General features: G+C 72.2%; 109 protein-coding genes, 3 tRNA genes, 1 other RNA gene and 2 pseudogenes (2 of these 115 cut by a window edge). 77 read left to right on the top strand and 38 right to left on the bottom strand.

Annotated features, from left to right (window positions below; all coding sequences use genetic code 11):
• Positions 1–431: the 3' end of an MMPL family transporter gene (locus tag FHR36_RS30595; RefSeq protein WP_253802450.1), read on the top strand. Its footprint begins 1687 nt before the window's first position; 431 of the gene's 2118 nt are visible here — the last part of the coding sequence; the start codon falls outside the window, past its left edge; the stop codon is at positions 429–431.
• On the opposite strand, the gene FHR36_RS30590 is transcribed toward FHR36_RS30595, so the two are convergent.
• Positions 394–1131 (bottom strand): TetR/AcrR family transcriptional regulator, encoded by a 738-nt coding sequence (locus FHR36_RS30590; RefSeq protein WP_253802448.1) that lies wholly within the window; start codon positions 1129–1131, stop codon positions 394–396. The genes FHR36_RS30595 and FHR36_RS30590 overlap by 38 nt on opposite strands.
• A gap of 167 nt (positions 1132–1298) precedes the next feature.
• Between FHR36_RS30590 and FHR36_RS30585 the strand changes: the two genes are divergently transcribed.
• Positions 1299–2834, top strand: a complete 1536-nt coding sequence (locus tag FHR36_RS30585; RefSeq protein WP_253802446.1) for an MFS transporter — start codon at positions 1299–1301, stop codon at positions 2832–2834.
• Between the two features lie 54 nt (positions 2835–2888).
• Here the strand turns inward: FHR36_RS30585 and FHR36_RS30580 are convergent, their stop codons facing one another.
• A complete protein-coding gene (locus tag FHR36_RS30580; RefSeq protein WP_253802444.1) occupies positions 2889–4214 on the bottom strand; it encodes a carotenoid oxygenase family protein in 1326 nt (441 codons plus the stop codon).
• On the bottom strand, positions 4211–4765 hold the full coding sequence (locus FHR36_RS30575; protein ID WP_253802442.1) for a hypothetical protein: 555 nt from the start codon (positions 4763–4765) through the stop codon (positions 4211–4213). Before FHR36_RS30575 ends, FHR36_RS30580 begins: the two co-directional genes overlap by 4 nt.
• A gap of 93 nt (positions 4766–4858) precedes the next feature.
• Here FHR36_RS30575 and FHR36_RS30570 point away from each other — a divergent pair, with 93 nt between their 5' ends.
• Positions 4859–5371, top strand: a complete 513-nt coding sequence (locus FHR36_RS30570; protein ID WP_253802440.1) for a PadR family transcriptional regulator — start codon at positions 4859–4861, stop codon at positions 5369–5371.
• A gap of 88 nt (positions 5372–5459) precedes the next feature.
• Positions 5460–5759, top strand: coding sequence for a DUF1905 domain-containing protein (locus tag FHR36_RS30565; RefSeq protein ID WP_253802438.1), 300 nt, complete (start codon positions 5460–5462; stop codon positions 5757–5759).
• An 18-nt stretch (positions 5760–5777) separates the two neighbouring features.
• Here the strand turns inward: FHR36_RS30565 and FHR36_RS30560 are convergent, their stop codons facing one another.
• A complete protein-coding gene (locus FHR36_RS30560; RefSeq protein WP_253803210.1) occupies positions 5778–6974 on the bottom strand; it encodes a metallophosphoesterase in 1197 nt (398 codons plus the stop codon).
• A gap of 250 nt (positions 6975–7224) precedes the next feature.
• The gene (locus FHR36_RS30555) at positions 7225–7671 is read right to left on the bottom strand and encodes a DUF5994 family protein (protein ID WP_301330951.1); all 447 of its coding nucleotides are present in this window, start codon (positions 7669–7671) and stop codon (positions 7225–7227) included.
• A gap of 283 nt (positions 7672–7954) precedes the next feature.
• Between FHR36_RS30555 and FHR36_RS30550 the strand changes: the two genes are divergently transcribed.
• Positions 7955–8407 (top strand): CBS domain-containing protein, encoded by a 453-nt coding sequence (locus FHR36_RS30550; protein ID WP_253802436.1) that lies wholly within the window; start codon positions 7955–7957, stop codon positions 8405–8407.
• 51 nt (positions 8408–8458) lie between these two features.
• On the opposite strand, the gene FHR36_RS30545 is transcribed toward FHR36_RS30550, so the two are convergent.
• Complete coding sequence (locus FHR36_RS30545; protein ID WP_253802435.1) at positions 8459–8902, bottom strand: DUF5994 family protein; 444 nt, start codon at positions 8900–8902, stop codon at positions 8459–8461.
• Positions 8903–9323: 421 nt separating this feature from the next.
• On the opposite strand from FHR36_RS30545, the gene FHR36_RS30540 reads away from it, so the two are divergent.
• From FHR36_RS30540 to FHR36_RS30530, 3 genes are all read left to right on the top strand, one after another.
• A complete protein-coding gene (locus FHR36_RS30540; protein WP_253802434.1) occupies positions 9324–10529 on the top strand; it encodes a PP2C family protein-serine/threonine phosphatase in 1206 nt (401 codons plus the stop codon).
• 143 nt (positions 10530–10672) lie between these two features.
• Positions 10673–11161, top strand: a complete 489-nt coding sequence (locus tag FHR36_RS30535) for a DUF5994 family protein (protein WP_253802433.1) — start codon at positions 10673–10675, stop codon at positions 11159–11161.
• Between the two features lie 58 nt (positions 11162–11219).
• Entirely contained in the window at positions 11220–11465 is a 246-nt protein-coding gene (locus tag FHR36_RS30530; protein WP_253802432.1) for a hypothetical protein, read from the top strand.
• A gap of 69 nt (positions 11466–11534) precedes the next feature.
• Here FHR36_RS30530 and FHR36_RS30525 read toward each other — a convergent pair whose 3' ends face one another.
• Positions 11535–12803, bottom strand: coding sequence for an ATP-binding protein (locus tag FHR36_RS30525; protein WP_253802431.1), 1269 nt, complete (start codon positions 12801–12803; stop codon positions 11535–11537).
• Between the two features lie 185 nt (positions 12804–12988).
• On the opposite strand from FHR36_RS30525, the gene FHR36_RS30520 reads away from it, so the two are divergent.
• The 3 genes from FHR36_RS30520 (at position 12989) to FHR36_RS30510 (ending at position 14243) form a co-directional block, all read left to right on the top strand.
• Positions 12989–13450, top strand: a complete 462-nt coding sequence (locus FHR36_RS30520; protein ID WP_253802429.1) for an SRPBCC family protein — start codon at positions 12989–12991, stop codon at positions 13448–13450.
• Between the two features lie 113 nt (positions 13451–13563).
• Entirely contained in the window at positions 13564–13848 is a 285-nt protein-coding gene (locus FHR36_RS30515) for a hypothetical protein (protein WP_253802427.1), read from the top strand.
• A complete protein-coding gene (locus FHR36_RS30510) occupies positions 13830–14243 on the top strand; it encodes a PIN domain-containing protein (RefSeq protein WP_253802426.1) in 414 nt (137 codons plus the stop codon). The genes FHR36_RS30515 and FHR36_RS30510 overlap by 19 nt, the downstream gene beginning before the upstream one ends.
• A 126-nt stretch (positions 14244–14369) precedes the next feature.
• Here the strand turns inward: FHR36_RS30510 and FHR36_RS30505 are convergent.
• Positions 14370–14454 (bottom strand) — tRNA-Ser (locus FHR36_RS30505).
• A 129-nt stretch (positions 14455–14583) separates the two neighbouring features.
• On the opposite strand from FHR36_RS30505, the gene ffs reads away from it, so the two are divergent.
• From ffs to FHR36_RS30460, 9 genes are all read left to right on the top strand, one after another.
• Positions 14584–14680, top strand: an RNA gene (ffs, locus tag FHR36_RS30500) — signal recognition particle sRNA small type.
• A 112-nt stretch (positions 14681–14792) separates the two neighbouring features.
• The gene (locus tag FHR36_RS30495; RefSeq protein WP_253802425.1) at positions 14793–17063 is read left to right on the top strand and encodes a DNA polymerase III subunit gamma and tau; all 2271 of its coding nucleotides are present in this window, start codon (positions 14793–14795) and stop codon (positions 17061–17063) included.
• A 24-nt stretch (positions 17064–17087) separates the two neighbouring features.
• Positions 17088–17735 (top strand): GNAT family N-acetyltransferase, encoded by a 648-nt coding sequence (locus tag FHR36_RS30490; protein WP_253802424.1) that lies wholly within the window; start codon positions 17088–17090, stop codon positions 17733–17735.
• Between the two features lie 77 nt (positions 17736–17812).
• Positions 17813–18124 (top strand): YbaB/EbfC family nucleoid-associated protein, encoded by a 312-nt coding sequence (locus tag FHR36_RS30485; protein WP_301330947.1) that lies wholly within the window; start codon positions 17813–17815, stop codon positions 18122–18124.
• Positions 18125–18322: 198 nt separating this feature from the next.
• Positions 18323–18922: a recombination mediator RecR gene (recR, locus tag FHR36_RS30480; protein ID WP_253802422.1), complete on the top strand. Its 600-nt coding sequence runs from the start codon at positions 18323–18325 to the stop codon at positions 18920–18922.
• Positions 18915–19559: a DUF5063 domain-containing protein gene (locus FHR36_RS30475; RefSeq protein WP_253802421.1), complete on the top strand. Its 645-nt coding sequence runs from the start codon at positions 18915–18917 to the stop codon at positions 19557–19559. Before recR ends, FHR36_RS30475 begins: the two co-directional genes overlap by 8 nt.
• A gap of 292 nt (positions 19560–19851) precedes the next feature.
• Positions 19852–21132, top strand: coding sequence for an aspartate kinase (locus FHR36_RS30470; RefSeq protein WP_253802420.1), 1281 nt, complete (start codon positions 19852–19854; stop codon positions 21130–21132).
• A gap of 221 nt (positions 21133–21353) precedes the next feature.
• Positions 21354–21881, top strand: coding sequence for a SigE family RNA polymerase sigma factor (locus tag FHR36_RS30465; protein ID WP_253802418.1), 528 nt, complete (start codon positions 21354–21356; stop codon positions 21879–21881).
• Positions 21874–23097, top strand: coding sequence for a hypothetical protein (locus FHR36_RS30460; protein ID WP_253802415.1), 1224 nt, complete (start codon positions 21874–21876; stop codon positions 23095–23097). The genes FHR36_RS30465 and FHR36_RS30460 overlap by 8 nt, the downstream gene beginning before the upstream one ends.
• Before the next feature lie 40 nt (positions 23098–23137).
• Here FHR36_RS30460 and FHR36_RS30455 read toward each other — a convergent pair whose 3' ends face one another.
• Entirely contained in the window at positions 23138–23905 is a 768-nt protein-coding gene (locus FHR36_RS30455) for an SDR family oxidoreductase (protein ID WP_253802413.1), read from the bottom strand.
• 150 nt (positions 23906–24055) lie between these two features.
• Here FHR36_RS30455 and FHR36_RS30450 point away from each other — a divergent pair, with 150 nt between their 5' ends.
• Both FHR36_RS30450 and FHR36_RS30445 read left to right on the top strand, forming a co-directional pair.
• Positions 24056–24868, top strand: a complete 813-nt coding sequence (locus tag FHR36_RS30450) for a helix-turn-helix transcriptional regulator (protein ID WP_253802411.1) — start codon at positions 24056–24058, stop codon at positions 24866–24868.
• A 142-nt stretch (positions 24869–25010) separates the two neighbouring features.
• Positions 25011–25799, top strand: coding sequence for an SURF1 family protein (locus FHR36_RS30445; protein ID WP_253802409.1), 789 nt, complete (start codon positions 25011–25013; stop codon positions 25797–25799).
• Between the two features lie 49 nt (positions 25800–25848).
• Here the strand turns inward: FHR36_RS30445 and FHR36_RS30440 are convergent, their stop codons facing one another.
• Both FHR36_RS30440 and FHR36_RS30435 read right to left on the bottom strand, forming a co-directional pair.
• Entirely contained in the window at positions 25849–26370 is a 522-nt protein-coding gene (locus FHR36_RS30440; RefSeq protein WP_253802407.1) for a hypothetical protein, read from the bottom strand.
• 22 nt (positions 26371–26392) lie between these two features.
• Positions 26393–28207 (bottom strand): S9 family peptidase, encoded by a 1815-nt coding sequence (locus FHR36_RS30435; RefSeq protein ID WP_253802405.1) that lies wholly within the window; start codon positions 28205–28207, stop codon positions 26393–26395.
• Between the two features lie 430 nt (positions 28208–28637).
• On the opposite strand from FHR36_RS30435, the gene FHR36_RS39595 reads away from it, so the two are divergent.
• The 3 genes from FHR36_RS39595 to FHR36_RS30420 all read left to right on the top strand — a co-directional run bounded on the left by FHR36_RS39595 (position 28638) and on the right by FHR36_RS30420 (position 30382).
• On the top strand, positions 28638–29174 hold the full coding sequence (locus FHR36_RS39595; protein ID WP_301330881.1) for a DUF6197 family protein: 537 nt from the start codon (positions 28638–28640) through the stop codon (positions 29172–29174).
• A gap of 75 nt (positions 29175–29249) precedes the next feature.
• A complete protein-coding gene (locus FHR36_RS30425; protein ID WP_253802403.1) occupies positions 29250–29804 on the top strand; it encodes a helix-turn-helix domain-containing protein in 555 nt (184 codons plus the stop codon).
• 38 nt (positions 29805–29842) lie between these two features.
• Positions 29843–30382: a GNAT family N-acetyltransferase gene (locus FHR36_RS30420; RefSeq protein ID WP_253802401.1), complete on the top strand. Its 540-nt coding sequence runs from the start codon at positions 29843–29845 to the stop codon at positions 30380–30382.
• 42 nt (positions 30383–30424) lie between these two features.
• On the opposite strand, the gene FHR36_RS30415 is transcribed toward FHR36_RS30420, so the two are convergent.
• Positions 30425–31390: an NADP-dependent oxidoreductase gene (locus FHR36_RS30415; RefSeq protein WP_253802399.1), complete on the bottom strand. Its 966-nt coding sequence runs from the start codon at positions 31388–31390 to the stop codon at positions 30425–30427.
• A 71-nt stretch (positions 31391–31461) separates the two neighbouring features.
• Between FHR36_RS30415 and FHR36_RS30410 the strand changes: the two genes are divergently transcribed.
• Positions 31462–32547, top strand: a complete 1086-nt coding sequence (locus FHR36_RS30410; RefSeq protein ID WP_253802397.1) for a GlxA family transcriptional regulator — start codon at positions 31462–31464, stop codon at positions 32545–32547.
• Here the strand turns inward: FHR36_RS30410 and FHR36_RS30405 are convergent.
• The 4 genes from FHR36_RS30405 to FHR36_RS30390 all read right to left on the bottom strand — a co-directional run bounded on the left by FHR36_RS30405 (position 32540) and on the right by FHR36_RS30390 (position 35939).
• The gene (locus FHR36_RS30405; RefSeq protein ID WP_253802395.1) at positions 32540–33145 is read right to left on the bottom strand and encodes a mycothiol-dependent nitroreductase Rv2466c family protein; all 606 of its coding nucleotides are present in this window, start codon (positions 33143–33145) and stop codon (positions 32540–32542) included. The two genes, FHR36_RS30410 and FHR36_RS30405, sit on opposite strands and share 8 nt — an antisense overlap.
• Before the next feature lie 167 nt (positions 33146–33312).
• Positions 33313–34884, bottom strand: a complete 1572-nt coding sequence (locus tag FHR36_RS30400) for a hypothetical protein (RefSeq protein WP_253802393.1) — start codon at positions 34882–34884, stop codon at positions 33313–33315.
• A 162-nt stretch (positions 34885–35046) separates the two neighbouring features.
• Entirely contained in the window at positions 35047–35385 is a 339-nt protein-coding gene (locus FHR36_RS30395; RefSeq protein ID WP_253802391.1) for a hypothetical protein, read from the bottom strand.
• Positions 35386–35537: 152 nt separating this feature from the next.
• The gene (locus FHR36_RS30390) at positions 35538–35939 is read right to left on the bottom strand and encodes a hypothetical protein (protein ID WP_253802389.1); all 402 of its coding nucleotides are present in this window, start codon (positions 35937–35939) and stop codon (positions 35538–35540) included.
• 1676 nt (positions 35940–37615) lie between these two features.
• Between FHR36_RS30390 and FHR36_RS30385 the strand changes: the two genes are divergently transcribed.
• Positions 37616–38365, top strand: a complete 750-nt coding sequence (locus FHR36_RS30385; protein WP_253802387.1) for a hypothetical protein — start codon at positions 37616–37618, stop codon at positions 38363–38365.
• Positions 38366–38374: 9 nt separating this feature from the next.
• Entirely contained in the window at positions 38375–38824 is a 450-nt protein-coding gene (locus FHR36_RS30380; protein ID WP_253802385.1) for a hypothetical protein, read from the top strand.
• Positions 38825–39461: 637 nt separating this feature from the next.
• Here the strand turns inward: FHR36_RS30380 and FHR36_RS30375 are convergent.
• Positions 39462–39941: an NUDIX hydrolase gene (locus FHR36_RS30375; protein WP_253803208.1), complete on the bottom strand. Its 480-nt coding sequence runs from the start codon at positions 39939–39941 to the stop codon at positions 39462–39464.
• Between the two features lie 17 nt (positions 39942–39958).
• On the opposite strand from FHR36_RS30375, the gene FHR36_RS30370 reads away from it, so the two are divergent.
• The 13 genes from FHR36_RS30370 to FHR36_RS30310 all read left to right on the top strand — a co-directional run bounded on the left by FHR36_RS30370 (position 39959) and on the right by FHR36_RS30310 (position 48578).
• Positions 39959–40738, top strand: coding sequence for a GntR family transcriptional regulator (locus FHR36_RS30370; RefSeq protein ID WP_253802383.1), 780 nt, complete (start codon positions 39959–39961; stop codon positions 40736–40738).
• A 137-nt stretch (positions 40739–40875) separates the two neighbouring features.
• On the top strand, positions 40876–41217 hold the full coding sequence (locus tag FHR36_RS30365) for an SCO3933 family regulatory protein (RefSeq protein WP_253802381.1): 342 nt from the start codon (positions 40876–40878) through the stop codon (positions 41215–41217).
• Positions 41218–41222: 5 nt separating this feature from the next.
• Complete coding sequence (locus FHR36_RS30360; RefSeq protein WP_253802379.1) at positions 41223–42611, top strand: FtsK/SpoIIIE domain-containing protein; 1389 nt, start codon at positions 41223–41225, stop codon at positions 42609–42611.
• An 86-nt stretch (positions 42612–42697) separates the two neighbouring features.
• On the top strand, positions 42698–42937 hold the full coding sequence (locus FHR36_RS30355) for a hypothetical protein (protein ID WP_253802377.1): 240 nt from the start codon (positions 42698–42700) through the stop codon (positions 42935–42937).
• A gap of 4 nt (positions 42938–42941) precedes the next feature.
• Positions 42942–43619 (top strand): DUF2637 domain-containing protein, encoded by a 678-nt coding sequence (locus FHR36_RS30350; protein ID WP_253802375.1) that lies wholly within the window; start codon positions 42942–42944, stop codon positions 43617–43619.
• A gap of 14 nt (positions 43620–43633) precedes the next feature.
• Complete coding sequence (locus tag FHR36_RS30345) at positions 43634–43825, top strand: mobile element transfer protein (protein WP_253802373.1); 192 nt, start codon at positions 43634–43636, stop codon at positions 43823–43825.
• Between the two features lie 15 nt (positions 43826–43840).
• Positions 43841–44035, top strand: a complete 195-nt coding sequence (locus FHR36_RS30340; protein WP_253802371.1) for a hypothetical protein — start codon at positions 43841–43843, stop codon at positions 44033–44035.
• A 12-nt stretch (positions 44036–44047) separates the two neighbouring features.
• On the top strand, positions 44048–44590 hold the full coding sequence (locus FHR36_RS30335) for a DUF6197 family protein (protein ID WP_253802369.1): 543 nt from the start codon (positions 44048–44050) through the stop codon (positions 44588–44590).
• Between the two features lie 78 nt (positions 44591–44668).
• Positions 44669–45208, top strand: coding sequence for a GGDEF domain-containing protein (locus FHR36_RS30330; protein ID WP_253802367.1), 540 nt, complete (start codon positions 44669–44671; stop codon positions 45206–45208).
• Between the two features lie 299 nt (positions 45209–45507).
• On the top strand, positions 45508–45693 hold the full coding sequence (locus tag FHR36_RS30325; RefSeq protein WP_253802365.1) for a hypothetical protein: 186 nt from the start codon (positions 45508–45510) through the stop codon (positions 45691–45693).
• A gap of 78 nt (positions 45694–45771) precedes the next feature.
• The gene (repSA, locus tag FHR36_RS30320) at positions 45772–47187 is read left to right on the top strand and encodes a replication initiator protein RepSA (protein WP_407660870.1); all 1416 of its coding nucleotides are present in this window, start codon (positions 45772–45774) and stop codon (positions 47185–47187) included.
• Positions 47184–47411 carry a helix-turn-helix domain-containing protein gene (locus FHR36_RS30315; protein WP_253802363.1) on the top strand — a complete coding sequence of 76 codons (228 nt, stop codon included), beginning with the start codon at positions 47184–47186 and terminating at the stop codon, positions 47409–47411. Before repSA ends, FHR36_RS30315 begins: the two co-directional genes overlap by 4 nt.
• Entirely contained in the window at positions 47412–48578 is a 1167-nt protein-coding gene (locus tag FHR36_RS30310) for a site-specific integrase (protein WP_253802361.1), read from the top strand.
• 77 nt (positions 48579–48655) lie between these two features.
• On the opposite strand, the gene FHR36_RS30305 is transcribed toward FHR36_RS30310, so the two are convergent.
• The 3 genes from FHR36_RS30305 to FHR36_RS30295 form a co-directional block, all read right to left on the bottom strand.
• Positions 48656–48729, bottom strand: a tRNA-Pro gene (locus FHR36_RS30305).
• Between the two features lie 100 nt (positions 48730–48829).
• A complete protein-coding gene (locus tag FHR36_RS30300; RefSeq protein ID WP_253802359.1) occupies positions 48830–49774 on the bottom strand; it encodes a metallophosphoesterase in 945 nt (314 codons plus the stop codon).
• A 44-nt stretch (positions 49775–49818) separates the two neighbouring features.
• Positions 49819–50484 (bottom strand): O-methyltransferase, encoded by a 666-nt coding sequence (locus tag FHR36_RS30295; protein ID WP_253802357.1) that lies wholly within the window; start codon positions 50482–50484, stop codon positions 49819–49821.
• Between the two features lie 167 nt (positions 50485–50651).
• Between FHR36_RS30295 and FHR36_RS30290 the strand changes: the two genes are divergently transcribed.
• A complete protein-coding gene (locus FHR36_RS30290; RefSeq protein WP_253802355.1) occupies positions 50652–51107 on the top strand; it encodes a GatB/YqeY domain-containing protein in 456 nt (151 codons plus the stop codon).
• 105 nt (positions 51108–51212) lie between these two features.
• On the opposite strand, the gene FHR36_RS30285 is transcribed toward FHR36_RS30290, so the two are convergent.
• Entirely contained in the window at positions 51213–53435 is a 2223-nt protein-coding gene (locus FHR36_RS30285; protein WP_253802353.1) for a transglycosylase domain-containing protein, read from the bottom strand.
• A 350-nt stretch (positions 53436–53785) separates the two neighbouring features.
• On the opposite strand from FHR36_RS30285, the gene FHR36_RS30280 reads away from it, so the two are divergent.
• Positions 53786–54160, top strand: a complete 375-nt coding sequence (locus tag FHR36_RS30280; RefSeq protein WP_380231484.1) for a WhiB family transcriptional regulator — start codon at positions 53786–53788, stop codon at positions 54158–54160.
• Positions 54161–54260: 100 nt separating this feature from the next.
• Here the strand turns inward: FHR36_RS30280 and FHR36_RS30275 are convergent, their stop codons facing one another.
• Both FHR36_RS30275 and FHR36_RS30270 read right to left on the bottom strand, forming a co-directional pair.
• Entirely contained in the window at positions 54261–55448 is a 1188-nt protein-coding gene (locus tag FHR36_RS30275) for an ATPase BagB (protein WP_253802349.1), read from the bottom strand.
• Positions 55445–56512, bottom strand: a complete 1068-nt coding sequence (locus FHR36_RS30270) for an ATPase BagA (protein WP_253802347.1) — start codon at positions 56510–56512, stop codon at positions 55445–55447. The genes FHR36_RS30275 and FHR36_RS30270 overlap by 4 nt, the downstream gene beginning before the upstream one ends.
• Before the next feature lie 159 nt (positions 56513–56671).
• On the opposite strand from FHR36_RS30270, the gene FHR36_RS30265 reads away from it, so the two are divergent.
• From FHR36_RS30265 to FHR36_RS30245, 5 genes are all read left to right on the top strand, one after another.
• Positions 56672–56830, top strand: a complete 159-nt coding sequence (locus FHR36_RS30265) for a Sp36 family protein (protein WP_253802345.1) — start codon at positions 56672–56674, stop codon at positions 56828–56830.
• 1 nt (position 56831) lies between these two features.
• Complete coding sequence (locus FHR36_RS30260; protein ID WP_253802343.1) at positions 56832–57296, top strand: RidA family protein; 465 nt, start codon at positions 56832–56834, stop codon at positions 57294–57296.
• A gap of 97 nt (positions 57297–57393) precedes the next feature.
• The gene (locus FHR36_RS30255; protein ID WP_253802342.1) at positions 57394–58254 is read left to right on the top strand and encodes an NUDIX hydrolase; all 861 of its coding nucleotides are present in this window, start codon (positions 57394–57396) and stop codon (positions 58252–58254) included.
• 127 nt (positions 58255–58381) lie between these two features.
• The gene (locus FHR36_RS30250; protein ID WP_253802341.1) at positions 58382–58555 is read left to right on the top strand and encodes a hypothetical protein; all 174 of its coding nucleotides are present in this window, start codon (positions 58382–58384) and stop codon (positions 58553–58555) included.
• Positions 58552–59373 carry an MBL fold metallo-hydrolase gene (locus FHR36_RS30245; RefSeq protein ID WP_253802340.1) on the top strand — a complete coding sequence of 274 codons (822 nt, stop codon included), beginning with the start codon at positions 58552–58554 and terminating at the stop codon, positions 59371–59373. The genes FHR36_RS30250 and FHR36_RS30245 overlap by 4 nt, the downstream gene beginning before the upstream one ends.
• Positions 59374–59549: 176 nt before the next feature.
• Here the strand turns inward: FHR36_RS30245 and FHR36_RS30240 are convergent, their stop codons facing one another.
• Positions 59550–60224, bottom strand: a complete 675-nt coding sequence (locus FHR36_RS30240) for a Crp/Fnr family transcriptional regulator (protein WP_253802339.1) — start codon at positions 60222–60224, stop codon at positions 59550–59552.
• A 442-nt stretch (positions 60225–60666) separates the two neighbouring features.
• On the opposite strand from FHR36_RS30240, the gene FHR36_RS30235 reads away from it, so the two are divergent.
• The 3 genes from FHR36_RS30235 (at position 60667) to FHR36_RS30225 (ending at position 63284) form a co-directional block, all read left to right on the top strand.
• Positions 60667–61464, top strand: a complete 798-nt coding sequence (locus FHR36_RS30235; RefSeq protein ID WP_253803204.1) for an isocitrate lyase/PEP mutase family protein — start codon at positions 60667–60669, stop codon at positions 61462–61464.
• A 276-nt stretch (positions 61465–61740) separates the two neighbouring features.
• Positions 61741–62598 carry an endonuclease III gene (nth, locus tag FHR36_RS30230; protein ID WP_253802338.1) on the top strand — a complete coding sequence of 286 codons (858 nt, stop codon included), beginning with the start codon at positions 61741–61743 and terminating at the stop codon, positions 62596–62598.
• Positions 62595–63284 (top strand): NUDIX hydrolase, encoded by a 690-nt coding sequence (locus tag FHR36_RS30225; protein ID WP_253802337.1) that lies wholly within the window; start codon positions 62595–62597, stop codon positions 63282–63284. The genes nth and FHR36_RS30225 overlap by 4 nt, the downstream gene beginning before the upstream one ends.
• On the opposite strand, the gene FHR36_RS40100 is transcribed toward FHR36_RS30225, so the two are convergent.
• On the bottom strand, positions 63259–64233 hold the full coding sequence (locus FHR36_RS40100; RefSeq protein ID WP_308199703.1) for a DUF4389 domain-containing protein: 975 nt from the start codon (positions 64231–64233) through the stop codon (positions 63259–63261). The genes FHR36_RS30225 and FHR36_RS40100 overlap by 26 nt on opposite strands.
• 158 nt (positions 64234–64391) lie before the next feature.
• On the opposite strand from FHR36_RS40100, the gene FHR36_RS30215 reads away from it, so the two are divergent.
• Entirely contained in the window at positions 64392–65576 is a 1185-nt protein-coding gene (locus FHR36_RS30215) for a MarP family serine protease (protein ID WP_253802336.1), read from the top strand.
• Positions 65577–65785: 209 nt separating this feature from the next.
• Positions 65786–66484: a metal-dependent hydrolase gene (locus FHR36_RS30210; protein ID WP_253802334.1), complete on the top strand. Its 699-nt coding sequence runs from the start codon at positions 65786–65788 to the stop codon at positions 66482–66484.
• 419 nt (positions 66485–66903) lie between these two features.
• Here FHR36_RS30210 and FHR36_RS30205 read toward each other — a convergent pair whose 3' ends face one another.
• The 3 genes from FHR36_RS30205 to nhaA all read right to left on the bottom strand — a co-directional run bounded on the left by FHR36_RS30205 (position 66904) and on the right by nhaA (position 70034).
• On the bottom strand, positions 66904–67875 hold the full coding sequence (locus FHR36_RS30205) for an alpha/beta fold hydrolase (protein WP_253802332.1): 972 nt from the start codon (positions 67873–67875) through the stop codon (positions 66904–66906).
• A 291-nt stretch (positions 67876–68166) separates the two neighbouring features.
• Positions 68167–68643, bottom strand: coding sequence for a phage holin family protein (locus FHR36_RS30200; RefSeq protein WP_253802330.1), 477 nt, complete (start codon positions 68641–68643; stop codon positions 68167–68169).
• Positions 68644–68741: 98 nt separating this feature from the next.
• Positions 68742–70034 carry a Na+/H+ antiporter NhaA gene (gene nhaA, locus FHR36_RS30195; protein WP_253802327.1) on the bottom strand — a complete coding sequence of 431 codons (1293 nt, stop codon included), beginning with the start codon at positions 70032–70034 and terminating at the stop codon, positions 68742–68744.
• Positions 70035–70482: 448 nt separating this feature from the next.
• Between nhaA and FHR36_RS40395 the strand changes: the two genes are divergently transcribed.
• Positions 70483–71286, top strand: a complete 804-nt coding sequence (locus FHR36_RS40395) for a serine hydrolase domain-containing protein (RefSeq protein ID WP_407660869.1) — start codon at positions 70483–70485, stop codon at positions 71284–71286.
• A gap of 137 nt (positions 71287–71423) precedes the next feature.
• On the opposite strand, the gene acs is transcribed toward FHR36_RS40395, so the two are convergent.
• The gene (gene acs / locus FHR36_RS30190) at positions 71424–73379 is read right to left on the bottom strand and encodes an acetate--CoA ligase (RefSeq protein WP_253802325.1); all 1956 of its coding nucleotides are present in this window, start codon (positions 73377–73379) and stop codon (positions 71424–71426) included.
• A 513-nt stretch (positions 73380–73892) separates the two neighbouring features.
• Here acs and FHR36_RS30185 point away from each other — a divergent pair.
• Entirely contained in the window at positions 73893–74357 is a 465-nt protein-coding gene (locus FHR36_RS30185; RefSeq protein WP_253802323.1) for a hypothetical protein, read from the top strand.
• A gap of 153 nt (positions 74358–74510) precedes the next feature.
• Here the strand turns inward: FHR36_RS30185 and FHR36_RS30180 are convergent, their stop codons facing one another.
• Both FHR36_RS30180 and FHR36_RS30175 read right to left on the bottom strand, forming a co-directional pair.
• Positions 74511–76853, bottom strand: a complete 2343-nt coding sequence (locus FHR36_RS30180) for a SulP family inorganic anion transporter (RefSeq protein ID WP_253802321.1) — start codon at positions 76851–76853, stop codon at positions 74511–74513.
• Positions 76854–77247: 394 nt separating this feature from the next.
• Entirely contained in the window at positions 77248–78234 is a 987-nt protein-coding gene (locus FHR36_RS30175) for an ATP-binding protein (protein WP_253802319.1), read from the bottom strand.
• Between the two features lie 190 nt (positions 78235–78424).
• On the opposite strand from FHR36_RS30175, the gene FHR36_RS30170 reads away from it, so the two are divergent.
• A complete protein-coding gene (locus FHR36_RS30170; RefSeq protein ID WP_253802317.1) occupies positions 78425–79408 on the top strand; it encodes a Fic family protein in 984 nt (327 codons plus the stop codon).
• A 391-nt stretch (positions 79409–79799) separates the two neighbouring features.
• Here FHR36_RS30170 and FHR36_RS30165 read toward each other — a convergent pair.
• Positions 79800–80597: pseudogene (locus FHR36_RS30165) on the bottom strand (HAD family hydrolase); the annotation flags it as partial.
• Between the two features lie 1004 nt (positions 80598–81601).
• Between FHR36_RS30165 and ssd the strand changes: the two are divergent.
• From ssd to FHR36_RS40090, 7 genes and pseudogenes are all read left to right on the top strand, one after another.
• Positions 81602–82717: a septum site-determining protein Ssd gene (ssd, locus tag FHR36_RS30155; protein WP_253802315.1), complete on the top strand. Its 1116-nt coding sequence runs from the start codon at positions 81602–81604 to the stop codon at positions 82715–82717.
• 491 nt (positions 82718–83208) lie between these two features.
• On the top strand, positions 83209–84582 hold the full coding sequence (locus tag FHR36_RS30150; protein WP_253803200.1) for a TadA family conjugal transfer-associated ATPase: 1374 nt from the start codon (positions 83209–83211) through the stop codon (positions 84580–84582).
• A gap of 94 nt (positions 84583–84676) precedes the next feature.
• The gene (locus FHR36_RS30145) at positions 84677–85888 is read left to right on the top strand and encodes a type II secretion system F family protein (RefSeq protein ID WP_253802313.1); all 1212 of its coding nucleotides are present in this window, start codon (positions 84677–84679) and stop codon (positions 85886–85888) included.
• 112 nt (positions 85889–86000) lie between these two features.
• Positions 86001–86783, top strand: a complete 783-nt coding sequence (locus tag FHR36_RS40095; protein ID WP_253802311.1) for a type II secretion system F family protein — start codon at positions 86001–86003, stop codon at positions 86781–86783.
• Positions 86784–86830: 47 nt separating this feature from the next.
• Positions 86831–87082 carry a DUF4244 domain-containing protein gene (locus FHR36_RS30135; RefSeq protein WP_253802309.1) on the top strand — a complete coding sequence of 84 codons (252 nt, stop codon included), beginning with the start codon at positions 86831–86833 and terminating at the stop codon, positions 87080–87082.
• A gap of 49 nt (positions 87083–87131) precedes the next feature.
• Positions 87132–87482, top strand: coding sequence for a TadE family type IV pilus minor pilin (locus FHR36_RS30130; protein ID WP_253802307.1), 351 nt, complete (start codon positions 87132–87134; stop codon positions 87480–87482).
• Positions 87479–87799 (top strand): annotated as a pseudogene (locus FHR36_RS40090) (Rv3654c family TadE-like protein); the annotation flags it as partial. The gene FHR36_RS30130 and the pseudogene FHR36_RS40090, both read left to right, overlap by 4 nt.
• A 137-nt stretch (positions 87800–87936) precedes the next feature.
• Here the strand turns inward: FHR36_RS40090 and FHR36_RS30120 are convergent.
• Entirely contained in the window at positions 87937–90351 is a 2415-nt protein-coding gene (locus FHR36_RS30120) for a DEAD/DEAH box helicase (protein WP_253802305.1), read from the bottom strand.
• A gap of 222 nt (positions 90352–90573) precedes the next feature.
• On the opposite strand from FHR36_RS30120, the gene bldG reads away from it, so the two are divergent.
• The 5 genes from bldG to FHR36_RS30095 all read left to right on the top strand — a co-directional run bounded on the left by bldG (position 90574) and on the right by FHR36_RS30095 (position 94549).
• Positions 90574–90915, top strand: coding sequence for an anti-sigma factor antagonist BldG (gene bldG / locus FHR36_RS30115; protein ID WP_014136695.1), 342 nt, complete (start codon positions 90574–90576; stop codon positions 90913–90915).
• A gap of 163 nt (positions 90916–91078) precedes the next feature.
• Entirely contained in the window at positions 91079–91510 is a 432-nt protein-coding gene (locus FHR36_RS30110; protein WP_253802303.1) for an ATP-binding protein, read from the top strand.
• Positions 91511–91684: 174 nt separating this feature from the next.
• Entirely contained in the window at positions 91685–92053 is a 369-nt protein-coding gene (locus FHR36_RS30105; protein WP_253802301.1) for a cyclophilin-like fold protein, read from the top strand.
• Between the two features lie 145 nt (positions 92054–92198).
• Complete coding sequence (locus FHR36_RS30100; RefSeq protein WP_253802300.1) at positions 92199–92909, top strand: small secreted protein; 711 nt, start codon at positions 92199–92201, stop codon at positions 92907–92909.
• Positions 92910–93016: 107 nt separating this feature from the next.
• Positions 93017–94549: a DUF7059 domain-containing protein gene (locus FHR36_RS30095; protein ID WP_253802298.1), complete on the top strand. Its 1533-nt coding sequence runs from the start codon at positions 93017–93019 to the stop codon at positions 94547–94549.
• A gap of 53 nt (positions 94550–94602) precedes the next feature.
• Here FHR36_RS30095 and FHR36_RS30090 read toward each other — a convergent pair whose 3' ends face one another.
• Positions 94603–95229, bottom strand: a complete 627-nt coding sequence (locus FHR36_RS30090) for a hypothetical protein (protein ID WP_253802296.1) — start codon at positions 95227–95229, stop codon at positions 94603–94605.
• A gap of 336 nt (positions 95230–95565) precedes the next feature.
• On the opposite strand from FHR36_RS30090, the gene FHR36_RS30085 reads away from it, so the two are divergent.
• The 8 genes from FHR36_RS30085 to FHR36_RS30050 all read left to right on the top strand — a co-directional run bounded on the left by FHR36_RS30085 (position 95566) and on the right by FHR36_RS30050 (position 108533).
• The gene (locus FHR36_RS30085; RefSeq protein ID WP_253802294.1) at positions 95566–96093 is read left to right on the top strand and encodes a DUF3592 domain-containing protein; all 528 of its coding nucleotides are present in this window, start codon (positions 95566–95568) and stop codon (positions 96091–96093) included.
• A 458-nt stretch (positions 96094–96551) separates the two neighbouring features.
• Positions 96552–99443 (top strand): type I DNA topoisomerase, encoded by a 2892-nt coding sequence (gene topA, locus FHR36_RS30080; protein WP_253802292.1) that lies wholly within the window; start codon positions 96552–96554, stop codon positions 99441–99443.
• Positions 99444–99589: 146 nt separating this feature from the next.
• Complete coding sequence (tmk, locus tag FHR36_RS30075; protein ID WP_253802290.1) at positions 99590–102922, top strand: dTMP kinase; 3333 nt, start codon at positions 99590–99592, stop codon at positions 102920–102922.
• 186 nt (positions 102923–103108) lie between these two features.
• On the top strand, positions 103109–104320 hold the full coding sequence (locus FHR36_RS30070; protein ID WP_253802288.1) for a DNA polymerase III subunit delta': 1212 nt from the start codon (positions 103109–103111) through the stop codon (positions 104318–104320).
• Positions 104321–104529: 209 nt separating this feature from the next.
• Positions 104530–105663 carry a hypothetical protein gene (locus tag FHR36_RS30065; RefSeq protein ID WP_253802286.1) on the top strand — a complete coding sequence of 378 codons (1134 nt, stop codon included), beginning with the start codon at positions 104530–104532 and terminating at the stop codon, positions 105661–105663.
• A gap of 328 nt (positions 105664–105991) precedes the next feature.
• On the top strand, positions 105992–107569 hold the full coding sequence (locus tag FHR36_RS30060) for an alpha/beta hydrolase (RefSeq protein ID WP_253802284.1): 1578 nt from the start codon (positions 105992–105994) through the stop codon (positions 107567–107569).
• A 134-nt stretch (positions 107570–107703) separates the two neighbouring features.
• Entirely contained in the window at positions 107704–108366 is a 663-nt protein-coding gene (leuE, locus tag FHR36_RS30055; protein WP_253802283.1) for a leucine efflux protein LeuE, read from the top strand.
• Positions 108367–108459: 93 nt separating this feature from the next.
• A tRNA-Thr gene (locus tag FHR36_RS30050) sits at positions 108460–108533 on the top strand.
• A gap of 80 nt (positions 108534–108613) precedes the next feature.
• On the opposite strand, the gene FHR36_RS30045 is transcribed toward FHR36_RS30050, so the two are convergent.
• From FHR36_RS30045 to FHR36_RS30030, 4 genes are all read right to left on the bottom strand, one after another.
• On the bottom strand, positions 108614–108919 hold the full coding sequence (locus tag FHR36_RS30045; protein ID WP_253802282.1) for an XRE family transcriptional regulator: 306 nt from the start codon (positions 108917–108919) through the stop codon (positions 108614–108616).
• On the bottom strand, positions 108920–109285 hold the full coding sequence (locus tag FHR36_RS30040; protein ID WP_308199675.1) for a type II toxin-antitoxin system RelE/ParE family toxin: 366 nt from the start codon (positions 109283–109285) through the stop codon (positions 108920–108922). It lies immediately after the preceding gene.
• A gap of 97 nt (positions 109286–109382) precedes the next feature.
• Positions 109383–110792, bottom strand: a complete 1410-nt coding sequence (locus tag FHR36_RS30035; RefSeq protein WP_301330879.1) for an MFS transporter — start codon at positions 110790–110792, stop codon at positions 109383–109385.
• Positions 110793–110873: 81 nt separating this feature from the next.
• A complete protein-coding gene (locus tag FHR36_RS30030; RefSeq protein WP_253802281.1) occupies positions 110874–111251 on the bottom strand; it encodes a nuclear transport factor 2 family protein in 378 nt (125 codons plus the stop codon).
• 123 nt (positions 111252–111374) lie between these two features.
• Between FHR36_RS30030 and FHR36_RS30025 the strand changes: the two genes are divergently transcribed.
• Positions 111375–111581 carry the beginning of an ATP-binding protein gene (locus FHR36_RS30025; RefSeq protein WP_253802280.1) on the top strand. 2529 nt of this gene lie beyond the right edge of the window, so only the first 207 of its 2736 coding nucleotides appear in the window; it begins with the start codon at positions 111375–111377; its stop codon lies off the right edge, out of view.

The following is a 111581-nucleotide window of genomic DNA, read 5'->3' as shown; positions in this document are numbered from 1 at the left end:
CCCACGTCTTCCACTTCGAGGGGCAGGACCAGTCCTTCCCGCTCTTCGTGTTCGTCTTCCTGGTGGCGCTGGGCATCGACTACAACATCTTCCTGATGACCCGGGTCCGCGAGGAGTCCGGGCACCTGGGCACCCGGGCCGGCGCGGTGGCCGGCCTGGCCGCCACCGGCGGTGTGATCACCTCTGCCGGACTGATCCTGGCCAGCACCTTCGGCGTGCTGGGCACCCTGCCGGTGGTCGGCTTCGCGGAGATCGGCTTCGCGGTGGCGCTCGGCATCCTGCTGGACACCCTGGTGGTCCGCTCGGTCCTGGTCACCGCGCTGACCATCGACCTGGACCGCCACATGTGGTGGCCGAGCCTCCTGTCGGCGCCCATCCCGCACGCCCGCACCGCTAGCCCGGAAGCCGCAGCGCCAGACCGTCGAGAATGACCGCCAGCCCGTAGCCGAACTTGGCGTCGCGGATGGCGACCGGGTCGACCGACCCCTCGGCCGCCGCTTCGGCGGTGTCCGCGTACGCCTCCTCCAGGTGCTCGTGGCCGGCCGCCGCCTGCCGGGCGGCCGGCATCAGCCGCGCGATGAACCCGGCCTCGGTCTCGCCCGACCGGGCGACCGTGCTCAGCCAGGCCGCCTCGGTGGTGCTCATGCCCACCACGTACGACAGGACGGTGTCGATCGCCAGGCTCGGCTCGGGGAAGCCGACGGCGGTGAACAGCGCGGCCAGCCGGTCGGAGAAGGCCATCAGGTTGGGGCCGAGGTAGGCCAGTCCGGCCTGGCCGAGCACCGAGGCCAGCCACGGGTGGCGCAGCGCCGTCGCCCGGAAGGACTGCGCCGCCTCGGCGACGGCGGGCCGCCAGTCGCCGGAGCCCGGCGCCGGGACGTGGATCTCGGCCGCGACCTCGTCCACCGCGAGCTCCATCAGCTCGTCCTTGGTGGCCACGTGCCGGTAGAGCGAGGTGGCGCCGGCGTTCAGCCGGGCGCCGAGCTTGCGCATGCTGAGCGCCTCGACGCCGTCGGCGTCCAGCATCGCGATCGCCTCGCGGACGATCGCCGCCCGGCTCAGCGCGGGCTGGTCGGCCTCGCGCTGCTGCCGCGCCCACACGGACGGGATCGGTCGGTTCGTGGCCGCCATGGCGTCCTCCTGCTCGCTGTTGCCTGCGGGTGCGTACACCGTTCGCATCAGCGTACAGGAAGCGGGGTTGCGCACACCGTTCCGCCGTGCGTACAGTGTTCGCAACGAAGCGAACGGTGTACGCAGCGGGTCGGACGGCGGCCCGCGGGACGGGGAGGAACCTCGCAATGGAAGGCCGCGCAGTGGAAAGCCACGCAACTCGGAGCCGCAATCCGCGCCGCTGGTGGATCCTGATCGTGCTCTGCCTCAGCACCCTGGTGCTGGTGGTCGACAGCATGGCGCTCACCGTGGCGGTGCCCTCGATGGCCGCCGACATCGGCGCCGGACCCCAGGACCTGCAGTGGATCCTGGACTCCTACGTCCTGGTCTTCGCCGGCCTGCTGCTCACCTCGGGCAGCCTGGGCGACCGCTTCGGCCGGCGCAAGGTCATGATCGTCGGTCTGCTGCTGTTCGGGGCCGCCTCGCTCGGCGCCACCTTCTGTGCCACCCCCGGCGAGGTGATCGCCGCCCGGATCGCCATGGGCGTCGGCGGCGCGCTGATCATGCCCTCCACCCTCTCGATCCTCATCACCGTCTTCGACGAGGACGAGCGCCCCAAGGCGATGGCCGCCTGGGGATCGGTCTCCATGCTCGGCCTGGTCGGCAGCCCGGTCCTCGGCGGCGTGCTGATCGACCACTTCTCCTGGCACTCGATCTTCTTCATCAACGTCCCGGTGGTCGCCCTGGCGATCCTGGCCGGCCTCACCCTGATGCCCGAGTCCAAGGGCCCCTGGCAGAAGCCCGACCCGATCGGCGCGGTGCTCTCCGCCGCCGGCATGACCGCGCTGATCTGGTGGATCATCGACCTCCCGCAGCACGGCGCGTTCGGCGGCCACGCGGCGCTCACCCTGGCCGTCGCCGTCCTCGCCCTCGGCGCCTTCGTGGTCTGGGAGAACACCACCTCCGCGCCGATGGTCCCGCTGGTCCTGTTCCGCAACCGCAACTTCAGCGGCGGCTCGCTCTCGCTGACCCTGCTGCAGATCGGCAACGGCGGCCTGCTCCTGGTCCTCACCCAGTACCTGCAGTTCGTCCTCGGCTACTCGCCCCTCAAGGCCGGCCTCGCCTTCGTCCCGCTCGCCGTCGCCGCGCTGATCGGCAACGCCGGCGGCGCCCAGCTCGCCGCGAAGATCGGCAACCGGTACCTGATCCTGGCCGGCATGCTCGTCATGGCCGCCTCCTTCGTCCTGCTCACCACCGTGACCGCCGACAGCGGCTTCACCGTCCCGGCCACCGCCCTCGGCCTGCTCGGCCTCGGCGCCGGACTGGCCATGCCCGCCGCCGTCGGCGCCCTGATGGGCACCATCCCGCAGGAGCAGGCCGGCGTCGGCTCCGCCCTCAACGACACCATCCAGCAGGCCGGCACCGCGCTCGGCATCGCCATCCTCGGCTCCCTGCTGACCAGCGGCTTCGCCCACCGGATGCCCGCCGACGCCCCCGCGGCCGCCAAGCACTCCATCGGCGGCGCGCTGGCCCTCGCCCAGGGGGACACCGGCCTGGTCCACGCCGCCCGGGAGGCCTTCACCTCCGCGATGTCGACCACCTTCACCATCAGCGCGGTCGGCGTCCTCGCCGCCGCCGTGGTCGCCACCCTGGTCATGCGCGACACCAAGCCCGCCGCGTCGGCCGCCGAAGCCCCCTCGGACGGCGCCGAGCTCGCCGTCTGACGGCGCGAAAGGCCGGCCGCCTCCTCGGCGGCCGGCCTTTCGGCGTTCCTCCCGCTACGGCAGGTCGGGGAGCCAGCTGCCGTGGAAGCCGTACGGGACGCGGGCCGGCAGGTGGACGGTGGCCACCGGGGGAGCGGTCAGGTCGTCCGCGTCGAGGACCACCAGGTCGCTGCGGTCGGTGGCAGCGTCGTGGACGTACGTCATCAGCCAGCCCGGCCCGTCGCTGTCGGCCGCACCGTCCGTTCCGGCGGGTCGGGCGGGGGCGAACACCGCCTCGCCCGGGGTGCGGCCCGGCCCGAACTCGTGCGCGGTCGAGCCGCCGGTGCGCAGGTCGTACCGGACCAGCGCGTCGCCGCAGGTGGCGTGGCCGAAGGCGGCCCGGAGACCGGTCAGCCGGTCGTCGACCCGGGGGAACTCGCCCGGGCGGTCGTCGCACTGCTCCTCGGCGACCGTCCCGCGGACCGGGTCGACCGTCCACTTCCAGAGCGTCGCCTCCTGGCTGCGGTCGACCGAGCCGTCCGCGCCGCGCCGCCACAGCTCCGGGTAGCGCATGACGTGCAGGACGATCGTGCCGTCCGCCGCGTCGTACGCGTTGAGCTGGTGGAACACGTAGCAGGGGTCGATCGGGAACCAGCGCACCCGACCGTACGGGTCGTCGCGGCGCAGCACCCCGAGCCGGGCGCCGTAGCCGTCGTCCCAGCGGTACGGCATGGTGCCGCCGACCAGGTCGGCGTCGAAGACGACCGGCAGGTCCATGAACACCACGTGCTCCGCGGTGAGCGCGAAGTCGTGCATCATCGTCGGCCCGGGCACCTCGACCGGCCGACTGATCACCAACTCGCCCGAGGCGTCGGCCCGGTGGTAGGTGAGGAACGGGCCCTCGGTGATGCCGTAGCCGAAGAAGTGCAGCTCCCCGGTGGTCGGGCAGGTCCGGGTGTGCGCGGTCATCGCGGTCCGCAGCCTGCCGTCGAAGTCGTACGGGCCGACCGTGTCCAGGTCGCAGGTGAGCTCGTACGGCAGGGCCGTCTCGACCAGGGCCAGGGTGCGGCCCGCGTGCCGGATGACGTGGGTGTTGGCCGGGCCGGCGGTGAGGTCGCGGCGGCCGTCCCGGTCGAAGGCGCGGGCGCCCTCGGTCAGGCTGCGGGTGCGGACCCAGCGGTTGCGGTACGAGACCGCCCGCCCGCCCTCCAGCCGGACGCCGTGCACCATGCCGTAGCCGAAGAACCAGTGGCCGGAGGCGGCGTCCGCCGGGTTCGGCCCGTTGCGCAGGTACCAGCCGCTCAGCTCGTCCGGGATCCGGCCGGTGACGGACAGGTCGAACGAGGTCAACTCCTCGGTGACCGGGGCGTAGTTGCCCGAGAGGTGGCGGGGGGCGCTCATCGGGCACCGGCCTTGGCCTGCACGGCGGCGACATAGCGGACGGTGAACACCATCGGCACGGCGAAGCCGGCGATCTGGACCACCGTGGCCGCCGTCGAATGGGCGTCGCCGCCGTGGGCGAGGAAGGCCAGCGCGGCGGCGGTCGCGGCGAAGGCCGCGGTCCACACGGCGGTGACGACCACGTTGGTGCGGACGAACGGCTTGAGCCCCCACACCTCGCGGGGCGTGCTGCGCTTGGCGATGCCGAGCGTGAACGGCCTGCCGATCAGCAGCGAGACCCCCGCGATCAGCGCCAGGACGGCCGAGGACAGCGCCGCCGAGTAGTCGTGCACCGCCGAGCCCGGGTCGGCGAAGGCGATCACCGTCAGCACCGCGAAGAAGGCGGCCGAACCGAGCTCGATGATCAGCGCGTCGAAGCCGGCCCCGGCCCGGCGCTGCTGGACCGTCACCCCCGCCGCGACCAGCAGGCCGACCAGGGCCGCCCACTGCCACTGGGCGGAGGGCAGGACCGCGAAGACGATCCAGGGGAGGAAGGTGCGAACGTACGACATCGTTGGCCCCCGTGGCTGATGTTCCTGTTCTGACATGTCGAAAGTAGAACCTTCACTGACGACATGTCAAGACTGGAATGTAGGATGGGCGGCATGAGCCTTCGACACGCCCTCCTCGGACTCCTCGCCGAACACCCCGCCAGCGGGTACGACCTGCTCAAGACCTTCGAGACCTCGCTCGCCAACGTCTGGCCCGCCACCCAGAGCCAGATCTACACCGAGCTCTCCCGCCTCGCCGACACCGGCTGGATCAGCGTCACCGCCGAAGGCCCGCGCGGCCGCAAGGAGTACACCCTCACCGACGAGGGCCTCGCCGAACTGCGCCACTGGCTCACCGAGACCAAGCCCCAGCGCAACACCCGCAGCGACATCCTGCTGCGCGTCTTCTTCCTCGGCGTCCTCACCCCCGACCAGGCCCGCGCCTACCTCACCGGCCTCGCCGACCTCTCCCAGCAGGGCCACGACGACCTCCGCCGCCTCGTCGACTCCGTCGACTGGGGCGACGACGACCTCTCCGTCCACGGCCGGATCGCGCTCGAGTACGGGCTCCGCTTCAACGCCATGCGCCGCGAATGGGCCGAATGGGCCGCCACCCAGATCCGCTGACCCGGCGTGCGGGCACACGCCTCGCCGGCCACTTGCCGGCCTTCGGACTTCCGGCCGTGCTGCCGAGGACCCGTGCCATGCTGAGCCCGTGCTGTTCGAATTCGATGGCGAGTTGTGGATCTGGGAAGCCCGGCGGGACGACAGTTGGACCTTCGTCAGCCTGCCCGTGGACGCCTCCGACGAGATCCGTGACCTGACCGGCCCGCGCCGAGGCTTCGGGTCCGTCCGCGTCCGGGTCACGGTCGGCGCCACCACCTGGCGGACCTCGATCTTCCCGGACAGCACCCACGGCTGCTACGTCCTGCCGATCAAGCGGGCCGTCCGCACGGCGGAATCCCTCGAAGCGGGCGACACCGCGACCGTGACCGTCGAGGTCCTCGGCCTCTGACCACCTCTTCGGCGAGCGCTACGAGGTGGGGCGCGCGCTTCCCGTGCGCAGCGTGAGCAGCGTGATCTCGCTCGGTGCGAAGACCCGGAACGGCGGACCCCAGAAGCCGGTGCCGCGACTGGTGTAGAGCTGGGTCCGCTCCCCGTGCCGGCTCAGGCCGTGCACCACCGGCTGGTCCAGCCGGACCAGGAAGTTGAACGGCCAGATCTGGCCGCCGTGGGTGTGCCCGGAGACCTGGAGGTCGATGCCGGCGGCGGCCGCCTGCGGGACGAACTTCGGCTGGTGCGCGACGAGCAGCACCGGTAGCTCCGGATCCGCCCCCGCCAGCGCGCCGCCCAGGTTCGCGCGGTGTCCGGCCAGGCCGGAGTACCCGGCGGTCACGTCGTCCACGCCGGCGAGCACGAGGACGTCCCCGCCGCGCTCCACCACGACATGGCGGTTGTGCAGCGGCTCCCAGCCCAGCTCCGCCATCCGGTCCAGCCAGCCCTGCGCCCCGCTGCCGTACTCGTGGTTGCCCGTGACGTACACCCTGGCCAGCCGGGCCCGGATCGCGCCGAGCGGCGCCGACTGCGCCCGGCGCCGGGCGGGGGTGCCGTCCGCGATGTCGCCGGCGTGGACCACGACGTCCGCGTCGAGCGCGTTGACCGCCTCCGTGACGCGGGCGGACCAGGCCGCCCGGTCGATCGGCCCGTAGTGGGTGTCGGCCAGCACCACGACCCTGGTCCCGTCCAGGCCTTCGCCCAGCCGCGGCAGGTGGACGTCCAGCCGCTTCACCCGGGGCACCCGCATCGCCTCGAAGTGCCCCCAGCCGAGCAGTCCCGCCGAAACCGCCGCGACGGCCGCGGCGACGATCCTGGCCCGACCCGTGCCACCGGCGTCGAACCCGTCCAGCACCAGGTCGACGACGATGCCCGGCACCGACCAGGTGAACAGCACCCACACCATGCCGAGGGTGGTGTCCGCGACGCGGGCCGCCCGGTCGTCCCGCCGCCGGCCGTGACCCGCGACCATCAGGAACGGGAACGAGACCAGCCAGGCCGCGAAGCCGACCGTCCCCACCAGGAACACCGGGAGCGGCCAGTCCACGCCGGACGCGAACAGCACCCACCACGGCGGCAGGAACAGCACCACCAGGACCAGCAGCACCACCGCCAGCCGCCGCACCCCGGACCGCCGCCGCCGCACACCCCCACTCGGGACCTCCGCCACCGGCACGGCCTCGGCCGCGACGGTCTCCGACCCGATGGATCCGCTCTCTGCCACGGCGCCCGCCCCTCATGATCTGCCGACGCTCATCATGCGCCACTTGGTGCTCGATGTCTGCGTGCCCGGGGCCCGCGCAGCCGACACCCGCCACCGAACACCGGCACCGGGCCCAGGGCAACGGACGGGGGCCGGTGGCGGGCGGTTCGGCGGGCGGTTCGGCGAGCAACCGCTCATCGCCGGGTCGACCCCGGCGGGCCGCTCATCCGAGCAGGAGTTCCGCCGCCGGCGTGCGGTTGCCGGTCGCGGACGCTCCGGCCATCGCCGAGACGGCGGTCGTCGGCAGTGTGCCCGGCGGCACCACCAGGAGCAGGAAGTGGTCCTGGAACCCTCGGGTGATGCTGATCGTGGCGTCGCTGCCGCCGAACCAGTTGATCCTGATCATGACGCCCTGCACCACAACGGACCGGGGCACGTCGTCCCAGGCCGGGGTGTCGAGGCCGACCCGGACGATACGGCCGAGATGGGCGCCGAGCGCGGTGATCAGGTCGGGCAGTTCGGCGACGAGGTCGGTCGTCCGGGGCCACCACGCGCCGTCGAACACGCCCTCGCGGGACATGGTCGGCTCCAGCGCCAGACGTGGCAGCAGGGGAGCCCCGGGCACCGACCATGGACCGGGTGCGGAAGGGACTGGGAGAGGTATCTGCATCACGGTGGGCCGCCCGTCCGGTCCGTGGGGACCATGTCATGACCTAGGGCGACGTCGACGCTGGTGCCGGTGTGCGGAATGTCCTCGGTTGTCTTCCACGGTACTCCGCGCAGGCGCGCGCCGACCCGCGTCGGCCCGTTCCGGGCGGCCGACGCGGGAGTGGCCGGGAGTAGCATCGAAGGCATCCAGGGCATCCCGTATCCCGGTACTCGTTCCGGCCTCGTTCTGGGTGAACGAATGCCCCGGCCTCCCGGGGGGCGGCCGGAGAGGAAACGGTGACCCCGTGACCGCCACCCGCACCCCTGATGCCCCACGGCCGGCCAGGCCCGGCCGCGGACTCACGGTCGCCGACGCGATGGAACCGTGGGACTACCAGATCACCGACGACAGTACGGTCGACCGGGCCAACGACATCCTGCGCAGTGCGGATGTGGAGTACCTGCTGGTCCGTGACCACGACGGCCGCTGTGAAGGAGTCGTCACCCGGACCGGGCTGCGTTCCTTCCGGATCCGTTCCTGGTCCACCGATCGGATCGTGGTCGGCGCCACCTCCCACCAGCGCGGCCCGTTCGCCTGGCCCACCATGGGCCTCGCTCTCGCAGCCATCGCCATGCGGGTCAAGCGGCTGACCATCTGGCCGGTCGTCGACGAGGACGGCTACCTCCTCGGCATCCTCACCGCGGACCGCGCCGCAGTCCTCCTCGCCGTACCGCCGGCTCACGCGGGCTCCTGCTGACGGGTGTTCCCCCACCGGGGCGCCTGCCGGAAGCGGTGCCCCGGCCGCCGTCTACCTGCCCACCGCCCGGTACGCGGCCTGCGTGCGCGCGAGTTCCGCCCGCCGGACCGTTCCGTTGAGGGGCTCCAGCCCCTTCGCCCGCCGTTCCGGTTCCATGGCGAGCAGTTCGCTCGCGGTCCTGGTGTTCGCGGGATCAGCGGCCTCGACCATGAGCCGGGCCGCGTCGACGGCATCCGTCTGTGGCGGGACGACCAGCAGGTCCAGCCGCCGAGGGGCATACGAGCGGACCATGATCATGTGCTTGTCCTGCTCGGTGGTGAACCAGCCCGCGTGGACGACGTGGCCCGCGACCGGGATCCGCCGGGGGATGACCGGCCACTGCGCGGGATTCACGGTGATCCGGGTGATCCGGCCCCACCGTTCGTCGATCTCGGCCGCCAGGGCGGGGAGTTCGAGAAGGAGGTCACCGCACCGGGGCCACCAGGCCCCGTCCAACCGGCCGGGTCTCAGGCCCTCGGACGTCAGGGACAGCCGCACGGCGCAGCCGGATGAGCTGGGTGTGATCGTGCGATCGAGGATCGCCTTCATGGTCGAGGACCCGTCTTCGGACCCGACCGGGTCGGGTCCGGGGTAGCCGTTCGCCGGAGACGACGCCGGTGTTCGGGTGCCGGCATACGAGATGCCTCCAGTGGCGTCCAGGCTACTCCTGGCCGCGGTTGCGATTGCGGTTCCGGCCGCCGTCGGCCCATCCGCCCGGCCCGGCGGTGATGCCGGTGGGGCGGGAGAGCGACCGGGAGCGCAATGCACCGTCGTCGGGCGTAATGGAAGGAGCCGCCCGGCGAACTGCAGCGAGGTGTCAGGGCGATCGAACCGGTGCCGAGCGCCCGCGACGGGAGCAGGACGGTGGTGAGCGAGGATGAGGGGTGAGCGATCGTCCGGCGCAGTCGGGCCGGACCGGTCGGAGGGGCACGGCGAACGCATACTGGGCGCACTGCTCGATCGCGCCCATGAGTTGCCGCCTCAGCTGATCGCCCCACTGGTCACCGACGTGGTGCGCGGGTTCGGCGGCCGCGACCCGGCGCTCCTGCTGCAGGATTACGGCCAGCTGGTGCTGGCGCCGCTGCCGGGGTGGGGGCTGTCCGCCGGGGAGCCGGTGCGGATCGACGGCTCTCCTGCGGGTGAGGCCTTCCTGCGCGGTGTTCCCGTCGAAGTGCCGCAGGCCGACGGGGTACGGCTGTACCTGCCCTTGCTGGACGGCGGCGACGAGGTGGGGGTGCTGGCCCTGACTCTGGAGGCCGTCGACGACGACGACCGGCGGCTTCTGCGCCGCTTCGCCGCCCTGGTCGCGGATCTGCTGATCACCAAGAGCGGCTACACCGACCGGATCTTCCAGGCACGGCGCCTGGAGCCGATGAGTGTGGCCGCGGAGATCCAGTGGTCCCTGCTGCCGCCGCTGTCGATGACCGTCCCGCAGGTCGCGGTGGCCGGCATCCTGGAGCCCGCCTACCAGGTGGCCGGTGACAGCTTCGACTACGCGCTCAACGACGACGTGCTGCACGTGGCCACGATCGACGCCATGGGCCACGGCTTGGACGCCGCCACCATGGCGACCGTCGCGATCGGTGCGTACCGGCACGCCCGCCGCGCCGACATCGGACTGGCCGAGATCTACGCCTTCATGGACCGGGCTGTCGCCGAGCAGTTCGGTCCCGACCACTTCGTCACCGCTCAGATGATGCGCCTCGACACCGCCACCGGCCACCTCCAATGGGTCAATGCCGGTCATCCTCAGCCGCTGCTGATCCGCGGCCACGTCGTCGTCGAGCGCCTGGAGAGCGCCACCACCCTGCCGGTCGGATTCGGAGGCGAGCAGCCGGTGATCAGCGAGCGGGTGCTGCGGCACGGTGACCGGGTCCTGTGCTTCACCGACGGCCTGGTCGAGGAGCGCGAGGCGGGTGGTGAGCAGTTCGGGGAGGAACAGCTCATCGCCTGGGTCAACCGGGTCGAGCACTCGCAGGTCAACGTGCGGGCGATGGTGCGCGCGCTCTCCCACACCCTGAAGGAGAAACGGGGCGGTCGCACGAGCGACGACGCCACCCTGTTCCTGATCGAGTGGCGCTGAGACGCCGTACCCCGCCGGGTCTCTCATGACCGGCCGGGTCGGCCCGGTACGGGCGGAGTACCGTGGGGACACGGGCGCGGTTCGAGCCGTCGCCCCGGGCTTCGCAAGCCAGCCGGGCCCGTGCCACCGGGACAGGGGAAGCGATGTCGGACACGACCAGCGCCTCGCACTACGGGTTCCTGCCGGACCGGTTCAGGCAGGCCGCGAAGCCGGGGACGGTGTTGCTACGGCTGGAGACCACACAGTCGCGTGAGGGCGTCCTCGACGGCGCGTGGTGGCCGCGTTCACGGAACATCGCAGCCGAACTCCCCGGACTGGTCCGTGCGTTGACCGAGCACCTCGGCCCCGTGGCCAGCGTCGGTCTGGATGCCGACGCCTGGGACGACGTCCCGGCCAGCCTGGTCGTCGACGGCCGGTCGGTGCACCTCGACCGGTACCCGGTCGGCGACGACACGGTGATCATCACGAGGGGCGAGCGCGACCACTTCAGCCTCCTCGTGGTCCCCCCGCAGGCGAACCAGGAGGCGGCCCTGGCCGCGATGGCGCGCGCGGTCAGGACCGGCGGAACCGACTCGGCACGGCAGATCCTCATCGCCACCGGCATCGGCTCCCAGCCACCGGCCGAGGCGTAAGTGGGGCCGGCCGCCGAGCGGGCCGGGCTCCTCGGGCAGGCAGAAAGGCGGGATGGAGATGTCCGTCCATGTGAAACTCTCGGCCGAGGCCCGGGTACCGGCGGAGCCGTCGACGGGGCCGCTGGACCTGCAGTACGAGGACGTCGCGGACGGCCTCACCTTCGAGTACGACCTCCATCCGAGCGGCGCGCTGCGCGTCCTGAGGGTCTTCGAGGACACGCCGCACCAGATCGAGACGTGCTTCAGCCCCGGGGCTTGGCTTCAGGTCGAGGGCACCTACCTGCGAAGCGGCTCCGCTTACTGACGGCGATCCGCCCGGTCGGCCGGCCCGTACGCCGTCGGACGGACATCACGGCACGACGGGGACGGGCCGTCAGACCCGCCCGTAGTGGACCGCCTGGTCGGCGAACTCCCGGGCCATCTCCTCGGAGACGGTCGGACGGGTGCGGTGGATGGCATCCAGATAGTCCTGAGTACTGGGTGGGGTCCGCTGCCCCGTGTCGAGCGTGCGCTCGAAAGCGCTCTGGGCGACCGCCATGGCGACCTGCCTGATGTCGGCCGGAGTGAAGCCCTCGCTGGCTTCGGCGAGGACCGCCGTGTCGGCCGCGGTACCGGTCTTCGCCGTGTAGCCGGTCCACAGCGCGTCCCGGGCCGGCGAGTCGGGCGGACCGACCGGCATCACGTAGTCGAAGCGGCCGTGGCGCAGGAAGGCGGGGTCCAGGGCGGCCACCGAATTGGTGGCGCAGACCAGGAGCCGACCGTCACGGTCGCGGAACCGCACGATCGACTTGAGGAGTTCGTTGACCACGGCGACCGAAGCGGGGGCGGCGAGGCTGCGCGTACCGGCGACCTCCTCGACCTCGTCGATGAAGAGCAACACGTGGTCGAGCTGGGCCACCTCCTCGAAGCGGCGGCCGAGTCCGGTGGCCAGCCCGTTCTCGGACGTGAGCCGGGAGGGGAAGAGCTCGACGAACGGCCAGCCGAGCCGGCCGGCCACGGCCTTGGCGAAGGTGCTCTTGCCCGTGCCCGGCGGACCGAACAGCACGACCGCCCGGGGCGGTTCCACGCCGTGCGCGTCCGCCAGCTCGGGATTGGCCAGCGGCAGCACCAGGCGCCGTTCGATGAGCCGCTTCTCGTCGGCCATGCCGGTGAGCTGCTCCCAGAGGCGGGCTTCGGGCATGACCGCGCCCAGCATGGCCAGGACCGTCGTGCTCTGGGCGCCGACGGCCTCCGACTTCTCGAAGTACGTCAGGCCCCGGCGGGCCCGGAACCCGGAATTGACCAGGGCCGTGGCACCGGTCTCCTCCTCGGGCAACAGCGCTGCGACGATCCTGGCGCCGGCGTCCCGCAGACGACGCTCCAACGCGGACAACAGCGCGGTACCCACACCCAGGTTCCGCCAGGCGGGGTGCAGCGCGATGCGCAGTACCCAGGCCCGGTCCCCGACCACCCGGCCCACCGCCGCACCCACGAGATGCCCGTCGGCCACCACGACGACGCTCGGATCCCGCGCCTGCAACGCGGCGATGACATCGGAGAGGCGGAAGACGGCGGGGAGGTCCGTGGTGGCGCTCTCACCGTCGAGCCGTACCACCGCTTCGAGATCGTCCGGGGTGAATTCCCGGACATGCCATTCAGCCATCCGCCGCTCTCGACATCGTGCCCTGGACTCGTACCCCGGACCTCTCCCATCATCGGCCGACCCCTGCGTGGCCGCCCGCCCGGAAGGGCGACGGTCTTTCGGAGTCTGCGGGGAGGTGCGACGATCCACCGATCGCTCCGGGTCCACGACGACGGCCGGAGCCGCACCGGACAGGGGAGTCGGACGTGCCCAGCACCGAACTGAGCCGCAGCTACGACATCGCGGCGACGCCCGCCGCCGTGCTTGCGCATCTGGCGGACCCCCGGAACTACATCGGGCTCTCCCCGTTGCTCGTGGACGTGCGGGACGTGCGCCGCGAGGGCGGGGTCACCCACTACGTGGCCGTCGAGCGGTTCCGGTTCCTGGGGCTGGTCCGGCACGACAACGTCATCCAGGTCAGCCTGCGCACCGAGGACGCCCGGCTGCCGGACGAGGCGACGGTCAGCGGCGAGGTGGTCAGTCCTGGTGGTGTGCGGATGGACTACCGGTTCGCCCTCACCGCCCGAGCCGGCGGTGGCTCCCGGGTGGTCGACCGACTGCGGCTGCACGCCCCGCTAGGCCTCCTCCGCTACGCGGCCGGGAAGGCCGGAGCAGTCCAGGCCGAGCGTGGCCGGGTGCTGGCCCGGCGGCTCGACGGCAGCCACTGAGGCGGGCGGGCCCACGGCAAGAGCTCAGGTACGTCCCCCGGGGAGTCCATCAGCCGACTCTCCCGCCCGCCGGATCACGGCCCGTCTTCCTACTCCTTTGATAATCTGGTCCCATGACTGAGACGCCCTACAGCATCGGCGAGGGGCCGGCCACCAGGGTCAGCCTCTCCCTGCCTGAAGGTACGGCCGAGGCGATCCGCCGGCGGGTCGGCAAGCGTGAGTTCTCGGCGTTCATCGCTGCCGCTGTGGAGCGGGAGCTGCGGGGCCAGATCCTGGACGAGTACCTGGCCGACTACGAGCGCCGACAGGGGCCGATCTCGGCGGCGGAGCAGGATCGGGCCCGGCAGGTCTTCGACGAGGTGTTCGCCGAGGAGGGCGGATGGCCCGTCGCAAGCTGAGCCATGAGGGCACCCTGGTACTCGACTCCGAGGGCCTCTCCAAGCTGCTCAACGACCACGAGCCGGCCGTCGCGCTGGTCGCGGAGGCCCGCAAACGGGGCATGGAGGTGGTGGTCAGCGCGTTGACCATCATCGAGGCCGTGCACAGCCGTACGGACCAGGTCCGCCTCCGATGGATCCTTTCCGGGCTGCGGATCGTGCAGGTGGGCGACGAGGAGGCCCGTGCGGCTTCCGCGATGTTGATCGCCGCAGGTCTTCACGGCCACACGTACGCGATCGACGCGGCGGTGGCCGAGATGGCGGTGCGGCAGCAGCGACCGGTCGTCCTGCTGACCTCGGACATCGACGACATGACCAAGCTCTGCGGTGATCGCGTCCGACTCGTGGCTGTCTGACAGTCGCCGTTCGCCAGGGCTTCGAATTGGCGGCAATGCTTTGTGCCGGTCTGCCCAGACCAGGGAACGACGAAGGCCCCGACCGCTGAGCGGTCGGGGCCTTTCGTTTGCCCTGGCGGGCGAAGGCGGAGGATACGAGATTCGAACTCGTGAGGGGTTGCCCCCAACACGCTTTCCAAGCGTGCGCCCTAGGCCTCTAGGCGAATCCTCCGTGGGAGAGCTTAGTACATGTCGAGGGGTGCTCGCGAACCGCTATCCCGCAGGTGGTCGTGGGAGGTGGCCTGCGGATCGGAGATGGGGGTGGGTGGCCCTGACGGGGGCCGGGATCCGCTACTCTGGGGGCAGCCCCTCGTGTGGCGCTATCTCTCTGAACTCCCCCAGGGCCGGAAGGCAGCAAGGGTAGGAGGGCTCTGGCGGGTGCGCGAGGGGTCCTTGCGTTTCCGGGGCCGGTCGGCGGGCTGGTCGGAGGACGGTCGCGGGCGGGGGCCGGGTGGGGCCCGGGGCCCGGGGACGGCGCGTTTGTCCGTCCGTCCCGATATCGTCGGTGGCGTGTCCCTAGCCCTGTACCGCCGCTACCGCCCCGAGACCTTCGCGGAGGTCATCGGGCAGGAGCACGTGACCGCTCCGCTCCAACAGGCCCTGCGCAACAACCGGGTCAATCACGCGTACCTGTTCAGCGGCCCGCGCGGCTGCGGCAAGACGACCAGCGCCCGCATCCTGGCGCGCTGCCTCAACTGCGAGCAGGGCCCGACGCCGACGCCGTGCGGCGAGTGCCAGTCGTGCCGCGACCTGGCGACCGGCGGGCCCGGCTCGATCGACGTGATCGAGATCGACGCCGCCTCGCACGGCGGTGTGGACGACGCGCGCGAGCTGCGCGAGCGGGCGTTCTTCGCGCCGGTGCACAGCCGGTACAAGATCTTCATCCTGGACGAGGCGCACATGGTGACCTCGGCCGGCTTCAACGCACTGCTGAAGGTGGTGGAGGAGCCGCCGGAGCACCTCAAGTTCATCTTCGCCACGACGGAGCCGGAGAAGGTGATCGGGACGATCCGGTCCCGTACCCACCACTACCCGTTCCGGTTGGTGCCGCCGGGGACGCTGCGCGACTACCTGACCGAGGTCTGCGGGCGCGAGGGCATCCAGGTCGAGGACTCGGTGTTCCCGCTGGTGGTGCGGGCGGGCGCGGGTTCGGTGCGTGACTCGATGTCGGTGATGGACCAGCTGCTGGCGGGCGCCGGCGAGGCCGGTGTCACGTACGGCATGGCGACCGCGCTGCTGGGGTACACGGACTCGGCGCTGCTGGACGAGGTGGTGGACGCGTTCGCCGTGCAGGATGGGGCGACGGTCTTCCAGGTGATCGACCGGGTGGTCGAGGGCGGGCACGACCCGCGGCGGTTCGTGACGGACCTGCTGGAGCGGCTGCGCGACCTGGTGATCCTCGCCACAGTGCCGGACGCGGGGGAGAAGGGGCTGATCGACGCCCCGGCCGACCGGGTCGCGATCATGCAGGCGCAGGCGGACCGCTTCGGCGCCGCCGAGCTCAGCCGTGCCGCGGACATCGTCAACACCGGGCTGACCGAGATGCGCGGCAATGCGGCGCCCCGGATGCAGCTCGAACTGATCTGCGCCCGGGTGATGCTGCCCGGTGCGTACAGCGACGAACTCTCGTTGCAGGCGCGGCTGGACAAGCTGGAGCGCCGGGCGGCGGCGGGCGGGTTCGCGGCGCCGATGGGCGGGTTCCAGCAGCCGGTGGGTGGGTTCCCGGCGGGTGCGGGGGAGCCGGTCCAGGTTCAGGCTCAGGCTGTGCAGGCCCAGGCCGTGCAGGCTCCGGTCGCGCAGGCGCCCGTGGCCCAGCCGGCTCCGGTGCAGGCGGCGCCGACGGCTCCCGCCGGGCCGGCGCCCGGGGCGTGGCCGATTCCGCGCAGCTTCGGTACGCCGGGTGAGGCAGCGGGCGGTGCGGCGGCCCCGGCCCCGGTCCAGCCGGCCGCGGCGGCTCCGGCAGCAACGCCAGCGCCGGCGGAACCGGCCCCTGCCCCGGCCCCGGTCGCGCCGCCGCAGCCCGCCGCCGCGCAGCCGTCGGTGGCCGCGCAGCAGGGCGCGGCGCAGATCCGGCAGATGTGGCCGCAGATCCTCGACGCGGTGAAGAACCGCCGACGCTTCACCTGGATCCTGCTCAGCCAGAACGGCCAGGTGGCGGGCTTCGACGGCAGCGTGCTGCAGGTGTCGTTCGTCAACGCGGGCGCCCGGGACAGCTTCGTGGGCAGCCACAGCGACGACGTGTTGAAGCAGGCGCTGGCCGACGCGCTGGGCGTGGACTGGCGGGTGGAGTGCATCGTCGACCCGTCCGGCGGGTCCAGCGGTGGTACGGGCGGCCCGGTCGGCGGTGGTGGCGGGTTCTCCGGCGGTGCGGGCGGCTTCAGCGGTGGCGGGCCTGTCGGTGGCGGGTTCTCCGGTGGCGGTTCGCCGGGCGGTGGCGGGATGCCGCCGCAGGGCGGTGGCGGCTGGGACACGGCACCGCGTCCGGCCGCGCAGGCCGCACCCCCGGTGGCTCCGCCGGTGCACCAGGCGCCGCCGACCCAGCCGCAGCCCCAGCCGTCGCAGGCCCAGCAGCCGGCCGGGGGCGGCCAGTCGGTGGCGCAGCAGCCGTCCGGCCCGCCGGCCCCGCGGCCGGCGATGCCGCCGCAGCCGCAGGTGGCGCCGGAGGACGACATCCCGGAGGACGACGACCCGGATCTCAAGGAGGACGCGTTCTCCGCTCAGGACCTGATCGTCCGCGAGTTGGGTGCCACGGTGCTCGAGGAGATCCACCACGGCAACTGAGCGGGCCGGACCGAGGGGAGCGGGATGGGCATCACCGTACGGCGGATCGAGCCGGCGGACTGGGAGCGGTATCGCGAGGTCCGGCTGGCGATGCTGGCCGACGCCCCGGCGGCGTTCGGCGAGCGGTACGAGGATGCCGCGGCGCTGCCCGAGGCGGAGTGGCGGCTGCGGGCCGAGCGCCAGTCCTGGCCGAACGCCGTCGGTCTGGCCGCCGTGGGCGCGGACGGCGACTGGGTGGGCATGGCGGGCGCGTACGGGGTGACCCGGCTGCCGGCCGGCCCGGCCGGCCCCGACCCGCTCCCGGCGGCCGAGGCGTGGCAGCGCCGGGACGACGTCCGGCCGGACGAGGTGCCGCGCCGACGTCCCGAGGCCGTGATCAAGGTGGTCAGCGTCTGGGTGCACCCGGACCACCGGGGTGGCGCCGCCCGCCGGGCCGGCGCATCGGAGCGCGGCCCGGCGGATCAGCTGCTGACGGCCACGCTGGAGTGGGCGCGGGAGCAGTCCGGAGCCGATCGGGCCGTGCTGGAGGTGCACGAGGAGAACGCCCGGGCGCGCGCCTTCTACCGGCGTCACGGCTTCGCGCCGTCCGGTCTGACCCGGCCGTACCCGCTGGATCCGGCGGCGCGGCTGCTGGAGCTGGAGTTGGACCTGCGGGCCGTTCGGGGCGCGTAGGCTCGATCGCGAAGAACGCAGGACGAAGCGCAGAGATCGAGGATCGGAGAACCGTGTTCCCTGGTGGCCAGCCCAACATGCAGCAGCTGCTCAAGCAGGCGCAGAAGATGCAGGAGGAGCTCGGCAAGGCTCAGAAGGAGCTGGCCGAGACGAAGGTGAGCGGTTCGGCGGGCGGCGGTCTGGTCGAGGCGACGGTGACGGGTGCGGGCGAGCTGGTGGCGCTGACCATCGCGCCGGCCGCGGTCGACCCGGAGGACACCGAGACCCTGGCGGACCTGGTGCTCGCGGCCGTGCGGGACGCCACCGCGGCGGCGCAGAAGCTGCAGGCGGAGCGGATGGGCCCGCTGACCCAGGGCCTGGGCGGCGGCATCCCCGGTCTGCCGTTCTGACACCGGCCTTTCTGCACCGGCGGTTCAGACACCGGCCGATCTGGCATCGGCCGACAGCGATGGTTCGGATTCCGTGGGACTCCGAACGCATTGTGTGATTTATGAGCTAGTCGGGCGTCGGGCAGTGTGCCCGACGCCCGATTCGTTGGATGATGGCACCGGAGCACGGCGCTCCCCAGGCCGAAGGAAGGCGCGACGTTGTACGAGGGCGTGGTTCAGGACCTGATCGACGAGCTGGGCAGGCTGCCCGGCGTCGGGCCCAAGAGCGCGCAGCGGATCGCCTTCCACGTGCTGCAGGCCGACCCGACCGACGTCCGGCGGCTGGCGCACGCGCTGCTGGAGGTCAAGGACCGGGTGCGGTTCTGCGTGGTGTGCGGCAACGTCGCGGAGGCCGAGCAGTGCCGGGTCTGTCTGGACCCGCGCCGCGACCTCGCGGTGATCTGCGTGGTCGAGGAGCCCAAGGACGTCGTCGCGATCGAGCGCACCCGGGAGTTCCGCGGCCGCTACCACGTGCTGGGCGGCGCGATCAGCCCGATCGAGGGTGTCGGCCCGGACGACCTGCGGATCCGCGAGCTGATGACGAGGCTCGCGGACGGCACGGTGACCGAGCTGATCCTGGCCACCGACCCCAACCTGGAGGGGGAGGCGACCGCGACCTACCTGGCCCGGCTGTGCAAGCCGATGGGCCTCAAGGTCACCCGGCTGGCGAGCGGTCTGCCCGTCGGCGGGGACTTGGAGTACGCGGACGAGGTCACCCTCGGCCGGGCCTTCGAAGGGAGACGACTGCTCGATGTCTGACCGAACCCAAAGCCTCACGCACACCGACGAGCCCGACGACTTCGCCGTCCAGATCGCCGACTCGGTGGAGAGCTTCGTGCTCGCCGTCACCGAGGTCGCCAAGGGCGACGAGCCGGGCAGCGCGATCTCGCTGCTGCTGCTGGAGGTGTCGCAGCTGCTGCTGGCCGGCGGCCGGCTGGGCGCGATCGAGGACGTCGTGCCGGATGACCGCTTCGAGCCGGACACCGGTCCGGAGCCGGACGGTGTCGAGCTGCGCGAGCGCCTCGCCGAGCTGCTCTCCCCGATCGACGTCTACCACGAGGTCTTCGACCCGTACGGCCCGCCGGAGAAGCCGAGCGCCTTCCGGATCTCCGACGACCTGGCGGGGGTGGTCAGCGAGCTGCGGCACGGCCTGACCCACTACCGCGAGGGCCGGGTCAGCGAGGCGCTGTGGTGGTGGCAGTTCTCGTACCTGTCCAACTGGGGCTCGACCTGCACCGCGGTGCTGCGGGCGCTCCAGTCGCTGATCGCGCACGTCCGGCTGGACAGCCCGATCGGCGCGGCGCCGGACGGGGCGGACACCGACAACGACGGACTGACCGACGAGCAGTTGGAGCAGCAGGCGGGCGACCTGATGGCCGCCGAGCTGGGCACCTGATCCCCGGGCGTCCGGATCCCCGGGCGTCCGGATCCCCCGGGCCGGCGCTGGTGCCGGTGCCGATGATCCCGGTGTGACGCAGTCGTCAGAATTTCCGGCGGTCGGGAGATCCGGTCCGCCCCGGGCCGCGGTCCCGGCAATTCTTCGGGCCCCGGTCGGTCGGCCCGGAGACCTGCCGGAACCCGGTGCCCACTGATCGATACCGATGTCTCACGATGCGGATGGGGCCGGCCGGGCGGAACCCGCTCGTTAGACTGGCGAGGACCAGACAACCCCAAGTCGAGGAGCCCCCGTGGGCCTTGTCGTGCAGAAGTACGGCGGCTCATCCGTCGCGGATGCCGAGGGCATCAAGCGCGTCGCCCGCCGAATCGTGGACACCAGGAAGGCCGGCCATGAGGTCGTCGTCGTGGTCTCCGCGATGGGTGACACCACGGACGAGCTCATCGAACTCGCGGAACAGGTGACCCCTATTCCGTCCGGCCGTGAGTTCGACATGCTGCTGACCGCCGGAGAGCGCATCTCCATGGCGCTGCTGGCCATGGCGATCAAAACGCTGGGCTTCGACGCCCAGTCCTTCACGGGCAGCCAGGCCGGTGTGATCACCGACTCGACGCACAACAAGGCGCGCATCATCGACGTGACGCCGGGCCGCATCCGCAACGCCCTGGACGAGGGCAACGTCGCGATCGTGGCCGGCTTCCAGGGCGTGTCCCAGGTCTCCAAGGACATCACCACGCTCGGCCGCGGCGGCTCCGACACCACCGCCGTCGCCCTGGCCGCCGCGCTCGGTGCCGAGGTCTGCGAGATCTACACCGACGTGGACGGCGTGTTCACCGCCGACCCGCGCGTGGTCAAGAAGGCGCGGAAGATCGACTGGATCGCCTTCGAGGACATGCTGGAGCTGGCCTCGTCCGGCTCCAAGGTGCTCCTGGACCGCTGTGTGGAGTACGCGCGGCGCTACAACATCCCGATTCACGTACGCTCGTCCTTCTCCGGTCTTCCGGGGACGATCGTCAGCAACGACAACCCGAACAAGCCCGAAGGGGGCGAGATGGAGCAGGCCATCATCTCCGGAGTCGCCCACGACACGTCCGAGGCCAAGATCACGGTCGTCGGCGTGCCCGACAAGCCGGGTGAGGCGGCCCGGATCTTCCGCGCCATCGCGGACGCCGAGGTCAACATCGACATGGTGGTGCAGAACGTCTCCGCCACCTCCACCGGTCTGACCGACATCACCTTCACCCTCCCCAAGACCGAGGGCCAGAAGGCGATCGACGCGCTCGGCCGGGTCAAGGACGGCATCGGCTACGAGTCGCTGCGCTACGACGACGCGATCGGCAAGATCTCGCTGGTCGGCGCCGGCATGCGCTCCAACCCGGGCGTCACCGCCACGTTCTTCGAGGCGCTCTCCGAGGCCGGCGTCAACATCGAGCTGATCTCCACCTCGGAGATCCGCATCTCGGTGGTCACCCGCGCCGAGGACGTGCCGGAGGCCGTCCGCGCCGTGCACACCGCGTTCGGCCTGGACAGCGACAGTGACGAGGCCGTCGTCTACGGCGGAACGGGCCGCTGAGCTTAGTGCTTCCGGCGCCCCGTCGGCGCGACAGTCTGTCAGAATCCCCTTCCAGGGCCGCGGGCCCTGGAGGGGGATTCCCCTTGTGCGGAAGAATGCCCCCCAGGTCAGGGCAACCAGGACAGGGGATCGAGTGTCCAACAGGCGTGGTGAACGTGATGGGGACGGCAGTGGGCGTGGTCTCACTGCCCGGGGCGGCCCGATGGCCGGCCGATAGTCGGATGGGCCTTGCTGCGGCGGCAGCGGACGCGACCGGGGCCAGCGTCGATCAGCTCACCGAGACCTACCAGGCCCACTACCGCTCACTGCTGCGGTTGGCCGCCCTGCTGCTCGACGACCTCTCCTCGTGCGAGGACGTCGTCCAGGAAGCCTTCATCCGGGTGCACGCCGCCCGGCGTCGGGTCCGCGACCCGGAGAAGACCCTGGCCTATCTGCGGCAGACCGTGGTCAACCTCTCCCGGTCCACTCTCAAACGCCGGATCCTCGGCCTGCGACTGCTGCCCAAGCCCATGCCTGACATGGCCAGTGCAGAAGAAGGGGCCTACGATGCGCTGGAGCGCGATCAACTGCGAACCGCGCTCCGGGGGTTGCAACGCCGTCAGCGGGAGGTGCTCGTGCTGCGCTACTACGCGGATCTGACCGAGGCTCAGGTGGCGGAGGTGCTCGGCATCTCCGTCGGCTCGGTGAAGGCGTACGGCTCGCGCGGACTGGCGGCGCTGCGCACGCTGATGGCGAGCAGCGATGACTGACGCCGGACGCGACGGAACGCGGCCGCCCGGCGAGCGGCCGTCGGGCGAACGGCCCTCCGGCGAGCGGCCGTCGGGCGAGCGGCTCTTCGGCGAGCGGCTGTCAGGTGAGCGGTTCTTCGGCGAGCGGCGCGGCAGCGCCAGCCCCCTCGCCGGACCGGACGGGCTGACCGAGCGCGAACTGCGCAGCCGACTGCGGCTGTCCGTCGCCATGGTGGAACCCGATCCGGCCGCCCTGCCCCGGCTGCGCGCCGCCGTACCCCGCCGCCGCGCCCGGCGCCGGGGCGCCCTGACCGGCGCCGCCGTCGCCCTGGTCGCAGCCGCCTCCCTGCCCGTCCTGCACGGCGTCGACCCGTTCTTCGACCTCTCCGGGGACTCCGGCATCGGCGCCATCGGCGCCGGCGACGGCGGCCACCCCGCCCACGCCACGCCCGGCGGACCGTCCACCGCCCCGCTCCCGCACCCGACCGCCGCGGGCGGCGGACCGACCGGCGGGAGCGCGTCCGTCGCCAGCGCCGCCGCGAGCCCCTCCGGCGGGCCGTCCGAGGGCACCCCCGCCGCTCCCGCCTGCGCCGGCACCGACCTCGGCCGGGCCGACTCCCGGGTCGACCCGGCCGACGGCAGCGGACGGATGTACGGCTGGTTCCGGCTCGCCAACACCTCGAGCCAGAGCTGCCGCATCGCCGAGGTCGGCACGCTCGCCGTGGCGTCCGCGAGCGGCGCCGGAGGCGGATCCGTCCGGGTGGTCGGCCACACCGCCGGGGACCCGGCGACCGGGCTGCCCGACCCCGCCGGAGCGCCCCGGGAGCTGCTGCTCACGCCGGGGGCGTCGTTCGTGGTCCGCTTCGGATGGGTGCCGACCCGCTCCTGCGACGCCCCGACGGCCGCACCGACCGCCCAGCTGGCCCCCCAGCCCGTCCAGGCCGTCGCGATCAGCCCGGGCCCCGGGACCACCCCGGCCGCCGCGCCCAGCGCCGGCCCCGGCGACGGCACCAGCCCGACGCCGTCCACCCCGTCCACCGCCAGCCCCACCCCCACACCCTCCACCGTCGGTGGCGGCGTCACCCTCGGCTACGCGCCGTCCGCGGGCGGGCCGACCGTCGCCACGGCGGTCCTCAAGGGCGCCTGCGACGGCACCGTCTACCAGGCCGCTCCCGAACCCGCCCCGACCGCCACCCCCGCGCCCTCGGCCACCGCCCAGTCCACCACGGGCACCTGACCACCCGCCGGGCCGGCCTCATGTGGGTGGGCCGGAGCGGTCAGGCCTGGTGAGTGGGGAGGGCGATCAGCTGTCGCAGGTTGACGTGGCGGGGCCGGCTGACCGTGTAGGCGATCAGGTCGGCGATGTCCTCCGAGGTGAGCGGCTGGATGCTGCGGAACATCGCACCGAGCTGGCCGTCGAGCCCGAGGGCCGGGTTGTCGATGTGGGTGCCGAGCTCGGTGTCGGTCAGCCCCGGCTCGATGTTGGTGACGCGGACGTCGCGCGGGCCGTACTCGCTGCGCAGGGCGGCGGACAGGTGGGTGAGCGCGGCCTTGGTCGCGGCGTACACCGCATAGTCGGGGAAGACCACGTGCGAGGCGATCGAGGAGACGTTGACCAGGTCCGCGGTACCGCCCTCGGCGGCGGCCGCCCGCAGGTCGCCGGAGAACGCGCGGATCACCCGCAGGACGCCGGTCAGGTTGGTGTCGATCATGCGGGTCCACTCGTCGGCCCGCCCGTCGTCGACCGGGTTGGGCAGCATCACCCCGGCGGCGTTGACCACCAGATCGACCCGGCCGAGGCCGGCGGCGATCCGGGCGGCGGCCGCGTCCACCGACTCCTGGTCGGTGACGTCGCAGGCGACCGCCACCGCCCGCCCGCCCGCGGCGGTGATCTCCTCGGCGAGCTCCTTCAGCCGGTCCTCGCGGCGGGCGAGCAGCGCGACGACCGTCCCGTTCGCGGCGAGGAGGCGGGCGGTGGCGGCGCCCATGCCGCTCGCGGCGCCGGTGACGACGGCGGTGCGGCCGGAGAGTGCGGGGTACGACATGGCGGTGCTCCTTGCTCGGGGTGCGGCGGGGTACGGGTCCGTCGGTCGGCGCCCGGGGACGCGTCCAGCCTGCCGGGGCCGTGTCCGGGTACCCAGGGCCGTGGTTTTCCTGGGTCCGGCAGACCCACCCTCCGGACGTAAGGTCGGGTCATGAGCGAGCTGGGGGAGTTTCTGCGGTCGCGGCGGGCCCGGGTGCAGCCGGAGGACCTGGGACTGCCGGTGGTGGGCCGGCGCCGCCGGGTGCCGGGGCTGCGGCGTGAGGAGGTGGCGCAGCTGGCCGGGGTGAGCGTCGACTACTACGTGCGGCTGGAGCAGGGGCGCGGCCAGGGCGCCTCGGAGGCGGTGCTGGACGCGGTCGCCGGGGTGCTGCGGCTGGACGCCACCGAGCGGGCGCACCTGTACGACCTGGCCCGTCCGCCGCGCACGCCGGTCCGCGCCCAGGCCCAGTCGGTCCGGCCGGGCGTGCGGCGGATGCTGGACCTGTTCGACGGACCGTCGTTCGTGATCGGCCGGAGCATGGACGTACTGGCGTGGAACGCTCTCGCCGACGCGGTCATCGGCCTGTCCGCGCTGCCGCCCGAGCAGCGGAACATGGCCCGGCACGCCTTCCTCTCGCCGGCCGGTCGCGCCCTGTACCTGGAGTGGCGGCCGGTCGCCACGGCGACGGTGGCGTACCTGCGCCTGAGCGCCGCCCGCTACCCCGGCGACCGGGCACTCGCCGCGCTCGTCGCCGAGCTGGGTGAGGGCAGCGAGGTCTTCCGCGAGCTGTGGCAGGAGCACGGGGTGCGGGAGAAGTCGTACGGCCGGAAGGTGCTCGGCCATCCGCAGGTCGGCCGACTGGAAGTCGACTTCGAGACGCTGGAGCTGCCGGGAGACCCGGACCAGCTGCTGGTCGTCTACACGGCGGAGCCGGGTTCGGTGACGGCCGGGCGGCTCGCCGCGCTGGTGCCGGTGGCGGTCTGAGGCGCACCGGGGCCGCTGGACCCTTGGCCTGGACTCTGGGCCCGGACCGGTGTCTCGGACCGGTGTCTCGGACCGGCGGTCCGGATCGACGCACCGCCCCCGGCGGTCGGAGGCGGTGTGTGGACTGGTTACCGTGGTGGGTGTGTACCGGTTTCTCCTGACCCCGCGGTGGCTCGGCGGCACGGTCGTGGCGCTCGCCGCTATCGTCGGCTGCCTGCTGCTCGGCTCCTGGCAGCTCGGGCGCTTCGAGGACCGGATCGCCACCCACCAGGACAGCGCCACGGCGGCCGCCTCCGCAGGTGCGGCCGCCACCGAGCCGATCGACCGGGTGCTGTCGGGGCCGGCGGCGAGGGTCGCCACCGACACGGTCGGCCGCCCGGTCACCGCGACCGGCAGCTACGACCCGGCGCACCAGCTGCTGGTGCCCGACCGCACGGTCGACGGCCACCAGGGCTACTACGTGCTCACCCCGCTGCTGACCGCCGACGGCCGGGCCGTCGCCGTGGTCCGCGGCTGGGCGCCGGGCGACCCGGGCGCGGCGCAGGCGGTGCCCGCCGCACCGGACGGGCAGGTCACCGTGGCCGGGCGGCTGCAGGCGCCGGAGACCAGCGGCAGCGGCGGCGCGGTCGCCGGCGGACTGCCGGCCGGCCAGCTGGGCACGATCAGCCCGGCGACCCTGGTCAACGCCCTGCCGTACCCGGTGTTCGACGGCTGGCTGGCCGCCGACGCGGCGCCGGCCGGCTTCAGCGCCGTACCGACCGTGCAGCCGCAGGGCGGCGACGGTCTGAGCCTGCGGGCGTTCCAGAACCTCGGCTACACGCTGGAGTGGTTCGTCTTCGCCGGCTTCGTGGTGTTCATGTGGTTCCGCCTGATCCGCCGTGAGGCGGAAGCGGTACAGGACCGGGCCCTCGGACTGGACCCGGCCCTGTAGGAGACCGTTCTGCGGGAGACCGTTCGCGCCGGCGGGTGCTGTGGGCCGGTCAGCGGGTGCTGGGCTTGGCGGACGGGGCGAGCGAGGGCACCCCGGACGGGAACGTCCAGCTGGACGGCGTCGGGGACGGCCGGCCGCAGTCGCCGTCGGACGAGCCGCGGCGATGGACCACCGTGGTGTGCGACCGCCCCGAGGACCCGGACGAGCCGGACCCCGACGAGCCGGACCCCGACGAGCCGGACCCGGAGGACCCGGACGAGCCCGACGAGCTGTGCGAGCCGGAGGATCCGGACGACCCCGAGCTCTTCGACCCCTTCGAGCTGCGCCCGCTGGACCCGCCGCCCTTGCTGCCCTTGGCCAGCAGCTGCATCGAGGCGTCGCCGCCCAGGGCCTGGCCGCCGCCGAGGGCCTGGCCGCAGCCGTCGTCGGAGTCGTCACTCGCGCACCCGGTCGCGGTCATCAGCAGCGCGGCCACGCCGGCCGCCGCGAGGGCGGCCCGGTGGCCCGTGCGGCCGGTGCGGCCGGTGTTGCCGCGACGGACGGGTGCGGGGGCTCTGTTCGGTTGGCTCACCGGCTGGTTCCGTCTCCGAGGTTCATCCGAGGTCCAGGTGCCGCCGGACGAAGTCGATCTCCAGGCGGAGCTGCTTGATCCGCTCGTCGACGACCAGCGAACCGTGCCCGGCATCGTAGCGGTACACCTCGTGCACCTTGCCGAGCGCCTCCAGCCGCTCCACGTAGTTCTCGATCTGACGGATCGGGCAGCGCGGGTCGTTGACGCCGGCGCTGATGTAGACCGGCGCCTTGACCTGCTCGACGTAGGTCAGCGGCGAGGAGGCGTGCCAGCGCTCGGGGACCTCGTCCGGGTCGCCGCCGAACAGCGTGCGGTCCAGCGACTTGAGCGCCTCCATCTCGTCGGCGTACGCGGTCAGGTAGTCCGCGACCGGGACGGCGGCGAGGCCGAGGGTCCACTCCTCGGGCTGGACGCCGAGGCCGAGCAGGGTCAGGTAGCCGCCCCACGAGCCGCCGGACAGCACCAGCCGGGCCGGGTCGGCGAGCCCGGAGTCGACCGCCCAGGCGCGGACCGCGCCGATGTCCTCCAGCTCGATCAGGCCGACCCGCTCGCGCAGGGCGTCCGTCCACGCCTGGCCGTAGCCGGTGGAGCCGCGGTAGTTGACCCGGACCACCGCGAAGCCGTGGTCCAGCCAGGCCGCCGGACCTGCGGCGAACGAGTCGCTGTCGTGGTACGTCGGGCCGCCGTGGATCTCGAACACGGTCGGGAACGGGCCCTCGCCCGCCGGCCGCTGGACCAGCGCGTGGACCCGCCCGCCGGGCCCCTCCACCCACACGTCCTCGACCGGCACCGAGCCGGGCGGCACCGGGCCGGGCGCCCGCAGCACCACCTCGCCCGAGGTCGACCGGACGGCCGACGGCTCGGCGGCGGAGGACCACAGGAACTCCACCGTCCCGTCCGGGCGGGCGGTGGCGCCGGAGACCGTGCCGCGCGGCGTGTCCAGCCGGGTGAGCACCCCGCCGGCGAGGTCGTACGAGAACAACTCGCTGCGCGCCTCGTACTCGTGCTCGATGAGCAGCGCCCGGGCGTCCGGCCGCCACTGCGCCGACAGGTCGCCGGGGAACTCGCGGCCCTGCTCGTCGCGCAGCTTCAGCTCGGTCTCGGTACCGGCGGCGACGTCCCAGATCATCGGCTCCCAGCGGCCGCGCCGCTGGTGCGCCACCAGCAGACGGGTGTCACCGACGGCCGGGGCGAAGCCCAGGCAGGCGACGCCGCGCGGCTCGTCACACCCGGTCACCTCGTCCAGCTCGGCCACGGTGGAGCCGTCGGCGAGGTCGAGCACCCGGATCGCGGAGTGCATCGCGTCGCCGTGCTCGGTGTGGTCGACGGCCAGCAGCGCGGAGTCCAGCGAGAGGTCGCCGACGCCGCCGTACTCGGCGTGGTGGTAGACCACCTCGGGGCTCCCGCCGTCCGGGCGGCGCAGGTACAGCGTGGTGCCCTCGTCGTCGGTGGAGGTGCCGACCACGACGGTGCCGTCGCGGCCGAGCGCCAGGCCCGCCGAGTACGCGGCCGGCACCCCGGGCACCGCCTCGTGGTCCGGGCCGCCGGCGAACGGTTGGCGGCGCCAGACACCGAACTCGTCGCCGTCGGTGTCGTCGAACCACCAGATCCAGGCCCCGTCCGGGCTGAGCTCGGCCTCGGTGGTCCCGTTGGGGCGGTCGGTCACCTGCCGGTGGTCCCCGGTCGCACGGTCCCAGGCGTACACCTCGTAGGTGCCCGTCGCGTTCGACACGTACAGCGCCCGGTCGGGCGCGTCCTCCGCCCACTCCGGCAGGGAAACCCGCGCCGCCCGGAACCGCTGCTCCCACGCCGGGACGGCGTTCGTCTGATCGGTCATGCCACCCATCCAACCCGATCGGCCGACCCGCCAGCCAGGGGCGTGACAGCCCGCACCGCGCGCGCCCCGGCGGGGGCGCGATCCCGCGCGCCGCGCGCCGGGTCGTCGGGGCGCCGCCGTACCTGCCGGGAAGCAACGAACCGGGAGCGCCGCTGCACCGGTCGGCGCGCGATCGAACGCCCGGACTCCACGGCCCGGGCGAAGGCCTGCACCTGTCGGTGCCGGTTGCCGGACGAGGTGGGGGTGGGCCGTCGTCGCCCATCCGGCCGAGGCGGATCCGGCCGATCTGCCGCGGGCTCCGCGCGGTGGTGGAGGTGCGCGCCGCCGGGCGCCAGGGTGCGCCGCTCCTGCTGCGTCGACATGACATCCGGTCAGGCGCGGGTTATCACGAAAGCGGTACAAACCTGGACATAACGTACGAGGAGTCACCTTGTCCGGCACCGCTCTCGCCCCCCGCGGCGTGCACGTCAGCATCGAGACCTCCGGCCTGGTCGAGGAGATCGAGCAGTACCTCGCCTCCCTGCCCGGCCCCCTCCACCCGCCGACGCCGTACGTCTGCCCGCTCGGCAGCACCCTCCAGCCCTGGAACGCCGGCCACCCGCTGCCCCACCGCACCCTGCTCGACCGCCTGGTCCATCGCCCGGCCCGGCCGGCCGACGTCACCGTCGCCGGCCACCTGCGGCTCACCTCCCGCTACCTCGCCGCCTCGGGGTGGCTGCAGGGCGCCCTGTGGGACCCGCGGGGCCGGGTCTGCCTCCTCGGCGCCCAGGCTGCCGTCCTCGCCCACGGCTACGGCACCCCGTACACCGTCCGTCGCGCCCGCGCCCAGGTGATGGAGGTCCTCCACGCCACCGGCCGCCCCGTCGACTCCCCGGACGCCTACAACGACCGCCCCGGCACCACCCAGGCGGACGTCCACCTCCTGCTGGACAACGCCGCCGCCCGCGCCCTCGTCCTGGGCATCTGACCGCTCCCCCGGGGCTCGCCGACCTCTTCCCTGGCGTCTTCCCTGGTATCCCATATTCGGGATAGCATCCCTGATATGGGAATCGATGCTGCCCTGGCCGCCCGCCTCGCGGCCCTGCGGGCCGAGCACGGGTGGTCGCTGGACGACCTGGCGCAGCGCAGCGACATCAGCCGTTCGGCGCTGTCGCGGTTCGAGCGCGCCGAGATCAGTCCGACCGCCGCGCAGCTCGGACGACTGTGCACGGCGTACGGCCGCACCATGTCCCGCCTGCTCGCCGAGGTGGAGGCGGAGCCGCCGCAGCTGCTGCGGGCGGGGGAGCAGGCGGTGTGGCGGGACGAGGCGTCCGGCTTCGTCCGCCGCTCGGTCTCCCCGCCGCACGCCGGGCTGCGCGGCGAGCTGATCGAGGGCCGACTGGAGCCCGGTGCGGTGATCGACTACGACGCGCCGCCCGTCCCCGGCCTGGAACAGCACATCTGGGTGCTGGATGGGCGGGTGGAGATCACCGTCCAGGGTGAGCCGCAGCCGCTCGGGCCCGGTGACTGCCTGCGCTTCCGGCTGTGGGGGCCGTCCCGGTTCCACTGCCCGGGGCCGGACCCGGTCCGCTACGCCGTCGCGATCGTCCTGCCATGACCAGGGCCGAGGCCCTTCCCATCAGAGGGGACGCCACCATGGCCGTTTCCACCGCCACCGTCGAGGTCGTCCGGCTCACCGCGGCCGACCTCGCCGACTGCCGTCACCAACTCGGCGCCCTGCTCACAGACGCCGTCGACGACGGCGCGTCGATCGGCTTCCTGGCCCCGCTCGACGCCGCCGAGGCGGCCCACTGGTGGTTGCAGTTCGCCCCGGAGGTGGAGGCGGGCCGACGCCTGGTCTGGGCGGCGCGGGACGGTGCCGGCCGGACCGTCGGCACGGTCGGCCTGGTGCTGGAGGGCAAGGCCAACGGCCGGCACCGCGCCGAGGTGGTGAAACTGATGGTCCACCGCGACGCCCGCGGCCGCGGCCTGGCCCGCCGCCTGCTCGACACCGCCGAGCGCGCCGCCGCGGACGCGGACGCCACCCTGCTGCTCCTGGACACCCGCACCGGCAGCGCGGCCGAGCGTCTCTACGACTCGGCCGGCTGGACCCGGTACGGTCTCGTCCCCGACTACGCCGCCGACCCGGACGGCACGCTCAGCCCCGCGACCTTCTTCTACAAGTCGCTGACCTGACGTGACCTGACCTGCTGTGCCGCCGGCCCGGCCCGGCGCGACCTACGACCGGTCGGCTGCCGCGACGGCGAGCACCACCTTGCCGGTCACCCGCCCGGTGTCGCCCGTGGCGTGACCCTTGGCGGCCTGCGCCAGCGGGAAGACCGCGTCGACGACCGGCCGCAGCCGACCGTCCTCGACCAGGTCACGGATCGCCCGCATGCCCTCCTGGTCGGCCTCGACCAGCAGCTCGTCCACCTGGATCCCGCGGGCTTCGGCCACGCCACGCAGCTCGGCGGGCAGCGTGCCGAGCGCGATGGAGATCAGCCGGCCGCCGGGGCGGAGCACGTCCAGTGAGCGCAGGGCGGTCTCGCCGCCGAGGGTGTCGAAGACCAGGTCGACCGGCTCGATCTCGGTGAAGTCCCTGGTCCGGTAGTCGATCGCCTCGTCCACGCCGAGCTCGTGCAGCAGCTCGTGCTTGGGTGCGCTCGCGGTGCCGATCACGTACGCGCCGCGGTCCTTGGCGATCTGGACGGCGAAGTGGCCGACCCCGCCCGCGGCGGCGTGGACCAGCACCCGCCGGCCCGGCCGGACGTCGGCGGCGTCCACCAGCACCTGCCACGCGGTCAGCGCGGCCAGCGGGACGGCGCCGGCCTGGACGTGGTCGAGGTTGGACGGCTTGCGGACCAGGGCGCGGGCCGGGACGACCACGTACTCGGCGAACGCGCCGACGCCGTGCGGGTACGGCAGCATGCCGAACACCTCGTCGCCGACGCGGTGGATCGTCACGCCGATGCCGACCGCCTCGACCACGCCGGACACGTCCCAGCCCAGCACCAGCGGGAGCCGGTCGAGGAAGCCGGGGAACTGCCGGTGCTTCCAGTCGGTGGGGTTCATACCTGCCGCGTGGACCCGGACCAGGACCTCCGACGGTCCGGGAACAGGCCGCTCGACCTCGACCTCGCGCAGCACCTCGGGGCCGCCGTAGGTGTCCTGGGTGATTGCCTTCATGGTGTTCGTAGTGCTCATGCATCCCAGGCTGCCCGGGCGCGACCTGCGAAAAAAGTGGCCGAATGGCCATGATGTGCAAGAATCGGGCCATGCATCGTGTTGTGGTCCTCGCCCTCGACGGGGTGATCCCGTTCGAGCTGAGCCTGCCCTCCAGGCTGTTCGGCTCCGCCACCGACGCCGACGACCGCCCCCTCTACGAGGTGGTCACCTGCTCGCTCGACGGGCGCCCGGTCCGCACCGCCGCCGACTTCTCGATCACCGTCGAGCGGGACACCACCGCCCTCGCCGAGGCCGACACCGTGGTGATCCCGGCCGCCGAGGAGTTCACCGGGATCGTCGACCGGCACGCCCTGCCCCGCGGCGTCGCCGAGGCCCTGACCGGACTGCGACCGGAGACCCGGATCGTCGGCATCTGCGTCGCCACCTTCCCGCTGGCCGCCGCCGGTCTGCTCGACGGCCTTCCCGCCACCACCCACTGGCGCCACGCCGAGCACTTCGCCCGCCACTACCCGCAGATCCGGCTCCTCCCCGACGTGCTGTACGTCGACACCGGCCGGATCCTCACCTCGGCCGGTGCTGCGGCCGGCATCGACCTGTTGCTGCACGTGATCCGCGAGGACCACGGCAGCACCGTCGCCAACCAGGTCGCGCGCCGCTGCGTGGTCCCGCCGCAGCGCGAGGGCGGACAGGCCCAGTACATCGAGCGGCCGGTGCCCAAGGCCACGGACACCGGCACCTCCGCCACCCGCGCCTGGGCGCTGGACCGGCTGCACGAACCGCTCCAGCTCACCGACCTCGCCCGGCACGCCGGGATGAGCCTGCGCACTTTCACCCGCCGCTTCCGCGCCGAGGTCGGCGTCAGCCCCGGCCAGTGGCTCATCCGCCAGCGGGTCGACCTCGCCCGGCAGTTGCTGGAGAGCAGCGACCTGCCGGTCGGCCGGATCGCCCAACGGGCCGGTTTCGGTACCGACGCCAGCCTGCGCCAGCACCTCAACGCCGCGATCGGCGTCTCGCCGGGCACCTACCGGCGCACCTTCCGCGGCCCCGACCTGCCGCCGGAAGCCTTGCCACCGGAAGCCGCGCCGCCGGACGTCCGACCGCCGGAAGCCCTGCCGTCGGGCGTCCGACCGCCCGAGACCAGGCAGCCGGACGCCGTCGCCTCGGGCGTCAGCTGAAGTCGAGTTCGCCGGTACGGGTCCGCTTCAGCTCGAAGAACTTCGGGTACCCGGCCAGCAGCCGGACGCCGTCGAAGATCCTCACCGCGTCGTCGCCGCGCGGGATCGCGGTGAGCACCGGGCCGAAGAAGGCGGTGCCGTCGACGTGGATCGTCGGCGTGCCGACCTCCTCGCCGACCGGGTCCATGCCCTCGTGGTGGCTCTTGCGCAGTGCGTCGTCGTAGTCGGTGACGTTCGCCGCCTCGGCGAGCTCCACCGGCAGGCCGACCTCGGCCAGCGCCTCCCGGATCAGCGCGTCGTCGGCGGCCCGGTCCTGGTCGTGCAGGCGGGTACCGAGTGCGGTGTAGAGGTCCCGCAGGACGTGGTCGCCGTGGTGCTCGGCTGCCGCTATGCACACCCGGACCGGGCCCCAGCCGGTGTCCAGCAGCCGCCGGTAGCGCTCCGGCAGGTTCTCGCGGCCCTCGTTGAGCACCGAGAGGCTCATCACGCGGAAGTTCAGGTCGAGTTCGCGCCGGCGCTCCACCTCCAGGATCCAACGGGAGGAGATCCACGCGAACGGGCAGATGGGGTCGAAGTAGAAGTCCACAGAGGTCGTCACCCGACCGACCTTAGAGGCTCGGCGGCCCACCGGAACGGTCCATTCCCGACCCGGGTTCCTGGGCCAATCTGCACCCCTGACGCACCGTCTGACGCTGAACGGCCCGGGGCCGGCTCCCCGCACGGGAGCCGGCCCCGGACATCACACCTCCGACGGTGCGACGGTGCTCAGTGCGCCGCGGAACCTGCCCCGGAGGAGGCCCCCGCAGCGGCCCCCGTGCCGGCCTCCCGGGACACGATCGTCCACTCGTTGTGGTAGAGCTTGAACGGAATGTCCTTCTCCACCAGCGGAGTTCCGAGGATCGCGATCCGCGCCAGCACAGCGCCGTTCACGTCCAGGCCGCCGTACAGCCCGGCCTTCCCGTGGACCGCCGGGACCCCGCTCGCCGAGTCGATGCTCACCGAGCCGTCCACGTCCGCCCGCAGGTAGGGCTCGACCGTGGCCTTCACGCCCACCGCGTCGTACAGCGCCACCGACCCGTCGGCCACCAGGCCGGTACGGACCGAGGCCTTGCCGGTGAACGACGCCTTGACCGGCGAGATCTTGGTGCTCACCGGCTCGGTGGTGGAGGTCCAGCCGCCGGCCTTGGTGTAGTCCGCGTGCATCGCCCAACTGCCGTCCAGCTGCTGGGTGGTGTCGACAGTGACGGTGCCGTCGGCGCTCACCTCGGCGTACACCGTGACGTTGAGCGAGATCACCACCGGCACCTGGGCGACCATCACGGTCGGTGTGGCGGTGAGGGTGGCGATCGGGATCTTGACCTGTCCGGTCGAGCCGGTGAGGCCCGCGCTCAGGTGCCAGTTGGCGTGCGCGCCGAGGTCGAAGCCGACCTTGGCCTGCTCGGGGGCGAGGATCCCGTGCGAGCCCTGGTAGGAGAACATCACGCTCGGGTCGAGCTCCAGCGAGCCGTTGAGCGTGGCCTTGCCACCGCCCGGCAGCGGCACGGTGTCGTTGGCGTCCAGCTGCAGCACGGCCGACGCCGACCCGTCGGCGCCACCGCCCGGCTTCGGGACGTACGACGCCTTGAGGTCCTTGAGCTTCGGCGTGACCTGGATCTTGTGCGGGTCCAGGGCGCTCTTGATGTTCGCCCAGGTCTGTCCGAGCAGCTCGGAGATGGTCGCCGGACGCGTGCTGACCGCGACCTTGCCCGGCCCGGCCGCCTGCACGTCGGTGATGGCGAGCAGCGCCCCGCGCGGGGCCACGGCCGACGGCGGGCTGTCGATCAGCTGGCCCGGCCGCACGGCGGCGACGGCGGCGGCACTGGCCGACGGGCTGGGGGCGGGCGACGGGCTGTTCGACGCCTTGCCGTCGCCGTTGGTGCCGTTGGTGCCGTTGGTGGCGACGGCGAGGACGGCCTTGCCGCTCTTCTGGTCGTACGAGTCCAGCTTGAGCGCGGCGGCGTCGGACGCGGGTGCGCTCGGCACGACCGCGGGCTTCGGCGTACCGCTGGCGCTGCTGCCGCCACTCGCCTTCGGTTCGGCGTGCGCGGCGGAGGGCGACGCCGTCGGTTCGGTGGGGATCCGGTCTGCGGCCGGGGCCAGCAGCGTCACCGCCGGACTCCCGGCGGCGTCCGCCGCCATCGCGGCAGCGGTGTCGTCGGAGGAGGCGGGCGCGGCCAGGTTCTTCGTGGCGGCCGCGTCGGCCGGCTGTCCGGGCGTCGCCGTCATCGGGTCGCAGGCGCTGACGGACAGCACCACGGATGCGGCGAGCACGGACAGCGCGAGGGTGCGCATCGACATGCGGAGGGGTCACCTTCGGCGTAGGTGGTCAGAGGACGAGCAGGCCTGCCCTCGGCATGCTACTGACAAGTAGCGAACAGTTGTTAACCGTACCTCAGAAAAAGCTCAACCCAAGGCCGTTGGAACCGTCGCCCACCACTCCACCTGACCCGCCGCTGCCTGTCAGAAGAGCCTGTCCCGCTCGCTGGGCTCAGCAGGGATCGCTTCTCCGGAGGCGGTGATCCCGGTCTTCCCCTGGGCCACGCAGAGCATCACGTGCCCAGTGCGCAGCATCCCGAGAATGAAGGTGATGCTGCCGACGGAAAAGAACAGCGACCCCGCAAGGGCTTCATTGACGGAAAATATGGAAAAGGCCGTAAATCCGGCCAAATTGGCGAGAAGCAGCGGCCACCCCGAGTCGGTCTTGGCGCGGTTGAAGCGCTGCCACCCGGTGCGCGGCGCATTTGCAGGATGTGGGCTGAACCGCTGCTTGAGCGTAGGGCGAGAAGATCGCTGCGTCATGGCGGCCAATGAGACACCGGCGACTCTGCCCGGCGCAACACACCTGCTCCCAGCCGACAGGCGTCGGGTGTCGACGTTGCTCGACGGTGGGTCAGCTGACGGCGCCGGACATCCGAGCGAGCGGCTGCCGACAAGGCCGCCACCGCCGATTGTCACCAATCGCGCCACTCGTCCGTGATTGCATATCGGTCAATGCCCTGGCGCGCCGTAAGCGCCGGCACATCAATGCCGCTGTGAGCCAGCACCTGATCGATGTACTCGCACAGCCGCTCCCGCTCGTCGGTTTCGTAGGCCGCGTGGTCAAAGGACTCGTTGACCGCATTCAGCGCGAGCACCACGCGCTCGACCACCGCCATGACCTGTTGGTCCGACGGCTCGGCGAGCGCGCGAACATCAGCCTCGAAGTCCCCGAGGACAGCATCGGTGGCGGCCAGGAGCGCCTCCGGAAAGAGGATTGCCATACACGCCTGCCCGGGCTCCAGGGTGCCCGCCGCGAGCTCGCGCGCCTCCTCGGCCACGCCGTCCCGCCACGTCCTCGACGGTCTGATCATCATGGCCGGACCCTAACGGCCGACGCCGACACCGGCGCCACGGATGGCCGCTCGAGCAGGTTCCTGAGGCCTGGTCACTCAGCTGTGGGCACACAACGAAGAAGGGCCCTATCGGATCTCTCCGATAGGGCCCTTCCACTGGGTCGGGGTAGCGGGATTTGAACCCACGGCCTCTTCGTCCCGAAGCAACCCGGACGCTCGTTCGACCTCGGGTCAGACCACCGCTGACCTGCGCACACGGTCCGCGAACGTCCGCGACTGTCCGCCGAAGTACGGGGCCGTTGTACCGCAGTTAGACACTCAGCAGTGCCTCGCTGCCTGAACTCCGCAGATGCCTGATGAACAGGAGCACGAGCACGTGATGCGGCTCAGTGTCTTCAGCAGGCGTCGAGAGACCTACGGAGCCACCCAAGTCCAGGAGTTCGTCATTGGCTGTGCGCCGATCTCGCTCATGAAGCTGTCCGTGCCGTCGGCCGGCGGTGGGTTCTGCTTGCTGGCGAGCTCAGGCGCGCAGACATCCCAGTACAGAGTTCGGCTCTGGTACGGGGCGATGCCTGCCACCTGGGTAAGCGTCTTGATGGGTCCGTTGACCGAGTCGGGATACTCGCCGTCCCTGTGCTTCGGCGTGTACAAAGTCTGGAAGGTTTGCTTGATCGAATTGATTGCAGTGTCAGACCGGTTCTCGTAGACAGTCTGAACGGAGACGCAAGTGTTACTGGCGCCCTCGTCGTGCCAGACAGTTAGAGCAAGACTGCCCTGCGGCACCTTGGCCTTAGGAGTGGCAGCAGCGCGAGCCTCGCTGGTGGCAACCCCATCCGATGAGCTGACCGCTGGAGACTCAGATCTAGGGGCGCTGGACGTTCCAACCTCACTGGTCGGGAGTGGCGCAGCTGGCAACGTCGCGCTGGGGGCAGTGGTCACCGTGACGGTGACTGCAGGCATCGGGTTTCCCGCCGTACACCCTGCGACGCACGGACAAAGGAGCAGGCCTAGAGAGATGGAACTGCTGGAACGAATCCATCTGGTCGGCTGTGGCTGTGACAACGGGATTCCTTCGGCGGTGGCGAACCCTGGGTGCGGGATGGAATTCTTGCAGGGCTTGGCGGCGTCGAACAGTCCACGCCAGCATCCCGTCGATCTGAACCACCATGGCCGCGCTCCACCAACTACAGACCGTTCAGCCCGTCGGCGCCCAGCTGCTTACACCCCAAACAACGGGTCTCGATGAGGTCAAGCGTGCAGAGGGACCTGAGCTCGGGAATCAGCTGTCTCAACACCGTGAGCTGGACGAACGCCACTTGTGGATCTTCTCCTCGCTGTTGCGTATCACCATCATTTGCCGTTACTGACTGCTCAATCTGGAGCCCATCTCGTGCGACGCGAGACCTCTCGTCAGCATGCCCGGCGACGCCTGTCCGGACCCTGGCGCTCCGGTACGTCTCCCTCTGGATCATGATCAGGTCATCGCTGCCACGTGTCCATGTTGCACACAGCGGATACGCCTAGCGATCATGAGCGGAGATCCATCGAGTCATATACATGCCAAATTCTCTCCTTTGACTAGCAGTCTGACACACGCACAACACCTGACAAGCGCGGGGGCGAAGCGTACGCTCCCTCCACCAGGGCACTCCCTCCACGGCCGGTCGGTGGTGCCCAGTGATTACCGAGGAGGATAATTGCCCACCACGGAGTCGCCGAAGTCCGCCTTCATCATCATGCCTTTTCGGGATGAGCTGGACTGGCTTCATTATGAAATTGTTTCCGCATGCTCGGCTGAAGGCGTAACCGCCCGGCGTGGTGATGACGTCTTTTCCCCCGGTGCCATCCTCGGTCAGATCCTAGAAGACATTGACTCGTCTGACGTCATCTTCGCAGTTTGCACCGGCAAGAACGCCAACGTATTCTTCGAGCTTGGATATGCGTGGCAGAGGCACGAGCCGATCCTGATCGCGGAAGACACGCACGACCTCCCATTTGACATCTCGGCTTTTCGAGTTGCAATGTATGGGCAGGACGCCCCGGCGGGATCGAAGGAAACTCTTAAATGGCGACTTCGACAAGCCATCAAGGCGGTGCTCAGCAAGGAGCGTCCCGGTCGAGGAAGGGTCCTAAATGAGCCACCGCAGAGGAAGTCTGTAGCCCGCCTGACTGCTAGCCTGCAGGGGTATGGCCGAAGTCACCGCCTGGTCATTACGAACAGCGGCACAGTGGAGGTTCTGAACGTATCGGTTGCCGCGCCTCCAGAGGCAAGTAGTTTCAGCCTCCTCACGGAAGACCTTCCTATTGAGGTCCTCCGCCCCGGGGAAAGCGTCAAGATTCTCGCATCGATTTCCATGGGTGGCGGAAAGTCGATCTTCGATGTTGAGGTGACCGGAAACCTCGCGGATGGAAGCCCTGTTAGCTTCCCGGCAAAGATCAGCATCTAAGGATACGCGATGGAGATTTCGATTCAACTCGCTCTCGACCCATCCGGATTCCTGAGAAGGGAGTGCCCGTCATGCGGGGATGAATTCAAGTGGTTTTATGGAGAAACGGCCGATCGGCCTGAAGATTTCCTAGAACCCGAAAACTATTTCTGCCCCTACTGCGGTACGCCGTCGGGAAAAGATTCCTGGTGGACGCCAGCCCAGCTGGACTTCATCCACTCGGCTGCTTCAGGACCAATAGTTGATCAGCTTGAACAGGAGATCTCCGGATTTGGTCTCAAGTTCAGTCGAGACGCCACCCCAGACCTGAGCGCGCCACCAAACGACCCGGACGATATGATGATGGTCGAGCCACCATGCCATCCCTTTGAGCCCCTTAAAATCCATGAAGAATGGACGAGTCCAATCCACTGCCTGATGTGTGGATCTACGTTCACGGTGAACCCCGCGCAAGGTTAGGCCTGCTACGGGCGGTGGAGCGGTTTTGGCCGGTGTCCTGTCTGGTCTGGGGTCGAGCATGATCGGGGGGCCGTAAGCTGCTGCGACTCGGTCAGGGCTCTTTGGGCCTGACCGCAATTTGGCCGAGTGGCCCCCCGGTCTTGCTCGACGCGGGTCCCGGTCCGGAGAGGTGGGTAAAACCGCGGAGCCGCCCGCCCCGGCCCCGGTGGGGTTGGTTCTGACCCTTGCCTTCTGTGCCGTCGTCCGCTGTGCGGGGTGGAAGTTGGACCTGTCTGTTCCTGCCCCGGCCTTAGCTTTCCGCCCCTTTGTGGGCGCGGCCGACGACGGCGAAGCCCCAGCCGGGGCGCAGACAGGAGGCGGGGCGCGCGCCGGAGGAAGGCCGGCGCCGCCCGCGCTGTGCGCGGCACCCCGAACGTACTGTGAGGCTGCTCTTCGAGTAGTTCAGGAGGCCGGGAATCGTCGCCGGATCTCCGATCCGCCGTAGATGTGCCTTCCTCGTGGGCTCCGCCCGCCTACCCGCCGAGCGGGGCGAGGTGGCTTGATGAAGTAGCGAAACTCGTAACAGCCGCTCCCTCGTACCCTGTTCGCCCTGCCGGTCTCCGGCTGGTTGGCCAGGTCACGGGCGTTTGCCCTGGGATCAGCCGGCTGCCTGGGTGTCGAGCCAGCGTTGCCCGTCGTGGGTGCGGATGCTTGGGGCTGCCTCGTTGCGGAGGGCGTCGAGCATGCGAATCGCGTAGACCTCGCCCATGCGCTCGGACACCTCGTTCGGAGTGAGCCAGTCGACGGCGGTGGACTCCTCAGACAGCTGCTCGGTCCCGCTCTCTGGGTGGCACCGGAACACCAGGGCGACGACTCCGCGCGTGACGTTCTTGTAGACGCCGGTCAGCCGCTCGACTTGAACCCTGAGGCCGGTCTCCTCGAAGACCTCGCGTCGGACTCCGTCCTCAACAGTCTCCGTGAGTTCCAGTACGCCGCCTGGAGGCTCCCAGGTGCCGTTGTCCGCTCGGCGGATCGCCAGCACTCGCCCGTCCTCGCGGACGACAGCTCCCGCCACGGACACAGAGTGGAGAGGCGTTGAAGTTTGCGGTGCGGGGCTGCTACTCATGTACAGGAGAATAGGAGCCCTGAAGGACTATGGCGAGCAATGAGGTGGCCTCCTCGGCCAAGGCGAAGTATCTGCAGATTGCGGATGATCTCGCCGCGCAGATCAAGTCGGGCGCTCTGGCTCCTGGCTCGGCGGTGCCCAGTGAGGCCGAGCTGATGCAGCGGTACGCCGTCGCTTCCGGCACGGTGCGCAAGGCGATTGCTGAGCTGCGGACCTCGCAGCTGATCGAGACCCATCACGGCCGCGGCTCCTTCGTACGCTCTCGCCCACCGGTGCAGCGCAAGTCGTCGGACCGCTTCCGCCGGGCTCACCGAAAGGCCGGCAAGGCGGCCTATCTGGCTGAGGCCGAGGTTTCCGGCGGGACCCCGTCCGTGACCGTGCTGTTCGTCGGGCCGACCGAGGCTCCTGCCGACATCGCCGAGCGGCTGAGCGTGCCCGTCGGCACTCAGGTCCTGGCCCGCAAGCGCCGGTACTTCCGAGATGGAGTGCCGACGGAGGAGGCGACGTCCTACCTGCCGTGGGACGTGGTGAAGGACATCCCCGAGATGTTCGCCGAGAACCCGGGTGGCGGCGGCATCTATGCGCGGCTCGAAGAGCACGGCCAGCAGCTCGCTGAGTTCACCGAGACCGTTCGGGCCCGCCTGGCGACCAAGCCGGAGACGGCCGCGCTGGCTCTGAGCCCCGGCTCGCCTGTGATCCATCTGGTTCGCGATGCGATCACTTCCGAGGGGCGCGTGGTCGAGGTCTGCGACACCGTCATGGCTGCTGACCAGTTCGTTCTTGACTACCGCTTCCCCGCCAAGGACTGACGGAACATCACCTTCCGCAACCCGTCTCGGTTTTCACGCCGGGGCGGGTTGACTCATGTACAGGAGTCGGGCACTCTTCTAGTCATTACTCCTGTACATGAGTGCAGGAGATCACCTCATCTAGAGGAGAAGCCGTCATGGCTGTGTTCAAGGTCGACACCTCCACCGCGTTCGTGTTCGTGGCCGTCCCGCCGGCGCCCAAGGTGGCCAATCGCCAGACGGGCGAGATCGCCATCGACCGGGAGACCAACGCCCGGCTGGTGACCATCGGGCTGACCATCGCGGACGAGGGTGAGGCGAACCTCTACACCGTCTCCGTGCCGGAGACCGGGGTGTCCGAGGGGTTGTCCGTCGGTATGCCGGTCGCGGTGACCGGGCTCAAGGCGCGGGACTGGGAGAACGAGTTCAACGGCCAGAAGCGGCACGGCATCTCGTTCCGTGCGGCCGCCGTCACCTCCCTCGTGCCGGTCCAGGGCTGATCACCGTGTCGGGGGAACTGTTCCTCGCCGAGGTCGGTGGCTCGCTCGCCGCTCTCGCGGGTACTGCGGCGTACACCCGGGTGAAGGCTCCGGCGGTGTACTGGTCGACGGTCGGTCTCCCGGCCACTGCCGTGCGGTTCGCGACGACCTACGGCAGCACGATGGATGCGTGCGGGCTGACCGTGGCGCCCTCGCGGCTGCGGGTGCTGGTCACCCGGGCGACGACCCGCCGGGAGATCCGTCCGGTGCCGCCGCGCATCCGCCGGATCCGCCCGACGGCGACTGGCCTGCGGGTCCGGCTCCGGCTCGCGCCCGGCCAGGAACCGGCCGACGTGGCGGCCTCCGCCGAACGTCTCCGGCACGCCTGGGGCGTTCACTCCGTCCACGTCGCCGAGATCAAGCCCGGCATCGTGGAGCTGCGGATGACCGGTTTCGACGTCCTGCGCCGGGTGCGGATGCCACGTCGCTCGCCGTCCGGTGACCTGGTGGTGCCGGTGGCCCTGCGGGAGGACGGGACCGCGTTCGTCCGCGACTACCGGGCCGTACCGCACGCGATGACGCTCGGCGCCACGTTGGCGGGCAAGTCGGTCTACATCCGCAACCTGATCACCGGCCTCGCGACCCGCGACGTGGCGATCGCGGGCATCGACTGCAAGCGGGGCGTCGAACAGGCCCCATTCGCACCCCGGCTCTCCGCGCTCGCGACCGATACCGACATGGCGGCCGACCTGCTCGACGCCCTGGTCGAGGAGATGGAGAACCGCTACGACCTGATCCGCGACCACCAGGGCATCCCCAGCAGCGTCGCCGACGACGAGATCACCTCCGACATCTGGGGCCTGCCCGCCAAGGTACGGCCGACGCCGGTGGTCCTGATCGTGGACGAGATCGCCGAACTCTTCCTCGTCGCAAGCCGCAAGGAGGAAGCACGGCGGGACCAAATGGTCACCCAGCTGATCCGCCTCGCCCAACTGGGCCGCGCTGCTGGCATGTTCTTGGAGGCCAGCGGGCAGCGGTTCGGCGCCGAACTCGGCAAGGGTGCGACCATGCTCCGGGCCCAGCTCACCGGCCGCGTGGTGCACCGGGTCAACGACAAGCCCACGGCGGAGATGGGACTCGGCGACATCTCGCCGGAGGCCGTCCTCGCCGCCACTCAGATCGCCCCGGAGATGCCGGGCGTCGCCATCGCCGGTGACACATCTGGCGGCTGGTCGCGGATCCGCACGCCGAACGTGTCCCTGGCCGAGGCGGCCGCCATCTGCCGGCAGTACGCGCACCTCACCCCGGCGCTGCCCACGCTCGCCGCGTTCCGCCCGCACGTCCCGGCTTCGCCCGTCGTCCCGCCGAAGCCCTCGACACCGCCCCGGTTCGTCCCGAACCCGGCCGCCGAGTAACGCATCCCTTTCCAGCGATCCGGCGCGGCCGTCTCCGTGCCACGTCCCTACCCCGCCATGCCCGAACCTCCCCGAGAGGACCGCCAATGTCCGGCTCCATCTACTTCCACGTCGACGGAGCGTCCTGGGTGACCTGCCACGCCTACGGGCGCCAGAGGACCCCGATCCTGTCCGTCTCCTGCTCCGGTCTCAGCCTCTCGATCGCCGGAGACGACCGAGCGTCCGTCGCCGATCAGCTCCAGTTCGCCCGCGAGCTGGCCGCCGAGACCGCCGCCTTCCTCGGCGCGATGGAAGAGTTCGCCTCCGCCGCGCGAACGGCGGACTGACCCAATGCGCCTGCCCCGCCCGGACGCCGTACTCATCCAGGCTGTCATCGCCGGAGCCCTGTCCTTCGCCCATCTGCACGACTTGGCCGAGGCCGCCGGGCAGCACGGCTGGAAGGCCTGGGCCTACCCGGTCTCCGTGGACCTGCTGCTGGTCGCCGCCTGGCGCCGCATGCGGACCCTTCGCGCCGCCGGCCGCCCCGCCGCCTCCGCCTGGACCTGGTTCGGCATCGCGCTGACCGCCTCGCTCGGCGCGAACGTCGCCACCGCCGGACTCCTCAACCTGGCGAGCGTCCCGGCCTGGCTGCGGATCCTGGTCGCCGGATGGCCCGCCCTGGCCTTCTTCGGCGGCACGCTCCTCGCCCACGCCACCACCGCGCACACCGACGACGACAGCCCCGAGATCGACCTCCCGCTCTACGAGATCCCGGAGCCCGTCGAACCACCCACCGCAGAACCCGCCCCGGAGCCCATCGCCGCGGCTGAACCGGCGCCCGCGCTGCCGAGTGCCCCGGCCCCCGTGCCGCCGGCCGTCGCGGTGCCCGCCGCCCTGCTCGACCACGCCCGCAAGGTCGCCGCCGACCACCAGACCCGTACCGGCGAGGCGATCGACACCGACACCCTCCGCGCCCGCCTCGGCGTCCCGCCGCACTTCGCCACCGCCATCGCCGACCAGCTCTCCTGACAGGAGGTCACCCCATGCCCCGCCCGATCCGCCCGCGCAACGTCGTCCGCATCGGCCCCGTCCAGGTCGCCACCTACTACGACGGCCGCGGCCGCGAGAAGCACACCGCCGCCTGCACCGCCCCGCGTTGCGGCTTCTCCGCCGACTACGACAGCCGCGCCGCCGCCGAGATCGCCGCCCGCACCCACCGCTGCACCGTCCGCTGACAGGAGCGCTCCGCCATGACCATCACCCTGCCCGTCGTGCTCGTCCTCGGCATCGCCACCTGGGCCGCGATCAAGTTCCTCGGCATCCGCCTGTGGGTCGCCGTCGTGATCGGCCTGTTCGGCTTCTACGTCGCCCACACCTTCATCGCCCCCGCCATCGACGCCACCACCAAGTCCGGCGTGGAGATCGTCAACAACACCCAGAAGTGAGGAGACGCTGCCGTGAACTCCGCCGTCCTGACCTGGGGCCCGCTCGCGCTGACCCCGGAAGGCGCCGCCCTGGTCGCCGAGATCGAGGCCTACCTCGCCACCCTCCCGGCCACCGCCCGACCCACCCAGCCCGTCCGGGACCTGTACCGCTTCGGCAGCACCGTCCAGCCCTGGCACGCGGGCTTCCCCGAGCCCCGCCCCACCCTGCTCGACCGGATCGCCCACCGGCCCGCCCGACCCGTGCCGGTCACGGTCGCCGACCACCTGACCCTCGCCTCGCGGTACATGACCGCCTTCGGCTGGACGCAGGGCCGCCTTTGGGACGACCAGGGCCGGGTCTGCCTCCTCGGCGCCCAGGCCGCCGTCCTCGCCCACGGCTACGGCACCCCGACCACCGTCGTCCGCGCCCGCATCCAGGTGATGGAAGTCCTCCACACCACCGGTCGACCCGTGCCCTCGCCTGACGCCTACAACGACGCCCCGACCACCCGCCAGACCGACATCCACCACCTGCTCGACTGGGCGTCTGCCCGCGCACTGTCCCTCGGCATCTGACCGAGCCTCCGGGGCGGCAAAGCCGCCAAGCATCCCGCCGCCCCGAGGCCCCGCAGCCCACCCGGAAGGACTCGCACCATGGACCTCGCCCCGATCCTCGCCGCCGGCCTGCCGCTCCTCGGCTGGACCACCCACGGCACCTACCTCGCCCGCCGCCTGGCCACCGCCCGCCGCGACCCGCTCACCGGCCTGCTGACCCGCGACGGCTTCACCACCCGCGCCGAACGCCTCATCCGCTCCCACCCCGACCGGACCACCGTGCTCCTGGTCGACCTGGACGACTTCAAGGCGGTCAACGACACCCACGGCCACGCCGCCGGAGACACCGTCCTGAAGGCCACTGCCGACCGGCTCACCGCCTGGTGCGGCTCGTCCGGACTCGCTGCCCGACTCGGCGGGGACGAATTCGCCGTCGTCGCCCTCGACTCCGCTGATCGCATCCCGCAGCTGCACACCGCACTGCGCCGGCCGATCGACCTCGACGGCCTGGTCCTCGACGTCAGCGCGTCCGTCGGCGCCTCGCACCCGGCCGCACTCCTGCTGACCGAAGCCCTCTCCGCCGCCGACCGCGACATGTACGCCCACAAGCCCGGCAGCCGTTCCAGCCGCCGCGGCTGACCTGCTGAGGGTGTGCGGCCGGCGCTGGCAGGACTCGCCTTAGCCCTCAACGAAGCCTGGCCGACGGATAGGTCCCGGGACGCACCCGGGCCGCCCCCAGAAAGAGCCAGGGAGGCCGCTGCTCTGCAGAGCTGGATTCCTCGGAAGCCGGCCGCACGCCCGCACGGTAGCCGCTCGCACCGACAGGCCAGACCGCTACCAACACCAGACCGTCCCCGGGGCAGCAAAAGCCGCCAAGCATCCCACCGCCCCGGGGACTGCAACCCCTTCCCGAACCGAAGCCCACGAAGGAGACCTTCATGATGCCCCAGCACCGCCACGACCACGGCCGGATCTGCCCCAACTGCGACGGTTTCGCCCGCGCCGCCATCGCCACCGGCAACCACCTGCCCGACGGCTCCCGCCACACCATCCCGGTCGACTGCCTCACCTGCCACGGCCTCGGCGTCATCGCCCGCCCGTTGGCCACCGCCAAGAGCGCCTGACCGACCACACCTGACCGCCCGCCCCGGAGCCCGGCCACACCGCCGGCCTTCCGGGGCCTCGTCGGAGGGAACCGCCCCGTGCCCCACGCCACCATCCCGGCGCCCGACCTGGAGCGCCTGGCCGTCGCTGACCTCGGCCGCCTCGCCGCCCGGGGCGACCTGCCCAAGCTCCACGATCAGATCCTTCGTACCGGCGGCTGCTCGAACCCGATCCACCTCAGCGGCTTCCGCACCCTCACCCATGTCCCGACCGGTCAGGTCCTCCACCGCTACTCGACCTGGCACGAACCCGGCCACCGCCTCAAGGTCGCGTGCGGCAACCGCCGCGCCTCCCGCTGCACCTCCTGCGCCCGGACTTACTCCGCCGACACCTTCCACCTCATCCGAGCCGGCCTCGCCGGAGACGACACCAAGGGCGTCCCGACCACCGTCCGTTCCCACCCCCGCGTCTTCGCCACCCTTACCGCCCCGTCCTTCGGCCCGGTCCACAGCCGTCCCGACAAGGGCCGCTGCCGCTGCGGCGCCGACCACCCCAAGGGCTCCCCGATCCTCGGCACCCCGCTCGACCCCGGCCGCTACGACTACGCCCACGCCGTGCTCTGGAACAACCACGCCCCCGACCTGTGGCGCCGCTTCACCATCTACCTGTTCCGGACCATGGCCAAGATGGCCGGCCTCTACCAGTACGAGTTCAAGGAGCAGGCGAAGATCTCCTTCGGCAAGGTCGCCGAGTACCAGCGCCGCGGCGCCGTCCACTTCCACGCCGTCATCCGCATCGACGGACCTACCGGGCCCGACTCCCCGCCGCCGGCCTGGGCCACCGTCGCCCTCCTCGACGCCGCGATCCGGGCCGCTGCCCGCCGTGCCTGCGTTCCGCTCGCCGCCGCCGGCCACCTGCCCGCCCGGCTCCTCCAGTGGGGCGACCAGGTCGACATCCGCCCGATCGGCGCCTTCGACAAGGGCGAGATCTCCGAACAGGCCGTCGCGTCCTACGTCGCCAAGTACGCCACCAAGAGCGCCGAGACCACCGAGACCGTGGACCGCCGCATCCTGGAGCGCCACGAACTCGAACGCCACGACCTCCCGGCGCACACCCGCCGCCTCATCGAGACCTGCTGGGACCTCGACCCGCTGTACCCGGACCGGCTGCTCGCCCACTGGTCCCACATGCTCGGCTTCCGCGGCCACTTCTCCACCAAGTCCCCGACCTACTCCACCACCCTCGGCGCCCTCCGCCAGGTCCGCGCCGACTACCGCGCCACCGAGGCCCGCGCCGCCCTCCGCGAACGGCTCCTCGCCGCCGGCCTCCCCGACCTGGACGAGCTGCCCGACACGGACACCCTCGTCCTCGCCCACTGGGCCTTCGCCGGAGCTGGCAACTCACCAGGTGAGTCCATGCTCGCCGCCGCGATCGCCCGTGAGCTGCACGAACGCCGCACCACCGACCGCCATGAACTGCTCGCCCGGCTTGCCGCCGAGGAGGGGGAGAGGTGACCACCGCTACCGAGAACCTGACGGCTCTACGACCGTTCGCCCGGCCGGCCCTCTACAAGGTCTCCGACGCCATGCAGGTGCTGAGCCTGAGCCGGACCGTCATCTACGACCTGATCCGCACCGGACGCCTCCGTGCGGTCAAGGAGGGCCGTTCGCGGCTCATCCCGGCGTCCGCCATCGACGACTACGTCGCGCTGCTGGAGCGCGAAGCAAGGGGGAAGTGAGTGCCCACCCGCCGCAGCAGGGGAGATGGCGGCCTTCATTGGGACGAGAACCGTCAGCGCTGGATTGCGAGCGCAAGCCTGGGCTTCGACCCGAGCGGCAAGCGCATCGTGAAGCGCGGCAGCGGGAAGACCAAGACCGAGGCCAAGAACAAGCTCAAGGAGGTCCTGCGGGACCACGAGGACGGCCTCGCCATCGCACCCACCAACTACACGGTGGAGAACGCGGTGAACGACTGGCTGACCTACGGCCTGGCCGGCCGCGACGAGAAGACCCTCGCCACTGCCACGATCCTGTGCCGGACCCACGTGATCCCCGGGCTCGGTGCCCGCAAGCTCCGGGACCTCAGTGCGGAGGATGTGGATCGCTGGCTGGCCACCAAAGCCCGCACGCTCAGCACCCGGACCCTCCAGGGCCTCCACTCCTGCCTGAATCGGGCGGTCAAGCGAGCCATGGCCCGGGACAAGGTGAAGCGCAACGTCGTGGAGCTGTGCTCCGTGCCCAACGGTCAGCCTGGCCGACCGTCCAAGGCGCTGACGTTCGCTCAGGCCGAGGCCGTGCTCAAGGCGGCGGAGAAGTCCTCCATGCACGCCTACATCGTGGTCTCCCTGCTCACCGGCGCCCGTACCGAGGAACTGCGCGCGCTGACCTGGGACCACGTCTTCCTCAAGGGCCAGCCCGAGACCAGCCCGCCGATCCCGCCGTACATGGCGGTCTGGCGCTCGGTCCGGGCCGGCGGGGACACCAAGACCCGGAAGTCCCGTCGGACGCTCGCCCTCCCCGCCCGCTGCGTGGAAGCGCTCTGGGACCACTGGGTGGATCAGGGCTGGGACCGCCTGGCCGCCGGTGACAAGTGGGAGGAGAACAACCTCGTCTTCCACTCGGCCGTCGGCACCGAGCTGGACCCGTCCCACGTCCGCCGGGCCTTCCGGGCCGCCATCACCAAGGCCGAAGGGGTCACGGCCGCCGACTGGACTCCGCGCGAGATGCGGCACAGCTTCGTGTCCCTGCTCTCGGACAGCGGCGTGCCCCTGGAGGAGATCTCCCGACTGGTCGGCCATTCGAGCACCGCGGTCACGGAGGAGGTCTACCGGAAGCAGATCCGGCCGGTGATCCAGACCGGTGCGACGGTCATGGACGAGCTCTTCAAGCACTCACCTGAGGCGTAGTCACTCAGATAGACACGCAGTACGAGGAAGGGCCCTACCGGATTTCTCCGGCAGGGCCCTTACCTGCACTTACGAAGTCGGGGTAGCGGGATTTGAACCCACGGCCTCTTCGTCCCGAACGAAGCGCGCTACCAAGCTGCGCTATACCCCGGTCCTGCTTTGTTGCCTTCCGTCTCCGGCGCAACGAGTAGAACTCTACAGGAGGTGCGCCGAGAGACGAAATCCGATTCGGGTCGGGGCGTCGGGCCTGGTCAGCGGGGTCGCGGGGTGAGGGTGAGGAGGGTGGCCTCGGGCGGGCAGGCGAAGCGGACGGGGGTGTAGCGGTTGGTGCCGCAGCCTGCGGAGACGTGCAGGTAGGAGCGGTTTCCGCCGGCCTGGTGGGTGGAGAGGCCCTTGACCCGGTCGGTGTCGAGGTCGCAGTTGGTGACCAGGGCGCCGTAGAAGGGGATGCAGAGCTGTCCGCCGTGGGTGTGGCCGGCGAGGACGAGGGGGTAGCGGTCGGCGGTGAAGGCGTCCAGGACCCGCAGGTACGGGGCGTGGACGACGGCCAGCGACAGGTCGGCATCGGGGGACGGGCCGCCGGCGACCTCGGCGTAGCGGTCGTGGCGGATGTGCGGGTCGTCCAGCCCGGTGAACTCGACGTCGAGGCCGGCGAGGGTGAGGCGGCCGCGGGCGTTGTTCAGGTTGAGCCAGCCGGCGGCGTCGAAGCCGTCGCGGAGCTTCTGCCAGGGGTTGTGGACGGCGCCGGTGATGCCGCGGCGGCCGGTGCCGTCGGGGTTGTTGAGGCCGTGGACACCGCTGCGCAGGGCGGAGAGGTAGCGGGTGGGGCTCTTGCGGGCCGGCCCGTAGTAGTCGTTGGAGCCGAAGACGTAGACGCCGGGGAACTCCATCAGCGGTCCGAGCGCGTCGAGGGTGGCGGGGACGCCGAGCGGGTCGGAGAGGTTGTCGCCGGTGTTCACGACCAGGTCGGGGTTGAGGCCGGCGAGGCTCTGGAGCCAGCGCTGCTTCTTGGCCTGGCCGGTCACCATGTGGATGTCGGAGACCTGCAGCACCCTGATCGGACGGGCGCCGGTGGGGAGGATCGGCACCTCCACGCGGCGGAGTCGGAACGAGTGGACCTCGTACCCGGCGGAGTAGGCGAGACAGGCGGCGCCGACAGCGGCGATACCGAGCGGGACGGAGTACAGGGGGCGCATCGGTCCATGCTCTCAGACGGCGTACGGGCCCGTGAACGGGCCGGTCAGGGCTGATGCTTGCGCACTGCGACGATGGCGGAGAGGTTGGCGGCGAGGGGGATCTCCACGGCGTTCAGGGCGGGGTGGAGCAGCCAGTGCAGTCGGGCGTCGTCGGGTCGGCCGTCGTGGGTGGGCGGCCAGTCGGGGGACGGGGTGAAGTCGTCCACGACGAGGACGCCGCCGGGGACGAGGAGGCGTTCGGGGTCGGCGGTGCCGTTGCCCTTGGCCTGACCGCCGCCGTCGAGGACCAGCAGGTCGTACGGGGCGTGCCGGTAGAGCTCGGTCCAGTCGGCGGTCAGCACCCGGGCCCCGGGGACGTCCGCCAGCAGCGCGGCGGCGGCCGCGGCGCGGGCGGGTTCGCGTTCGACGCTGATCAGCTCGACGCCGGCGGGGGCGCCTGCGGCCAGCCAGGCCAGCCCGACGCCGTACCCGGTGCCGCTCTCGCCGATCCGGCCGAGCGCCCCCGTGGAGCGTGCCTCTGCGGAGCGCGCCCCCGCGGAGCGCGAGCGGAGTGCCCCGGCGCCGCCCGCGAGGGTGTGCAGCAGGCGGCCCTGCTCGGGGCGGCAGGAGTTCGGGAACCCGTCCTCCCGGGCCGCGCGGACGGCGCGGGCCACCAGCGGGGGGAGGCCGCCCAGGGAGGTGCCGTACGCGTCGGTGCCGTGGAGTGACATGGCGTCATCCTGGCAGCGGACGATCGGCGGTGTCCGCCGGATCGGTCGGATCGGTCGGATACGCCGGACCCGTCCGGGCCGGGCGCCTCGCGTCCTCGACGGGGGCGGGACCCGGCTGGAGCGGATATTCGTGGGCGGCTGTGCATCCGGCCTGCGAAGATGAAGGCATGACGACGCTCAAGGAGCAGCTGCAGGAGGACCTCACGGCTGCGATCAAGACACGGGACGAGCTGCGCGCGTCCACCCTCCGGCTGACGCTGGCCGCGATCACCAGCCAGGAGGTGGCGGGCAAGGTCAAGCGCGACCTGTCCGACGCCGAGGTGCAGAAGGTGATCGCGAAGGAGGAGAAGAAGCGCCGTGAGGCCGCGGAGGCGTTCGAGAACGCCGGTCGCGCCGAGTCGGCGGCCCAGGAGCGCGCCGAGGGCGACATCCTCACCGGCTACCTGCCGAAGCAACTCTCCGACGAGGAGCTGGCGGCGATCGTCGCGGCGGCGGTGGCCGAGAGCGGCGCGTCGGGCCCGCAGGCGATGGGCGCGGTGATGAAGCTGGTCAAGCCGAAGGTGGAGGGTCTGGCCGACGGCGGCCGGGTGGCTGCCGCGGTGAAGACCGCGCTGACCGGCTGAGAGAAGCGCACCGGAACGCCTGAACGCCTGGCGAGCGACTGGAAGACCGAAATGCCGAAGGGCGCGGGGTCGTCGACCCCGCGCCCTTCGGCATTCACTGCGTGACTACCGGTGGCCCGGCTTGCCGCCGTTCCCGTTGCCGCCGGTGGTCCAGCCGGGCGGGAAGGTGAAGCCGCCGTTGATCAGGCCGCCGGCGTTGTTGTTGCCGCCGGCGGCGTTGTCGCCGGAGGGCTGGCTGGGGTCGGTGGGCGGGGCGGTCGGGGTCGGGACGGGGATGTTCACGGTCTGGAAGCTGGTCCGGGGCGTGCCGTCGAGCGCGTCGTTCATGGCCTGCTGCCAGATCGGGCCGGGGCCGGTGGCGCCGAAGACGGAGTCGAAGTAGCGGCCGCCGATGCGGATGTTCTTCATCGACACGTTGCCGGTCGGGCCGCCGAGCCAGACGGAGGTGGCGAGCTCGGGGGTGTAGCCGGTGAACCAGGCGGCGTACCGGTTGTCGGTGGTACCGGTCTTGCCGGCGATCTGGCGGCCGTCGTCGAGGCCGAGGGAGGAGCCGGTGCCCTTCTCGGTCACGCCGAGGAGCAGGGTGTTGATGCCGTCGGCGGTGGTCTGGGACATCGCCTGGGCGCAGTTGGCCTTCGGGACCTCGAGCTTCTTGCCGTCCGCGTTGACCACCGAGGTGATCGCGATCGGGTTGCAGTAGAGGCCGCGGGCGGCGAAGGCGGCGTAGGCGCTGGCCATGGTCAGCGGGCTGACCTCCTGGGTGCCGAGCACCATGGAGGGGACCTGCTTGATCGGGGTGCCGTTGGCGAGGTTCTTGATGCCGAGCTTGTTGGCCATCTGCTTCATCGGGCAGAGGCCGACTTCCTGCTCCATCTGCACGAAGTAGGTGTTGACCGACTTCGCCATGGCGTCCTTGAGGTCGAACGGGCCGACCTCGGAGGCGGACTCGTTCTGGACGGAGACGCCCTTCTCGTTCCAGCTGCCCTCGCAGGTGGACATCTTGGGGTAGTCCATCTTGTTGGGCGAGGGGTACTGCTGGGTGATCGGCAGGCCGGACTCCAGCGCGGCCGCGGCCAGGATCGGCTTGAAGGTCGAGCCGGGGGAGAAGCCGTTGCCGCCGCCCATGTTGGAGTCGACGTTCAGGTTGAGCGTGGTCTGGTTCTTGGTGCTGTCCAGGCCGTACGGGCGGGTCTGGGCCATCGCGAGGATCTCGCCGGTGCCGGGCTTGACCATGGTGGCGGCGGCCGACACCGAGTCGGTGACGTTGACCTTCTTGGTCACGGCGTTGTTGGCGGCGGCCTGCTTGTCCGGGTCGAGCGTGGTGTAGATCTTCAGGCCGCCCTGGCTCCACAGCTTCTGCCGGTCGGCGGTGGTCTTGCCGAAGGCGGGGTCCTGCTTGATCACCCGGCTGACGTAGGCGCAGAAGAAGCCCATGCCGTTCTGCGCGGTGATGCAGCCGTTCTGCGGCTCGCGGTACTTGATGCCGAGCGGCGCGGCGAGCGCGGCCTTGGCCTCGTCCGGCGAGATGTGCTTGTACTCCAGCAGCTTGTTGATCACCGTGTTGCGGCGCGCCTGGGCGGCCTGCGGGTGGGTGATCGGGTCGTAGGCCGAGGGGTTCTGGACCAGGCCGGCCAGCATGGCGGCCTCGGGGATGGTGAGGTCCTTGGCGCTCTTGCTGAAGTAGCGGTTGGCTGCGGCCTCGACGCCGTACGCCTGGTGGCCGTAGAAGGTGATGTTCAGGTAGTTGGTGAGGATCTGATCCTTGGTCAGGTCCTCCTCCAGCTTGATGGCGTACTTCAGCTCCTGGATCTTGCGACCCATGCTCTTCTTGGTCGCTTCCAGGAAGGCCTGCTGGTCGTCGCCGGCCTGCTCGACGAAGACGTTCTTCACGTACTGCTGGGTGAGGGTGGAGGCGCCCTGGGTGGTGGAGCCGGCCTCGGCGTTCTTGGTGGCCGCGCGCAGTACGCCCTTGAGGTCGACCGCGCCGTGCTCGTAGAACCGGTTGTCCTCGATGTCCACCTGGGCCTGGCGCATGATCGGCGCCATCTGCTCCTGGGTGAGGATGGTCCGGTCGCGGTCGTACACCTTGGCGATCAGCCCGCCCTTGGAGTCGTAGATCATCGACGCCTGGGAGAGGGTGGGCTGCTTGAAGTCGTCCGGGATGTTGTCGAAGCTGTCGGCGGTGTCCTTGGCCGTGAGCCCGAGCGCGCCGACGGCGGGCAGCGCCATGCCGGCGACCAGGACTCCGGCCAGCACTGCGCTGCCGAGGAGCTTGATGCCGAGGCCTGCCTTGTCGAGCGGGTTACCCGTGGATCGCTGAGAAGCCATGGAGAGAACCCTACGTCGCCGATTCCCGTACAGGGGGGCAGGTGTTCGCCTACGCTTGTCACAGGTTCGCGACAGCTTCGCTCTGTGCATCATCATCACTCTTGTGAGTGATGAGCTTTGCCCGATTTGGATCTATTTGTAGGGCATTGCCGCGAGTGCGTGAGCTGCTGTCGTCGCACAGCGTGACGAAAAGTGCATTCAGGCTGTCTGACAAGGCCTGCGACCTGCGATCACTCCAACGAGTGAGCTGTCGGGTACCCATAGTCCGATCGGGTCATTTCAGATTGAGCCCGTAGGGGCTGTTGCGTCGTCCCGTTCTTCCGTAACGTCCTCAACTGGCAGCGGTGAATATGCCGTTGCCGCCGTGGGGGAGCCCCGATTCGGGAGAGGACGGCGCCGGCATGGGCTGGGTGGATGACTGGAGCGCGCAGGCGGCCTGCCGCACGAGCGATCCGGATGAATTGTTTGTTCAGGGGGCGGCCCAGAACCGCGCCAAGGCGGTGTGCAGCGGGTGCCCCGTTCGCACCGAGTGCCTGGCGGACGCGCTGGACAACCGCGTCGAGTTCGGTGTCTGGGGCGGGATGACCGAGCGCGAGCGCAGGGCGCTGCTGCGGCGGCGTCCGACGGTGCTCTCGTGGCGCCGGCTCCTGGAGACCGCGCGCATGGAGTACGAGGAGTCGCTGGCCACCGGGGTGGTCCTGCGGGACTACGCCCAGGCGGGCTGACCGCACGACAACGACTCCGTCGACAGCTCATCCGGACGCAGGCGCACCGGCCGACCGAGGGGGGTAGGCCGGTGACCGTGACCCGTGGGTGGTCTGACGGTCAGTCGACAGCGGAGCCGAGGCGATCGCCCACCGTCCGCAGGCCGTCCAGGTCGTGGACGTCCCCGGGCAGCGCGGCCACCTCGACGATGGGTACGTCCGGATAGACCGAGACGAACCGGTCCCGGGTGCGCCGCTCGCGGTTCATGATCTGCACCCGCTCGGCGTGCAGTCGCAGCAGTCCGGCGGCCACGGTCTCGGCGGCCGCCGAGGAGGTCGGCGACCCGTTCTCCTCCAGGGCCTCGGCCGCGGCCAGTGCCCGCTCGGCGGTGAGCTGCGGCGCCCCGGTGGTGTGGACCCGGTTGAGCACCAGGCCGGCCAGCGGCATGTGGTCGGCGGCGAGCCGGTCGACGAAGTACGCCGCCTCGCGCAGCGCGTCCCGTTCGGGCGCGGCGACCACCAGGAACGCCGTGCCGGGGGCCTTCAGCAGTTCGTACGTGCGGTCGGCGCGCTCACGGAAGCCGCCGAACATCGAGTCCATCGCCGAGACGAAGGTCTGTACGTCGGTGAGCAGTTGGGCACCGAAGATCTTGCCCAGGGTGCCGGTGATCAGGCCCATGCCCGCGTTCAGGAACTTCATCGCCGACCGGCCGCCGACCTTGGCGGGCGCGGTGAGCAGCCGGATCACCTTCCCGTCCAGGAAAGAGCCGAGCCGGCTGGGGGCGTCCAGGAAGTCCAGGGCGGAGCGCGAGGGCGGGGTGTCGACGACGATCAGGTCCCAGTGGTCCTCGGCGCGCAGCTGGCCGAGCTTCTCCATCGCCATGTACTCCTGGGTGCCCGCGAAGCCGGCCGACAGGGACTGGTAGAACGGGTTCTCCATGATCGCCTTGGCCCGTTCGGGCTCGGCGTGGGCCAGCACGACCTCGTCGAAGGTCCGCTTCATGTCGAGCATCATGGCCTGCAGTTCACCGTCGCCGCGGACGCCCTTGACCACGCGCGGGGTGTTGTCGAGCTCGGTCAGGCCCATCGACTGGGCCAGCCGGCGGGCCGGGTCGATGGTCAGCACCACGACCTTGCGGCCGCGTTCGGCGGCCCGCAGTCCGATCGCCGCCGCGGTGGTGGTCTTGCCGACGCCGCCGGAGCCGCAGCAGACCACGATCCGGGTCTCCGGGTCCTCGATCAGCGTGTCGATCTCCAGCCGGGTGCCCACGCGGGGGGTGGTCCGGGTCGGTGCCGTCCGCGTCGTCATGCCGCCCCCTGCCGCTTGAGCTCCGCCGCCAGCCGGTACAGGCCGCCGAGGTCCACGCCCTCGCCGAGCAGCGGCAGCTCGTACGTGGGCAGCCGCAGTTGCTGCAGGTCCGCCCGCTGGGACCGCTCCAGCTCGACCCGCTCGCTGTGCTCCCTGGCCTGCTCCAGCAGCGGGCCGAGCAGCGGCTCGATGTGCGCGCGGACGGTCTCCGGCTTGCGTGCCCGCCCGCCGAGGCCGGCCTCGGCCAGGGCCAGCGCCACCTCCTCGCGGTGGTCGCCGTCGACGGCCGCCACCGCGGCGGCGTCCAGCACCGGCGGCCGGACCATGTTGACCAGCACCCCGCCGACCGGCAGCTTCGCCTCGCGCAGCTCGGCGATGCCGTCCACCGTCTCCTGCACCGGCATCTCCTCCAGCAGCGTGACGAAGTGGACCGCCGTCTCGGGCGCCTTCAGCACCCGCATCACGGCCTGCGCCTGGCTGTGGATCGGGCCGATCCGGGCCAGCCCGGCCACCTCCGCGTTGACGTTGAGGAAGCGGGTGATCCGACCGGTCGGCGGAGCGTCCATCACCACCGCGTCGTACAGCGGACGGCCGTCGGGACCCTTGCGACGGGCCGCCTCGCAGGCCTTCCCGGTCAGCAGCACGTCCCGCACCCCAGGCGCGACGGTGGTCGCGAAGTCGACGAACCCGACCTTCTGCAGGGCCTTCCCGGCCCGGCCGAGCTTGTAGAACATCTCCAGGTACTCGAGCAGCGCCAGCTCGGTGTCGATCGCCAACGCGTGCACCTCGCCCGGCGCCCGGCCGGGCAGGCCCAGCTGCGCGGGGGTCACGCCGGCGATCTTCCGCTCCTCGTACGGCAGCGCCGAGATGCCGAAGAGCTCGGCGATCCCCTGCCGCCCCTCGACCTCGATCAGCAGCGTCCGGCGGCCCTCGGCGGCCAGCGCCAGGGCCAGGGCGGCGGCCAGCGTGGTCTTCCCGGTGCCGCCCTTGCCGGTGACGACGTGCAGCCTGACGCCCTCCCAGTCCGGGTCCCTCGGCGCTGCCGGGCCGCCGGTGCTCGCCACGCTCCGTCTCCGTCCGTCGTCGACCGGCACCGAGCGGTGCCCTCACGGCGAGCGTAACCAGCGAGCGGCGCGGATGCCGGGACCATCCGGGCGGCCGCGGGCAATCATGCCCCCTTTGTGTCCCACCTCACACCGGGCGGGCGGGCTAGAGTCACCCCCATGACCAAGTGGGAATACGTCACCGTGCCGCTCCTCGTGCACGCCACCAAGCAGATCCTGGACACCTGGGGCGAGGACGGCTGGGAGCTCGTCCAGGTCGTGCCGGGCCCGAACAACCCCGAGCAGCTCGTCGCGTACCTGAAGCGGGAGAAGGGCTGACATGAGCAAGGTTGAGGAGAAGCTCGCCGAGCTCGGCCTGACCCTCCCCGAGGTGGCGCCGCCGGTCGCCGCCTACGTGCCGGCCGTCCGCTCCGGCGAGTACGTGCTGACCTCCGGCCAGCTGCCGATGGTGGCGGGCAAGCTGCCCAGCACCGGCAAGGTCGGCGCCGAGGTGACCGCCGAGGAGGCCAAGCAGCTGGCGCAGATCTGTGCGCTGAACGCACTGGCCGCGGTGAAGTCCGTGATCGGCGACCTGGACCGGATCGAGCAGGTCGTGAAGGTGGTCGGCTTCGTCGCCTCCGCCCCCGACTTCACCGGCCAGCCCGGCGTGGTCAACGGCACCAGCGAGCTGCTCGGCCAGGTGCTGGGCGAGGCCGGCGTGCACGCGCGCAGCGCCGTCGGCGTCGCGGTGCTGCCGCTGGACGCCCCGGTCGAGGTCGAGATCCAGGTCCGCGTCCGCGACTGACCTCGGCGTTCGGCCCCGACGGGCCGTTCCCGTCCCCGGGGGCGCAGGTGGAGGGCTGCTCTTCCACCATGCGCCCCCGGGCGCTTAGCATCCGGGCATGGACCAGAGAGCACCGTCGCTCCCGATGCCGCCCGGTTGGCCTGCCCGGATCAGGGCCGTCGCGGCGGGCGAGCTGACCCCGCCCGAACCCAAGCCCTCGGCCACCGTGGTCCTGCTGCGGGACGGCGCCGACGGGCCGCAGGCGTACCTGCTGCGCCGCCGCACCTCGATGGCGTTCGCCGGCGGGATGTACGCCTACCCCGGCGGCGGGGTCGACTCCCGGGACGCCGAGGCCGCGCCCGGCTGGGCCGGACCGACGCCCGCCGAGTGGGGCGAGCGGCTGGGGACCGACGCCCGCACCGCGCAGGCGGTGGTGTGCGCGGCGGTCCGCGAGACCTTCGAGGAGGCCGGCGTCCTGCTGGCCGGCCCCGACGAGCGGACCGTGGCCGAGGCCCGGGACTGGACCGCCGAGCGGGCCGCCCTGGAGGCCCGCGAACTCTCCTTCGCCGAGTTCCTCGCCAAGCACGGCCTGGTGCTGCGCAGCGACCTGCTGGGCGCCTGGGCCCGCTGGATCACCCCCGCCTTCGAGGAGCGCCGGTTCGACACCTGGTTCTTCGTCGCCGCGATGCCGTCCGGCCAGTCGGCGGCCCTGGAGGTCGGCGAGGCCGACCGGGTCGCCTGGCTGTCCCCGGCCGAGGCGGTGGCCGGTCACGCCGAGGGCCGGTACGGGATGATGCCGCCCACCGTCACGGTGCTGCGCGAGCTGCTGCCGGCCCGCTCGGCGGCCGAGGCACTGGCCGCGGCGGCGGAGCGGACCGTCCGCCCGGTCCTCGGCAAGGCCGAGGTGGCGGGTGATCGTATGACGGTGCGATGGTCGGGGTATGACGAGCTGACCATCGACGGAGAGTTTCCCGTCTGATCACCTGATCCGACGGGACTCCGATCGGATCTCCAGGGGATGCGGATCTCCATGGGATTCCGATGGGACGAAGAAGATCTGATGGGCTGACGAAGCAGCCCAGCCGACACGGAAGGACGAACGGCCGATGATCCACAACGACGTGGCTCGCCGGACGGCACCCAGCCTGCCCGCCCGCAGCCTCCAGCCCCGCGTGACCGCCTGCGACTCGCCGGTGATCTCCGCCGACCCCACCGTGCGCCCCCTGGTGCGCGCACTCCCCCTGCGGGCACTCGGCCGCACCGAGACGGACGGCTCGTGACGAGTCTGCTGCCCGGCGACCCCGCCGACACGGTCGGCGGGGTCGCCACCCCGCGAGCGCTCTGCGTGCTGGCGCCCAACCCGTCACCGATGACGCTGGACGGCACCAACACCTGGCTGCTCTCGGAACCCGACTCCGACCTGGCCGTGGTGATCGACCCCGGCCCGCTGGACGAAGGACACCTGCGTCGGGTGGTCCAGGCCGCCGAACAGCAGGGCAAGCGCGTCGCGCTCACCCTGCTCACCCACGGCCACCACGACCACGCCGAGGGCGCCGCCCGCTTCGCCGAACTCACCGGCACCCGGGTCCGCGCCCTGGACCCGGCCCACCGCCTCGGCGACGAGGGTCTGCACGGCGGTCAGCGGATCGAGGTCGGCGGCCTGGAGATCCGCGTGATCGGCACCCCGGGCCATACCGCCGACTCGCTGACCTTCCACCTGCCCGCCGACGGCGCCGTGCTCACCGGCGACACCGTCCTCGGCCGCGGCACCACGATGGTCGCCCACCCCGACGGCCGCCTCGGCGACTACCTCGACTCGCTGCGCCGCCTGCACACCATGGCCTCCGACCACGGCGTCCGCACCGTCCTGCCCGGCCACGGCCCGGTCCTCGCCGACGCGCTCGGCGCGGTCGACTACTACCTGGCCCACCGCGCCTCCCGCCTCGCCCAGGTGGAGACCGCCGTCGAGGCCGGCTGCCGTACCGCGGAGCAGGTGGTCGCCCGGGTGTACGCGGACGTGGACCGCTCCCTGTGGCCCGCCGCCGAACTGTCGGTCCGCGCGCAGCTCAGCTACCTCGAGGACCACGGCCTCATCTGACCGGCGGGCCCGTCCGCGGCCCTGCGGCGTACGGGCTCGTCCTCGTCCTTGTCCCCGTCTGCACAGAACGACAGGGGCGCGGGGACCGTGCGACCGGCCACCGCACCGCTCGGTGCCTGGCCGTTCGCGCGGTCCCCGCGCCCCTGATCGTGTGCTCGGCTGCGCGGCTGTCGCGACTACCGGGAACGGCGGGAGAGCCGCTCGACGTCCATCAGGACCACCGCCCGGGCCTCCAGCTTCAGCCAGCCGCGGCCGGCGAAGTCGGCGAGCGCCTTGTTGACCGTCTCGCGGGAGGCGCCGACCAGCTGGGCCAGCTCCTCCTGGGTGAGGTCGTGGGCGACGTGGATGCCCTCGTCGGACTGCACGCCGAAGCGGCGCGACAGGTCCAGCAGCGCCTTGGCGACGCGGCCCGGCACGTCGGAGAAGACGAGGTCGGACATCACGTCGTTGGTCCGGCGCAGGCGGCGGGCGATGGCGCGCAGCAGCGCGATCGACACCTCGGGGCGGGCGTGCAGCAGCGGCAGCAGGTCGCCGTGGCCGAGGCCGAGCAGCTTGCACTCGGTCAGCGCGGTGGCGGTGGCGGTGCGCGGGCCCGGGTCGAACAGCGACAGCTCGCCGATCATTTCGCTGGGGCCGAGTACGGCCAGCATGTTCTCGCGGCCGTCCGGCGAGGCGCGGTGCAGCTTGACCTTGCCCTCGACCACCACGTACAGCCGATCGCCCGGGTCGCCCTCGTGGAACAGCGACTCACCGCGGGCGAGCGTCACCTCGGTCATGGAAGCGCGGAGCTCGGCAGCCTGGTCGTCGTCGAGAGCCGCGAAGAGCGCGGCGCGCCGCAGAACGTCGTCCACGAGCTTCCTCCTGCTGGTGTCTGGGCAGTGCTTTTCATCACCAAGGATGACGCATGTCGCTCCGATCATATGAGGAGGGGGTCGGCAACGGGGCCGGATATGGGGCCATTCGCACCTATCCGGGCCGTCCGGACAGCACCAGCCGCGGTGGCGTGAACCCGCCACCGGACCGTGTGTCCCGCCCGCCTCCGGCGCTGGACGGGCGGTGGATCCATGCGGTGGACCGGCGATGGATTCAGGCAGAGCCGAATCAGTACCCCCACCCCGGCGGGCCCGGCACGCTTCCCACCGGGCGGGGACCACCGCCCACCACCCAGCCCCAGGAACGGTGATCCCCGTGCCCGTCGACAGCACCCTCATCCTCCCCGACCCCGCCGCCCCGGGCACCACGACCGCCGTCACGACCGGCGTCACCGCCTCCACCCGCGCCAAGGCCCAGCGGCTGCGCGACCTGAGCGCCGGCCCCCTCCTCGTCCTCCCCAACGCCTGGGACGCCGGCAGCGCCGCGGTGGTCGCCGCCGCCGGGGCCGCCGCCATCGCCACCACCAGCGGCGGCGTCTCCTGGTCGCACGGCCTCGGCGACGGCCAGACCCTCGGCCGTACGGACGCCGTCGAGGCGGCCCGCCGGATCGTGGCCGCCGTCCCCCTCCCCGTCACCGTCGACATCGAAGGCGGCTACGGCCCGGACCCGGCGGACGTCGCCGCCACCGTCCGCGCGATGGTCGGCGCCGGCGCGGTCGGCGTCAACCTGGAGGACTCCACCGCCGTCGGCGGCCCGCTCTTCACCCCGGCCGCACAGGCCGCCCGGCTGCGCGCCGCCCGCGAGGCCGCTGCCGCGGCCGGCCTGCCGGAGCTGCTGCTCAACGCCCGCACCGACGTCTTCCTCTTCGGCATCGGCGAGGAGTCCGGCCGACTCGACGAGACCCTGCGCCGCGCGGACGCCTACGCCGAAGCGGGCGCCGACGGGATCTTCGTCCGCGGCCTGCTCGACCTCGACCTCCTCACCGCCCTCTGCGCGCGTTCACCCCTCCCGGTCAACGCCATGGCCGTCCCCGGCGGCCCGACCGTCCCCGCCCTCGCCGCCACCGGCGTCCGCCGCATCAGCCTCGGCACCGCCCTCGCCCAGGCCGCCTACACCGCCACCCGCAACGCCGCCGCCGAACTCCTCGCCACCGGCCACCACACCACCCTCGACAACGCCCTCCCCTTCGGCGACCTCAACGCCCTCTTCCACCCCTGATCGCCCGCCCCGCGCGGGGCTGGTTGGGCCGGGGTCGGTGCCGGGGATGCGGGGGTTCGGCGTAGCTTCCGCTCCTGATCGCCTGCCCCGCGCGGTGCGGGTTCGGTCGGAATCGGTGCCGGGGGTGCGGCGGTTCGGCGTAGCCTTCGGGGCTCACCGGCACCTTCCTCTTCAGCGGCCTCAAGGCCCTTTCGGCCCCCGAACGCCCGCTCCCCGCAGGGCAGGTTCGGCGGGAATCGGTGCCGGGGGTGCGGCGGTTCGGCGTAGCCTTCGGACATGGCTGAGAGCAAGGTCCGGAAGGTGGCGGCGCCGAAGGCGAAGCCGAGGAAGCCGGAGACCCATCTGGGGATGGTGCGGCGGGCGCGGAAGATCAACCGGGAGCTGGCGGAGCTGTATCCGTACGCGCATCCCGAGCTGGACTTCGACAACCCGTTCCAGCTGCTGGTGGCCACGGTGCTGTCGGCGCAGACCACGGACCTGCGGGTGAACCAGACGACGCCGGCGCTGTTCGCGAAGTACCCGACGCCGGAGGACATGGCGGCGGCGGTGCCGGAGGAGCTGGAGGAGCTGATCCGGCCGACCGGGTTCTTCCGGAACAAGGCGAAGGCGCTGCTGGGCCTGTCCGCCGCGCTGCGGGACGACTTCGGCGGCGAGGTCCCCGGCCGGCTGGAGGACCTGGTGACGCTGCCGGGCGTCGGCCGCAAGACCGCCAACGTGGTGCTCGGGAACGCCTTCGGTGTCCCGGGGATCACCGTGGACACCCACTTCGGGCGGCTCGCCCGCCGATTCGGCTGGACGGCGGAGGACGACCCGGAGAAGGTCGAGGCGGCCGTCGCCGCGATCTTCCCGAAGTCGGAGTGGACGATGCTCTCGCACCGGGTGGTCTTCCACGGCCGCCGCGTCTGCCATTCGCAGAAGCCGGCCTGCGGCGCCTGCGCGGTCGCCTCGCTCTGCCCCGCGTACGGCACGGGCGAGAAGGACCCGGAGAAGGCGGCGAAGCTGCTCAAGTACGAGCTGGCCGGGAAGCCCGGTCAGCGGCTGCGTCCGCCGGCGGACTTCCCCGGGGAGGCGGCGGCCCTGGCCGAGGCCGCGGCGCACGGCGGCGAGGTCGCGGACCTGGCGGTGGCCGAATGACGGTCGCGATCGAGCGGGACGGACTGCCCCCGTGGCTGCTGCCGGTGCGGCAGGCGGCGGAGAGCGTGCTGCCCGAGCAGTTGAGCCGCTTCCTGCCACCGGCGGAGGGCGGGCGCCCGTCGGCGGTGCTGATGCTCTTCGGCGAGGGGGAATACGGCCCGGACCTGCTGCTGATCGAGCGGGCGCGGTCGCTGCGTTCGCATGCCGGCCAGCCGTCCTTCCCGGGCGGCGCGCTGGACCCGGAGGACGGCGACCCGGCCGGCAGCGGGCCGGTGGCGGCGGCGCTGCGCGAGGCGCGCGAGGAGACCGGCCTGGATCCGTCCGGCGTGCAGATCTTCGCCACCCTGCCGCGGCTGTACATCCCGGTGAGCGGGTTCGTGGTCACGCCGGTGCTGGGGTGGTGGCGCGAGGAGTCGCCGGTGATGCCGGTGGATCCGGCCGAGACCGGAGCCGTGTTCCGGGTGCCGCTGACCGAGCTGACCGACCCGGCCAACCGGGCCCGGGTGCGGCACCCCTCCGGGTACGCCGGGCCAGGCTTCGAGGTGGCGGGCCGTCTGGTGTGGGGGTTCACCGCCGGGGTGATCGACCGGGTGCTGCACTACAGCGGACTGGAACGGCCGTGGGACACCCGCCGCACGGTGGAGCTCTCCGAGGAGGCGATCAGTCTCGCCCGGGGACGGGACTGACCCCGGCGGGCACCGGATGGACCAGGTGCTGGCCGTAGGTGGTGTCGTGGTCGCCGGAGTTGGTGATCGAGGAGACCACCGACGAGGCGACGCCCAGCACGATGTAGATGATCAGCAGGGCCTTCCCGGCGCTGCTCAGGACCAGCGGGCGGGTCGCCGTGCCGGGCTGCTTCACCAGGCCGGGCTGCCCGAGGGCACCGACCGGTGGGGCGGGCGGCCACGCACCCGCCGGAGGAGTCCCGGGGGCCGGGGCGGGAGCGGGGGCGGGCTCCGGGGCGGCGGCCGGAGCCGCGGCTGCCGGGGGAGCGGGAGGCGCGGGGGGAGCGGGAGGCGGCTGCTCCACCGCGCCGGCGCCGGGCGGTTCGCCGAAGAGCCGCTTCGGGTACGCGGAGGTCAGCAGCAGCATGTACGCCTCGAACCGCATCCGGAAGCGCAGGATCGCCGCCGTCGCCTCGAACAGGGGCTCCGGCATCCGCCCGAGGATCAGCACCACCAGCCAGTTGATCAGCGCCACCGCCCACCAGCCCGCCAGCAGCACGTACTGCACCACGCCGGCCGGGATGGCCAGGATCAGGCGGAAGAACACCGCCAGCCGGTTCAGCGGGCCCGGCCGCACCTCGACCCGGACCGGGTGCTCGGGCGCCTCGAAGCTGAACGGCGGATAGCTGTCGACGGTGAGCATCAGGTAGGCGTAGACCCGGGTCTCGTACTCCAGGTACCCGCGCAGGAAGCCGGCCGCGAAGTCCGGCAGCCGTCCCATGAACAGGGCGCCGAACCAGCCGATCACCACCACGACCAGCGCGACGATCGACAGCACCCACAGCACGATGAACTGCGGGATCAGCAGCAGCAGCCGCAGCAGCACCGTCCAGCGCCGTTGGGTTGCCGGCGCGGGGATGTCCAGCGCCGGAAGGAACTCGGTGTCCGCCTGCACGGGCGCTTCCCACATGGCCACTTCAGCCGCTCCTGCCACTTCGGTCCCGCACGGATGCCCCGACTGCTCAGACCGTCGCAAGTCCGCCGCGGGTCCGCGCGCCGGGGTGGCCCGAGCGGGCGACCGGCGTCGGGCTGTGTCCCCCGACCGGCGGGACGTGGGAGGGTATCCGGGTGAACGTCCTGGATCTGCTGCTGATCGCCGCCGCGCTGGGCTTCGCCGTCTCCGGCTACCGGCAGGGATTCGTGGTCGGCGTGCTGTCCGTGATCGGCTTCCTCGGCGGTGGCCTGATCGCGGTGCAACTGCTGCCACTGCTGCTGCGCCACATCGGCCCGGGGACCACCGCCTCGGTGGTCGCCGTGGTGGTGGTGATCGTGCTGGCTGCGGTCGGCCAGGCGGTCACCACGCATTTCGGCTGGAAGCTGCGCGGCCGGATCGGCCAGGGCCGGGTGAAGACCCTGGACGCGATCGGCGGCTCGCTGGTCAACGTGGTCTCGATGCTGCTGGTGGCGTGGCTGATCGGGGCGGCGCTGGCCGGCACCTCGCTGCCGACCGTCTCCAAGCAGGTCCGCACCTCCAAGGTGCTCGGAGCCGTCCAGGACACGCTGCCCTCGGACGCGCCGAACTGGTTCTCCGACTTCTCCAAGGAACTGGCCCGCAACGGCTTCCCGCAGGTGTTCAACCCCTTCGAGGCGGAGCGGATCACCGAGGTCGAGGCCCCGGACCCGGCCCTGGCCAACAGCCCGGCCGTCCAGAAGGCCAAGCAGAGCCTGGTGAAGGTGGTCGGCACCGCCACCGCCTGCGGCAAGACGCTGGAGGGCAGCGGCTTCGTCTTCGCCCCGCACCGGGTGATGACCAACGCCCACGTGGTCGGCGGCGTGGACGAGCCGACCGTGCAGATCGCCGGCGCCGGACAGCTCTACGACGCCACCGTGGTCCGCTACGACTGGCAGCGCGACATCGCCGTCCTGGACGTGCCCAAGCTCAACGCGCCGCCGCTGAACTTCGCCGGCGAGGCCCGCACCAACGACAGCGCGATCGTCGCCGGCTTCCCGGAGAACGGCGCCTTCAACGTCCAGCCCGCCCGCATCCGCGGCCGGATCCAGGCCAACGGTCCCGACATCTACCACCGCGGCCAGGTGGTCCGCGACGTCTACTCGGTGCGCTCGCTGGTCCGCCAGGGCAACAGTGGCGGCCCGCTGCTCACCCCCGAGGGCCAGGTCTACGGCGTGGTCTTCGCCAAGTCGCTGGACAGCCCCGACACCGGGTACGTGCTCACCTCCGCCGAGGTCCGGGACGACGTCACCCAGGGCGCCACGGCGACCGGCCGGGTGGACACCGAGGGCTGCGCGCTCTGACGGCCCGGGGCCGATCGCTGTGGCTTCGCGGGGCCGATCGCTGCGCCTCCGCGGCCTGTGCGCCTGCGTGCCTCGGGCGCCCCGCCGATCGCCTCTGACGCGCTGTCCGCCGCGCTGTCCGTCGCTCCTGATAACGTCGGCCGCGCTCACCCGTTCGGCCCACCAGGGCCGCGGCCGGGAGGAGCCCGACGGGAGGTCAGAGAAGCGACATGATGGGTCACTCGCACGCGGTCAGCGGCGCGATGCTGTTCGCGGCGTCCGCACCGTTCCTGCCCCCGCTGCTGGGCATCCACCTGCAGCCGGCCGACATCCTGATGGGCACGGTGCTGTGCGCCGGAGCGGCCCTGCTGCCGGACCTCGACCACCACGACGGCACCATTGCCAACTTCCTCGGCCCGGTCTCCAAGGTGATCTGCCAGTTCGTGGCGTGGGTCTCCGGCGGCCACCGCAAGGCGACCCACTCGCTGCTGTTCGTGGCCCTGATGGGCCTCGGCAGCTGGGCCGGGATCACCTTCCTGGGGCGCAACTTCACCCTCGGCCTGACGTTCTTCCTGCTCGCCATGGCGATCCGGGCGCTGCGCCTGCACCCGCCGGGGGACGGGCCGACCGCCTGGGTCACCGTGATGGGCATGGCGGCGCTCGGCACCGCGGGCATGAACAACTGGATGCCCAGCGCCCCGGGCTGGCTGCCGTACGCGGTGGCCCTCGGCACGCTGGCGCACCTGCTCGGCGACTGCCTCACCAAGCAGGGCGCGCCGCTGCTGTGGCCGCACAAGGAGCGCTACGAGATCGTGCTGATCAAGCGCACCGGGAACGACATCGAGACCAAGATCCTCGTCCCGGTGATGACGATCGCGACCTTCGTGCTGCTCTGGTTCACCGCGGTCTCGCCGACCGTGCTGACCTGACGGCAGCCGTACGACGGCAGCCGTACAGGCTCGGGGCGTTCGGGCGGCAGGCGTTCGGACGGTAAGCGTTCGGAGTGCTCACCACGGGGCGCGGGGCTTCAGGCCTCGCGCCTCAGTCGTGCGCCCACCCAGCGGGCCCGGCGGCCGAGGATCCGCGGGATGCCCAGCCGTGTGCTGCCCCCGCGTCGCGACCGTCCGGCCGGCTCGTACGGCTGGTAGGGCCATTCGGGCTGGCGGTTGACGCTCTGCGAACCGCTGCGGCGACGTCGGCGCGGGGTTCCATCGCTTTCGGGCATCCAGGTCATATGGGAGGGATTCCCGTGGGCTGTGCGGAGTAACCGCCTCCGAGGGATGCGACTGGTCTATGCGATTGTCATATTTACGTCAGGCGGTGTGCGGAGCATCGACCCGACGGTCCGTCAGTCCTTGTGCTGGCCGATCCAGTTGAGCAGTTCCTCCGTGAACTGATCCGGCGTCTCCTCGTGGGGGAAGTGCCCCACCCCGGGCAGCAGCCGCCACCGGTACGGCGCCTCCACGTACTCGCCCGCGCCCAGCGCCGTCTGCGCGAGCAGTACCGGGTCGGCGGCGCCGTGGACGTGCAGGGTCGGCGCGGTGATCGGCCGCTTCATCCGGCGGGCGAACTGGATGCCGTCCGGACGGGCCATCGAGCGCAGCAGCCAGCGGTACGGCTCGATCGAGCAGTGCGCGGTGCTCGGCACCTGGATCGCCTGCCGGTAGGCGTGGATCGCCTCCGGCTCCAGCGTGTTCGGCCCGGTCCAGGCGTTCAGGTATTCGCCGACCAGGGCGGCGTCGTCGGCGACCAGCCGGCGCTCGGGGATCCACGGCCGCTGGAAGCCCAGCACGTGCTCGAACGCCGCCATCTGCCGGCGGTCGGTGAGCAGCGCCCGGCGCAGGTGGCGCGGGTGCGCGGCGGACACCACGGTCAGGCTCTGGATCACCGAGGGCCGCATCACGGCGGCGACCCAGCCGAGCGTGCCGCCGGTGGCGTGGCCGACCAGGTGCGCGCGCCGTTCGCCGAGCGAGCGGATCACGCCGGTGATGTCCAGCGCCAGGTTGCCCGGGTCGTAGCCGCGCGGCGTGCGGTCGCTGCCGCCCATGCCGCGCAGGTCGACCGCCACCGCCCGGTAGCCCGCCGCGGCGAGCGCGGTGAGCTGGTGGCGCCACGCCCACCAGTACTGCGGCCAGCCGTGCACCAGCAGCACCAGCGGACCGTCACCGGCCTCGGCGATGTGGAAGCGCGCGCCGTTGGCCGCCAGGTCGCGGTGGGTCCACGGTCCGACGGAGCGGACGCTCCACGCGGGCGCGGGCGCGGGCGCGGGCGCGGGTACCGGTGCGGGCGCGGGCGTTGGCGCGGGCGTTGGCGTGGGCACCTTCTCGGGTCCCTTGGGCGACTCCACGGGCTCTTGTGCCGGCCGCTCAACGGGCGCGCCCTCCACGGGCTTCTGGTCCAACGACATACCCCGCAGCCTGTCATACCGGGGACGGGAACACGGCCACGGCACCCGCGGGACACGGCCTTGGCCCCGGTGGAACGCGCCCCAGCACCGGCAGTACGCGCCCCCGGCACTTACCGGATCGCGCCCGCCGTTACGCGCCCCTGCGCTCGACCGGAGGCCGCCTACCGTGTGGTGGGCGGCCTGCCCGTCCCCGTCCCGGCCCGGCTACGGGATGCGGCCCAGCGCGCGGTCGATCTCCTCCTTGGTGGCCGGGCGGGGACGGGCGTTCTTCAGCACGTCCGCGGTCGCCTGGGCACCCGCGATGGCCCGCTCCGGCTTCTGGATCTTCTTCACCGAGCGCAGCGCGAGCAGGCCCAGCGTGATCGCCACCAGCAGGTACACGCCGCCGACGATCAGGAAGGACCAGCCCAGGGTCAGGCCCAGCGCGCGCAGCCCGTACGCCGCCGCGAAGCTCAGCATCGGGATGGCGGCCAGCGCCACCACGCCGGCGACGGTGACCGAGACACCGGCGCCGACACCGCGCTTCACCTCGGTCCGGATCTCCGCCTTGGCGAGCGCGATCTCGTCGTGGACCAGCGCCGACAGGTCCGCCGTCACCGCGGCGAAGAGCTGACCGAACGAGCGCTCACCCTCGAGTGGGGTGCGCTGGTTACCGGACGGGTCTGCGGCTCCTGCGGCCATCGGCGGTCTCCAATCAGAATTCACATGCGTCGACAGCTCAGCATCATGCCCCTACCGGTCAGTCAGACACCACTCCGGGGCCGCCTCGGGACGGCGTGTCACCTGATCTGTTGGTACACGTCGGGGATCCCGTCGCCGTCCGAATCCCGGTCCTCGTCCTCGCAGAGCTGCCGGTAGTGGCGGTTGCGCAGCTTCAGCAGCACGGTGGCGACCAGGGCGCAGAGCACCGAGCCGACCAGGACCGCGGCCTTGGCCTTGTCGGCCAGCGCCTCGCTCTCGGGGAAGGCGAGCTCGCTGATCAGCAGGGAGACGGTGAAGCCGATACCGGCGAGGGTGGAGACCGCGAACAGGTCGGCCCACCGCAACTGTGGATTCAGCTCGGCCCGGGTGAACCGGGCGGTCAGCCAGGTGCCGCAGAAGACCCCGACCGTCTTGCCGACCAGCAGGCCGAGGACGATCCCGAGCGGCGTGGCCTGGGTGAACACCTCACGCAGCGCCGGACCGGAGATCGTCACCCCGGCCGCGAACAGCGCGAAGACCGGCACGGCGAACCCGGCCGACAGCGGCCGCACCAGGTGCTCGATGTGCTCGCCCGGGGACTGCTCCTCCTCGCCCTCGGTGTGGCAGCGCAGCATCAGACCCATGGCCACACCGGCGACGGTGGCGTGCACCCCGCTCTCGTGCATCAGCGCCCAGATCACGAACGCCAGCGGCACGAACAGGTACCAGCCGTGGACGCCGCGGCGGTGCAGGAACCAGAACAGCACCAGCCCGGCCAGCGCCCCTCCCAGCGCCCAGAACTTGATGCCCGAGCTGTAGAAGATCGCGATGATCAGGATCGCGATCAGGTCGTCCACCACGGCGAGGGTGAGCAGGAACGCGCGCAGGGGGGACGGCAGATGACTGCCCACCACGGCCAGCACGCCGAGCGCGAAGGCGATGTCGGTTGCGGTCGGGATCGCCCAGCCGCCCGGATGGCCGCCGGCACCGGAGTTGGTGACCGCGTACACGATCGCGGGCATCGCCACCCCGCAGGCCGCCGCCGCCACCGGCAGCAGCGCCGCCCTCGGGGTGCGCAGCTCGCCGGCCACGAACTCGCGCTTGAGCTCGATCCCGGCCACGAAGAAGAAGATCGTCAACAGCCCGTCGTTGGCCCACGCCTCCAGGCTCAGGTCCAGGTGCAGCGGCGAGGACGGGCCGATGGTGTACGCGCTGACCGTCTCGTACGCGTGCGGCCAGACGTTCGCCCAGATCAGTGCCACCACGGCGGCGAGCAGCAGCAACACACCGCCGACGGTCTCGGTGCGCAGCGCTTCGGTGATGAAGCGCCGCTCCGGCAGCGGGAGCAGTCCGAGGAACTGGCGGCGGCGCTCGGTCGGCGGCGTGGCCACGCGGAGACCTCCTGGAGGTGGGTTTCGGTCAACGGTCGCACCCACCGTGCGGTGATGCACGTGTGGTGCGGTGCCGACCAGACTTCCCGGCGCGCCTGAAGAGATCGTTTGCTTCATCCCAATGAGGGATCTTGTTGCGTTGTTGACATCCTACCCGGGCCGGAACGGGTCGACCTTGACCGATCCTGGCTGGACCCGGGCAGGCTCCGGAGCCCGGTCCTGACTCGGACTGGTTCGAGCGGATGCGGATGGCCCTTGCGGTTCCTGTCGTCAACCGCAGCTTCCGCTCTTCAATGGGCTGCTCGACCATGCTCGGTCACGCCTGCTCGGCCATCCCGCTCCAGTCATCCCTGTCTGATCGCACTCGAACGTGCTTGAACATTCTTGAACATGCTCGACCCGAGCGGAAAGGACTCCCATCCGTATGGACGCGGCCGGTTGACCGGACATGGGGAACCTGGCTCCCCGTTCCGAACTGGCTCGCCGCCTGTGCCCGATCTTCGCCAGCCCCGCACCCGCCCCGGGCTTCGCCCTCGCCGTGATCGCCGGCGGGGAACGCGTCGTCGCCTGCTGCGGCTACGCCGACCGGGACGGCCTCCGCACCATCCGAGCCGACACCCGCTTCGAGCTCGGCTCGGCCGCCAAGACCTTCACCGCACTGCTGCTCGCCGAGACGGTCGTGCGCGGCGACGTCCGCTACGACGACCCGATCGACGACTACCTGCCCACGGGAGCCGTCCCCGGCTATCGCCACGAACGGCCGATCACCCTCCTCCACCTCGCCACCCACACCTCAGGCCTGCCCCCGCCGCCGTACCGCACTGGTTCACCAGCCCGTACGACACCCTCAGTGCCGCCCACCTGCTGTGCGCCCTGTCTCCGCACCCCGGTTCGCGGCACCGCCGACACGCAGGTTCGCTACTCCGGCCTCGGCGCCGGACTCCTCGGCCCTGGTGCTGGAGAGCGCGGGCGGCCGGCTACGGGGACCTACTGGCCGCCCGGGTCTGTGAACCGTTCGGTCTGGTCGACACCTTGTGCGGCTTCAGCCGCGAATCGGCCAACCGCTACCGGCGGGGACGCCGGGTGCCCTCGTTCAAGATTCCGGCCCTGCCCGGCTCTATGGGCGGCTTCACCGCTTTCGCCGGGTTCAACCGTGCCGCGCAGGTGGGGCTGGTTGCGCTGGCGCCATCGGCCCGTCGGTCCGGCGGCGCTTCGTCCAGACCGCGTACGAGACGCTGCGGGAGCTGGGTGAGGTGGGGGAGCAGAGGATGTCCGGCTGAACGCCGAGGGCCCGCTCCGCGTGCGATGCGCGCGAAGCGGGCCCTGCCGGCGTGGCCGGTGTGCCTGATGTGGCCGGTGTGTCCGGAAGAACCGTCTGCCGGTTGCGGATCAGCTCTCGTCGGTGCCCGACGGCAGCTGGGCCTGGATCAGGTTCATCACCGAGGAGTCGGCCAGCGTGGTGGTGTCGCCCACCTCGCGGCCCTCGGCGATGTCGCGCAGCAGGCGGCGCATGATCTTGCCGGAACGGGTCTTCGGCAGCTCGGCGACCACCTTGATCTGCTTCGGCTTGGCGATCGGACCGAGCGTCTTGCCGACGTGGTTGCGCAGCTCGGCGATCAGCTCCTCGCTGGCGGTCGCGGTGCCGCGCAGGATCACGAAGGCGACGATGGCCTGGCCGGTGGTGGCGTCGGTGGCGCCGACGACCGCGGACTCCGCGACGGCCGGGTGGCCGACCAGCGCCGACTCCACCTCGGTCGTCGAGATGTTGTGGCCCGAGACGAGCATGACGTCGTCGACCCGGCCGAGCAGCCAGATGTCGCCGTCGTCGTCCTTCTTGGCGCCATCGCCGGCGAAGTAGCGGCCCTCGAAGCGCGACCAGTAGGTGTCGATGTAGCGCTGGTCGTCACCCCAGATGGTGCGAAGCATGGACGGCCACGGCTCGGTGAGGACCAGGTAGCCGCCGGAGCCGTTCGGCACCTCGCGGGCCTCGTCGTCCACGACCGTGGCGGCGATGCCGGGCAGCGCGCGCTGGGCCGAGCCCGGCTTGGTCTCGGTGACGCCCGGCAGCGGGCTGATCATGATCGCGCCGGTCTCGGTCTGCCACCAGGTGTCCACGATCGGGCAGCGGCCGCCGCCGATGTGCTCGCGGTACCAGATCCACGCCTCGGGGTTGATCGGCTCGCCGACCGAGCCCAGCACCCGGAGGCTGGACAGGTCGAACTTCGCCGGGATGTCGTCGCCCCACTTCATGAAGGTGCGGATCGCGGTGGGCGCGGTGTAGAGGATGGTGACGCCGTACTTCTGGACGACCTCCCAGAACCGGCCCTGGTGCGGCGTGTCCGGGGTGCCCTCGTACAGGACCTGGGTGGCGCCGTTGGAGAGCGGGCCGTAGACGATGTACGAGTGACCGGTGACCCAGCCGATGTCGGCGGTGCACCAGTAGACGTCGGTCTCCGGCTTGAGGTCGAAGACGGCGTTGTGGGTGAAGCTCGCCTGGGTGAGGTAGCCGCCCGAGGTGTGCAGGATGCCCTTGGGCTTACCCGTGGTGCCGCTGGTGTAGAGGATGAACAGCGGCTGCTCGGCGTCGTGCGCCTCGGGGGTGTGCTCGGTGGACTGGCGCTCGACCGCCTCGTGCCACCAGACGTCGCGGCCCTCGGTCCACTCGACCTCCTGGCCGGTGCGGCGGACGACCAGGACCTTCTCCACCCGGTCGACGCGGGTGAGCGCCTCGTCGACGGCGGGCTTGAGCGCGGACGGCTTGCCGCGGCGGTAGCCGCCGTCGGCGGTGATCACCAGCTTGGCGTCGGCGTCCTCGATCCGGGAGGCCAGGGCGTCGGCGGAGAAGCCGCCGAAGACCACGGAGTGGGCGGCGCCGATGCGGGCGCAGGCGAGCATCGCCACGACCGCCTCGGGGATCATCGGCATGTAGACGGCGACCCGGTCGCCCTTGGCCACGCCCAGCTCCAGCAGGGCGTTGGCGGCCTGTGAGACCTCGTCCTTCAGCTGCGCGTAGGTGATCGCGCGGCTGTCGCCGGGCTCGCCCTCGAAGTGGATGGCGACCCGGTCGCCGTTGCCCGCCTCGACGTGCCGGTCGACGCAGTTGTACGCCACGTTGAGCTTGCCGTCGGCGAACCACTTCGCGAAGGGCGGGTTCGACCAGTCCAGGGTCTCGGTGGGCTCGACCGCCCAGGTGAGGCGGCGGGCCTGCTCGGCCCAGAAACCGAGCCGGTCCTCGGAGGCCTGCGCGTAGGCGGCCGCGGTGACGTTGGCCGCGCCGGCGAGGTCAGCCGGCGGGGCGAAGCGCCGCTCCTCCTTCAGCAGGTTCGCCAGGCTCTCGTTGCTCAACGCGCACTCCTCATCGAATCTCATCTGCGGGGACTCCCCGTGCGAAGGGATTGTCCCGTGTGTCCCAGCGCACAGCTCACCAGGCAAACAGGTGTGTTGACAAGAGGCGTCCGCGAATTGGTGTAGACCTTTGATTGCTCGCGGGCTCGTCACCAGCTTCAGCACTGGGATCGCGGCCACATTGCCGCTGCACAGAGGCTTGACGACCTGACATACCAGTACTCCACTGACAGTGCACCTGTACCTCGCCAGGTCTCCCTGCCGCCAGGCCGGCCTGCCCGACTCGCGGCCGGCCGCGTCCTCCCGTTCAGGCTCCGCGTTCCGGTTTTCCCGTTCCGGCTTTCCCGTTTCCGTCTCCCCGTTCCGGGTCCTCGCTTCCGCGGCGGTCCTCCCTCGCGGCAGTCCTCCCCGCATCAGCCCTCTTCCGTTTCCGCGAACGGAGGTCGAGTCATGTCCGGACCGTCCTTTTCTCCCGCATCCCCTCCCCTCGCAGGCGACTTCGCCGTGGTCCGCATGGACGGCCACGTCGGACGCCTCATCCGTTTCGGCCAGTGGCTCAACGGCGATGGGTTCGCCGACTACGAGCACGCCTTCGTCTACCTCGGCGACGGTGAGCTGGTCGAAGCCCAGCCCGGCGGCGCCGAACTCCGCCCCCTCTCCGTCTATGACGGCCGGCCGATGCTCTGGTCGACCGGCCACTACCCCCTCACCGCAGGGCAGCGCGACGAGATCGTCGCTGCAGCTCGCCGCTACATCGGTGTCCCGTACAGCTTCACCGACTACGCGGCGCTCGCCGCTGCCCGCTTCCATCTGCCCGTCGGCTTTGTCCTCCGTCGCTATGTCGCGGACACACGCCACATGATCTGCTCCCAACTGGTCGACCAGTGCTACCAGGACGCCGGAGTTCGGCTGTTCGACGACGGCCGGTGGCCCGGCTATGTCACCCCGGCCGACCTGGCCAAGTTGCTGAGTCACTGACTCAGCGCTGGTGACGAGTTGTTCGTGCCGCCTTGGCCGGTCGTGGCCAGCCCTTGCGGGCTTGCGGCTTGCCGGGGCGCCTGGGGCGGAGGACGGTTCCGGGGGGGGCTGGTGCCGGGTGGGCAACCCGGCACCGCTTCTGCACAACCCGGGTCAGGCCGCGAGCTGTTGGGTCTCCTTCGGGCCGGTGGGCAGCTCCGCCGAGACCGGGGCGAACCGACCGCTGCTCCGGTCCAGGACGTACGCCTGGGCGGTGGCGAAGTCGAAGTACATCCCGACCAGTTGCAGCGCGCCTTCGGCCACCCGGCGCTCCACGGCCGGGTTGGCCAGCAGTTGGTCGAGCTGTTGGACGACGTTGGTGATGCAGAGCTGCTCCACGAGGTCCGCCACCGGACGGTCGGCGAACTCGGCCGGCACCCGGCGAAGCCGCGCCAGCGAGCCCCGACCGTTGCGCAGCCAGCGGGTCAGCGGGGAGGGCGGACCGGACTGCTCGTGAACCCCGTCGAGCAAGGCTTTCATCGCGCCGCATCCGGAGTGCCCGCAGATCGTGATGCTGCCGACCTCCAGGGCCTCCACCGCGTACTGCACGGCGGCGGCCACGGAGTCGTCGGCCGCGCCGGGTTCGTGCGGTGCGGGCACCAGGTTGCCGACGTTGCGAACGGTGAACAGGTCGCCCGGGCCGCTGTTGGTGATCATGCTGGTCACCATCCGGGAGTCGGCGCAGGTCAGGAAGAGCTGCGAGGGCGCTTGGCCGTCCCGGGCCAGCCGCGCGAGGTCGTGCCGGACGAGCGGCGCGGTGTGCAACTGGAAGCCGCGCACTCCGTCCATCAGGCGGCCGTGCGGATCGCTGTCGCCCTGCTCGATGCAGTGGTGGCCGACCCAGGGCGTCCAGGCACGGCACCGGTGCGGACCGGCCGAACTGCCCGCGCGTACCGTGCCGTCGGGATCCAGGGCCTCGTCGGCCTGGCGGTCCGTCAGCATCGACACCTGGCCGCCGGACGCCTGGTGGCTCACCCGCCAGGTGTGCAGGGCCTCGTACGCCGCGTGGTCGAGGAACGAGCCGTCGTGGCAGACCGTGACCCGGGCGCCGGCCGGGATCCTTGCCAGGGCCCGGGTCAGCTTCGGTACGGCGGCGAAGGTGAGCGGGCCGTGGGTGCGTACGGCGTGAGCGCCATCGGCCTCGGCGAGTACGTCCACGTGCGCCCGGGTCAGCCGGTACAGCGCGAGGAGCACCGCCACCGTGCCGCCGAGAGCCACCCCGAGCGGGACGCCGAGCAGAACCACGCCGAGCACGGTGACGAGGTAGACGGGGAACTCGCGGTGTCGGTGAACCCGGCGAATGTGGGCGAAGCTGACCATCTGGACGCCCACGACGAGAACCAGCGCGGCCAGCGCCGCGAGCGGAATCCGGCGTAGCCCGCCGGTCAGGGCGACAGCGGCCACCACGACCCAGCAGCCGTGCAGCACGGCGGACATCCGGGTCGCCGCGCCCGCTTGGACGTTGGCGGTGCTGCGCACCGCTCCACCCGCGACGGGAAGCCCGCCGAGCATCCCCGAGCAGAGGTTGGCGGCACCCTGGGCGCGCAGTTCGCGGTTGAGGTCGCCGGTGCGGTGGGTCATCCGGTCGATGGCGACCGAGGAGAGGAGCGACTCGACCCCGGCCACGGCGGTGACGGTCAGGACCAGGCCGAGCAGCGTCGGCCAGTGCGCGGCGAGCACCGAGCCGTTCGGCAGCGACGCGGTCTCGTGGTGCTGCCAGGACGGAAGCTCGACCCGGGCCATCCGGAAGCCGGCGCCGAGGGACAGGGCTGTGGCGGCGGCGACCGCGACCAGGGCCGCGGGGACCCGGGTGAGCGCGGCGCCGATCCGGCCCGCCCGGCCCGGGAGCCTGCGCAGTCGCGGCCACCGGTAGAGCACGGAGAGGGCCACCAGGCCGACGATCAGTGCGGGTGGGTGCGGTCCGGCCAGCTGGCCGGGGAGAGCGATCAGATCGGCCAGGGCGGAGCTCTGCGGCGAGCCGCCGAGGATCACGTGCAGTTGGGCGATCGCGATGGTCAGGCCGACGCCGGCCAGCATGCCGTGGATGATCGCGGGCGAGACGGCGAGGGCGGCCCTGGCGACCCGGAGGGTGCCGAGGAGGAGTTGGAGCAGCCCGGCCGCGACGGTGACGGCGCAGGCGGTCTGCCAGCCGAACTGGGCGATCACGCCGGCGGTGATGACCGTGAGGGCGGCCGAGGGGCCGCTGACCTGAAGCGGTGTGCCGCCGAGGAGGCCGGCCACCAGACCGCCGACGGCTGCGGCCACCAGGCCTGCGGTGAGCGGTGCCCCGGTGGCCAGGGCGATGCCGAGGGCGAACGGCACGGCGATGAGGAACACCGCCAGTGAGGCCGGCAGGTCGTGCAGCAGCGAGGTGCCGATGCGGCCGGGGGGCGCGGGCGGCGGCGCGTGGTCGGTGGTGTCCGAGGGAGTGGGAGCGCTGGAGAGATCGAGGGTCATGGTCTTCCCGTCTTTCCGGGGGAACGAACGCAGTCAGGTCCGGAGGAGGTGCTCGGAGTCGGATCGGCTGTCGTGGGTCGCGACGGTGTGGCGGGATGGCACTGGGCGGGGCGGCTGTACCGCCGCGGCCCATGACCATCAAGAGTTGGTAAACTGAGAGTAATGGAACCTTTGCACAGCGTGAGTTCCGAACGGAAGTGCGGAGCCTGTGATTCACCTCTTCGGGTGGAGTGCGAACCAACGGGGAATTCGAAACGGCGGCGAAGGGCTCTGACGTGCGGCGGGCCGGCATCCCCCAGGGATGCCGGCCCACAGTCGGGTGGCGGTGCGTCCTCGGTCCTTGCGATCCGAGGGCGGCCGGAGTTGCTCACGGCCCAGGTGTGGCGACCGTCGATCAGACCCGAGCGGCCTCGGCTCCTTCGGCGCCCAGGACGAACTCGGGGTCCACCTGGGTCGCGAGGTCGATGCCGACCTTGGAGTTCCCCCAGCTCTCGGCGTTGCGCAGATGGAAATGGACGGCCTGCTCGGTGTAGCGGTGCGGGTCGCGAAGACCGTACGCCTCGTCGGCGGCCGCGCGGAGCTGGTCCAGTACTGCCCGGTTGGCCGGCTCCAGGGAGCGCAGTGGCGGCTCCTCGCCGCGCTCCAGTCGCCGCACCCAGTCGGAGTGGCCGAAGGCGGTGAGCAGGTCGTCGCCGACCTCGCGGCGCAGGAACGCGAGATCGTCCGGCCCCTCCACCTTGTTGCCCACGACGCGCAGGCGGACGTCGAAGTCCTGGGCGTACTCCTTGTACTGGCGGTAGACCGAGACGCCCTTGCGGGTCGGCTCGGCGACCAGGAAGGTCAGGTCGAAGCGGGTGAACAGGCCCGAGGCGAAGGAGTCCGAGCCGGCCGTCATGTCGGTGACGAAGTACTCGTCCGGGCCGTCGGCCAGGTGGTTCAGCAGCAGCTCCACCGCGCCGACCTTGGAGTGGTAGCAGGCGACGCCGAGGTCGTCCTCGGTGAAGGCGCCGGTGGCCAGCAGTCGCACCGAGCCCTCGTCCAGCGCGACCGGGCGCGCGCAGGCCGCGTACACCGGGTTCTCCTCGACGATCCGCAGCAGGCGCGAACCGCGGCCGGGCGGCGTGGTCTTGATCATCTCCTCGCCCGACCGGATGAGCGGGTTGCCGCCACGCAGGTAGTCCTTGATCAGTGGCAGGTGCGCGCCGAGCGAGGGCATGCGCTCGGCCTGATCGTCGCTCAGGCCGAGAGCCGGGCCCAGATGTTGGTTGATGTCGGCGTCGACGGCGATCACCGGACTGCCGGCGGCCGCCAAGTGGCGGATGAACAGCGCGGACAGGGTCGTCTTGCCGCTGCCGCCCTTGCCGACGAAGGCGATCTTCATCTGAGTCTCCGGCTCTCTGGGGGCTCCGAGGGCCACGCACAGGCCTCTTGGAAATCGTTATCGTCTCCGATAGTGGTCATGCTAGCGGTGGTTTGGCGCGTCGCACATGGGGGAACGACGGATTGCCTCTAACGGGTGATGCCGGGGTTGCTGTATCGGCCTGGCCGGGGGATTCATTACTCTCGGGTAGGTGAGCACTGGAACTGATCCCCTCGCCCCGCTGGCCGAGCTGCCCGGGGTGCCCGAGGCCGTCGCCGAGGTGCGCAAGGCCGTCGACCGCCTCTACGGGCACCGCGTGATGCGCCGCCGTGCGGGCGAGGTGACCTCGGAGTCCGCGCTGCGCGGCGCCCGGGCCTCTGCCGCGCTCGACGGTGCCGACTGGCCGCTGGAGGAGGTCCGTCGCCGGACCGACTTCGGCGCCGATCCCGAGGCGCGCGCGGTCGGGGCCGCGCTCCGGATCTCGGCCGAGGCGGGGCAGCTCCTGAGTGTCTGGCGGACCTCGCCGCTCCAGGTGCTCGCCCGGCTCCACCTGCTGGCGGTCGGCGACGCCGATCCGGCCGCAGGCCGGCCGCGGCAGGGTTCGGAGGGTGCTGCCGAACTCTTCCCGATCGAGCTGAAGCCGGTGGAGGGGATCGACGCCGACGGCCATGCGACGGACCGGCATGCGACGGACCGGCATGCGACGGACGGGCATGCGACGGACGAGCTCGGGGCGGGCGGCGGCGCCCGTGCGGGCCAGTCGCTCGCGGCCGGAGCCGTCCTCTCGCCCGCGCCGAGCGCGGCGGAGGCCGCGGCCCGGCTGGACCAGCTCGCCGGCCTGCTGGTCGCCCGCGCCGAACGGCCCACCGGGGGTGCGCCCGCGCTGGTGGTGGCCGCCGTGGTGCACGGTGAACTGATGGCGCTGCGTCCGTTCGGGGCGCACAACGGCTTGGTCGCGCGGGCCGCGCAGCGGATCGTGCTGATCGCGGAGGGGCTCGATCCGAAGGCGATCTGCCCCGCCGAGGTCGGCCTTGCCGAACTCGGCACGGCGGCGTACCAGGAGGCACTGAACGGATATCTGAGCGGCACGCCCGAGGGCATGGCGCGTTGGATCACGCACTGCGGCGCGGCGCTGCGGCTCGGCGTCCGCGAGAGCACCGCGGTCTGCGAGGCGATGCAGCGCGGTATGGCCTGAGACCTGCGGGGTGGTCCGGGACTCGAGGGCCGGCGTTCGCGCCGGATTCCCTGCGTCCGGGCACACGGTTGCGGCGACGCCTGGTCGTGCTGGGCGTCGCCGCTGGTACAGGTGCCGAGTGACCAAGCATGCACCGGAAAGTGCCCATCAGGCGGGGATCCTGCCCGTTCACCTGGTGCGGCGGCCCGACAGCGGGTCGGCTGCATGTGGGTGCTCAGTTATCTGTACGGCGGTCCGTGGGCCTTAACTGCGTTGTCGGAACGACCCCGTAGGGTCCTGACCGGGTCTCGCGGGCCGTAAGTCATTTCTATCGCGGTTTGGGCGAAAGGGGAACCCGAAAAGCGAAGGTTTTGAGTTTTGTCCGATTTGGCATAGTCGTGCGCTCGGCCGCTCAGGCCAGCGGTCGACGACGCCTCGCGCTGTACCAGAGCAGCCCTGCCGTGAGTACTGCCGCGCCGACCGCCACCGCGGTGAGCACCGAGCGGCTCGGAGTGCGGAACTCCGGGAGCCTGCGGTGCAGTTCGACCGGACGGCTGAACACCAGTACCGGCCACTCGCGCGCCACCGCTTCCTTGCGCAGCGCTCGGTCCGGGTTGACGGCCGACGGGTGGCCGACCGTCTCCAGCATCGGCAGGTCGGTCGAGGAGTCGCTGTAGGCATAGCAGTTGGCCAGGTCGTACCCCTCGGCCTCGGCCAGCTCGAGGATCGCGGCGGCCTTGTTCTCGGAGTAGGCGTAGTACTCGATGTCGCCGGTGTAGCAGCCGTCCTCGATCCGCAGGCGGGTGGCGATCACATGGTCGGCCCCGAGTAGCTGACCGATCGGCTCCACCACCTCGGAACCGGAGCTGCTGACGATCACCACGTCCCGGCCCGCCGCGTGGTGCTGCTCGATCAGCGAGGCGGCCTCGTCGTAGATGATCGGATCGATCATGCCGTGCAGGGTCTCCGCCACGATCTCGCGGACCTGCTCCACGTTCCAGCCGCGGGTGAGCGCCGACAGATAGGCGCGCATCTTCTCCATCTGGTCGTGATCCGCGCCGCCGATCAGGAAGACGAACTGGGCGTACGCGCTCCGCAGTACGGCGCGACGGTTGATCAGGCCGCCCTGGTAGAAGGGGCGGCTGAAGGCCAGGGCACTCGACTTGGCGATGATCGTCTTGTCGAGGTCGAAGAACGCGGCGGTGCGCGGTGCTCCGAATGGGCGACGGGGCCGGGGTGCGGATCCGTCGGTGCGGCCGTCCGCGTGCCCGTCGGCGTCGACGCCCGCCGAGGCTTCGGGCCCTGTGGCGGGCGCCGCGGATGCGGGTTTCGTGGCCGGCGCGTCGGGCTCTTCGGCGGGCGGCGCGCTGGGCTCGGGGGCGTCGGATGCGTCGAGCTCTGCGGCGCCGGGCTCGCCGGGTTCCACGGCGGCGACCGTGCCGGTGCCTGCGACGGTGGGCGCGGCGGCCGGGGTGGCTTCCCGGGTGGTGGTGGGCTCGCCGGACGGCTCGCCGAGGGCGGGCTCGGGAGTGCCTGCGGCGTGCGCGGGGGCGGCCTCGGGGCCCTGCCCGGCGTTCTCGGCGTTCTCGGTGGTGTCCACGGGAACCGAGGATAGAGGGCGGGGCAAAACACCCCGCCATTCGGCGTACTCGCGGGCGTGCGGGTTTGTGTTTCTGGCCGCTCGGGTACACCATGGAAGTCACGGATCGTTCGCGACCGTGCTAACCCGGTCCGGCTCCTCCCCCCCGAGTCGGGCCGTGGATAGACGACCCCCGCTCTCCCCCCCGGCGGGGGTCGTCGCATGTCCGGGGCCGTTTTCCAAGGTAGTTGAGCGCCGCCGCGATCTTAGGGGAGAACTCTCCGAGCGGCCTGCGCGCCGATCCATTGAACGTCTGACCGGGACTGATCGCTCACTCTCGGTAGTCAATTCGAGTGCCGAGCCGATGTTCCGGCCCCCGGTTGCGCGGGCTTGTGGCGGGGTGTGTCGCAGGGGGTTCCAGGGGCGCTTCGAGGCGCCATGGTCAATTCGGCACGCGATTACCCCCGAGTGGGTGACACCGGTTATCCACAAGCGCGAGTTGTCCACAGGGATTCGAATGCCGGCTGACGGATTGCGCTCGGTCCCCCACCGTGGTGTCCACGCAGCGCCGACCGCCCTTCCCGACGGTCGGGCTGACACCTCGTCGGACCGCACTCGAACCGGGGGAGACAGCCATGTCGACACCGACCACCGATCCCGACCGCACGGACCCGCCGACACCGGCCGGCCCGCTCATCGTCACCGCCGACCGGGCGCTAGCCGAGCAACTCGCCCGGCTCTGCGCCGCGGCCGGTACGGAACCACACCTGATCCGCGGCGCACCGCCGCCACGCAGGCTCTGGGACGCCGCACCGCTCGTCCTGGTCGGCGACGACCTCGCCGATCGCTGCGCCGGGCTGGGGCGGCGGACCGGAGTGTTGCTCCTCGGGCTGGACCTCGACGACGGCGAGATCTGGGTCCGCGCAGTCCGACTCGGGGCCGAACACGTGCTGTTCCTCCCCGATGCCCAGTCCTGGCTGCTCGACCGGATCGCCGACGCGACCGAGGGCGTCGGCCCGCCCGCGCTCACCCTGGCGGTGCTCGGCGGACGCGGCGGCGCCGGAGCATCCACCCTGGCCTGCGCGCTCGCCATCACCGGTGCGCGCGCTGGTCACCAGACCATGCTGATCGACGCGGACCCGCTGGGCGGCGGGCTGGACGTCCTGCTCGGGGCCGAACAGATCGGCGGCCTGCGCTGGCCCGACCTCGCCGGTTCGCGGGGCCGGGTCAGCGGCGCCGAACTGGCCAAGGCGCTGCCCGAACTGCACCAGCTCACCGCACTGTCCTGGGACCGCTCCGACACCCTCGCCATCCCGCCCGAAGCGATGCAAAGCGTGCTGGCCGCTGCCCGCCGCAGAGGCGGACTGGTGGTGCTCGACCTGCCCCGCCAGCTCGACCCGGCGGCGGCCGAGGCGCTGGAGCAGGCCGATACCGGGCTGCTTGTCGTCCCTGCCGAACTGCGCGCGGTGGCCGCGGCGGACCGGGTCGCCGCGGCCGTCCGGATGAGGCTCGCCGACCTGAGAGCAGTCGTCCGGGTTCCGGGGCCGGCCGGGCTGGCCGGCCCCGAGATCGCCCGAGGTCTGCGGCTGCGGTTGGCCGGAGAACTGCCCCCGGAGCCCGGACTGGCCATCGACGCCGAGCGCGGCTCGCCGCCCGGCATCCGCGAGCGCGGCCCGCTGGCGCGCTTCTGCGGGAGCTTCCTGAACGAGGCGTTGCCGCCGGTCGTGGCGGCAGGAGGAGGTGCACTGTGACCGAGCGCCTGCGCAGGGTCGACCTGCGGAACACCCACCGGACATCCGCCCGACTGCGCCGGAGGCTGCCGGTCACCCGCACCCGACCGGATCCCGGAAGCGGACCCGGAGTCGGCCCGGGCAAGGCAGCCGGAGTCGGCCTGCGAGGACGTCCCGGATCCGGCCCGGGCTCCGCCGACCCGCCCTGGGGCGGCGTCGGGACGGGGCTGGACGCGGAGGCGGTGGTGGAGGTCGGCGCGGAGGCCCGTCCGGACACCAGCCCTGAGGCCCGTACGGTCTCTGCCGAGACGGCTCACGCCCGCCCCGGTACGGGGCCCGACCTCTCGCCCGACGCGCGCCCCGCCGCCGGGTCAGGGGCGGTACCGGGTCGGGAGACCGGCGCGAGCCTCGGACCGGACGGTCCGGTGAGCGGGGCGACCAGCGCCCGTGTCGTGCGACCCCCGGTCGGCGGGACCGACGGTGCCGTACCGCGTCGTCCGGCCGCGCGGCACCTGGGTGTCGCGGACCCGGCCGACCGGGCGGCGGCACTCGTCGACGCCGTACGGCTGCGCCTCGCCGAAGCGGGGGCGCCTCCCACCGACGGTTCGGTTGCCGCCGCACTCAGGGCGGCCCAGCCCTCGCTCGGAGGCGACGCCGTCCTCGACGCCGTCCGGACCTTGCGTGCCGAACTCGTCGGCGCGGGGCCGCTCGATCCCCTGCTGGCCGAGCCCGGCGTCACGGATGTCCTCGTCAACGGACCGGAGGAGATCTGGGTCGACCGGGGAGGCGGGCTGGAGCGTGCGACCGGGATCCGCTTCCCGGACGCGGTGGCCGTCCGACGCCTCGCCCACCGGCTCGCCACAGCTGCCGGCCGCCGCTTGGACGACGCGCGACCGTGGGTCGACGCCCGACTGCCGGACGGTACGCGCCTGCACGCCGTGCTGCCGCCCATCGCGTCCGGCTGCACCCACATTTCGTTGCGGACCAGCCGGACCCACCCCTTCACCCTGCCCGAGCTGGTGGCCGGGGGCTCGCTGCCGCCGAGCGGCGCCGAACTGCTCCACGGCCTCCTCCGGGCCCGGCTCTCGCTGCTCATCTCCGGCGGGACGGGCACTGGGAAGACCACACTGCTCGCGGCACTCCTCGGTCTCGTCCCGCACGACGAGCGGATCGTGCTGGCCGAGGATTCGGCCGAGTTGCGACCGGACCACCCGCACGTGGTCCGTCTGCAGAGTCGACCGCCGAACCAGGAGTCGCTCGGGGAGCTCACTCTGCGGGATCTGGTCCGTCAGGCCCTGCGGATGCGACCCGACCGGCTGGTGGTCGGCGAGGTCCGCGGGGCGGAGGTGGTCGACCTGTTGTCGGCCCTCAATACCGGCCACGAGGGCGGCTGCGGGACGGTCCACGCGAATACCGCAGCCGATGTTCCGGCGAGGCTGGAGGCGCTCGGCTCGCTCGCCGGGCTCGACCGAGTCTCGCTGCACAGCCAGCTGCGTGCTGCCCTGGACGTGGTCGTTCACCTCGTCCGGGATCCCGCGACAGGCCTGCGACGGGTCTCGGCCCTGCACGTCCTGATCGAGGACCGAAACGGCCTGGCGAGGACAGCCCCTGCCGTCGGCTTCGCCGCCGACGGGACCTGCGAGCTCGGCACCGGGTGGGAGCAACTCCGTCGCTCCTGCGCGGCGCGCGGAGTGGAACTGGCGGATCCGCGCAGGGGTGACGTCGGGCTGGACACCACCTGTCCGGACAACACCGATCCGGACGCCACCGATGGGCCGGCCGCCCTTGCGGCGATCGGTTCGCTCGGTGGCGACACCGGCGGGGCCGGCGGTGGTGGGGGAGCGGCAGCCGGTGTCGCCATGAAGCCTGTAGGAGCAGGGCGATGACCGGGCGTCACGCCGAGTTCTTCGCGGTGCTGGTGCTCGGCGGGGTCTGCGGAGTGGCCTGGCTGCTGCTCCAGCGAGCTGTTCGGGGGCTTCGATGACCTGGCAGCAGGTAGTCGGGGCGCGCCTCGCGGAGGGTGCCATCGGCCACGGTGGCGGGGCGGTGTTGTGGTGGGTGGTGGCCGGTTCGGCCGGCGCCGTGGCGGTGGCCGGACTCGCTCTCGGGCTGAGACGGGTGCAGCGCCGGGTGCGCGGAGTCCGTCGGGTGCGGTTGGTGCTGGGGGCGGTGGACGATCGCGCACGCGAGCGCCTGCTCGCGCGAGCCCGTCGCATGCGCGAGCAAGGACCGTCGTGGCTGACGGCAGACCTGGTGCTGCTGCCGATCGGCTTGGTGCTCGGCCGACTGGCCGCATCGCCGGTGCCGGTGCTGGGCGCTGCCCTGAGCGTCGTGCCGCTGTGCAGCTGGCGCAAACGGCGCCGGGCGGCGGTGGAAGCCAAGCGGCGGGCGAGCGCCGTGATCGAACTCTGCGCCGGGCTGGCCGCCGAGCTGCGAAGCGGCGCGACGGCGGAGCAGGCACTGCACAGCGTCACCTCCCGGGCGGGTCGTGCCCTCGCGCGGGACCTCGGTCCCGAGGCGGCGGCCCGGCTGGCGGCCGGTCGGTACGGCGGGGACGTGCCTGCCGCACTCCGCCTGGCCGCCGAACTGCCGGGAGGCCGGGGCGCGGCGGCGGTTGCCGCCTGTTGGCAGATCGCTGCCGAGAGCGGTGCTGGTCTGGCCACCGGGCTCGACCAGGTGGCCGACGCGCTCCGGGCCGAGCGGGCCTTGGCCGAGGAGATCGCCGGGGAACTGGCCGGGCCGCGAACGACCATCGCAGTTCTCGCCGCTCTCCCGCTGATCGGTACGGCTCTGGGCGCTGGGCTCGGGGCACAGCCGGTCCGCGTGCTCCTGCACACCCCCCAGGGGTTGGTCTGCCTGGTGGGCGGGGTGCTGTTCGAGGCACTCGGGGTGGTGTGGACGGGACGGATCGTCCGGGCTGCGGAAGCGCCCTCGCAACCCCGAGGCGCCACCACCGAAAGGACGGCGGCGTCGCCACCGGTCGGAGCGGCGGCGGCCGGGGTGGCCGGTTCCGGCTGCGGGCTGTCGCGAGTTCGTACCGCCGGCGGTGGTTGGGAGGCCCGGGAGCGGCGACCTCCTGCCGACGTCCTGATGCGAGCCGTGCCGAGCACAGCGCCGAGGGCGCGGCGGGGAGCCCGCCGGTGGTGGGGTTCATGGGGCCGGGGACATGGCCGGCTTGGCCCGGTGGGGTGACCGTGGCCCACGTCCTGCACACCGCGGCTGGTCCTGCTTGCCCAGGCGTGGCGTGAGGTCGGGCCCGGGACTGAGACGAGGGAAGCGCGTGCGCTGCCAGTGAGGAGGCGTTGTGGATTGGGTCCTGGCGGGCCTTCCCGTGGTGGCGGGCGGGGCGGCGGTGCAGGCGCTCGATGTGATCAGACGGAGGCGGGTACGTCTGCGGGTGGCGCGATGCCTGGCAGTCGACGCCCCGCCGCCGCGGCGATCGGCGCGCAGCAGGCTTCCGAGAGCCGGACAGCGGCTGACCGTCGAGCGGTGCCTGCCCGCGATCGCCGGTCTGGGTGCGGCGGCGCTGGTCGGTGGGGTGTCCGGGCTGGCGCTCGGAATCCTGGCGGGGCTGGCGGTGCGTCGCTGGCTGCCTCGAGTGCGGTCACCGGCTGCTCGGGCCAGCGAGGCGGAGCAGGAACGCCTGATCAGGCAATTGCCGCTCACTTCCGAGCTGCTGGCTGCCTGTCTGGGCTCGTGTTCCTCTCCGGCCCAAGCCGCCGCGGTGGTGGCGGAGTCCGTGGATGCCCCGATGCGCGGGCGCCTCGCGTCAGTCGCGGCGCAGCTTTCCCTCGGCGCGGCACCCGAGGCGTGCTGGGAGCAACTGGCGGCCGACTGCCCGCCGCTCGGCCCGCTTGCCCAGTGCCTGGTCCGGACGAGTGTCAGCGGCGCTCCGCCGGCCGCTGCCCTGACCGGGCTGGCGCAGTCGCAGCGGGCGGCTGCCATGCGGGCGGCGCATGCCCGGGTTCGCCGAGCAGGCGTCCTTGCCACCGCGCCACTGGGTCTGTGCTTCCTGCCCGCCTTCGTGCTGATCGGTGTCGCACCGGTCGTGATGGGGCTGACCAGCCTCTTTGCTCAGCATGTCTGACCGCGTTGCCATCCCTTCCCATCGATCCACCAGAGGAGTTGATTCGCATGATCCTCACCGTGATCCCGAAGCCCGTAGGACGGCCGATCGGCGCTGTGTTCCGCCGCCCCGGGCGGTGGTTGCTCGCGCGGGTACGGCGGCTCGGTGGCCGCCGGGACGCGGGCATGACGACGGCCGAGTACGCCATCGGCACTGTCGCCGCCTGTGCCTTCGCGGCGGTCCTGTACCGGGTGGTGACCAGTGGAACGGTGTCTGGTGCGCTCTCGGAGCTGCTCGACCGGGCGCTCCATGTGGTCTGAGCGGGCCCCCACCCGGCGCCAGCGGCGATGTGGGAAGGCGGAGTCCGGCATGGTAACCGCTGAGACCGCCGTCGCGCTCCCGGCCCTCGTGTTGCTGGCGGCCATGCTGATCTGGGGAGTCATGGCGGCTGCGGCCCAGATCAAGTGCGTGGATGCCGCGCGGGTTGGCGCACGGGCTGCCGCCAGGGGCGATGCGGATGCCGTCGCCATCGCCACGGCGGCGGCACCGCCCGGCGCGTCCGTGCAACTGGTCCAGGAGGCCGAAACGGTGCGGGTGACGGTGGTTGCCCCGTGCCCGGGGCCTGGGCGGCTGGGGGCGGCCCTGTCGGTGCGGCTCGAGGCCACGGCGGTGGCGGCTCGTGAGGACGTCATCAGTGGACCGACGGGAGGTGACGTGTGAGCTCTCGGCCCGGTGCATGGCGAGGCGGGCGGCGGGGTCCGCCGGACCGGGGCTCGGCCAGCATCTGGCTGGTGTCCCTGGCGATGCTCGGCTGCGTGGCGTTCCTGGTGAGCCTCATGATCGGCGCGGTGGTGGCGGCCCGACACCGGGCGGACTCCGCCGCCGATCTGGCGGCACTGGCTGCCGCCGATCGGATGCTGCTCGATCCGGATGGCGGGTGCGGGCGAGCGGCCGGGCTGCTGCGCGGGCAGCGAGCAGAGCTGGTCTCGTGCGAGGTCATGCCGGGAGCCGACGTGGTGGAGGTGGTGGTCCAGGTGCGGGTCGAGGGCTTGCCCGTCCCACTGGGGCCGGCTCGTGCACGCTCCCGGGCCGGCCCCGTCTGGAGCTGGGCCGACGACGGCCTCGCGGATGCGACGGTCGGCGAGCACGACATCTCCTGGTTCCTGGCTCGACGTCAGTCTCCCGGCGGCGCCGGGAACCCCGCCGTACGGGGCTCGTCCGCGTTCTCGGGAGCGCCGGGAGCGGAATTTGCCGGATCGCCGTCGGAAGGGCCGCCCGGAGCGCCCGCGAGGAGGATGCCGAGGATCCGGACCGCCGCGGCCTTGTCGAGCGGGTCGTTGCCGTTGCCGCACTTCGGCGACTGGACGCAGGACGGGCACCCGCGCTCGCACTCGCAGGAGGAGATCGCGTCGCGGGTCGCGGTCAGCCACTCCACCGCCCGACGGAAGCCCCGCTCGGCGAAGCCGGCGCCGCCGGAGTGGCCGTCGTACACGAAGACGGTGGGCAGGCCGGTGTCCGGGTGGAGCGGCACGGAGACGCCGCCGATGTCCCAGCGGTCGCAGGTGGCGAAGAGCGGAAGGAGGCCGATCGAGGCGTGTTCGGCGGCGTGGGCGGCGCCGGGGAGCTGGTCGAGCGGGATCTCGGCGTCGAGCAGCTGGTCCTCCGTGACGGTCCACCACACGGCCCGGGTACGGAGGGTCCGGGGCGGCAGGTCGAGCTTGCTCTCGCCGAGGATCTCGCCGGTGGCGATCCGCTTCCGCAGGTACCCGACGACCTGGTTGACCACCTCCACCGAACCGAAGCTGAGCCGGGCCTCGCCCCACTCGACCGTGGTGTCCGTGGAGAGGACGGAGATGGAAGTGATGTCGCGCGCGGAGGTGGTGTACGGCGGATCGGCCGCCTCGACCAGGGCGACGGAGGTCTCCAGGTCGAGGTCGCGGACCAGGTAGGTGCGGCCCTGGTGGATGTGGACCGCGCCGGTGTGCACGGTGGTGTGGGCGGCGGCTGCATCCACGGTGCCGAGCAGACGGCCGGTGGATGCCTCGACGATCTGCACCGGGCTGCCGCCGCTGCCCCGCAGGTCGACCCGGTCGGCGGCCCGCTCCCGGCGCGTCCAGTACCAGGAGCCGTCCGGCCGGCGGCGCAGCAGTCCGCGCTGCTCAAGCACCGGCAGCAGCGGCGCGGCGGAGGGACCGAAGAGCTCCAGGTCGGTGTCGGTGAGCGGCAGCTCGGCGGCGGCCGCGCACAGGTGCGGGGCGAGAACATGCGGGTTGTCGGGGTCGAGCACGGTGGCCTCGACCGGGTTGGCGAACAGCGCCTCGGGATGGTGCACCAGATAGGTGTCCAGCGGGTCGTCCCGGGCGATCAGCACCGCCAGGGCGCCCTGCGCCTCCCGCCCGGCCCGGCCGGCCTGCTGCCACAGCGAGGCCCGGGTGCCCGGGTACCCGGCCATCAGGACGGCGTCGAGCCCGGAGACGTCGACCCCGAGTTCGAGAGCGGAGGTGGAGGCGAGACCGAGCAGCTTTCCGGACTGCAGCGCACCCTCCAGGGCGCGGCGCTCCTCGGCGAGGTAGCCGCCACGGTAGGCGGCGACGCGTCCGGCGAGCGGCGAGCCGAGCTGGTCCTGCGCCTGCAGGGCGACCAGCTCGGCAGCCCGACGGGAGCGGACGAAGACCACGGTGCGGGTGCCGTTCCCGACCAGGTCGGTCAGCAGGTAGCCCGCCTCGGCGGTGGCGGTGCGGCGGACCGGGGCGCCGTGCTCGCCGACGTTCTCGGTGAGCGGCGGCTCCCAGAGCGCGAAGACCAGCGGGCCGCGCGGCGAGGCGTCGTCGGTGACCGCGACGGCGGGCAGGCCGGTGAGCCGCCGCGCGGTGACCGCAGGCTCGGCCGTGGTGGCGGAGGCGAGCAGGAAGGTGGGTGAGGAGCCGTAGCGCGCACACAGGCGGCGCAGCCGCCGCAGCACTTGGGCGACGTGCGAGCCGAAGACGCCCCGGTAGCTGTGGCACTCGTCGACGACGACGTACTTCAGGGCCTTGAGGAAGGTGGACCAGCGGGGATGACCGGGCAGGATGCCGCGGTGGAGCATGTCCGGGTTGGTGAGCACGTACGAGGCGTACTGGCGCACCCACTCGCGTTCCTCGGGCGGGGTGTCGCCGTCGTAGAGGGCGACCCGCACCCGGGCGGGGACGAGTTCGGCGGCGCGCCGGCGTTGGTCGGCAGCGAGCGCCTTGGTCGGGGCGAGGTAGAGCGCGGTGGCGCCGCGTCCGTTGCGCGCCTCGGTGCCGTCCAGCAGATCGCTGAGGAGCGGCGCCAGATATCCCAGCGACTTGCCCGACGCGGTGCCCGTCGCGATGACCACGCTCTGGCCGGTTTTGGCCAGATCCATCGCCTCGGCCTGATGGGCCCAGGGCAGGGTGACACCGAGCTCGCCGGCCGCCGCGATCACCTCGGAGCGGATTCCCTGAGGCCAGGGGGCGTAACGGGCCTCCCGGGCGGGCAGATGCTCCGTATGGGTGAGGCGGTCCAACCGGCCGCGCTCGGTGGACAGGGTCGCGAGCATGGCCTCGGGCGGGTGATGACGGGGCGGCATGAGGACCCAGTGTGTCACCGGCGTGACGGAGAATCGCCGCAAGCCATCGTGCGGGCATGGCCGCAGGTGGTTGAATGAGCCCGTGACGGCCGCACGGCCGTGGGTTGCGACGTCGGGGCTACGACCTGCCTGTCTGCCGCGCCCAGACCCTGCGACCGACGCGGTGGCGGCCGCCTGGCCGATGATCGCAATGACGTAGCAAGGCAAGGTGCTGGAGGTTCCGTGGACCTGTCCCTGTCGACCCGTACAGTCGGCGATCGCACGGTCGTCGAGGTTGGCGGCGAGATCGATGTGTACACCGCCCCCAAGCTGCGCGAGCAGCTTGTCGAGCTCGTCAACGACGGTAACTACCACCTCGTCGTGGACATGGAGGGCGTGGACTTCCTCGACTCGACCGGTCTCGGCGTTCTGGTCGGCGGCCTGAAGCGGGTTCGTGCGCACGAGGGTTCGCTGCGCCTGGTCTGCAACCAGGAGCGGATCCTGAAGATCTTCCGGATCACCGGTCTGACCAAGGTGTTCCCGATCCACAACTCGGTGGACGAGGCCGTCGCGGCGACCGACTGATCGCTCTGACCGGATCGGCTGACCGTCAGCTGTTCTGACTCGCGGTCCGCCCGTCGGCGGGTCCCACACGGGCCCGCCGGCGGACGGGGCCGCCAGGCATCGCCCCTGTCGCTCTCCGGAGCCCTGCTCCGGGGCGCTGGGAGCAACCCCGGAGGGGGAAGAGATGGCAACCGTCGAACTTCGATTCAGCGCGCTTCCCGAGCATGTGCGCACCGCTCGGCTGGTGGCAGCCGCCGTGGCAAGACGCGCGGGGGTGGACGAGTCGGTGCTCGACGAAGTCCGGCTCGCGGTCGGCGAGGCCTGCTCGCGTGCGGTCGGGCTGCACCGGCTGACCGGGGCCGATGGTGCCGTTCGGGTCGCCCTCATCGAAGAGGAGAAGCGTTTCCTCATCGAGGTCGAGGACGAGGCCGGCGGCCCACGTTCGGGCTCCGACGGTGGGTCCGGCTCCGCGGCGGGCGGTGACTCCGACGGCGACGACGAACTCGGCCTCGCCGTGATCACCGGCCTGGTCGAGGACGTGGAGGTCGGCAAGGGTGCCGAGGGTGCTCTGATCAGGATGAGCTGGCCCGTTTCCACCGCCTCCATCGGCGTGTGACAGTCGGCGGGTGCCGGCTGGCGGGTAACGCGCGCAGAAGCAGTGAGGTCCGCCGTGGCCCCGCTCCGCCCGGCCTGCCGCCAGGCTCTCGAAATTGACAAATTGTTGAAGTTGGCTGTTCCCTGCTCTCCGGCGCGATCGATTCGGTTCGAGAGGTACGGGAGAAGGACAGCCATGCGTATACGCATCCTGTGGCCGGCCGGGCAGGCGACTGCCGAGCTGCGGTCGACGCCCACCGCCGAGGCGCTCTGGGCGGTGCTGCCGATCAGTTCCAGGGCCAACACCTGGGGCGACGAGGTCTACTTCGACACCGCGGTGAGCGTTGCGCGCGAGGCCGACGCGGCGCAGGTGGTCGAACCCGGCACGGTCGCGTTCTGGACGGACGGGGACAGTCTGGCGCTGCCGTACGGGCCGACGCCGATCTCGCGCGACGGGGAGTGCCGGCTTGCCAGCGCCTGCAACATCCTCGGCGTGCTGGACCAGGACCCGCAGGTGCTGCGGACGGTTCGCAGCGGCGACTCCATCCGCGTCGAGCAGGCCTGACGGCGGGAGAGCATGGGGAGGAGCATCCGACCGGAGCCGGTTGGAGCCGGTCGGAGCGGACCGGGGTGAATCGGAGCCCCGGGGCGGGCGGTTCGGGCGGGCGTGTAGGTTCGCTGGTCGACGTCCGAAACCGAAGGGGCTCCCGGTGACCAACCGACTGCTGACCGTCTCCGCGCTCGGTGCGCTGCTCGCGTTCGGCGCTGTCGCCTGCAGCGGCGACGACTCGGCGAAGCTCGACGGGTGGGCCAAGAGCGTCTGCGACGCGGCCCAGGACCCGATCGCCCAGTCCCGCGCGGCCCTCGGCGACTCGGCGAAGATCCAGCAGGGCGAGGCTCCGGCGGATCTGCAGAAGCGGCTGTCGGCCGACCTCGCGGCGCTGGCCAAGACCAACCAGCAGCTCGCCGACGCCGTCGACAAGGCCGGCGCGCCCAAGATCGACAACGGTGCGAAGGTCCAGCAGGACGCCGTCGGCGAGCTCCGGCAGGCCTCCCAGGGCTACACCGACGCGCAGAAGAAGCTCGACGGGCTGACCAACACCGACCAGGCGAAGTTCGCCGACGGCCTGCGGAGCGTCGGCGACTCGGTGCAGCAGCTCTCCCAGATGTCCACCCAGGCGCTGAACTCGCTCCAGAGCGGCACCCTCGGGGACGCGATCAAGAAGCAGCCGGGCTGCAAGGCCGGCCCGTCAGCGCCGTCCGGGGCCGGTGCCTCCGGCAGCCCGGCCACCGGCGCGTCGGGCGCCCCGGCCACCGGGGCTTCGGGAACTCCGGCCACCCCCTCCGGTGCCGCCCCGTCCGGCAGCGCCACGCCCGTCCTCTCCGTCGGAGCGGCGCCCAGCGGCAGCCCGTCCAACTGACGCGCTCGGCATGTCCCGCCCCTCCCGGTGCCGAGCCGGGCGGGGCGGCAGGCCCGCGCGGCCTGCGGGTGCGGGGGTAGTGGGGCGGGTCGGGGGAGAATGGCGGGGTGACCAAGACCCCCGTTCTCGAACCCACCCGTCTGGCGAGGCTGCGCGAGGCGCTGCTCGCCGCCTCGTACACCGCCGACGGCTGCCTGGACCTGCTCGGGCCGACCGGGTACGCGGCGCTGGCCCGGAGTGAGGCGGTGCCGGCGCTGAGGGCGACCAGGGGCGGTACGCCGCTGGAGACGTTGCTGCGGCTGTTCCTGCTGCAGCAGCCGGTGCCGTACGCCGCCGCGGCCGCGGCGCTGCCGGTGGAGGACTGCCTGGCCGACGGCTGGCTGACGCGGGACGGTGAGCAGGTCAGGGCCACGGTGGACGTGCGGCCGTACGCCAACGAGGTGGCCGGGCTGCCGAGCGCGGACGCGTGGGTGGTCTCGGACCTCGGGTGCGCGGTCGGTGGTGCGGGCGGGATCGGTTCCGGGGAGACCGCGGCCGGGGTGGCCCGCAAGGACCTGGTGCTCGGGGTGGGCGGCGCGTCCACCACGCTGGCCAATCTGGCGGTGCGGCGGCCGGTGCGTTCGGCGCTCGACCTGGGGTCCGGCTCCGGGGTGCAGGCGCTGCACGCCGCCCGGCACGCCCAGCGGGTGACCGCGACCGACCTCAACCCCCGCGCGCTGCACTTCACCCGGCTGACCCTGGCGCTGTCCGGGTTCGAGAACGTGGAGACCGTCGAGGGCAGCCTGTTCGAGCCGGTGACGGACCGGAGGTTCGACCTGATCGTGTCGAACCCGCCGTTCGTGATCTCGCCGGGCGGCCGCTTCACCTACCGTGACGGCGGGATGGCCGGCGACGAGCTGTGCCGTTCGATCGTCAAGCGGGCCACCGCGCACCTGGAGCCGGGCGGGTACTGTCACCTGCTGGCCAACTGGCAGCACGTCAAGGGCGAGGACTGGCACGAGCGGCTGGCCGGCTGGGTGGCCGGCACGGGGCTGGACGCCTGGGTGGTCCAGCGCGAGGTGCAGGACATCGCCCAGTACGCCGAGCTGTGGTTGCGCGACGGCGGCGACCACCGCGGCCCGGGCTCGGACTACCAGGCGCGCTACGACGAGTGGTTGGACGCCTTCGAGGCCGCCCAGGTGGAGGGCATCGGCTTCGGCTGGATCACCCTGCGGGCCGGCGGCGCCGCCGACCCGACCGTCCGGATCGAGGAGTGGCCGCACCCCGTCGAGCAGCCGCTGGGCCCGCACATCGAGGGCTGGTTCGCCCGGCAGGAGTTCCTGCGCACGCACGACGACGCCGCGCTGCTGGGCGCCCGCTACGTGCTGGCGGACGAGGTGGTCCAGGAGCAGGTCGGCGCACCCGGCGCGGAGGACCCCGAGCACGTGATCCTGCGTCACAACCGCGGCATGCGGCGGGCGACCAAGGTGGACACGGTCGGGGCCGGCTTCGTCGGTGTCTGTGACGGCACCCTGGCGGCGGGCGAGATCGTCGACGCGATCGCGCAGCTGCTCGGCGAGGACCGCGTGGTGCTGCGCGACCGGGTGCCGGAGTCGCTGCGGATGCTCACCGAGCAGGGCTTCATCCAGCCGGTGGGGTGATGCCGGGCGGCGTCGCTGGGTGACCTGGAACGTCCAGGTCACCGGCGGCCGGGTCAGGGGTGGTAGAGCTCCGAGATCCGGGTGATGTGGCCGGCGCCGTCCACCGTGATGTCGTAGGTGCCGCCGAAGCAGTTGTACGGCGCGGGCGGCTCGCGGTGCGCGGCACAGTCGTTGACGTGCTGGACCAGGACGCTGAGCGGGACGCCGGCCGAGCCGACCCCGGATGTCATGGTGACGAGTTCGGCGGTGGCGCCGGCCGCGAAGGTGTAGGGGCCGAAGCTGCCGACCGCCTCCCAGTAGCCGTCGTTGTCGACCTGCGGGCCGCACACGAACCGGGTCGCCCGGGCGTTCAGGCCGGTGGCGGTCGCGGACGTGGCGTTGATCACCTTGTGGCCGGGGTGCTGGGCGGCGGCGGTGCAGTCCGGTGTCGGCGCCGCCTTGGTGGCGCCCGTCGTGGGGGTGGCGGGTTTGCCCGCTTTCGTCGCGGTGGGGGAGGCGGTGCCGGCCGTACCGGCCGACGCGGTCGGGGATGCGGTCGGCGCGGCGGAGGCGGTGGGCGCCGTCGACGCGGTGGCGGACGTCTGCGCGGCGGGGGCGGAGCCGTCCGGGTCGCAGGCGGTGAGGGCGAGCACGGCGCCGGCGAGCAGGGCGGTGGTGGCGAGCAGTCGGTGCGCGGTCATGGCTGAAGTCCCCCTGGAGTACCGGTGGTTGGCTGCGATCCGGTATCGGTGCACACGGCGGGCGGGTGGCCGCCGGTTGCTGCGGTTGCCCGGCTGTGACACGGCGGGCCCGTACTGTGACAGAGCGGGCCCGTGCTGTGACAGATCCGGTCGGACGGCTCCGGTCCACGCGTCGTGGCAGGCGGGCGTGGTCCGGGCGTGTCCCTTTGCGGGCGGGGGCAGTTCACCCATTGGCCCCCTGCGCGTTGCCGGTCGTACGTCGAACGTCAGTCCGGGGTTGTCCACGGGCTGCGACGCTGCCGTCCACAGGCTGTGGACAGTGCGGGGAGGGGCCGGGTGGAGACGCCGACGACACTGGCGGGCGGAGCCGTTCTCATACTCTTCGGCGGCGCACTCCTGCTCTGGTGCGCCGTGGAACTGCGTCTTCGCCACCGCCTCCGCCGCCACGGGGTCGCGGCGACGGCGCGGGTCGTCGCCGACAGCGGCCCCTTCGGCCGTGACCACGACGACACCTTCGGCGAGCTCGACAGCGCCCCGCTGATCGCCTACACGGCGGTCCACGCGTCCGCCGGGGGCGGCCACCTGTCAGGCGCCGGCGGCCGGGAGCTGCACGCGGTCGAGGACGAGGGCCAGCCGAGCGAGTCGGTGCTGGCCCGTCCGCGCGGGCACACCCCACTGCGTCGGCCGCTGCACCTCGTGCCCGGCACGCTGGTGCAGGTCGCGTACGACCCCCGCCGCCCGCGCCGGGTGGTGCTGGCCGCGCACGAGGATGTTCCGACGCTGCCGGCCGATCTGTTCTGGGCGCTGCTGGGCATTGCCGCCCTGGCGGGCGGGCTCACCCTGCTCGGCGCCGCCCTCCGCTGATGACCGGCGTCCCCTGACAACTCCGTCCCCTCATCACGGCCGCCCCTAATCAACCGCCGTCCCCTGACAACGGCCGTCCCCAGATCACAGTCGGTCCGCAGGACGGTCCAGCCCACGACGGCGCCTGGCCCATGACGGTGACCGCCCTCGACGGCGGCTGGCCGAATACCGCCGCCTCGCGACCCGGGCCGTCCGCCCGAAACCCCTCCGATCTGTGTCGCGATGGCGCGATCACACGCTCGATTCAGGCCAAAGCGGCACCGCGCCACCCCCTCCACGCGGCGCAAAGGCGCATCATCGGGTTACCGTTCGAGTGGCGTCGGTCGGCCTTGCCGGTGAAAAACCCGGATCCGTCCGTTTGACAAGGGTGGCCGGGGTACGGTCACACTCCGCTGGTGGGGCTGTCGCTGGGCGGCAGCCCAGGAGCAGACACAACCGACCGGGAGAGAAGAGCGAAGGTGTCCCCGAGCAGCGAGACCGCGCACGGCAAGCGACTCGTCATCGTCGAGTCGCCGGCCAAGGCCAAGACGATCAAGGGCTACCTCGGCCCCGGGTACATCGTCGAGGCCAGCGTCGGGCACATCCGCGATCTGCCCGGCACCGCTGCCGAGGTTCCGGACGAGTACACCGGTGAGGTCCGGCGGCTCGGCGTCGACGTGGACCACGACTTCGCCCCCATCTATGTGGTCAACGCGGACAAGAAGTCCCAGGTGACCAAGCTCAAGTCGCTGCTGAAGGAATCCGACGAGCTCTTCCTCGCCACCGATGAGGACCGCGAGGGCGAGGCCATCGCCTGGCACCTGCGGGAGGTGCTCAAGCCCAAGGTGCCGGTGCACCGGATGGTCTTCCACGAGATCACCAAGGACGCCATCCAGGAGGCCGTCCGCAACCCGCGCGACCTGAACCAGCGCCTGGTGGACGCCCAGGAGACCCGCCGCATCCTCGACCGCCTCTACGGCTACGAGGTCTCGCCGGTGCTGTGGAAGAAGGTCATGCCGAAGCTCTCGGCGGGCCGCGTGCAGTCGGTGGCGACCCGGCTCGTGGTCGAGCGCGAGCGGGAGCGGATGGCGTTCACCAGCGCCCACTACTGGGACCTGGTCGGCGCCTTCGCCACCGGCCGGACCGCCGCGGACGCGGCCAACCCGGAGTCCTTCGGCGCCCGCCTGGTCAGCGTGGACGGCAGGCGGATCGCCTCCGGCCGCGACTTCGGCCCGGACGGCCGGCTGCGCGACGCCGCGCAGGCCGCCAACACCCTGCACCTGGACGAGCAGGCCGCCCGTGCGCTGGCCGCCGCCCTGGAGCAGACCGCGTTCTCGGTCCGCAGTGTCGAGTCCAAGCCGTACCGCCGCTCGCCGTACGCCCCGTTCCGCACCACCACGCTGCAGCAGGAGGCCAGCCGCAAGCTGGGCTTCGGTGCGAAGCGGACCATGCAGGTGGCCCAGAAGCTGTACGAGAACGGCTTCATCACCTACATGCGTACCGACTCCACCACGCTCTCGGAGACGGCGATCACGGCCGCCCGGGCGCAGGTCACCCAGCTGTACGGCGCCGACTACCTGCCGGACGCGCCGCGCGTGTACGCCTCCAAGGTGAAGAACGCCCAGGAGGCGCACGAGGCGATCCGCCCGTCCGGCGACCGCTTCCGCACCCCGGCCGAGACCGGGCTGGCGGGCGACGACTTCCGGCTGTACGAGCTGATCTGGATGCGCACCGTCGCCTCCCAGATGAAGGACGCGGTCGGCCAGTCGGTGACCGTCCGGGTCGGTGGCCGCTCCGCCGACGGCCGGGACGCCGAGTTCTCCGCCTCCGGCAAGATCATCACCTTCCACGGCTTCCTGAAGGCCTACGTGGAGGGTGCCGACGACCCCAACGCCGAGCTCGACGACCGCGAGCGCCGGCTGCCCAACGTCACCGAGGGCGACCCGCTGGCCGCCGAGCGGATCAGCCCCGAAGGCCACTCCACCAAGCCCCCGGCGCGCTACACCGAGGCCTCCCTGGTCAAGGAGCTGGAGGACCGGGAGATCGGCCGGCCGTCCACCTACGCGTCGATCATCGACACGATCATCAACCGCAAGTACGTCTTCAAGAAGGGCACCGCCCTGGTGCCCTCCTTCCTCTCCTTCGCGGTCGTCAACCTGCTGGAGAAGCACTTCGGCCGCCTGGTCGACTACGACTTCACCGCCAAGATGGAGGACGACCTCGACCGGATCGCGGCCGGTCAGGCCGAGTCCGTGCCGTGGCTGAAGCGCTTCTACTTCGGCGAGGGCGAGGGCGCGGGCACCGCCGCCGAGGCCGGCAACGGCGACGGCGACCACCTGGGCGGCCTCAAGGAACTGGTCACCGACCTGGGCGCGATCGACGCCCGCGAGATCAGCTCCTTCCCGATCGGCGAGGGCCTGGTGCTGCGGGTCGGCCGCTACGGCCCGTACGTGGAGAAGCCGTCGGCGGTCGAGGGCGAGCCCGGCCAGCGCGCCGACATCCCCGACGACCTGCCGCCGGACGAGCTGACCGTCGAGCTGGCCGAGGAGCTGCTGGCCAAGCCCAGCGGTGAGCGGGTGCTCGGCACCGACCCGGTCAGCGGCCACCCGCTGGTCGCCAAGGACGGCCGGTACGGCCCGTACGTCACCGAGGTGCTGCCCGAGGGCACCCCGAAGACCGGCAAGAACGCGGTCAAGCCGCGCACCGCCTCGCTCTTCAAGACGATGTCGCTGGACACCGTCACCCTGGAGGACGCGCTGCGGCTGCTCTCGCTGCCCCGCGTGGTCGGCAGCGACGCCGAGGGCAACGAGATCACCGCGCAGAACGGCCGCTACGGCCCGTACCTCAAGCGCGGCACCGACTCCCGCTCGCTGACCAGCGAGGACCAGCTGCTCACCATCTCGCTGGAGGAGGCGCTGGCGATCTATGCCCAGCCCAAGCTGCGCGGGCGGGCGGCCGCCGCGGCGCCGCTGAAGGAGCTCGGCACCGACCCGGTCAGCGAGAAGCCGGTGGTGGTCAAGGACGGCCGGTTCGGTCCGTACGTGACCGACGGCGAGACCAACGCCACGCTTCGCAAGGACGACGAGGTCGAGACGATCACCCCCGAGCGCGGCTACGAGCTGCTCGCCGAGAAGCGGGCGCGCGGACCGGTGAAGAAGACCGCCAAGAAGGCCCCGGCGAAGAAGGCGACCGCGACCAAGGCGACCGCCACCAAGACGGCGGCGAAGAAGACCGCGGCGAAGACTGCGGCGAAGAAGACCACGGCCGCCAAGAAGACGACCGCGAAGAAGACGGTGGCCAAGAAGACGGTGGCGAAGACGACCGCCGCCGGGACGGCCGCGAGCTCCGCGGCCGAGCCCGAGGAGGGCTGAACCGACCATCGAGCGGGGGTCCGTGCCGGTGCACGGGCCCCCGCTTGTGTTCGAGGTGCGTTCGGTGCGTCACAACCGTGTCATGACCGGGATCCGGACGGGTGTACCCCTCATTTGCGCCATCGCCCGCCCGCTACGCTGACCGTATGACGAGCGAGGAGCAGCCCCCACCGAGCACCGCCGCACCCGTCCTCCCGGACGTGGCCCCCGCCGGCACACCCGGCGAGCGGGCCCGCGCGCTGCTGCGGATGCGGCCGTACCGACGGCTGTGGACCGCGCAGCTGGTCGGCGGCACCGCGGACCGGTTGGCACTGCTCGTGCTGGTGCCGCTGACCGTGGTCGCCGCGGTCGTCGGCGGACAGTTCGGCACCGGCTACCGGTCGCTCGCCCTCGCCGTGGCCGCGCTCTTCGCCGCCCGGCTGGTGGCCACCGTGCTGATCGGCGCCGCGCTGCTCGGACCGGTGCACGCCCTGCTCGGCGGCCCGCTCGACCGGCGCTGGACGCTGTTCGGCGCGGACGTGCTGCGCGCCGTCCTGATCGGCATCGCCCCCTGGTGGGTGATCTGGACGCCCGACTCCGCCACCTGGGCGCTGCTGGCCACCGCCTTCGCGGCCGGCGTCGCCGAGCGCTTCTGGACCATCGGCAAGGCCGCCGCCGTGCCCGGCCTGCTGCCGGTCTCCGAGCAGCAGCCCACCCCGTCCGCCGCCGCGCTCGACGCGGTGCGCACCCTCGACGTCCGCACCGGCTGGGCCGCCGTCCCGCTGGCCGCCACCGCGCTGATCGGCCTCACGCTGCTCAACAACGTGCTGGCCGCGGTCGGCTCGGACTGGCTGCGGGTCAACCAGTCCACCTCTGCCGCGCTCGGCGCCGCGCTGCTGTTCGCCGGCTCCGCCGTACTGATCTTCCTCCAGGAGCTGCCCGCCGGAGCCTCCGTCGCGCCGCGCTCCCCGCTCCAGGGCCTGCGCGCACCCACCGACGCCACCCCCGGCCCGGCGCTGCGCAAGGGCCGCACCGGCAGCGCCCCCTACTTCACCTTCGCGGTCGCGGCCGGCTACGCCGCGATGGCCGGTGTCGCCGCACTCGGCCTGCTGACCGCCGTCGACCACCGCGCCGGGCCGATCGGCTACGGCCTGCTGGTGCTCGCCGCGGCCGGCGCCCCGGCGATCGGCATCCGCTGCACCCGGGCCACCCTGCCCGCGCTCTCCCGCCGCCGACTCCTCGCGCTCGCCCTGCTGGTGGAGGGCGTGGCCCTGATCCTGGCCGGGCTGGTGCTGGACTTCGTCCTGGTACTGCTGCTCACCGTGCTGGCCGGCCTGGCCGCCGGTGTGGTGATCTCCACCGGTCGCACCCTGCTCGCGCAGGAGATCGAGGAGAGCCGGCTGCCCAAGGTCACCGAGCACCTGTACGCGGTGCTGCGGGCCGTGGTGGGCACCGCGCTGGTCGGCCTGCCGCTGCTCGCCGCCGCGTACGGCGAGGTCGAGTACGGCGAGGTCCGGCCCGGCAGCTTCACCTTCATCCACGGCGGCGCGGCGCTGGCCGTCTCCACCGCCGGCCTGCTCACCCTGGTGCTGGCCGCGGTCGTACTGCTGAAGACCGACGACCGCCGCGGCGAGGTGCCGTTCGGCCGCGAGCTGCTGCAGGCGGTGCGCGGCGAGACCGCCCCGGCCCCGCACCGGGCCGCCGGTACCGGCTTCTTCATCGCCCTGGAGGGCGGCGACGGCGCCGGCAAGTCCACCCAGGCCCAGGCGCTCGCGGAGTGGATCCGCAGCAAGGGCCACGAGGTGGTGCTGACCCGCGAGCCCGGCGGCAGCCCGATCGGGCAGCGGCTGCGCGCGCTGGTCCTGGACGTCGGCAACACCGGCCTCTCGCACCGCGCCGAGGCGCTGATCTACGCCGCCGACCGGGCCGAGCACGTGGAGAACGTGATCCGTCCCGCGCTGGCCCGCGGCGCCGTGGTCATCACCGACCGCTACATGGACTCCTCCATCGCGTACCAGGGCGCCGGGCGCGACCTGGCCGCCACCGAGGTCGCCCGGATCTCGCGCTGGGCCACCGGCGGACTGGTGCCCGACCTGACCGTCGTCCTGGACGTCGACCCGGGCGCCGCCCGCGAGCGCTTCACCGAGGCGCTGGACCGGCTGGAGTCCGAGCCCACCGAGTTCCACCAGCGGGTGCGCGCCGGCTTCCTGGCGCTCGCCGCCGCCGACCCGGCCCGCTACCTGGTCGTCGACGGCTCCCAGCAGCCCCCGTTCGTCACCACCGCGATCCGCCACCGTCTCGACCGGGAGCTGCCGCTCTCCGGGCAGGAGCGGGTCGCCAAGGCCGAGCAGGAGCGGCTCGCCATCGAGGCCGCCGAGCGGCGCCGCGCCGAGGAGGCCCGCAAGGCCGCCGAGGAGGCCGAGGCCGAGCGCAAGCGCCAGGCGCTGCTGGAGCAGCTGCGCGCCGAGCAGGCCGAGAAGGAGCGTCTGGCCAAGGCCGAGGCCGAACGGGTCGCCGAGGAGGAGCGCCGCAAGGCCGCGGAGGCGGCCCGGCTCGCCGCCGAGGCCGCGGCCGCCCAGCGGGCCGCGGAAGAGGCCGAGCGGCGCCGTGCCGAGGAGGCGCGGCTGGCGGCGGAGGCCGAGGAGCGCAAGCAGCGCGAGGCCGAGGCGGCCGCGCAGGCCGAGCTCCAGCGGCAGCGGGAGCTGCAGCGCGAGGAGCAGCGTCGGCGCGCCGAGGAGGCGCTGCAGCGGGCCGAGGAGGCCCGGCTCGCCGCCGAGGCCCGGGCGGCCGCCGCAGCCGCGGCCGCCGAGGTCGCCGCGGAGGTCGCCGCCGCCGAGAAGACCCGGTCCGAGCGGAACACCTCCGCGGAGGAGACGGACGGGACGGACGAGAAGGGCCAGCCCGAGGCGAAGGCGGGACCCGAGGCGAAGGGGCCCGAGGCCGTCACCGCCGCGCTGCCCCAGGTGAAGGGCGATGACCAGCCGACCAAGGAGATCCCTGAGGACGTCCGGAAGGCGGCCGTCGCAGCGGCCGAACGTACGGCCGTGCTGCCGAAGGTGACCGACGAGACGGCTGTGCTGCCCAAGGCGGTGGACGAGACCGCGGTGCTGCCGAAGGTGACCGACGAGACCGCCGTGCTCCCGAAGGCGGTGGACGAGACCGCGGTGCTGCCGACCGTCCCGGCCGAGGCCGCGCAGGACCGGGTCCCGCCGGGCCTGTGGCGTCCCGAGCCGGACGACTCCAGCGACACCCGCGAGCTGCGGCCGCGTCCGGACTGGGCGGAGGAGACCCCGCTCGACGACCTGCCGAGCCTGACCGACACCCTGCTCGGCTCGCGCGACGAGTGGGCGCGCTGGGAGGCGCCGGACGAGCCGGAGGACGGCGCCACCGGTACCGGCGGTGCCGCCGGCACCACGGGTGACGACGGCAACGGCGGTCAGGGTGGCCGGGACGGCCAGGGTGGGCCGCGCGGTCGGGGCTGGAAGCGGCGCAAGGACTGATCCCGCGACCGTCCACGACGGAGCGCGCAGGGCGTGCAGGGGTGCGGGGCGTGGGTCGCCCCGCACCCCTGTTGCCGTTCCGGGCGTACGGGGCCGGGCGGGGCGTACGGGGCCGCGCGCTGTCGTCGGACGGCGTTAGGCTCGGGGACTGGTTGGCTGGCTGGCTGGTGCGGTAGGGAGCTCGACGTGAGTGTGTGGGACGACCTGGTCGGCCAGGATCGGGTGGTCGAGCAGTTGCAGTCGGCGTCCCGGGCCGCCCGGGCCACGGTGACGGCCGGACGATCGGCGGCGCCGCAGCCCGGCGGGAACGCGTCGCTGATGACGCACGCGTGGCTGTTCACCGGCCCGCCCGGCGCCGGCCAGGTCACCGCGGCGCGGGCGTTCGCCGCCGCGCTCCAGTGCACCAGCCCCGACCTCGAACTGGGCGGGACACCCGGCTGTGGCTTCTGCGACGGCTGCCACACGGTGCTCTCCGGCAGCCACGCCGACGTGAAGCAGGTCCGCACCGACGGGCTGTCGATCGGCGTCGGCGACATGCGCGACCTGGTCCTGCGCGCCTCCAGCTACCCGACCGGCGGCCGCTGGTCGGTGATCCTGATCGACGCCGCGCACCGGCTCACCGAGGCGGCGGCCAACGCCCTGCTGAAGGGCGTCGAGGAGCCGTCGCCGCGGACGGTCTGGCTGCTCTGCGCGCCCTCGGTGCAGGACGTGCTGCCGACCATCCGCTCCCGCTGCCGGCTGCTGGTGCTGCGCACGCCGTCCGTGGACGCCGTCGCCGACATGCTGGTCCGGCGGGACGGCGTCGGGCCGGAGACGGCCCGGCTGGCCGCACTGGCCGGACAGGGCGACATCGACCGCACCCGCCGGCTCGCGGTCGACGAGCAGGCGCGGGCGCGCCGCGCCGACGTCCTGCGGATCCCGCTGGAGGTCGCCGACCTCGGCGGCTGCCTGACCGCCGCCCAGCGGCTGGTCGACACCGCGAAGGCCGACGCCGAGGCTCTCGCCGAGACCCAGGACGCCAAGGAGACCGACGACCTCAAGGCCGCGTACGGCGCCGCCGAGGGCAGCCGGGCACCGCGCGGCATGGCGGGGGCGGTGAAGGAACTGGAGAAGCGGCAGAAGAGCCGGGCCACCCGGACCCGCCGCGAGACCCTCGGCGTCGCGCTCGGCGACCTGCTCGGCTTCTACCGGGACGTGCTCGCCATCCAGTTCGGCACCACCGGAGCCCTCGCCAACGAGGACCAGCGCCCGGCCCTGCAGAAGGTCGCCGGGGCCGGCCTGCCGGAGAACACGCTGCGCCGGATCGAGGCGGTGCTGGCCTGCCGCGAGGCGCTGGACCGCAACGTCGACCCGCTGCTGGCGGTGGAAGCGATGACGGTCGCGCTGCGCGCGGGCTGAGTGGCTGACCGGGTGGCCGATCGAGTGGCTGACTGGGTGGCCGACCGAGTGGCTGATCCGGCGTCAACCGACGTACCGGGGTGACACTCCTTCGAGTGAAGGTCCGGAGACGCCCGTACGGCCCGGGGACCCCGGGGAGGCGCGTTGTGCACCCTGTGGACTGAGCACGCCGTGGTCCGGCAGCCGGTCCCTCCCCGAGGTGGTGCGCCATGTTCCGTCCGACCCTCGCCGTCCCCCTGCTGATCGCTGCCCTCCTCGGCTGGCGGCTCGCCCGCGCCGCGGCCGTCCGCTGGCGAGACCTGCGCGCCGCCCAGCGGTACGAAATCTCCGCCGAGGCGCGCCCCCTGCTGCTGCGGGCGGGCGGGGCGGTGCTCTGCCTGATGTGCGTGACCGCGCTCGGCGTTGCGCTGCTGGTCGGCGGGCGTCCGGGAGACGCCGCCGCCTCCGCTGCGATCTCCGCTTCGACCTCCGCCGCCGATGAGGCCAGGGCCGCTGCGGCTCCCCGTCCGGCCGCTCCGCCGGTGCCGTCCGCCTCGGCCGCGTCCGCTCCGGCAGGGTCCGCATCTGCCGTGCCCCTGGGCGACGTCCGGTTCGAGTCGGTCGGCCACCCCGCCGGTGGCGAGCTGCTGCAGGGGTCGGTCCCCGGCCAGGACGGCCACCCGCGCGCTGTCCGGGTCTGGCTGCCCGCCGAGTACCAGAAGGACCCCAAGGCCCAGTACCCCGTGATCGTGCTGCACTCCGGCACCGCCGGGCAGACCGCCGACGCCGACCTGCCGGACGTGTTCGACGGCGTGGCCTCCGCCGTCCAACTGGGCAGGGCCCGCCCGTTCGTGGTGGTCGCCCCCGAGGCGCCCGGCGGCACCGGCCACCCCTGCGACCTGATCGCCGCCGCCCCGCAGGCCGTCGCCGACGACACCGCCCTGCGCACCGCCGTCTCCGCCGCGTTCCGCACCCTCCCGGCCGGACCGGGCGGCTGGAGCACCCTCGGCATCGAGGGCGGCGCCCCCTGCGCGGCCGCCGCCGGCCTCGCCCGCCCCGACCTGTACGGCGCGGCCGCCGCCGTCTCCGGCCGCTACGACGCGCCCGCCCTCGCCCAGACCGGCGCCGAAGCCCCCGGCACCGGCGTCGCCCGACTGCTGCTCGCCGCCGCCAAGGGCGACGCGCCCGGCCTCGCCGACGCCCGCCGCCTCCAGACCGCCCTGCGCGCCGGCACCGGCCGGGCGGCCGCCGCCGACGTCCGGATCTCCGACATCGTCGAGGACTACACACCCCAGCGGGAGCGTCTGCGACTGGTCCGGGTGGCGGTCCAGTACCTCGCGGAGAGCCTGGTCAAGCCCTCCTGACCGGCCCATGGCGGCGATGGCCTGTCTGACGATTCCCGCCGGGCGGTCGACGCCGGAGCACGCTCCCTCCTTGCCCGCCGACGGGCAGGAGGGGCCCACCGCCGGATTGTCGTCGGTCGCCGATGGCCCCCAGCCTCCGGCCGGGAGGTGCCCCCACCGCATGGACTCCCTCCTCCGCGCCGCCGAGCCACGCACTCCAACGCCGCCCACTGATCCGGCGCGAATAGTCAGACAGGCCTTAGGCTGCGAAACACCGCCGACGTACGGCGCCGGCCGGTCCGGTGCCCGAGGGAACAGCTCCGGTACGGCGCCCGAGGGAGAGACACAGATGCGCGCTGCCCGGTACCGCCGGACCGCCCCTGTCGCCGCTGCGGTGACCGCCGCGCTGCTGCTCGCCGGGTGCACCTCGGGGAGCGGTCCCGCCGGCAGCGCCGCGCCCGCCACCTCCTCCGACGCGATTCCCAACGGCGCCGCCCCGCTGCAGCCGCTCCCCGCCGAGACCCCCGCCGCCCTCGCCCCGTACTACAGCCAGAAGCTGAGCTGGCAGAGCTGCCACTACGAGTACGAGTGCACCACCTTCAAGGTCCCGCTCGACTACGACCACCCGGGCGGCCACGACATCACCCTCGCCGCCATCCGCAAGCCCGCCTCCGACCCGGCCCACCGCCTCGGCTCCCTGCTGATGAACCCCGGCGGCCCCGGTGGCTCCGCGATCGAGTACGTCCAGGGCTCCGCCCGCGGCATCGACCCGGGCCTGCGCGCCTCGTACGACCTGGTCGGCCTCGACCCGCGCGGCGTCGGCGAGTCCAGCCCCGTCGCCTGCCTCACCGGTCCGCGGATGGACGCCTACGCCGCCATCGACATCACCCCCGACGACCAGGGCGAGATCGACGCGCTGGTCGCCGCCGACAAGGAGTTCGCCGCCGGTTGCCAGTCCAACTCGGGCGACCTGATCGGGCACGTCTCCACCGTCGAGGCCGCCCGGGACATGGACGTCCTGCGCGCTCTGGTCGGCGACCCCAAGATCAACTACCTCGGCAAGTCGTACGGCACCTTCCTCGGCGCCACCTACGCCGGACTCTTCCCCAGCCGGGTCGGCCGGATGGTCCTCGACGGCTCCATCGACCCCTCGCTCGACTCCCGCACCGGCAACCGCACCCAGGCCGGCGGCTTCGAGACCGCCTGGAACGCCTTCGCCGCCGACTGCGTCAAGCGCGACGACTGCCCCGTCGGCCACACCGAGAAGGAAGCCGGCGAACAGCTCGACGCCCTGTTCAAGAAGATCGACGCGCAGCCGCTGCACACCGCGTCCGGACGCCCACTCACCGAATCGCTCGCCACCACCGGCGTCATCCAGGCCATGTACGCCGAATCGCTGTGGCCCCGCCTGCGTCAGGCCCTCACCACCGCCAGGACCGGCGACGGCAGCGACCTGCTCAACCTCTCCGACGACTACTACGAGCGCAGCGGCGACGGCAGCTACCCCAACCTGATGTTCGCCAACATGGCGGTCAACTGCCTCGACCTCCCCGCACCCTTCGCCGACCCCGCCGCCGTCGAGCAGGCCGTCCCCGACTTCGAGCAGGCCTCTGGACACTTCGGCCGCGACATGGCCTGGATGGCCCTCGGCTGCGCCTACTGGCCGACCAAGGCCACCGGCGCCCCGCACACCATCCGCGCCGCCGGCGCCGCCCCCATCGTCGTCATCGGCACCACCCGCGACCCCGCCACCCCCTACGCCTGGGCCAAGTCCCTCGCGGGCCAGCTGGAGTCCGGCCGCCTGCTCACCTACGAGGGCGACGGCCACACCGCGTACGGCCGGCACAACGACTGCATCGACGCGGCGGTCAACCGCTACCTGCTCGGCGGGGACGCACCGGCGAACGGGACCACCTGCGCGAAGTAGTGCCGTCGCGGGTTGCTCCCACTTCTGCTCGCGGTAATTACCGTTTCTGGCTGACGGCCCTGGCGGATACGATGGCGCCCCCACCTTCGCTGTTTGCGTGTCGCCACCCGCGCGCCCGTCCGGTAGGAGCCCCCGTGCTCGGAGTCAACGACCTGGCCACATACATACTCGGCGCCCTGGTCATCGTCCTGCTTCCCGGTCCGAACTCGCTCTACGTGCTCTCGGTGGCCGCCCGCAAGGGCATCCGCACCGGCTACCAGGCCGCCGCCGGCGTCTTCCTCGGCGACTTCACCCTCATCAGCCTGACCTCGCTCGGCGCCGCCTCCCTCCTCAAGGCCAATCCCGCCGTGTTCGCGGTCGTGAAGTTCGGCGGCGCCGCCTACCTGCTGTGGATCGGCTTCAACATGCTCCGCTCCGCCCGGCAGCTCTGGCTCGAGCGGCGCGCGGCTGCGGCTGTGGACGCCGAGCCGGTTGAGGAGGGTGTCCCGGCTGCCGGCGAGCGACCCTTCCGGCGCGCTCTGGTGATCAGCCTCCTCAACCCCAAGGCGATCCTCTTCCTGCTCTCCTTCTTCACCCAGTTCGTCGACCCGAACTACGGCCTCCCCGCCCTCTCCTTCGGCCTCCTCGGCGGCATCCTGCAGACCTTCAGCGTCCTCTACCTCTCGCTGCTGATCTTCGCCGGCACCACCCTCGCCACCGCCTTCCGCCGCCGCAAGCGTCTCTCCGCCGGCCTCACCAGCGGCGTCGCCGTCCTCTTCGCCGGCTTCGCCGCCAAGCTGGCGGTCTCCTCCGCCTGAGGCCGGTGCGGATCACCGGCGGAAACTGTGTAGACTGGCCCGCGTTGCCGATGCGATGCTCGACCCCTGCGGTCGGCCGAAGCCGGTAGCGGTGCCGCCTTAGCTCAGTTGGCCAGAGCAACGCACTCGTAATGCGTAGGTCATGGGTTCGAATCCCATAGGCGGCTCAGAATGGAAGGCCCGGTCAGTTCCTCTGACCGGGCCTTCTGCTGTTCAGCCCTTTGCTTGGGGTGATGCATCGGCGGGGCTATTGGATGACGAGCTGGCGGTCACCGAAGTCGGCGACCAGGCGAAGCTTGCCCCCGAGTGCCTCCACGTAGGCGCGGATGGTGGCAAGTGCGGCACTGTCGAGCTCGCCCTTCTCCAGGCGGGACACGTTCGGTTGGGTCACACCGATGATCTCGGCGACCTCGACCTGTGTGAGCGCCTGCTCCTTGCGGATCTCCGCGAGGCGGTACGCGCGGACTTCGGCGTCGAGCTTGGCGCGGTGTGCGGCGACCCGGGCTTCATCGGTGACAACCTGGGGCCGGACCTCTTTCCAGGATCTGGCCATCTACTTCTCGCCTTCCTTGATCTTCTTGAGGTGCTCGTCGAACCGGGCGTCTGCAGCGGGGATGTTCTCGTCGTACCACTTGTTCCAGACGCCGGCCTTGTCGCCGGCGATCAGAAGGATGGCTTCGCGATCGGGGTCGAAAGCGAACAGGATGCGGATCTCGGTCTCGCTGTCTGTGCGGGGCCGCAGCTCCTTCATGTTGTGGTGCTTCGACTTCTTGATCCGGTCGACGAGCGGGCGGCCCAGGGTGGGGCCTTCGGCTTCGAGCCTGTCGATGGCCGCCGTGACCTGTCGGCGGTTTCCGGTTCGTCTTCGCTGAGCTTGACGAACCAGATGTCGACCTCTTCGTGTAACGAGACTTCCCAAGCCACTCCCCGAGTATGCGCTGGAAGCTATATGCGCTGCACGTTATTCCCCGAGCTGTCGGCACGGTCGAGGGGGTGGCCTGGGGGTTCGGGTCGAATCAGGGGGTGCGGGGGAGGAGTTGGAGGAGGGCCGCGAGGAGGAGTTCGAGGGTGGTGAGGGCGGCGAGGCTGTGGGTGAAGGCGGTGGTGGGGGTGGGGGCGGCGTAGTAGAGGAGGCCGAGGAGGGCGATGCCGAGGGCGCCGGCGACCTGTTGGACGGTGGCGAGGACCCCGGAGGCGGAGCCGGCGAGGTGGGGGGAGATGTCGGCGAGGACGGCGGAGGTCAAGGGGGCGATGACCAGGCCCATGCCGAGGCCGTCGATGAAGAGGCCGGGGGTGAGCCACCAGACGGAGGTGGTGGGGCCGGGCTCGGCGGCGAGGGCGAGGAGGCCGAGGCCGGCGGCCATCAGCAGGGCGCCGAGGGTGAGGGCGTGGCGGCCGAGGCGGGCGGAGATGCGGTCGGCGGTGGTGGAGGTGATCAGGTAGCCGAGGCCGATGGCGGTGAAGACCAGGCCGGCGGCGAGGGCGTCGAGGCCGCGGCCGAGTTGCAGGTGGAGGGCGAGGACCAGGAAGAAGGACGCCTGGCCGAGCCAGAAGGCGAGTTGGGCGGCCAGGCCGGCGGCGAAGGTGCGGCTGCGGAAGAGGCGGGTGTCGACCAGCGGGGAGCCGGTGGTGCGGGTCCGGTGCTGGTGCAGGACGAAGCCGGCGAGCAGGGCGGTGGAGGCGATCAGGAGGAGGACGGTCCAGAGTGGCCAGCCCTGGGCGCGGCCCTGGATGAGGGGGAGGACCAGGCCGGTCAGGCCGGTGGTGGAGAGGGCGACGCCGACGGGGTCGAGGCCGGGCGGCCGGGGTGCGCGGGACTCGGGCAGGCAGCGGCGGACCAGGGCAAGGGCGGCCAGACCGACCGGGAGGTTGATCAGGAAGCAACTGCGCCAGTCCAGGCCGAACAGGTCGGCGCGGATCAGGACGCCGCCGATGAGCTGGCCGAACACCGCGCCGACGCCCATGGTCAGCCCGTACATCGCGAACGCGCGGGCCTGGGCGGCGCCGGTGTACGCGGTGCGCAGGATGGTGAGGACCTGGGGGCCCATCAGGGCTGCGGCGAGGCCCTGGGCCACGCGTGCGCCGACCAGGGTGGCTGCGGTGGGGGCGAGGCCGCAGGCGGCGGAGGCGAGGGTGAAGAGGGCCAGGCCGAGTTCGAAGACGCGGCGCCGGCCGTAGCGGTCGCCGAGTCGGGCGGCGGTGATCAGGCCGACCGCGAGGGCGAGGGCGAAGCCGGCGACCACCCACTGGACGGCGGCGGGCCCGGCTCTGAGGTCGGCCTGGAGGGAGGGGAGGGCCACGTTGACGACGAAGACGTCGAGGGAGGTCATGAAGGTGGCGGCCAGGACGACGGGGAGCAGGCCGCGGGGGGCGTGGGACGGATGGTGGGCGGTGGGGGTGGGGCGGGTGGGGAGGGCGGTGCTCATCGGTCGGACTCCAAGGGGTGGGAGAAGGGGTGGGAGGGGGCGGCCTGGGAGGTGGGTGGCCGCCCCCGGGTGGGTGGGGATTCAGGCGGTGGGGACGCGGTCGAGGAAGCCGTGGACGGCGGTGATGCGGCCGTGGTCGTCGGCGACCAGGACGTCGAACCCGATGACGAGGGGTTCGGCGCCGGCCGGGCCGAGGTTCCAGGTGAAGCGGGCGATGTCGTGGTGGGCGTCGACCGGGCCGAGGGTGAACTCCAGGCCGGGGAACTGGCTCTGGGCGGCGCCGAGCAGCGCGTCGATGGCCTCGCGGCCGGTGACCGCGGCCAGCGGGTCGGTGTAGCGGCCGTCCTCAGCCCAGAGCTCGTCGACCAGCTTGCGGCGGGCGGTGGGGTCGGTCTCGTTCCAGGTGGCGAGGTAGCGCTCGGCGAGGAGGCGGAGGTCGGTCGGCTGAACGGTGGTCATGGCATCTCCCGTGTGTGAGTGGGTTGTTCTCGCTGGTCATCACGGTAGGAGCGGGGGTGGGGTGGGCGAATCGGTCACGGATAGGTAGGGGTGTACGGAGGTGCCGGCGGGTAGGGTCGGGGGATGCTGTACGGGAGGGAACGGGAGCAGGCCGTCCTGGACGGGCTGCTCGCCGAGGCCAGGGGTGGCGGTCGCAGCGGGGTACTGGTGCTGCGCGGGGAGCCGGGCATCGGGAAGTCGGCGCTGTTGGACCATGCGGTCGAAGCGGCGGGGGAGTCGTTCAGGGTGATCCGGGCGGCCGGAGTCGAATACGAGGCCGAACTGCCCTTT

This window comes from Kitasatospora cinereorecta, assembly GCF_024172095.1.
Taxonomy (GTDB): Bacteria; Actinomycetota; Actinomycetes; order Streptomycetales; family Streptomycetaceae; genus Kitasatospora; species Kitasatospora cinereorecta.
This window is presented reverse-complemented; position numbering and strand designations above follow the sequence as displayed.

Excerpts from the sequence above, each read along its gene's own strand:
- FHR36_RS30590 (WP_253802448.1), bottom strand. The coding sequence starts at position 1,131 with ATGGCGGCCACGAACCGACCGATCCCGTCCGTGTGGGCGCGGCAGCAG.
- FHR36_RS30350 (WP_253802375.1), top strand. The coding sequence starts at position 42,942 with ATGCGCCTGCCCCGCCCGGACGCCGTACTCATCCAGGCTGTCATCGCC.
- FHR36_RS30475 (WP_253802421.1), top strand. The coding sequence starts at position 18,915 with ATGTCTGACCGAACCCAAAGCCTCACGCACACCGACGAGCCCGACGAC.
- FHR36_RS30130 (WP_253802307.1), top strand. The coding sequence starts at position 87,132 with ATGGTAACCGCTGAGACCGCCGTCGCGCTCCCGGCCCTCGTGTTGCTG.
- FHR36_RS30380 (WP_253802385.1), top strand. The coding sequence starts at position 38,375 with ATGGAGATTTCGATTCAACTCGCTCTCGACCCATCCGGATTCCTGAGA.
- FHR36_RS30410 (WP_253802397.1), top strand. The coding sequence starts at position 31,462 with ATGCATCGTGTTGTGGTCCTCGCCCTCGACGGGGTGATCCCGTTCGAG.
- FHR36_RS30285 (WP_253802353.1), bottom strand. The coding sequence starts at position 53,435 with ATGGCTTCTCAGCGATCCACGGGTAACCCGCTCGACAAGGCAGGCCTC.
- FHR36_RS30255 (WP_253802342.1), top strand. The coding sequence starts at position 57,394 with ATGGACCAGAGAGCACCGTCGCTCCCGATGCCGCCCGGTTGGCCTGCC.
- FHR36_RS30180 (WP_253802321.1), bottom strand. The coding sequence starts at position 76,853 with ATGACCCTCGATCTCTCCAGCGCTCCCACTCCCTCGGACACCACCGAC.
- FHR36_RS30325 (WP_253802365.1), top strand. The coding sequence starts at position 45,508 with ATGATGCCCCAGCACCGCCACGACCACGGCCGGATCTGCCCCAACTGC.
- FHR36_RS30485 (WP_301330947.1), top strand. The coding sequence starts at position 17,813 with ATGCAGCAGCTGCTCAAGCAGGCGCAGAAGATGCAGGAGGAGCTCGGC.
- FHR36_RS30400 (WP_253802393.1), bottom strand. The coding sequence starts at position 34,884 with ATGTCGATGCGCACCCTCGCGCTGTCCGTGCTCGCCGCATCCGTGGTG.
- FHR36_RS30260 (WP_253802343.1), top strand. The coding sequence starts at position 56,832 with ATGAGCAAGGTTGAGGAGAAGCTCGCCGAGCTCGGCCTGACCCTCCCC.
- FHR36_RS30535 (WP_253802433.1), top strand. The coding sequence starts at position 10,673 with ATGTCGGACACGACCAGCGCCTCGCACTACGGGTTCCTGCCGGACCGG.
- FHR36_RS30460 (WP_253802415.1), top strand. The coding sequence starts at position 21,874 with ATGACTGACGCCGGACGCGACGGAACGCGGCCGCCCGGCGAGCGGCCG.
- FHR36_RS30355 (WP_253802377.1), top strand. The coding sequence starts at position 42,698 with ATGTCCGGCTCCATCTACTTCCACGTCGACGGAGCGTCCTGGGTGACC.
- FHR36_RS30120 (WP_253802305.1), bottom strand. The coding sequence starts at position 90,351 with ATGCCGCCCCGTCATCACCCGCCCGAGGCCATGCTCGCGACCCTGTCC.
- FHR36_RS30395 (WP_253802391.1), bottom strand. The coding sequence starts at position 35,385 with ATGACGCAGCGATCTTCTCGCCCTACGCTCAAGCAGCGGTTCAGCCCA.
- FHR36_RS30465 (WP_253802418.1), top strand. The coding sequence starts at position 21,354 with ATGGGCCTTGCTGCGGCGGCAGCGGACGCGACCGGGGCCAGCGTCGAT.
- FHR36_RS30365 (WP_253802381.1), top strand. The coding sequence starts at position 40,876 with ATGGCTGTGTTCAAGGTCGACACCTCCACCGCGTTCGTGTTCGTGGCC.
- FHR36_RS30275 (WP_253802349.1), bottom strand. The coding sequence starts at position 55,448 with ATGACGACGCGGACGGCACCGACCCGGACCACCCCCCGCGTGGGCACC.
- FHR36_RS30515 (WP_253802427.1), top strand. The coding sequence starts at position 13,564 with ATGACTGAGACGCCCTACAGCATCGGCGAGGGGCCGGCCACCAGGGTC.
- FHR36_RS30540 (WP_253802434.1), top strand. The coding sequence starts at position 9,324 with ATGAGGGGTGAGCGATCGTCCGGCGCAGTCGGGCCGGACCGGTCGGAG.
- FHR36_RS30280 (WP_380231484.1), top strand. The coding sequence starts at position 53,786 with ATGCCGTTGCCGCCGTGGGGGAGCCCCGATTCGGGAGAGGACGGCGCC.
- FHR36_RS30490 (WP_253802424.1), top strand. The coding sequence starts at position 17,088 with ATGGGCATCACCGTACGGCGGATCGAGCCGGCGGACTGGGAGCGGTAT.
- FHR36_RS30090 (WP_253802296.1), bottom strand. The coding sequence starts at position 95,229 with ATGACCGCGCACCGACTGCTCGCCACCACCGCCCTGCTCGCCGGCGCC.
- FHR36_RS30200 (WP_253802330.1), bottom strand. The coding sequence starts at position 68,643 with ATGGCCGCAGGAGCCGCAGACCCGTCCGGTAACCAGCGCACCCCACTC.
- FHR36_RS40100 (WP_308199703.1), bottom strand. The coding sequence starts at position 64,233 with ATGTGGGAAGCGCCCGTGCAGGCGGACACCGAGTTCCTTCCGGCGCTG.
- FHR36_RS30225 (WP_253802337.1), top strand. The coding sequence starts at position 62,595 with ATGACGGTCGCGATCGAGCGGGACGGACTGCCCCCGTGGCTGCTGCCG.
- FHR36_RS30525 (WP_253802431.1), bottom strand. The coding sequence starts at position 12,803 with ATGGCTGAATGGCATGTCCGGGAATTCACCCCGGACGATCTCGAAGCG.
- FHR36_RS30145 (WP_253802313.1), top strand. The coding sequence starts at position 84,677 with ATGACCTGGCAGCAGGTAGTCGGGGCGCGCCTCGCGGAGGGTGCCATC.
- FHR36_RS30510 (WP_253802426.1), top strand. The coding sequence starts at position 13,830 with ATGGCCCGTCGCAAGCTGAGCCATGAGGGCACCCTGGTACTCGACTCC.
- FHR36_RS30575 (WP_253802442.1), bottom strand. The coding sequence starts at position 4,765 with ATGTCGTACGTTCGCACCTTCCTCCCCTGGATCGTCTTCGCGGTCCTG.
- FHR36_RS30390 (WP_253802389.1), bottom strand. The coding sequence starts at position 35,939 with ATGATGATCAGACCGTCGAGGACGTGGCGGGACGGCGTGGCCGAGGAG.
- FHR36_RS30300 (WP_253802359.1), bottom strand. The coding sequence starts at position 49,774 with ATGCGCCCCCTGTACTCCGTCCCGCTCGGTATCGCCGCTGTCGGCGCC.
- FHR36_RS30135 (WP_253802309.1), top strand. The coding sequence starts at position 86,831 with ATGATCCTCACCGTGATCCCGAAGCCCGTAGGACGGCCGATCGGCGCT.
- FHR36_RS30420 (WP_253802401.1), top strand. The coding sequence starts at position 29,843 with ATGGCCGTTTCCACCGCCACCGTCGAGGTCGTCCGGCTCACCGCGGCC.
- FHR36_RS30345 (WP_253802373.1), top strand. The coding sequence starts at position 43,634 with ATGCCCCGCCCGATCCGCCCGCGCAACGTCGTCCGCATCGGCCCCGTC.
- FHR36_RS30340 (WP_253802371.1), top strand. The coding sequence starts at position 43,841 with ATGACCATCACCCTGCCCGTCGTGCTCGTCCTCGGCATCGCCACCTGG.
- FHR36_RS30105 (WP_253802301.1), top strand. The coding sequence starts at position 91,685 with ATGCGTATACGCATCCTGTGGCCGGCCGGGCAGGCGACTGCCGAGCTG.
- FHR36_RS30185 (WP_253802323.1), top strand. The coding sequence starts at position 73,893 with ATGGACGGCCACGTCGGACGCCTCATCCGTTTCGGCCAGTGGCTCAAC.
- nth (WP_253802338.1), top strand. The coding sequence starts at position 61,741 with ATGGCTGAGAGCAAGGTCCGGAAGGTGGCGGCGCCGAAGGCGAAGCCG.
- FHR36_RS30435 (WP_253802405.1), bottom strand. The coding sequence starts at position 28,207 with ATGACCGATCAGACGAACGCCGTCCCGGCGTGGGAGCAGCGGTTCCGG.
- FHR36_RS30425 (WP_253802403.1), top strand. The coding sequence starts at position 29,250 with ATGGGAATCGATGCTGCCCTGGCCGCCCGCCTCGCGGCCCTGCGGGCC.
- FHR36_RS30455 (WP_253802413.1), bottom strand. The coding sequence starts at position 23,905 with ATGTCGTACCCCGCACTCTCCGGCCGCACCGCCGTCGTCACCGGCGCC.
- FHR36_RS30210 (WP_253802334.1), top strand. The coding sequence starts at position 65,786 with ATGATGGGTCACTCGCACGCGGTCAGCGGCGCGATGCTGTTCGCGGCG.
- FHR36_RS30110 (WP_253802303.1), top strand. The coding sequence starts at position 91,079 with ATGGCAACCGTCGAACTTCGATTCAGCGCGCTTCCCGAGCATGTGCGC.
- FHR36_RS30045 (WP_253802282.1), bottom strand. The coding sequence starts at position 108,919 with ATGGCCAGATCCTGGAAAGAGGTCCGGCCCCAGGTTGTCACCGATGAA.
- FHR36_RS30175 (WP_253802319.1), bottom strand. The coding sequence starts at position 78,234 with ATGAAGATCGCCTTCGTCGGCAAGGGCGGCAGCGGCAAGACGACCCTG.
- FHR36_RS40395 (WP_407660869.1), top strand. The coding sequence starts at position 70,483 with ATGGGGAACCTGGCTCCCCGTTCCGAACTGGCTCGCCGCCTGTGCCCG.
- FHR36_RS30570 (WP_253802440.1), top strand. The coding sequence starts at position 4,859 with ATGAGCCTTCGACACGCCCTCCTCGGACTCCTCGCCGAACACCCCGCC.
- tmk (WP_253802290.1), top strand. The coding sequence starts at position 99,590 with ATGACGAGCGAGGAGCAGCCCCCACCGAGCACCGCCGCACCCGTCCTC.
- FHR36_RS30250 (WP_253802341.1), top strand. The coding sequence starts at position 58,382 with ATGATCCACAACGACGTGGCTCGCCGGACGGCACCCAGCCTGCCCGCC.
- FHR36_RS30370 (WP_253802383.1), top strand. The coding sequence starts at position 39,959 with ATGGCGAGCAATGAGGTGGCCTCCTCGGCCAAGGCGAAGTATCTGCAG.
- FHR36_RS30065 (WP_253802286.1), top strand. The coding sequence starts at position 104,530 with ATGTTCCGTCCGACCCTCGCCGTCCCCCTGCTGATCGCTGCCCTCCTC.
- FHR36_RS30585 (WP_253802446.1), top strand. The coding sequence starts at position 1,299 with ATGGAAGGCCGCGCAGTGGAAAGCCACGCAACTCGGAGCCGCAATCCG.
- FHR36_RS30295 (WP_253802357.1), bottom strand. The coding sequence starts at position 50,484 with ATGTCACTCCACGGCACCGACGCGTACGGCACCTCCCTGGGCGGCCTC.
- FHR36_RS30555 (WP_301330951.1), bottom strand. The coding sequence starts at position 7,671 with ATGCAGATACCTCTCCCAGTCCCTTCCGCACCCGGTCCATGGTCGGTG.
- FHR36_RS30580 (WP_253802444.1), bottom strand. The coding sequence starts at position 4,214 with ATGAGCGCCCCCCGCCACCTCTCGGGCAACTACGCCCCGGTCACCGAG.
- FHR36_RS30330 (WP_253802367.1), top strand. The coding sequence starts at position 44,669 with ATGGACCTCGCCCCGATCCTCGCCGCCGGCCTGCCGCTCCTCGGCTGG.
- FHR36_RS30060 (WP_253802284.1), top strand. The coding sequence starts at position 105,992 with ATGCGCGCTGCCCGGTACCGCCGGACCGCCCCTGTCGCCGCTGCGGTG.
- FHR36_RS30415 (WP_253802399.1), bottom strand. The coding sequence starts at position 31,390 with ATGAGCACTACGAACACCATGAAGGCAATCACCCAGGACACCTACGGC.
- FHR36_RS30265 (WP_253802345.1), top strand. The coding sequence starts at position 56,672 with ATGACCAAGTGGGAATACGTCACCGTGCCGCTCCTCGTGCACGCCACC.
- FHR36_RS30030 (WP_253802281.1), bottom strand. The coding sequence starts at position 111,251 with ATGACCACCGTTCAGCCGACCGACCTCCGCCTCCTCGCCGAGCGCTAC.
- FHR36_RS30450 (WP_253802411.1), top strand. The coding sequence starts at position 24,056 with ATGAGCGAGCTGGGGGAGTTTCTGCGGTCGCGGCGGGCCCGGGTGCAG.
- FHR36_RS30035 (WP_301330879.1), bottom strand. The coding sequence starts at position 110,792 with ATGAGCACCGCCCTCCCCACCCGCCCCACCCCCACCGCCCACCATCCG.
- ssd (WP_253802315.1), top strand. The coding sequence starts at position 81,602 with ATGTCGACACCGACCACCGATCCCGACCGCACGGACCCGCCGACACCG.
- FHR36_RS30530 (WP_253802432.1), top strand. The coding sequence starts at position 11,220 with ATGTCCGTCCATGTGAAACTCTCGGCCGAGGCCCGGGTACCGGCGGAG.
- FHR36_RS30290 (WP_253802355.1), top strand. The coding sequence starts at position 50,652 with ATGACGACGCTCAAGGAGCAGCTGCAGGAGGACCTCACGGCTGCGATC.